Here is a 114,301-nt window from a genome sequence, read left to right as displayed (position 1 = left end):
CGCGGTTGCCTTCGTCGTCTGTGCCGCGCCTCGTCCCCGTCCACGCATCGTCGCCGTCGACGCTGCGTCCGGGACGATGCCGGTCTCACGGGCGTGGTCCGCCAGGAGCCCACGGAGGAGCCGGCGGCCACGGTGGAGGCGGCTCATGACCGTCCCCACGGGGGTCTTCATGATGTCGGCGATCTCCTGGTACGAGAAGCCTTCGACATCGGCGAAGTACACGGCCATCCGGAAGTCCTCCGGGATGGCCTGCAGGGCGTCCTTCACGGCGGAGGACGGCAGGTGGTCGATCGCGTCGGCCTCGGCGGACCGGGCGGAGATCGACTGGGTGACGCTCTCCGCGCCGCCGAGCTGCCAGTCCTCGAGCTCGTCGATGGTGCCCTGGTACGGGTTCCGCTGGTTCTTGCGGTACGTGTTGATGAACGTGTTCGTGAGGATCCGGTACAGCCAGGCCTTCAGGTTCGTGCCCTGCTTGAACTGGCGGAACGCGGCGAAGGCCTTGACGAACGTCTCCTGCACCAGGTCCGACGCGTCAGCCGGGTTGCGGGTCATCCGCATGGCCGCACCGTAGAGCTGGTCCATGAAGGGCAGCGCCTGGTCCTCGAACAGGGACCGCAGCTCCCCCTCGGAGACGGTCTTCGCGTCCACCGGCTCGTCTGCGGCGTCGTCGAGGGCTTCGTGCTCCTCTTCGACGGCGTCGAGCTGCACCTCGGTCTCGTCGACCAGGTGGTGCGGAGCTGCCTGCGGTTCGTCGGTCGTCATCGCCGCCAAGTCTAGGCCGAGCGTGCCGAGCGTCGTCGGCACCGCGGTCAGCACGGTTGCCGTGCCGGTCCGCTCTCGTGCGAGTGTTGCTGTCGCCACTGATCCTCCCGGTGCGTTCAGTACCCTGGTGAACCGATGGCAGACACGACGCATTCCCACAGCGGGGCCCAGCCCGCCGACCCCTGGATCGCCCCGGTCGCAGGGGGTCCGCTGCGCGGCGACGTCGCGCTGCCCGGGTCGAAGTCGCTGACGAACCGGGAGCTCGTGCTCGCGGCCCTCGCGGACGGCCCCTCGACGATCCGGCTCCCGCTGCACTCCCGTGACTCGGCGCTGATGATCGCGGGCCTCCGTGCGCTCGGCGTCGGCATCGAGGAGCTCGAGCCGGCAGCCGGCACCGCCCTGAACCCCTACGGCCCGGACCTCCGGATCACGCCCGCCCCGATGCACGGCGACGTCCGCCTGGACTGCGGGCTGGCCGGCACCGTGATGCGCTTCCTGCCGCCGCTCGCCGCCCTGGCCGTCGGGCCCGTCACGGTCGACGGCGACCCCTACGCCCGCAAGCGCCCGATGCACGCCATCGTGCAGGGACTCGTCGACCTCGGTGTCGACGTCACGGACGACGGCGGCGGTTCGATGCCGTTCTCGTTCACCGGCACCGGCTCGGTCCGCGGTGGTGCCCTGACCATCGACGCGTCGGCGTCCTCGCAGTTCGTCTCCGGCCTGCTGCTGTCGGCCCCCCGCTTCGACGAGGGCCTGCACCTCACCCACGTCGGCGAGCGCCTGCCGAGCCTGCCGCACATCGAGATGACCGTCGCGGCGCTCCGTGCCCGCGGCGTCCGCGTCGACGAGCCGTCGGTCGGCGAGTGGGTCGTGCACCCCGGCCCGATCGGCGCGCGTGACGTCACGATCGAGCCCGACCTGTCGAACGCGGCGCCGTTCGCGGTCGCCGCGCTCGTCGCCGGCGGCACGGTCCGCATCCGCACCTGGCCCACCGAGACGACGCAGGTCGGCGCCGACCTCGAGACGCTCCTGCCCCTGTGGGGGGCGAGCGTGGCCCGTGACGGTGACGACCTGGTCGTCGACGGCGGCGTCGGGATCCGGGGTGGGGCCTCCTTGCCGGGTCTCGAACTCGACCTGAGCCGCGGCGGCGAACTCGCCCCGGCGCTCGTCGCGCTGGCCGCGCTGGCGGACGGCCCGAGCGAGATCACCGGCATCGGCCACCTGCGAGGGCACGAGACGGACCGCCTGGCCGCGCTGGCGGCGGACCTCAACCGGTCTGGAGGCGCGGCGCACGAACTCGACGACGGCCTGCGGATCGAGCCGGCGCCGCTCCACGGCAGCGCCTGGGGCGCGTACGACGACCACCGGATGGCGACCGCGGGGGCGATCGTGGGCCTCGTCGTCGACGGCGTCGCCGTCGACGACATCGGGTCGACCGCGAAGACGCTGCCGCAGTTCCCGGAGCTGTGGGCCGCGCTCGTGGCGTCCTCGGTGACCGCTGCACCGGTGAGTGGGGACTGACGCATGAGCTGGTGGGACGACGCCGACGGTGACGACTCCGACGCGGACGAGCCGTACGGGCAGTACGACGAGTCGAGCGTCCGGGTGCGTCCGAACCCGAAGGGCAACCGACCGCGCACGAAGACCCGTCCGACGTACGACGACGCCCCCGTCGGCTGGGTGACGAACGTCGACCGCGGGCGGTTCGGCGTGCTGATCGACGACCACGTCATCACCGCGACGAAGGCCCGCGAGCTCGGCAAGAAGTCCGTCGTCACGGGCGACCACGTGTCGCTCGTCGGGGACGTCTCGGGCGACCCCGGGTCGCTCGCGCGCATCGTGAAGGTCGCCGAGCGCACCACCCTGCTGCGACGGAGTGCCGACGACTCCGACGAGGTCGAGCGCGTCATCGTGGCGAACGCCGACCAGATGCTCATCGTGGTGGCCGCCGCCGACCCCGAGCCGCGCACCCGCCTGATCGACCGGTACCTGGTGGCCGCGTTCGACGCCGGCCTCGACCCGATCCTCTGCATCACGAAGACCGACCTCGCCGACTCGGCTGCGTTCCTGGCGCACTTCGCGTGCCTGGATCTGCGGATCGTGACGAGCCGATCGGACGACGTCCCGTTCGAGGCGCTGCACGAGCTGCTCGACGACAAGGTGACCGTGACCGTCGGGCACTCCGGTGTGGGCAAGTCGACGCTGGTGAACGCCCTGACCGGGTCGACGCGCGCGATCGGCGTCGTGAACTCCGTGACCGGTCGCGGGCGGCACACGTCGTCGTCGTCGATCGCGCTGCAGGTCCGCGACGGCGGGTGGATCATCGACACGCCGGGTGTGCGGTCGTTCGGCCTGGGGCACGTCGACCCCGCGAACGTGTTCCGGGCGTTCGCGTCGCACGCCGTGCCGGTGCGGCCCGCGCGGGACGGCATCCCGTTGGCGCAGGCGCACGACTGGGAGATCGTCGACCGGGTGCAGGACGGGGAGCTCGGGCCGACCGGCGTCGAGCGGCTCGACTCGTTCCGGGCGCTGCTGACCGGCATGGGTGCGTCCGACCCCGGTTCCGAGTAGCGCGTCGGGCGGTGCCGGCCGGCGGCTGGTCGTCGCCGGCCGGCGCTGGTCGGCGGTTGGTCGGCGGCTGGTCACGACACCCCGCGGTGTGTGCGTCGAGTGGTCACGAACTGTCGGCTGGCGAGGCGGCACTCGACAGTTCGTGACCGCTCGAGCGCCGGCGCGCGGTGAGTCGTGACCACTCCGGTTCCCGCGCCCCTCGCACGGCGCAGACCTCGCACCGTGCGAGGGGCGGTTGAACGGTGCGAGGTCGAGCACTCCGTGCGGGCTCGCGGGCCTCGCACGGAGTGGGCAACCTCGCACGGGACGATGCCTCGGCAGCGGGCCGGCGTCGACAAGCGCGCATCGGGGTTGTACAGTTGCGGTCGTGTCTGAAGTTGCAAAGTACAACTTTGCGCCGACCCCCGCTGTCGACGCCCCGTCCCCGAGCACGACGACGACGTCGCACGCGCACCACTCCCCCACCCACAAGTCTCCGCGAGCCCCGAAGCCGCAGCGGTCCGACAGCGTCCTGCGCCCCGCCGGCCTCGGTCGCGTGCTGCTGACGTTCGCCTCGCACATCCTCGTGCCGCTGTTCCTGGCCGCCGGCATGGGCCTGGCCTACCTCGGCGCCTTCCACGCCCCGGCCCCGCAGGAACTGCCCGTCGGCATCGTCGGCCAGGGTGCGGCCACCCAGGTGTTCGCCCAGACCGTGACCGACCAGTCCGACGGTGCCCTCGTGGCCCACGTCGTCGCATCGACGAAGGCGGCCGAGCAGCAGGTGCGCGACCGCGACCTCGCCGCCGTGTACGCACCGACGGCGACGGGTGCCACGCTCTACGTCTCGACCGCCGCGTCGGAGACCACCGCGAGCGCCGCGCAGAAGGTGTTCCTGCCGATCGCCTACGACCAGCACGTGCCGTTCCGGGTCGTCGACGTCGTGCCCACGGGCGACCAGGACACCACCGGCCAGGGGCTGTTCTTCCTGCTCGTGGCCCTGAGCGTCGGCGGGTACGCGTCCGCGATCGCCGTGGCCTCGGTCGCGACGAAACTCCGTGCCGTGTGGACCGCGGTCATCGGGCTCGCCACAGCGGGGGTCGTCGCCGGCATCGGCGTGATCGTCGCCGGACCGATCTACGGCGTCATCACCACCCATCACTGGCAGGTGTTCCTGTTCGCCTGGCTCTACGACGCGATCATCGTCGCGCTCGGCGTCGGGCTGCACCCCGTGCTCGGCCGGTGGACCACCCCGATCCTCACGATGCTGTTCGTGATGCTGAACTTCACGTCGTCCGGCGGGATCTTCCAGCCGGCGTTCCAGCCCGGGTTCTTCGCCGCCCTGCACACCTTCTGGAGCGGTGCGGCATGGCTGCAGGCCGCTCAGGACCTGCAGTACTTCCCGGACGCGTCGCTCGGCCGGTCGTCGCTCGTGCTCGCCCTCTGGCTGGCCGCCGCGCTCCTGCTCTGCGTCGTCGTGCACGGGCTCGTCGCCCGCCGGACCCGCATCGCCCGGGAGCGCGAGGTCACCCGGCTCGAGGAGGAAGAGGTCGTCGCCGCGTAGCGACGGTAGGTTGGGCGACGTGGACCTCAGCGCCGACCTGGACTTCGCCCGCTCCCTCGCCGACACCGCCGACGCGATCAGCCTCGAGCGCTTCCGTGCCGCCGACCTGCACGTGACGAAGAAGGCCGACAGCACGCACGTCACCGACGCCGACCAGGCCGTCGAACGGGCCCTGCGCGAGCGACTCGCCGCCGAGCGACCGGACGACGCGTTCCTCGGCGAGGAGACGACGGCGGACACCGGGGCCGAGGCCGTCAGCGAAGGACACCGCCAGTGGGTGGTCGACCCGATCGACGGCACCGCCAACTACCTGCGCGGCGTGCCGGTGTGGGCGACCCTCATCGCGCTCGCGGTCGACGGCCGCCCGGTGCTCGGCGTCGTCAGCGCTCCCGCCCTCGGCAAGCGCTGGTGGGCGGCCGAGGGTTCCGGCGCGTTCTCGCTGGACGGACCGCTCCGGGTCTCCGGGGTGTCCGAGCTCGCCGACGTGAGCCTGAGCTACAACAGCATCCAGCAGTGGGACGACGACGACCGCCTCGAGCCGCTCGTCGACCTGTCGCGTCGGGTCTGGCGCACCCGGGCCTACGGCGACATGTGGTCGTACATGATGGTGGCCGAGGGCGTCCTCGACGTCGCCGGCGAACCGGACCTGAAGCCGTGGGACATCGCAGCCCTGGTCCCCATCGTCGAAGAGGCCGGCGGCCGCTTCACCTCACTCGACGGCGATCCCGGGCCGTGGCACGGTAGCGCGCTCGCCTCGAACGGCCTGGTGCACGACGCCGTCGTCGAGGTCATCCGCCGCGACTCCTAGGCACGGTCGGCGGGCAGGTCAGCCCCGCTCGGCGGATCCGGACGCCCCGGTCCGCTCGGCGGATCCGCTCGCCCCGGTGCGCTCGGCGGACCCCGCAGCCGTGCCAGGGTGCTCGGCGTCACCGCCCGACCGCCGCGCCGCCCGCCGACGCGCCACCAGGTCCGCACCGGCCAGCACGAGCGCCAGCGCAATCAGCGACACCGTGAACGTCGTGCCACTGCGGAACGCGTCGTGGTACGCGTCAAGACGACTTCCGGACCCACCAGATCCCGACCCCGCTGCTTCGCTCCGAACGATCCCGTAGAAGATGCTCGTGGCGACGGCGGTGCCGATCGCGGTACCGACACGCTGCCCGAGCTGCTGCATCGACCCCGCCACCCCGGACTGCTCGACGGGGATCTCGGCCAGGGTCAGGGTCTGGTTCGGCGACACCACGAACCCGCCACCGAGTCCACCCACCAGGAACGCGCCCGCCATCGCCCACGGGGTGACCTCCGGCGGGGTGGCGACGGCGGCGACCATGAGCAGCAGGAAGCCGACGACGACCATCCCGAGCCCGGCGACGACCAGCGCCCGCCCGACCCGGTCGACGATCCGTCCGCCGATGTACGAGCCGACGGCACTCGTCGCGGCGAAGGGGATGCTCACCATGCCGGCGAACAGGGGCGAGAGCCCGAGGCCCTCCTGCAGGTACAGCGTGACCATGAGGAACGACGCCGGCAGCGCCGCGAAGTAGACGGCCACGATCGACAGCCCGTTGCGGTACGACGACAGCCGGAACAGTTCGAAGTGCACCACGGGCGACTTGCCCTGCCGCTTGAACCGCTGCTCCCAGAGCACGAACAGCACGAGGAACACCGCGAAGCCGACCAGCCAGAACCAGCGGGTCGCGGAACCACCACCACCGCTGGTGAGCACGAACGGCAGCATCAGGGTGATGATCGCCGCGCCGAGCAGCAGGATGCCGACGACGTCCAGTTCACGGTCCTGCGCCTTCCCCTGGGCACCCTTCGGCAGCAGGCGCACGGCGAACAACAGCGCGGCGATCCCGAGGGGCACGTTCATCCAGAACAGCAGCCGCCAGCCGGACTCCTCGCCGCCGATCGCGATGAGGCCACCGCCGATGGTCGGCCCGAGGGCCGTGGAGATGCCGATCATCGCCCCGAACAGCCCGAACGCGCGGCCTCGCTCCGGTCCGCGGAACAGCTGCTGCACCAGTCCGATGACCTGGGGCATCTGGATCCCGGCGGCGAAGCCCTGCAGGATCCGCGTGACGATCAGGACCTCGATGTTCGGTGCGACGGCGCACAGCAGGCTCGATCCGGTGAACGCACTGAGCCCCACGATGAACATGACGCGCCGGCTCTTCAGGTCCCCGAGCCGACCCGCGGGCACCAGGGCGAGGCCGAACGCCAGCGCGTACCCCGCCACGATGAGCTGGAGCGACGAGCTGGTGGCCCCGAGGGACTGCTCGATCGAGGGCAGCCCGACGTTCACCTTGGACAGGTCGAGGATCGTCAGGGCTGCGACCGCCACGCACACGGCGAAGGCCCGCCACCGGGTGCGGTCATCGAGGCGGGCGTCGGTCGGTTCGGCGTTGGACATCCCGTCCTGGCTACACCTGCGAGGACGAACGAGGTCCGGACAGAGCTGTACCCCGGTTCCGTCAGGCGGACCCGGATCGGGGTGCAGAGGGCGGGTGCCACACCCACCTCGTGGCCCCCCGTACTGGGGGCACCGTTCTGGACATCTGCGAGCCGGAGTCCGCTCGGCGGGCCGGTACCTGAGTTATCGTGCTCCAGACGGCAGGTCACGTGACGCTCTCGGATTCCCTAGATCCGGACGGCGGAACAGACCGGTCGTGTTCGTCCGAAGACCCTAACCCGAGGGGTGATACAGACGATGACATCATCGTTCCCGAGCGGAACCGAGTGCACCCACACTCGTCGACCGCATCCAATCCACGACAGTTCCGGCGCGCGCTCAGTCGCCGCCGCTCGTCCGCACTCCGCCACGGTCACCCGCCGTGCAGCAGTCCGGTCCGCCTCCGTGCGCCCCGTCGCAGCGCCCCCCGTGTTCGCCGACGCCCTCCTCGCAGCATCCGCCTCCGGACCCGGAGGCCGGTGAGTCATGGCACTCACCGGTCGACGTCTCGAGGTCGACCGGATCGCGACCCTCGCAGTGCTCCCACGGGAGTCCGCGATGGTCGTGGTCGGCGACCCTGGTTCCGGACGCAGCAGCGTCCTCGACGCGGTCTCGAACCGCGTTTCCCTCCCCGTCGTCCGGGTCGGTGTCAACGGGAGTGAATCCCGCTGGCCACTGGCCGGGGTGACCTCCCTGTTCACCGCGCTCGACGACCCTCGAGCGACCGCACACATCGCCCACCTGCTGCAGGCAGGCGGGACCGCGGCCGCCGTGACGGCCGGGCTGGCGGCGGCGCACGACTTCCTCGACGCCGTGCACGCCCTGACCCTCCCGCCGACGCTCGTCCTCATCGACGACCTCGACCGGATGGACTCGGAGAGCCAGGAACTCATCGCGTTCCTCGCCGGACGACTCGCGGGCACCGCCCTGCGTGTCGTGGCGACGGTCCGCTCGGTGCCGTCGGACGGGCCGCTCGCGGCCCTGCCGACCCTGCGCATCGAACCGCTGCCCTCGGACGAGGCCCTGGTCCTCGCCCGGGCCATGGCACCGGCCGAGGCGAACGACGGCGTCCTCGCCGTCCTCGCCGAGGAGACCGGTGGCAACCCCGGCGCGCTCCGCGAACAGCTCGCGGTGCTCACCCGGGAGCAGCTCACCGGCGCGGAGCCGATCGTGCTCCCGCTCCGACCCACTCCGACGACCGAGGCCATCGCGGCACTCGCACTCGGGCCCGCCGCGGGACGCGATCTGGACGTCCTCGCGAAGCTCGCCCTGGTGCCCGTCGCGAAGACCACGGCGTGGGACCGGGACGAGCTGGACGACCTGGTCGGAGCCGGTCTCGCGACCGTCCGCGGGCAGAGCGTCACCGTCCGGCACCCGCTCGTGCGTTCCGCGCTCTACTGGCGGATGCCCGCCCGTGACCGTCGTGCGGCACACGCCGAGCTGGCCACGGCGAGCGCGGAGAACGACCCGCGGTCGGCCGCGTGGCACCGGAGCTTCGTCGACGACGTCCCCGACGTGGTCGCACTGCTCCGGGCCGCACGGTCGTACGTCGTGGACGGCAACGTGCACGCCGCGATCGCGCTGACCGAACGTGCCCTGCACATCGGTGGCGGGACCGAGGACGAGCACGTCGCGCTCCTCGGGGTCGCGGAGGCCATGCTCGGCAAGCGCCTGCTCGGCTTCGCCGCGCGGTACCTCGCGGCGCTCCGTCCGTTCCGGACGACGCCGAACGAGGTCCGTCGGCTCCGGCTGCAGTACTCGGCCGAGTACCTCAGCGGTGACGCCGTGCACGCGGACGAGCTGCTCGTCCCCGTCGACGCGACCGACCCGGCCGAGGTGGACGCCGTCGCCGGGCTGATGGCCATGGTGGCCTGCTTCCGTGCCGAGGCGTGGGAGCTCGACCAGGCCAAGGACCTGCTGCACCGGATCGAACCGCTCGAGGGGTCGGCGTCCGCGCACACCCTCGAGATCGCGACGACCGCGCGGGAGCTCATCGCCGCCGTGGACGGCGTGCTGCCGCCCGACACCGAGCTGCACGACGGGCTCGCGACGTCGGAGCTCGTGGCGATGTCTGACCCGGCCCTGCTGCTCCTCGCCCACGCGCTGAGCATCGGCGAGCGCTACCGGAGCGCGCGACGGGTGTTCGCACTCGTGCTCGCCCGGGGGCCGGAGACCGCGGCGGTGTGGACCGAGGCGGCCCGCTACCTGACGTCCGAGAACGAGGTGCGCTCCGGCAACTTCCGGCAGGCGCTCCGCGCGATCGACGTGTGGGAGTCCGGTTCGTCCGTCGCCGAGCGGTTGCGTGAGCCCTCCCGGGCGATCGCCGTCGCGTGGCGGCACTTCGCCGAGGGCCGTTCCGCCGAGGCGCTCGACGTCGTGGACCGGTGCCTCGAGCACCGTTCGACGAGTCGGCTCTGGGGTGCGACGGCGAAGCTGCACGCGCTCCGCGGCAAGGTCCTGCTGCTCGACGGTCGACTCGACGAGGCAGCCACCGCGCTCGAGGCCGCCGACGCCATCGGTCGGTCGCTCCGGAACCCCGCGGTGCTCCGGCACCTCGGCGACCTGGTCGAGGCGTACGTGCGCCTCGGACGGATCGACGACGCGCGGACGATCACGGCCCGCCTGGCGGCGGACCACCACGCCCGTCCGGGGCGCTGGGGTGCCCTGGTGCTGGCGCGGAGTCTCGCGCTCGTCGCCGACGACACCACCCGCGAGCCGGCCCGTCGCCGGGCGCTGGAGCTGTTCCAGCCGCACGACTCGCAGTACGAGCGGGCTCGCACGTTCGCGGCGCTGGCCGCGGTCGGCAACCCGGCGGAACGGCCGCGTCTCGGCGCGGCGGCCGCGGCGGCGTACGAGGCGGCCGGCCTGCGTCGACCGCTCGTGACGCCGGCGCCGGCTGCGGCGATGCCGCAGTTCGGCACGGACTCGTCGTCGATCCGGTCCGCACCGGTGCTCTCGCCGGCGTTCCCCGGGACGCCGCGCAGCGCTCCCGACGCGTCGGCGGTGCTCACGTCGCTGACCGCCGAGGAGCGTGCGGTGGTGCAGAAGGTCACCGAGGGCTACCGCAACCGCGAGATCGCGTCGTCGCTGTTCATGTCGCAGCGCACGGTGGAGCTGCGGCTCACGCAGATCTACCGCAAGGTCGGCGCGCGGTCGCGATCGCACCTGGTCGCGCTCCTCACGTAGGAGACGCCACCACAGGACGGACAGGAGGCCCGGTACCAGCTGGTACCGGGCCTCCTGTCTGCGCGCGGTTGCGGGAGTCCGCACGCGACCGCAGCGCGGTGTGCCCCCGCACGCGGGGAACCGCAAGAGCGTCCGACGGGTGTTGCCGTGTGGTCGGCGGCGGGTGAGGCTTCTCCTGCACCGACCGCCGTGCCCCTCCCCCGGGGGCCAGCCCGCGGTACCCCGTCCGGTACCCGAACCCCTCGGCCCAACGACACCGACGTCCGTCCTCGCCTGATCCGAGGACGGGCGTCGGTTCCCGGGCCGGGAGGCCCCGGACGCGCGGCAGACCCGACGGCGGTCGGTGCCGCACCAGTTCCACCTCCCCGTTCCACCACTCTCGTTCCCCCGAAGGGACAGCCGATGTGCGGCATCATCGCGGCCCGCGTGTCTGACGACGCGACCCCCTACCTGCTCGACGGACTCGAACGACTCGAGTACCGCGGGTACGACTCCGCCGGCATCGCCGTCCGGACGGCCGTCGGCCGCACCGAGACGATCCGCTCGGTCTCCCGCGTCGGCGACCTGCGCACGCTCGTCGCGGCACGCTCCGGTGACGCGCTCACCGGCGTCGGCATCGGTCACACCCGCTGGGCCACGCACGGTGCCGTGCGCGAGGCGAACGCGCACCCGCACGCCGACTGCACCGGCCGGATCTCGATCGTGCACAACGGCATCGTCGAGAACGCGGACCGGCTGCGCCAGACGCTCGAGGCGCAGGGTCACCGCTTCCGGTCCGACGTCGACTCCGAGGTCATCGCGCACCTGGTCGAGCGGGCGCTGGCGGTCGACCCGGACCTGATGCTCGCGGTGCAGATCGCGACGGCGCAGCTCGAGGGCTCGTGGGCGATCGTGGTCCTGGACGCCCGGGACGGCCGCATGGTCGTGGCGGCGGACCGTTCGCCGCTCGTCGTCGCACGCTCCGGCCGCGGTGACTTCGTGGCGAGCGACATCGGCGCGATCGCCGAGTGGTGCGAGACGTTCGTGGCGCTGCGCGACGGCGACGTCGTCGAGCTCGGTGAGGCCTGGACCTGGTCGTCCGACGGCATCACGGTGCCCGTGCCGTTCCCCACGCCGTCCCCGTTCGCCGCCGCAGCGCTCGACCTCGGCGACCACACCGACCACATGGCGAAGGAGATCGACGAGCAGGCCGACGTCGTCGCGACGATCCTGGACCGGGTGACCCGCCGCACCGCCGACGGCAGCATGTGGGTGGGCCTCGGCCTGGCCGGCTTCCACCGGCTGGCGATCGTCGCCTGCGGCACGTCGCTGAACGCGGGCCAGGTGATCGCGACCGCACTGCGTGGGATCGGTGGGGTGCCGACCGACATCGTCGTCGCGAGCGAGGCCGACCAGGCCGTGCTCGGTCCGGGCACCCTGGTCGTCGCGATCAGCCAGTCCGGTGAGACCGCGGACGTGCTCCGTGCCCTGGACCGGTTCGAGGACCGCCACCCGGTGCTCGCGCTGACGAACAACATGCACTCCTCGCTCGCCCGACGAGCGGACGCCGTGCTGGACTGCCACGCCGGCCCGGAGATCGGGGTCGCCGCCACGAAGACGTTCACGGCGCAGGTCGTCGTCGGCGTCGCGGCGATGATCTCCGCGATGGTGGCCTCCGGCCGCATCGAACCGTCGCGCGCGCAGGTGCTCGTCGACGAACTGCTCGACCTGCCGGCACGGATCGAGCACGCCGCGCGGGTGTCCGCCGAGCGGATGCCGCTGCTGGTGTCGAGCGTCAAGGAGGCGACCGGCTTCCTGTTCCTCGGCCGCGGCGCCGGACTGCCGTACGCCGCCGAGGGCGCCCTGAAGCTCAAGGAGCTCAGCTACCGCTGGGCCGAGGCCTACCCCGCCGGCGAACTCAAGCACGGGCCGCTCGCGCTGGTGGACGACGGCACCCCGGTGGTCGTCATCGACCACGGTGAGCCGAAGATCCAGTCGGCGATCGCCGAGGTCCGGGCACGCGGTGGCTTCGTCATCACGATCGGCGGCGAGTCGGCGGACATCCCCGCGCTCGGCCGCCGTGGCACCGGCGACCTGGCCTGGGGTGCGATGACCGCGCCGTGGGGTCCGCTCGAGGCCGTCGTGCCGCTGCAGATGCTGGCCCGCGAACTCGCCCTGCAGCTCGGGTGCGACGTCGACAAGCCCCGGAACCTGGCGAAGTCGGTGACGGTCGAATAGCCGGGCGCCGACGCGTGAACCGCCTGACGGTCTTCCTCGCCGTCCTCACCGCCCTGGCCATCGCCGGCACCGTGGTCCTGGTCACGGTGGTGCTGACGACGCCCGGGCTCTCCTGACGCCGATCCCGCAGGGTCTTCCTGGGCGGGGCTGCGATGCTGGTCACTTGACCACCGCAGCCCCGCCCCTCGTCTTCGTCGCGCTCCTCGTCGGCGCCGTCCTGCCGTTCGTGCCGTTCGTCGGCCGCGTGGCCCGCATCGCCGCGACCATCGCGCACGAGGTCGGGCACGCGATCGTCGTCGTGCCGTTCGGCGGGCGGATCCAGCGGATCGAGCTGCACCCGGACGGGTCCGGCGAGGCCTGGGTCCAGCTCGGCCGGGTGCCCGGCGGCATCCGGTGGCTCGTCCGGATCCTGAACCTGTACGCCGGGTACAGCGCACCCCTCTGGGCGGGGGTGCTCCTGGTGACCGGGGTGCTGCACGGCTCCCGCTGGCTGCCCGTGGTGGTGCTCGCGGTCATCGGGCTCGTCGCGCTGGCGTTCGTCCGGAACTGGTTCGGCCTGCTCGTCGTGCTCGGCTTCGACGCGCTCGCCCTGTGGGTGGCCGTCCGCCCGTCCGAGGCGACCGTCCTGGTGGTCGCCGCCGTCGGGGCGTTCTTCGTCGTCGACGGCCTGCGCTCGGTGGTGCAGGTCGGCCGCTGGCTGGTCACCGGCGCCCGGGTGCAGACCGACTTCCACATCGCCGCGGCCGAGATGCGGGTGCCGGCGTCCCTGTGGTTCGTGCTGTTCGTCGCCGTGAACGCCGTCGCGGTGTGGCTGGCGCGCGAGCCGCTGCTCCAGGTCTGGGACACCGTCGTCGCCGGGGTCCGCGCGCTCGTCTGAGGCTGTGCGCGCGTAACCGGGGGCCGCAATCGCCTGTCCGCGCCGGGCGGCTGCGAGGCTACCGCGAGACGACCCCCGGAGGTGTCCCATGGCGACCGACGACCACGGCTTCGCGACCGAGCAGGTACACGGCGGCTTCGTGCCCGACGCCGGGCACGGCGCCCGGGTCCCCGCGATCCACATGTCCTCCGGGTTCCTGTTCGACGACTTCGACCAGGCCCGCGACCGCTTCGCCGACACCGATGACGGCTACACCTACACGCGCCTCGGCAACCCCACGAACGCGGACGTCGAGCGTCGCGTGGCGTTGCTCGAACGCGGTGTCCAGGCGATCCTGGTCGGCAGCGGTCAGGCGGCGGCGACCGTGGCGTTCCTCGGCCTGCTGCAGGCCGGCGACCACGTCGTCAGCGCCCGGAGCATCTACGAGGGCACGCGCGGGCTGCTGCTGCAGAACCTCGGCCGGCTCGGCATCGAGGTCGACTTCGTCACCGATGCCCGTGACCTCGACGCCTGGGCCGCCGCGGTCCGACCGAACACGAAGGCGTTCTTCGCCGAGACGATCCCGAACCCGAAGAACGACGTCCTCGACATCACCGGCGTCGCCGAGACCGCACACCGCGCCGGCGTCCCGCTGATCGTCGACAACACCCTCGCCACGCCGTACCTGGTGCGCCCGGTCGAGCACGGTGCGGACATCGTCGTGCACTCGGCGTCGAAGTTCCTCTCCGGGCACGGCGCCGGACTCGGCGGCGTGGTCGTCGACGGCGGCCGCTTCGACTGGTCCGCCGCCCCCGAGCGCTGGACCCACCTGACCAGCCCCGAACGGTCCCTCGGCGGCGAGAGCTACGTCGACCGGTACGGCAACCGGGCCTTCGCCGTGTTCGCCCGCGACGTCGTCGCCGCACGCATCGGCCCGGCGCCGTCGCCGTTCAACGCGTTCCTGCTCCGCCAGGGCATCGAGACGCTGTCACTGCGGGTGGAACGCCACTGCGCGAACGCGCTGGCCGTCGCGTCCTGGCTGGACCAGCAGCCGGAGGTGACGAGCGTCGACCACGCGGGCCTGGCCTCCAGTCCGTTCCACGACCTCGCCCAGCGCTACCTGCCCCGCGGGGCCGGGTCCGTCTTCGCCTTCACGCTCGCCGGTGGCGAAGCCGCCGCGCGGGCGTTCATCGACGCCGTGCAGCTGTTCAGCCGGATGACCCACCTGGGCGACGTCCGCTCGCTGATCCTGCACCCGGCCACCACCACGCATGCCGGCCGCACGCCGGAGGAGCGAGCCGAGCAGGGCATCGACGACGGCCTGATCCGGCTGTCGGTCGGCATCGAGGACGTCGCGGACCTGCTCCGCGACCTGGAACGCGGGCTCGTCGCGGTGCGGTCCGCAGACGCCGCCGCCGGCCTGGAGGCACGTGGAGCGTCCGACGCGCACCGCACGGCAGTCGGTGGGCCGGCCCTCGACCGGCAGGAGCGCTGAATGGCCGAGCTGCAGCACTTCGGGTACTTCTTCTCACGCGGCTTCGGCCCGCAGGCCTGGGGCCGGTCCGACTGGGACTGGGGCCACGACTGGACGAAGCCGGACCTGTACCAGCAGTCCGTCCGGACGCTCGAGCAGGCCGGCATGGACCTGGTCATCGCCGAGGACGCCGTCTCGCTCGGCTCCCCCGCCACCCTCGACCTGCGCATCCGGCAGGCGTACGGCGGCCCGAAGCACGACCCGCTGCTGCTCGCCCCGTACCTGTTCGCCGCCACCTCGCACATCGGCATCGCGCCGACCGTCAACGCGGGGATCACCCCGCCGTACCTGGCGGCACGGCAGTTCGCGACCCTGGCGCACCTGTCCTCGGACCGGCTGGGCATCAACGTCGTCACCGACGTCGGCAGCGCACGCCACGCCGGCCTGCCGCCGCTGCCGCACGACCAGGCGTACGACCGCGCCGAGGAGTGGATCACGCTGCTCCGCCGGCTCTGGCACTCGTGGGGCGACGCGTACGTCGGCGCACCGGACTCGTGGCACTTCGCGGACGGCGACGCGCTCGACGCGTTCCACCACGAGGGCGCCCACTTCACCGCCGACGGTCCGCTCAACGCGCTGCCGCTGGCGTCGGACCCCGTGGTCGTCTCCCCCGGCGGCTCGGGCCGAGGGCTCGCGTTCGCCGGCACCCACTCGGACGTGCAGCTCGCACTCGCGCCGCTGTCCGCCGCCGCGGTGACGGACTACCGCGCCCGGGTGATCGCGGCAGCCGAGGCCGCAGGGCGGTCCACCGCGGACCTGCGGATCCTGTTCGTGCTCAAGCCCGTGATCGTGTCCTCACCGGAGGAGGCCGACCGCATCGTCGCGGCGTCCGAACACCCCACCGACGACGCGCTGCGTGCGGCGGCGATCGCGTGGTCGAGCGACTCCGAGACCGACCTGCTCGCACTCGACCTGGACGCCCCGGTGCCCGACGGGACCTTCGGGGAGCACGTCTCGGCCGGCACGATCCGCGGGCTGCTCGGGGACACCCCGGACGCACCGCTGCGGGAGCTGCTCACCCGCAAGGCGCGGCAGGGGCGGATCGCGCCGGGGTCGGGATCGCGGTCCGGGTTCGTCGGGACGGCGGACGAGTTCGCGGACTTCATCGAGGAGCTCGGCAGCGACGCCGACAACGACGGGATCATCTTCTCGGGCGACCTGCACCCGGCGCAGATCCACCGGATGTTCGGCGACCTGGTGCCGGTGCTCCGGCGCCGAGGGCTCCTGCGACGGGAGTACGGCGCCGGAGGTATCCGGGCGAACCTGTTCGACTTCTAGCGGGGGCGGCTGCGAGCTACTTCTTCTTCTTCTTGGACTTCTTCTTCGCGTCGTCGTCCTTCTTGGACTTCTTCTTCGCGTCGTCGTCCTTCTTGGACTTCTTCTTGCCGTCGTCGACCTTCTTGGACTTCTTCTTGCCGTCGTCGACCTTCTTGGACTTCTTCTTGTCGTCGTCCTTCTTCGACTTCGCCTTGCTCGCACCCGTCGGCAGCGGCAGGACTGTCGACGCGGCCTCCGGCTCCGCCTGCGAGGCGTCGGCGTCGGCGTCGGTGTCGGCGGACGCAGCCTCGGTCTCCGGCGACTCCACCCCGTCGATCGGCTCGACGACCACGGCCGAGCCGGTGTCCAGCTCGACGTCGACCGCGTGCTCCTCGAGCACCGGTGCCAGGGCGTCGGCGACCCGCTCGACCGTCAGGACCGCGTCCGCCTCGGCGAGTCGGAGCAGCGCCTGCGCGGTCCGGACCCGGGTGGTCGTCTTCCGCTCGAGGACGTCGGACCGTGCCCCCTCGAGGAACGTGCGCAGCGCGCGTTCCACGGCGGAGCGTCCGCGCGGGGCAGCGCGGTCGAGTCGATCGAGTTCTCCGGCGACCCCGGAGACGTCGTCGGCGACGTGCTCGTGGCGGACCGACTCGATGAGCGCGGCGATGGCGGCTGCGGCACGCTCGACTCCGGCGGAGCGCTGGTCGAGCACGACGAGCATCTCGACCACCGAGCCGTAGGTGACGGTCTCGAGGCGAACCGGCTCCGCGCCGCGGCCGCGAACGACCAGACGGGTGTCGGGGTTCGGCAGCCATGCGGCGAGAGCGGCGACCGTGGCGACGGAGCCCACGATCCGCTCGTACTCGCTGAGCACCACTCGTTCCTGCTCCCACAGACGGACACGGATCGCGATCTCCTGCACCACGTGCTGACCTCTCGTTCGGGTTCGACGCGAGCGTGTTCTGCGCGCCTGCTCCGGAGCGTAGTCCTCGGACGTGGCGGAACAGCGAACGCCCCGGCACTGTCCAGGGGACGGTGTCGGGGCGTTCAGGTGGCGCAGCGTGACAGCGGTCGTCGTTCGGCGAATGGTGGAGATGGGGGGAATCGAACCCCCGTCCATCGCTGCAATTCGACGTCTTCTACGGGCGTATCCGGATAGTTCGTTCTGCTCGGCCCCGTCCTTTGCTACCGGCTTCTAGGACGACGGGCCCAGTCTCAGTGCAAGTCCCGCACGGCCCTGAGGCGCAACCGTGCAGCAAGTCCTCTGGATGACGTCGGGATCAGGTTAGAAGACGGTCACCTGGCCGACGGACTTCATGTGCTGGGCTGCTTACGCAGCGAGAGCGAAGTCAGTGCGCTTGGAATTGGCACTTGTTGTTTTCCACGGATCGTTTACGAGATAACCGTGGGTCCTCGGCCCGCTTCCCGTCGGCACACAGGCAATGTCGAAACCGATCATCCCCATGCGGGCCGGACGTGCGAGCCGCTGTCACGCTGTTGAGTTGCCAATGCCCCTGTCGGAGCAGTCCCTCAGTCTAGCCGAGGAGGTGCGTCGGCGCTACTCTCCGACGCGGTTCCGGGTGCGCATGGCCCGCTCGGCCTCACGCTTGTCGGTCTTCTCGCGCAGGGCCTGGCGCTTGTCGAACTCGCGCTTGCCCTTCGCCACGGCGATCTCGATCTTGGCCCGACCGTCGTGGAAGTAGATCTGCAGCGGCACGAGGGTGTAGCCGCCCTGGGCCGTCTTGTGCGAGATCTTGACGATCTGCTGCTTGTGCAGGAGCAGCTTGCGCTTCCGCCGCGGCGAGTGGTTGTTCCACGTGCCCTCGGTGTACTCCGGGATGTGCACGGCGTCGATCCACGCTTCGCCACCGTCGATGTAGGCGTACCCGTCGACCAGGGACGCGCGCCCCATCCGCAGGGACTTCACCTCGGTGCCGGACAGGACCATGCCCGCTTCGTACGTGTCCTCGATGAGGTAGTCGTGCCGGGCGCGACGGTTCGTCGCGACGATCTTCTCCCCGCGTTCCTTCGCCATGACGACTCCTCTCGATGGTGACCGGTGCAGTGCGCTGCTCGGGTGGTTCCGCGCAGCCCTACAGACTAGTCAACACGAAGCGGGCGGCGCACCTTCCCGGCGCGCCGCCCGCTCGCGGATGCTGTGTACGTCAGACCTTCAGGTACCGGCGGATGGCGATCGACGCCGACGCCGCGGCGAGGAGCACCCCGATCACGATCACCGCGGGGACCACGATGGCCGCGTCCCCCATGCCGATGAACGCCGTGCCGGTGAAGCGCTCCGCCAGGAAGTTCCGGACGAAGAACCAGACCACGGCGGTGATCGCACCTCCGGCCAGGACGGCTCCGATGGCGGCGGCGATCACCCCCTCGAGCACGAACGGTGTCTGGATGAACCGGTTCGATGCACCGACGAGCCGCATGATGCCGAGCTCTCGCCGTCGACTGAACGCCGACAGGCGGATCGTCGTCGCGATGAGCAGCACCGCCGCCACGAGCATGAGCGCCGCGATGCCGATCGCCGTGTACGACGACGCGTTGAGCAGGTTGAAGATCGGCTGCAGGTACCCGCGTTGATCGACGACGCTCTGCACGCCGGCGACCTTCGACAGGCTCTCGACCAGGACGTCTGCCTGCGACGGGTTCTTCAGGTTCACCCAGAAGGTCTCGTTCAGGTACTCCGGCTTGACGAACTCCGTCGCGGCCGAGTCCTTGAACTGCTCCTTGAACCGGGTGAAGGCCTGGTCCTGGTTCTCGTAGTAGGTCTTCTCGATGTACGGCTTGAGCGTCGACGAGTCGAGCTGCGCCTGGACCTGCTCGCGCTGGTCGGCGGTGGCCTTCGCGCCGGTGCAGTTGCCCGTGGTGTCGGTGTCGGTGCACAGGTAGACGGCGACCTGCGCCCGGTCGTACCAGTACCCCTTCATCTGGTTGATCTGCATCTGGAGCAGGATCGCCGTGCCGACGAAGGTCAGGGAGATGAAGGTCACGAGGACGACGGAGACGACCATCGACGCATTGCGCCGCAGGCCCGAGCCGACCTCGGACATGACGAGCCCGAGCCTCATCGGATGAGCCCCGGGATCGTCTGGATGCCGGTGGTGTTGGACACGGTGCCTCGCTGGATCGGGACGGCCTGGGTCTGGTAGCCGCCGGACTGTTCGTCGCGCAGGACGGTGCCGTTCGAGAGCTCGATGACCCGCCGCTGCATCTGGTTCACGATGCTGGCGTCGTGCGTCGCCATCAGCACGGTGGTGCCTCCCTGGTTGATGCGTTCGAGGAGCGCCATGATGCCGGCGGACGTCGTGGGGTCCAGGTTTCCGGTGGGCTCGTCGGCCAGCAGGATCGCCGGCTTGTTCACGACGGCGCGGGCGATGGCCACACGCTGCTGCTCACCACCGGAGAGTTCGTGCGGCATGCGAGTGGCCTTGCCGGCGAGCCCGACGAGCTTCAGCACGTCGGTCACGGCCTCGCTGATGAAGCCCTTGCTCTTGCCGATGACCTGCAGCGAGAACGCCACGTTGTCGAACACGTTCTTGTTCGGCAGCAGACGGAAGTCCTGGAAGACCACCCCGAGGTTGCGGCGGAAGTACGGGACCTTCCGCGACGCCAGGGACCCGAGGCGCTGCCCGAGCACGTGGATCTGCCCGCTCGTGGGCTTCTCCTCCTTGAGCACGAGGCGCAGGAAGCTGGACTTGCCGGAACCGGACGCGCCCACGAGGAACACGAACTCGCCCTTGAGGATCTCGAGGGTGAGGTTGTCGAGCGCCGGACTCGGGTTGCCCGAGTAGACCTTGGTGACCTGGTCGAATTTGATCATGACCGGATCAGGGTAGGTCGCCCCGCTTGGAAAGCAAGCGAGGCGCGCGGCTCAGGAACCCCTACTCAGCAGCGGATTGCTTGCGCCAGCGGATGCCCGCGTTGATGAAGCCGTCCAGATCGCCGTCGAACACGGCTGAGGGGTTGTTCACCTCGTGCTCCGTCCGGAGGTCCTTGACCATCTGGTACGGCGCCAGGACGTAGGAGCGGATCTGGTCGCCCCAGCTCGCCGTGATGTTGCCGGCGAGTTCCTTCTTCTTCGCGTTCTCCTCTTCCTTCTTCAGGAGGAGCAGGCGCGACTGCAGCACGCGCATGGCGGCCGCACGGTTCTGGATCTGCGACTTCTCGTTCTGCATCGAGACGACGGTGCCGGTCGGGATGTGCGTCAGGCGCACCGCGGAGTCGGTCGTGTTGACGGACTGGCCGCCGGGGCCCGACGAGCGGAACACGTCGACGCGGATGTCGTTCTCGGGGATGTCGATGACGGCGGTCTCCGGCATGAGCGGGATGACCTCGACCGCGGCGAAGGACGTCTGGCGCTTGCCGGCGGCACCGAACGGCGACATCCGGACCAGGCGGTGGGTGCCGGCCTCGACCGACAGCGTGCCGAACGCGTGCGGGGCGTCGATCTCGAACGTCGCGGACTTGATGCCCGCCTCTTCGGCGTACGAGGTGTCCATCACGGTGGTCTTGTAGTTGTGCTGCTCGGCGTACCGGAGGTACATACGGAGGAGCATCTCGGCGAAGTCCGCCGCGTCGACGCCACCCGCGCCGGCGCGGATCGTGATGACCGCCGGACGGTCGTCGTACTCGCCGTCGAGGAGCGTCTGCACCTCGAAGTCGCCGATCATCTTCTGGATCGCCTTGAGCTCGGCGAGCGCTTCGTCGGCGGACTCCTGGTCGTCGCCCTCGTTCGCCATCTCGACCAGCACCTCGAGGTCGTCGATGCGCTGCTCGGTGTCGGTGATCTTCTTCAGCTCCGACTGGCGGTGCGAGAGCGCGCTCGTCACCTGCTGCGCGTGGTCGACGTCGTCCCAGAGGTCCTGGGCCCCGGCCTGCTCGCTGAGGTCGGCGATCTCACGCTGCAGGCGGTCGACGTCGACCACCGAGCGGATGTTGCCGAAGGTCTCGCGAAGGGCGGAGAGCTGCTCGGTGAAGTCCAGTTCGACCATGGTCATCGATCCTACCGGCGCGAGTCCGACTCGGCCGACCGGGGGTCAGTAGTCGATGTGCTCCGTCCGTCCCGACGACAGGGCACGAGTGGCCGCCTCGGCGATGGCCTGGGCCCTGAGCCCGTCCTCCAGGGAGACCGGCGGCTCGGATCCGGACTCGAGCGACGCGACGAAGGCGGCGAGCGTCGCGGCGTAGGTGGGCTGCACACGCTCGAACCAGCCGTCGTGGAGTCCGTCCGCGACGATCTGCCCATCGGTGTAACGAGCGACGTTCCCGCGGTGGTTCCGCCGCGACTCGACGAGTCCGGACGATCCCATGACCTCGATGCGCTCGTCGTAGCCGTAGCCGGTGCGCCGCACGCTGTCGATCTGCACGAGCGCGCCGGAGGGCATCGTGAGGGTCGTGACCGATGTGTCCACGTCGCCGAACTCGCGGATGGCCGGGTCGACGAGCGCCGAACCCGCCACCGCGACCGTCACCGGGTCCTCGCCGGTGATCCACCGCACGAGGTCGAAGAAGTGCACGGTCTGGTCGCGGAGCTGGCCGCCGGAGACCCGCAGGTAGTCGAGCGGCGGCAGGGACGGGCCGCGGGAGCTGAGCTGGACGAGTTCGACCGCACCGATCTCCCCCGTGGCGACGATCCGTTGCAGCTCGGCGTGGTCACGGTCCCACCGCCGGTTGAAGTCGAGCATCGCCGGCACGCCGCTGGCACGCACGTGCTCCACCACCGCGACCGCGTCGGCGTACCCGGCAGCGATGGGTTTCTCGCAGAGCACGGCGATCCCGGCGTCGGCGGCAGCGTGCAGGTGCTGCGCGTGGGTGTCGGTGGAGGAAGCGACGAAGACCGCGTCGACCTGCGCCGCATCGAACGCCTCGTCCTGGGTGAGCGCCCGCGTGCCGTGCCGTGCCGCCAGCGATGCAGCGCGGTCACGGTCGACGTCGTGGATCCCCACGAACTCGACGTCGGGGTGCGCTGCGAGGGACGCGGCGTGCACGGCGCCGATGAAGCCGGCACCGACGAGTGCGAAGCGTTGCGTCATGATCAGCCCACCAGGATCGCGGTCAGGTCGTGCATGGTGCGTGCGACGACGGCGGGATCCTGTTCGTTCGCCCGGTCGGAGAACATCTCGGTGACCCACCATCCGTCGTACCCGGTGGCCTTGATCGCGTCGACCCACTGCTGCAGCGGGATCGCGCCGCCACCGATGACGACGTTGCGGTGGACGGCTTGGTCGGGAACCGTCCGGTCGCGGTCCAGGTCGAACCCGTCCGACAGGTGGACGGCCTTGATGATGGACGCGGGCAACGCTCGGACCTCGGCGAGCGTGTCCCCGGTCGTCCAGAAGTGCCAGGTGTCGAGTGCGATCCCCACGTTGTCGCGCCCGGCCTCCTCGATGATGTCCAGCGCGTGCCGGCATCGGTTGAGGTGCGCCCAGGCGAGGGGCTCCAGGTAGACCTCGAGCCCGTGGTCCGCGGCGATGTCCGCCGCCAGACGGACGTTCGCACCGGTGATGCGGACCGCTGCGTCCTCGTCGAGTCCGAGCGTCGCCCGGTACCGGGTGTCGTCGTCAGCCAGCCGGCCAGCGCGGTGGTCACGGACGACGGCGGAATCGACCGGCCCGGTGCACAGCTGCACGATGGGCGCACCGACGGCGGTCGCCACACCGCACATCCGCTCGACCTCCGCGACGAAGTCGTCGCGACCGGCACCTTGACGCTCGATGTCGAGCACGGCACCGAGCCCCGTCACTTCGAGACCCTCGAGCAGTGGCGGCAGTGTCTGCACGTCGTAGCCGGCATCGAGGTACCGGTAGAGCTTCGGGCTCTGCAGCTCGATGCCGCCGTAGCCGGCTTCCTTCGCGAGGCGGACGTCCTGGACGACGTTGCCGTGGAACGTCGTCGTGACGTTCATGGAGATCTTCGGGGGCATCTGCGCTCGCTTCGTTGGACAGCACTGGAACAAACTGGACCGGTCCAGAATAGGACTAGCCTGCTCTCATGTCGAGACCGCACCACGCTCCGACCATCCGGGACGTCGCCGAGCGCGCCGGGGTCTCGAAGTCGCTGGTCTCACTCGCGCTCCGCGGCGACCCAGGAGTCAGCGACGCCCGTCGGGCGGCCGTCGAACGAGCAGTCGACGAACTCGGCTACCGACCGAACCGCGCAGCGAGGAGCCTCGGCGAGCAGCGGACGGGCACGGTCGGAGTGCTCCTGAACGACCTGCGGAACCCCTGGTTCGTCGACCTGCTCGCCGGACTCACCGCGACGCTCGACACCGTCGGACTGGCACCCATCCTGGTCGACTCGGCGACCACACGGCGCGTGGGCGGTTCGCCCGTGGACATGCTCCTGCGACAACAGGTGGACGGCATCGTCGTGGTCGGCACCACAGAGGACGACGCCGCGCTCCGTCGGGCGGTCCAGGAGGTCCCGGTGGTCCTCGCCGGGACGTACGAGCCTGACGACCTGCACGCCGACGTGGTCGTGAACGACGACCATGCCGGCTCTTCGATCGCGACAGAGCACCTCCTCGCGCTCGGACACACCCGGATCGGTCACCTCGTCGGCCCGGGGCGCGTCGGAGAGCTCCGCGAGCAGGGTTTCCGCGCGACCATGACCCGCCACGGTGCCGACGCCGTCGTGGTGCCGGCCGGCATGAGCGAGGAGAGCGGGTACGCGGCGGCCCGACGAGTCCTGGGCACGGCCGACCGTCCGACCGCGCTCGTGGCCTACAACGACCTCGTCGCCATCGGCGCGTTGTCCGCGGCCGACGACCTCGGCCTCGTCGTCCCGGACGACGTGTCCCTCGTCGGGTACGACGACACCTACCTCGGCAGCATCCGGCACATCTCGCTCACCACGGTCGACAACGGGACGTTCGCGATCGGGGCCCAGGCGGCACGATGGCTCGGTGAACGCGTGCAGGGGCGAGACCCGGAGCCGCGCGTGCACCGAGTACCGGTGTCACTCGTGGTGCGGCGCACCACGAGCGGTCCGAGACCGACGGACGGCGACCGCTGACGACGACGTCGCCGACGGTCCCGGGTCCCAGCGCGCCCGCCTGTCCGGCGCGCACCCGGAAGGCCGACCGGGAGGCCCGGCGCAGGTCCGTCCCGCTTGTCGCGGTCTTCCTCCGCACGCCTCGCACACCCGCCCCGGCCCCGTCATCCGGGCCTCCGGTGCGACCTGGCGATCGCGTACCGTCGCAGCCGCACGCCCCCGCGGCGCTCGGTCGACAGCAGGACGGCGTCGTAGTGCTCGAGCACCCCGATGGAGCCGTCGTTGTCATCGCGGCAGACGGCGATCACCGGGTCGATCCCGACGCGCGATGCGTGCGCGAGCACCTGGCCCAGCGCCCAGGTCGCCACGCCTCGGCCCCTCGCCGAGGGGCGGATCCCGTACCCGACGTGGCCGAACCGCTGCACGCCGGCCGCGTCTCCCGGCGCCCGGAGTGCGATCCCGCCCAGGACGCGGCCGTCCTCGACGATCCACCAGAGGGCCCCGGGTCTGGCGTGCAGTCGGCCGACCCAGGTGCGGAACCCGTCCTCGTCGCCGACGTCGTCCTGGGCGGTGATCCCGAATCCGTCCTCGTGCACACCCGGCCCCCACTCGGCATGCGCTTCGGCCCACGCCTCGTACAACGCCGTCTGCGGCCTCACCAACTCGAGCATGTCCAAGTATCACAACGAAGCGGGTCGGTGGCGATCCCCTCGTGCGGATTCGACCGCAGTCGCTTCCGGGGTCGCACGCGCGACCCGCACCGACCGTGACCCGTAGAGTCGAGAGACTCTCGACGTCAGGACCCGAACGATGACCAGCCCCGCAACCGACCCAGCCGGAGCCGAGCGGTGGGCAGCCGCCGCCCGGCTCGCCGACGGCCAGAGTGACGACGGGCTCCGCCGCCGCCGGACCCGCGTGTTCGTGTGGGCGGGGGCACTCGTCCTGGTGTCGTGGGCGGTCGGGGTGGTCCTGGCACTGGTGCTGGTGCCGGCCACCGGGAGCAGCCACGCGAGTGGCGGCGATGGCGTGCAGCTGCTCGTCCAGCTCCTGCTGTTGCTGCTCGGGCTGGTCGTCGGCATCGTCGGTTTCGTGTGGGCCTTCCGCTCCGGTCACTACGTCACTCGCTGGCGATCGGTGAGCAGCCCGCTCTCCCGCGCGGAGCAGCGGTCGGTGCGGCGTCAGATCGCCGGCAAGGAGCCGATCGACGACGAGCACGCGGACATCGTCGCCGCGGTGGCCGCGCAGAACCGTCGAGCCACGCTCGGGATCCTGCCGATCTTCGGCGCCGTGATGCTGTTCGCCGCCTCGACGGCGGTGAGCACGGACAGTCTGCCCATCAAGCTGATCGAGCTCGTCGCGTCGTTCGCGGTGGTGCTCGGGGTCGTGCAACTGGCCGTGCAGTACCGACGAGCCGGGCGGTTCCTCTCGGAGCGCCCCGTCAGCTGACGTCGTCCGGCTGGCCGCCCGCACCGCTCGACCGTCGGCGGCGTCGGCTCCTCAGGACCAGCAGGAGACCGACCAAGGACGCGGCGCTCCCGAGGAACACCCCCGCCCCGACCCACGTCGTGACGGACGTGCCGTGCCCGAAGAGCGCGTTGATGAGCATGCCGAGTCCGACAGCCACGCCGGTGAGCAACACCGCGCAGGTCGGTTCGAGCCACGGAGGCGACAGGAGCGACCGTCGGTCGACCGGGAGGCCGCGGTCCAGTCGAGCACGCGCAGCTCGCTCGCGGTCCTGGATCGTGATCCCGATCATCGGCCCCCAGAACGCCACCGTGGCCTGGCTGCCGCCGGGATCGACCAGGATCAGGATCGCCAGCGTCGCCACCGCACCGCCGAGGTACCACCAGGGGAAGACCCGACGGATCGGGACGGCCCAGCGGCTGTCCCGCCGGGTGCCGTTCCGCGGACGGTGCTCACCGCTGGTCGTGGCCACGGTCAGCGCTCCCGGCGCAGCCCTCGGATGAGCAGGGCGGTGCACACCAGCATGGTGCCGGAGACCAGCACCGCGGCCCCGAGGACGGCCGTCGGCGTACTTCCTGCGGACACGAGCAGCACGATCCCGATGAGCGCGAGCGGAGCACCGACGAGCAGACCCACCAGGTCGGCACTGCCCTGTGGTTTCGGAGTGGTCACGGGCTCAGGCTACCGGCGGACGTGCGTCCACCTCGTCGCTCCCGGTGAGCACTTCAGCAGTGCCGTCACCCACCCGAGACCGCGCGACCGCCAGTGCCTGCTCAGCCGACGCGAGGAGCACCGGATCACTGGCCTGTCTGAGCGCGACGGCGAATGTGAAGTCCTCGACGGCACGGTCGACGTTCCCGGCTGCGAGCAGCGCCTTGCCTCGGTGTTGCCGCATCGTGGCCTCGCGAGTCGTGCCGATGCACTCGGCGACGAGGAGGTCATACTCGCGCACTGCAGCGCGAGTGTGGCCGAGGTCACGGTGGCAGTCGGCCCGCAATGCTCGGACACGCTGCGTCGAGGTGACCCGTTCGAGGCGACGAAGCGCATCACCCGCCTTGCCGGTCCACAGCAACTCGATCTCCTCACGGAGCGGGTCGTCTGCCAATCCTGCGCGGAACGCAGCGAGGTCGGTGATGACCGGACGGAGATCGGCGGACCGGATTCGCCATCCGGGGCCGCCCTCGACGTCGTGCGTGGTGCCCGTCCCCCGGGGGTGCGGCGTTCGAGGTTCCGGGATGCACGCCGTCACGGTCGTCCCTTGCGGAACGGAAACCGGAACGACCGTCGCCGAACCGCCACGGGCCGAGGCCCTTCTGCCAATCGCGTCAGCTCCACACGCAGGTCCGCATCAACGGTCGGCACCCCGACACCCGGGTGCCGAGGGAACGGGTTGCCCTCGATCCCGAGCACGGTCAGTGCGGCGTGGGCGTGCCCGGATGCCGACTCCGGGGCACCCAGTCGGCTCGCGACGCGGGCCCGCGCTGTCAGGTACCGGACGACGCGATCGCGGAAGAACGCCGTCCTCCGGATCGAGTCCTCGGCGCCGGCGAGCAGTGCGTCCGCCTCGGCGAGCGACGAGGGATCGCCGAGCTGCAGGAGCACCTCGGCCAGGAGGACCTCCGACATGCCGGTGGTGAACGAGTCGGAGCCGCACTCGGCGATGCGCCGGAGGACGCTCCAGTACTCGTCAGCGGCGTCACGCAGACGTCCCGACAACGCCAGCGACATCGCGAGCACCTCCCCGCCGTCGTTCACGCGCGCCTGCGACCCGCCGACGGCCTCGATCTCCGCCATGAACCGGACGAGCAGCCCCCGACCGACCTCGCGGACGCCCTCGTCTGCCTCGCCCTGCAGGGCGAGGGTCGCCCCCTGGATGCGGATGTACTCGAGCCTGGACGATCTCGCACGTGCGAGCTTCGCTTCGAACGCCGCAGCGATCTCGTCGTTCCACTCGGTCGAGCGGTACCAGTTGTCGTCCCGTGGCGGTCGGACGCGCGCTGGACGGCGGACGTCCTCTGCGTCGTGTACGTCGTCCGGCCCCGGCACCACGAGCAGCAGTATGCCCTGGAAAGGGACCGGCGTCAGCGTCGCAGCCGAGATCGCCGGTGTCCCACCCAGGCGCAACCCGCAACGACTGCGCCGGAGTCAACCACTACCGCCCGAGCAGCGGCTCCCTCGACGCCATCCCCGCGGCACCGGCTCGAGCGACGGCATCGGGCAGCGCCGTCAGGAACGCGTCGACGTCGGCATCGGTCGTCGTGTGGCCGAGCGTGATCCGGAGCGCACCACGGGCGTCCTGCTCCGACAGTCCCATCGCGAGCAGCACGTGCGACGCCTCGGGCACGCCGGCCTGGCACGCCGACCCGGTCGAGACCGCGACCCCGGCGGCGTCGAGCAGGAACAGGAGCGAGTCGCCCTCACACCCGGGGAACGTGAAGTGCGCGTTGCCCGGCAGCCGGTCGACCGGGTCCCCCATCAGCACCGCTGACGGCACGGCCGCACGGACCCCGGCGACCAGGCGGTCCCGCAGGGCGACGAGCGACGGGTGCGGCATCGGCTCGGCGACGACCGCGCTGGCCGCGACACCGAAGGCCGCAGCCGCCGGGGCGTCCTGGGTGCCGCTCCGCACCTGCCGCTGCTGCCCACCGCCGTGGATGAGGGGTTCGACGGTGGCCTTCCGCCCGAGCACGAGTGCACCGATGCCGACGGGCCCGCCGATCTTGTGCGCGGAGACGCTGAGGGCGTCGAGGCCGGACCCGGCGAACGACACCGGCACCTGCCCGTAGGCGGCGACCGCGTCGCTGTGCACGGGCACGCCGGCGGCGTGCGCGAGCTCCACGATCCGTGACACGGGCTGGATGGTGCCCACCTCGTTGTTCGCCCACAGGAACGTGACCAGGGCGACGTCCGAGGCGTCGGCGAGTCGCGCCTCCAGTCCGGCGAGGTCGACGCGACCCTGCGCGTCCAACGGGACCACGTCGATGACAGCGCCCTCATGCGTCTCCAGCCAGGTCAGGGTGTCGACGGTGGCGTGGTGCTCGCCGCCCGGGACGACGATGCGGGGCCGCTGGCGGTCGCGCTGGCGAGCCCAGAACAGGCCCTTCACGGCGAGGTTGATGCTCTCGGTGCCGCCGGAGGTGAACACGACCTCCACCGGGTCGGCGTCGAGCGAGCGGGCGACGGCGGCGCGGCCGTCCTCGAGCAGCATCTTGGCGCGCTGACCGGCGCTGTGGATGGACGACGGGTTGCCGACGGTGCCCAGGGCATCGGTGAAGGCGGCGAGCGCCTCCGGCAGGATCGGCGTCGTCGCGGCGTGGTCGAGGTAGACCGACAAATGCACCCCCTGGATCGAGCAGTGTCCAGGATACGCGCCGGTCCTCGTACCCTTGTCGCGTGCACGAGACAGCGATCGACCTGACGCCGGGGTTCTCCCTGGGCGGGACCGTCCCCCGGTTCACCCTGCGGTCCGCGACGGCGACGGACGTCGTCCTGGTCGTGGCGAGCGCGGGGAGCGCCGACGGAGCCGACCCCTCCGACGTGCGGCCGACGCGGTACCCGCTCGAGCGCGTGCCGGACACGGACGTGTGGACCGGCGAGGTCCCCGGGGTCGTGCCCGGCGACCGCTACCACCTGCTCGTGGACGGGCCGGTCGGGCCGCGGCACGAGTTCGACCCGACGCGTCCGCTGCTCGACCCGTACGCGCGTGGCATCCTGCCGACCGGCGACGACGAGGCGGCCGGCCCCCGATGGACCAGCGTGGTCGTCGACGACGCGTTCGACTGGGGCGGCGTCGTGAAGCCGCAGGTCCCGCTCGACCGTGCCGTCGTCTACGAGGCGAACGTCCGCACCCTGACGGCCGCGAACCCGCACCTGCCGGAGCACCTGCGCGGCACGTACGCCGGGGTCGCCCACGAGAGCACGATCGCGCACCTGCACCGCATCGGCGTCACGACGCTCGAGTTGCTGCCCGTGCAGGCGTTCGACACCGAGCGGTGGCTCCGCGACGCCGGCCGGCAGAACGCCTGGGGCTACAACACGCTCGGGTTCTTCGCCCCGCACGCCGCGCACGCCTCGGCACCGGCGCAGCAGGAGGGCGCCGACGCCGTCCTGCGCGAGTTCAAGGGCATGGTCCGGCTGCTGCACGAGGCCGGCATCCAGGTCGTCCTGGACGTCGTCTACAACCACACCGCGGAAGAGGGCCTGGGCGGTCCGACGACGAGCCTGCGCGGCATCGACGGCGCGAACCGCTACCGCTGGGCGCAGACCGACCCGCCCCGTCGGGACACCTACTACGACACCACCGGGTGCGGGAACACGCTCGACACCTCGGTCGAGGCGACGGCGGACCTCATCGTCGACAGCCTGGTGTACTGGGCGCGCGAGGTGCAGGTCGACGGGTTCCGCTTCGACCTGATGGCCGCCCTGGCCCGCGACGGCGAGCACCGGTTCGACCCGTCGCACCCGCTGCTCGAGCGCATCCGGAACCACCCGGACCTGCAGGACACCCTGGTGGTCGCCGAGCCATGGGACGTCGGCCCGGACGGCTGGAAGACCGGGGAGTTCGGCGCGGCCGGGCACCGCACGAGCGAGTGGAACGACGGGTTCCGCAACACGGTCCGCCAGTTCTGGCTCACCGACATCGCCGAGGAGCGCCGCACCGGCCTGCCGCAGACCGGGATCGGTGCGCTCGCCGGAGCCCTGACCGGGTCGCGTCACGTCTTCGGCGCCGATCGCGGCCCGCTGGCGAGCGTCAACTTCGTCACCGCGCACGACGGCTTCACCCTGCTCGACCTGGTGTCGTACGACGGCAAGCACAACGAGGCCAACGGCGAGGACAACCGCGACGGCTCGAACGACAACCGCTCGTTCAACCACGGCATCGAGGGCGACACCGCCGACCGCGGGGTCCGCGCCGCGCGCGGCCGGTCGATGCGCAACCTGGTGGCGACCCTGATACTCTCCGCCGGGGTGCCGATGCTCACCGCCGGCGACGAGCGGAGCCGCACGCAGCACGGCAACAACAACGCCTACGTGGTGTCCGACGACCTGACCCCGGTGGACTGGTCCGACGACGAGGACGCCGAGACGATGACCGAGGCCGTCGCCGCGCTGGCCCGGTTCCGGCAGGCGCACCCGTCGCTCCGCCCCACCCGCTTCGGCGTCGAGGGGCAGGAGACCCCCGGGGCCTCGCGGATGTCCTGGTACGGGCCGGACGGGCACCCGATGACCATCGAGGGCTGGGACCAGCCCGTGCACCGCGCCCTGCAGTACTTCGTCGAGTCGACGCCCGAACACGAGCCCTTCGACCGCGTCCTGGTGGTCGTGCACGGCAGCGGCCGCACCCGAGACCTGACCCTGCCGGTGCGCGAGGACGTCCTCGGGTACCGCCTGGCCTGGTCGAGCGAGAAGCACCGCGACCACGAGCGCCTCCGTCCCGCCGGACAGGTCTTCACCGCCTACGGCCCCGGCATCCACCTGTTCGAGGTGGCGTAGCGCCGAGCAGGCGGGTGCGGCCCGGCGTCGTGACCGGGTGGCGGACGGGAGGCCCGTGGCGGCCCCGCCACGGGCCTCCCGTCCGGTCCTCAACAGGCTCCACGGCGCGCCCGGCCCTCCACAGCGGGCCGATTCCGGGGAACGCGGAGCCGCTCGCCGGGTAGCGTCGCTTCCGTGGCCACCGCAGACCGACCCCGCCGCCCGAAGATCGGGCGCATCCCGATCACCGAGCTCGCCCCGAGGACGCCGAACGGCTTCCCCGGCAAGGCATTCGACGGCGAGGTGATCACGTTCGGTGCAACCGTCTTCCGAGAAGGACACGGCATCATCGGCGCCGACCTCGTCCTCGAACGCCCAGACGGTGGAACCCGCACCGTCCCCATGACCCTCGGTGCCCCCGGCACCGACCGCTACGAAGCCACCGTGCAGGTCGACCACGTCGGCGTCTGGACGTGGCACGTCGAGTCGTACTCCGACGACTGGGCGAGCTGGCTGCACGGCGCACGCCTGAAGATCGCGGCCGGCGTCGACACCGAGGCGACCCTGCTCGACGGTGCCGTGCTGCTCGACCGGCTGGCCGAGGAGACCGACTCCCCCGCCGCCACCCGTGCCGCCGCACGCGTCCGCGACACCGACCTCGACCCGGCCGAGCGCCTGGCCGCCGTCGACGACCCGCGGATCGTCGCCGAGGTCGAGGAAGCCCCGCTCACCTCGCTCCGGACCCACTCCGCCACGCAACTGCTCGACGTCGAACGCACCCGCGCCGGCGTCGGTGCCTGGTACGAGTTCTTCCCCCGCTCGGAAGGCGCGAAGAAGAACCCCGACGGCTCCTGGAAGAGCGGCGACTTCCGCACCGCGGCCCGCCGGCTGCCCGCCGTTGCCCGGATGGGCTTCGACGTCATCTACCTGCCGCCGATCCACCCCATCGGCACCACCGCCCGCAAGGGGCCGAACAACACGCTCACGCCCGGGCCGAACGACCCCGGCAGCCCTTGGGCGATCGGCTCCCCCGAGGGCGGGCACGACGCGATCCACCCCGACCTCGGCACCGAGGACGACTTCCGCGACTTCGTCGAGACGGCGAAGAACACCGGTATGGAGGTCGCGCTCGACTTCGCGCTGCAGTGCTCCCCCGACCACCCCTGGGTCACCCAGCACCCGGAGTGGTTCACGCAGCGGGCCGACGGCTCCATCGCGACCGCCGAGAACCCGCCGAAGCGCTACCAGGACATCTACCCGATCCAGTTCGACACCGACCCCGAGGGCCTGGTCACCGAGGTCGAGCGTGTCCTGCGCCACTGGATCGACTTCGGCATCCGGATCTTCCGCGTCGACAACCCGCACACCAAGCCGCTCTGGTTCTGGGAACGGGTCATCCGTGAGATCCGCGACGAGCACCCCGACACCGTGTTCCTCGCCGAGGCGTTCACCCGCCCGGCGATGATGCGCGCGCTCGCCGAGGCCGGGTTCCAGCAGTCGTACTCGTACTTCACCTGGCGCAACACGAAGGACGAGATCGAGGACTACTTCACGGAGCTCTCGCACGAGACGAGCGACTACCTGCGCCCCAACCTCTTCGTGAACACGCCCGACATCCTCACCGAGTACCTGCAGTTCGGCGGCCGTGCCGGCTACAAGGTGCGCGCGGCACTCGCCGCCACCGGTGCGCCGACGTGGGGCATGTACGCCGGGTACGAGCTGTTCGAGGACGTCGCCCGTCCGGGCTCGGAAGAGAACATCGACAACGAGAAGTACGAGTACAAGCCGCGTGACTTCGCCCTGGCCGAGGCCGAGGGCGCGTCGCTCGCGCCGTACGTGACGATGCTCAACCGCCTCCGGGCGGCGCACCCCGCGCTGCGACAGCTGCGGAACCTGCACGTGCACGCCGCCGAGGACCCGGCGATCGTCGTCTACTCGAAGCACCTGTCGGGCGAGTACATCCGGTCAGGGCGCCCCGACACCGTGATCGTGGTCGCCAACGTCGACCCGCACTCCGCCCGTGAGACCACCGTGCACCTGGACCTCGCCGCACTCGGTCTGCCGACCGAGGGCCTGTTCGACGTCCGTGACGTCGTGACCGGTCAGCGCTGGACCTGGAGCGCGTCGAACTACGTCCGCCTGGACGCGTTCCAGGAGCCCGTGCACCTGCTCGTCGTGGAAGGACCCCACCGATGACCCCCGAACCGACCGACCCCACGAAGCGCGGACCGGCCGTCCCGCCGGTGCCGCCTCCGCCGCCGGCCGTGCCGCGGTACGAGCCGAAGGTGTCCGCGCCCGACGAGGACCTGCCCGGCGCTCCGCCGGCGCAGCGCGAGGCGCCCGACCGCGGCGTGGCGGAGTCCGCCACGCTCGCCGGGCACCCCGCCGACCCGACGCACCCGCGGCAGCCGCCCGTCGCAGCCGCCTCGACTTCCGACTCCCCGACGGCCCCGACCGGCGGCGCTGCACCCGTGGTCCGTCCGGCCTCCGTCGACGCGCCCGTCGCCCCCAGCGCCGCTGCTCCGGCGCCGACTGCTGCCTCGGCTCCGGCCGCCTCCGGTACGGCCACCGATCCGCGTCCGGCTCCGATTGAGGACTGGCTGCGTCTGCAGGTGGCCGAGGGCCGCTGGTCCCAGCCGCACGACGTGCTCGGCCCGCACCCGGTCGACGGTGGCACCAGCGTCCGCGTCGTCCGGCACCTGGCCCGCGCGGTGCGCCTCGTGCGCCCCGACGGCGACGACATCGAACTCACGCACGAGGGCGACGGGCTCTGGGCCGGCGCCACTGCCGAGACCCTCGGTCGCTACCGCGTCGAGTCGGAGTACGACTACGACGAGTCCACGGACGAGGACGACGCCACCTGGACCACCGACGACGCGTACCGGTTCGCCCCGACGCTCGGCGAGCTCGACCTGCACCTGTTCGGCGAGGGCCGTGACGAGCAGCTCTGGCATCACCTCGGCGCACACGCCCGCACGGTCGACGGTGTCGACGGTGTCGCGTTCGCCGTCTGGGCACCCCGGGCCACCGCCGTCCGCGTGATCGGCGACTTCGAGGGCTGGGAAGGCCGCACCACCGCGATGCGCCGTCTGAGCGACCTCGGCGTCTGGGAGCTGTTCTGGCCCGGCGCCGTCGTCGGACAGCGCTACAAGTTCCAGATCCTCACCGACTCCGGCTGGGTGGAGCGGGCCGACCCGTTCGCCCGCGAGGCCGAGATCGCGCCCGCCACGGCGTCCGTCGTCACCGAGTCCACGTACACGTGGTCCGAGGGCGACGCCGCGTGGATGGAGCGCCGCGCACAGACCACCACGCACGACGCCCCGATGAGCGTCTACGAGGTGCACCTCGGCTCGTGGCGCCCCGGCCTGTCGTACCGCGAGGTCGCCGACCAGCTCATCGGGCACATGGAGTACACCGGCTTCACCCACGTGGAGTTCCTGCCGCTCGCCGAGCACCCGTTCGGCGGGTCGTGGGGCTACCAGGTCACCGGGTACTACGCACCGACCGCACGCTTCGGTTCGCCGGACGACCTGCGCTACCTGATCGACCGCCTGCACTCCGCGGGCATCGGCGTGATCATGGACTGGGTCCCCGGGCACTTCCCGAAGGACGAATGGGCCCTCGGGCGCTTCGACGGCTACGCGCTGTTCGAGCACCCGGACCCCCGCCGCGGCGAGCAGCTCGACTGGGGCACCTACGTGTTCGACTTCGGACAGCCGCAGGTGCGCAACTTCCTGGTCGCGAACGCGCTGTACTGGTTCGAGGAGTTCCACATCGACGGCCTGCGGGTCGACGCGGTGGCCTCGATGCTGTACCTCGACTACTCCCGCACAGACTGGCTGCCGAATATCCACGGCGGCCGCGAGAACCTCGACGCGATCTCGTTCCTGCAGGAGACGAACGCGACGGCGTACAAGCGCTACCCCGGCATCGTCATGATCGCCGAGGAGAGCACCTCGTGGCCGGGCGTGACCCAGCCGACGAGCGCCGGCGGACTCGGCTTCGGGCAGAAGTGGAACATGGGCTGGATGCACGACTCGCTCGAGTACGTGCAGCGCGACCCCGCGTACCGCAGCTACCACCACGACGAGATCACCTTCTCGTTCGTCTACGCGTTCAGCGAGCAGTTCACCCTGCCGATCAGCCACGACGAGGTCGTGCACGGCAAGGGCTCCCTGTACGGCAAGATGCCCGGCGACGAGTGGCAGAAGCTCGCCAACGTGCGTGCGTACCTGGCGTTCATGTGGGCGCACCCCGGCAAGCAGCTGCTCTTCATGGGCCAGGAGTTCGCGCAGCCCGCCGAGTGGTCCGAGGCGAAGGGCCTCGACTGGTGGCTCCTCGACCAGCCCGGGCACCGCGGTGTGCAGGACCTCGTCGCGGAGCTCAACCGCGTGTACAAGGACTCCCCGGCGCTCTGGACGCACGACTCGACGGCCGACGGCTTCGAGTGGCTCGAGGGCGGCGACGCACCGCACTCGACCCTCGGGTTCCTGCGGAAGGACGGCGACGACCGGGTCGCGGTGTTCGTGAACTTCTCCGGCGTGCCGGTGGAGCGTCGCTTCGGGCTGCCGACCGCCGGCGAGTGGCACGAGGTGCTCAACACCGATGCTGCCGAGTACGGCGGCTCCGGAGTCGGCAACCTCGGCGTCGTCACCGCCGAGGACACCCCGTGGGCGGGCCGCCCCGCCTCGGCGCACCTCGTGGTGCCGCCGCTCGGTGCCGTCTGGCTCAAGCTCGCCCAGTAGCCCGGCCAGCGTCCGCGACGCGACCGACGGACAGACGGGAGGCCCGGTGCCAGCTGGCACCGGGCCTCCCGTCTGTCTCGTGCCGGGCGAGCGGTTGCGCTCGAGACGCCGTCGTGTCCTCGAGACGCCCCCGAGACGCCGAGACGCCGCCGGATTCGGCGGCGTCTCGGCGTGACGACGGCGTCTTCTTCGCCGTACGGACCCCGCAGGTCTAGTACAGGGCGTTCGCCAGGCGGCGACGCGCCGCGACGACGCGCGGGTCCTCGCTGCCGATGAGCTCGAAGTACTCGACGAGCCGGACGCGCAGGGCCTCACGGTCCTCGCCGAACACCGTCGGCACCAGGTCCAGGAGACGTCCGAAGGCGTCGTCGACGTGCCCACCGGAGATGTCGAGGTCGGCGACCGCGAGCTGCGCCTGGACGTCCTGCGGGCCGGCGGCAGCGGCCGCACGGATCTCGTCGGCCGTCCGGCCGTTCAGCCGGTCGAGCAGCGAAACCTGTGCGAGCCCGGCCACGGCCATCTGGTCGTGCGGGTCCTGCAGGATCGCGGTCTTGTACTCCTCGATCGCGGTGGCGTAGTCGCCCTGCTCGATCGCGTCGTACGCGGCTTGGTGGTGCGGCGGGAGCGGCTCCGGCTCCGGTTCGCCCTGCTCAGCGTCGACCTCGGTCGCAGCGCCGTCGACGGTCACGCGACCGGCCACGCCGTTCTGCTCGGCGGCCTGGAGCACCTGCTCGTAGACGTCGCGGACCTGCGCCTCGGGCAGTGCCCCGACGAAGAGCCCGAGCGGGCGTCCACCGATGACGGCTGCGACGGTCGGGATCGACTGCGCCTGGAACGCCTGCACGAGCTGGGGGTTCGTGTCGGCGTCCACCTTGGCGAGCACCACGCGGCCGTCGTACTCCGCGGTGAGCTGCTCGAGGATCGGCGAGAGCTGCTTGCACGGCCCGCACCACTCGGCCCAGATGTCGACGATGACCGGGACGACGTTCGACAGCTCCAGGACGTCCTGGAACGTCGCGTCGGTGACGTCGATCACGAGCGACGGGACGGTCAGGTCGGCACCGTTCCCGGCGCCGGCCTCGGTGCCGGGAACGGCTCCGCCGGCGGAACCCGCCGGGGCGGGAGCACCGGACGGCTGGGGCGGCCGCTGTGCGCGGTCGACGAGGGACGACAGGTCCACGGCTCCGCGGAGCCCGGACGGGGTCGGGGGGATGTTGCTCATTGCACCTCACTCGCTGCGGTCAGGCCCTGTGTGAACCCGAGCAGGACCACTTTGCCATCCGAGGCGACCGGCGGCACGTAGAAGAGCAGCTGGACGCTGTAGGTCGCGCTGATGCCCTTCTTGCTCGTGTCCACGCCGGACAGCGCCTTGACGGCACCCTCGGTGTTCACCTCGGCGCCCGACGCGGTCGGGGTCACCTTCTCGATCTCGTCCAGGTCGGCGGAGACCAGGGCGCCGGCATCGTCGGTCGCGATCGCGACGGCGGAGTCGGCGGGCACCTCGGACGAGTACTCGATCTTCGCCGTGTCCGGCAGGGCCTTGGCCTTCTTGTCCTTGTACGCCTTGCCGATGGTGGTGCGGAGCGCATCGCCCTCGGTCGCGAACAGGTCGGCGTACTCGCTGGCGGTGTCCTTCGACAGGATGTCGCCGTAAGCGGTCGCGACCTGGTCGGGCTGGATCGTCAGGAGCTTCGACTCCGGCGCGAGCAGGGCGGCACCGATCGTCGTCGGGGCGAGGCTCGGGATCTTCGCGTCGGCCTCGAGCGAGACGTCGTACGCCACCTTGTAGGGATCGCGGGCGGTGTCCTGCACCAGGGTCAGGGCCTGCGGCGCAGACTTGGCGTCACAGTCCTCGGCGACGATCGTGAAGACCGTTCGGGGCCAGGTGTCGGTCTGCTGCGGCAGCGCGACGCACACCTGCGCGGCCGAGATCGCCGGCGGTGCCTTGACGTCCGAGTCCTTGCCGCGGATCGAGTAGTTCGCCAGACGGAGGTCGAGCGCCGCTCCGGAGAACCGGGTCCGGACCAGGTCACGGTCGCGCGCCCCGTCGGCCTGCTTCGCGACGGCGGCGGTGCGCTGCACGATGCGGGTGATCTGCTGCTTGGTCGCAGCCGTCGGCTCGGTCGTCTCAGCAGCCCCCGTGGCGGTGGCCGTCGGGGTCGGCGTGGCGAGCGACGGGTCGCCGCCCTGCGGCCAGTAGTCCGAGGAACAGCCGGCGAGGGTCAGGGCACCGACGAGCAGCACCGGGACGCCGATGAGGGCGCGCGTGCCGCGACGACCGCGGCGCGGTACCTGCGCTCCGGCGGCGGCTGCTCGACGGGACGCGCGCACCCGCGGCGGGCGGCTGCCACCACTGCGACGGCGGGGACCGCGCCCACGGCGCTGGTGCAGGAAGGCGAGGACGAGCAGCACGAGGCCTCCGAGGACGAACACGCCGCCGGCCACGAGCAGCGGACCGACCGCCGGCGTCGCGGTGTCCTGCGGCCAGGTGACGGACACGTCGCTCGGCGCTGCGGCCTTGCCGTCGCTCACGACGAGGACCGAGACGTCCTGCGGCAGGCGGACGGTGAACTGCCCGGCGCCGTCGTACTCCTGGTACCAGAGGTCACTGCCCTTCGGCGAGGGGACGCTGGTCTCGCTGCCCGAGGTCGACCCGACCAGCGAGCCCTTCTCGGCGTCGAAGCGGAGCGTGGTGTGCTCGGCGTCACCGATCCAGGCGTCGACGTCGGCGGTCTTGCCGTAGGCCGCGAAGACCTTGCCGGAGCCGGACACGTTGATGCGCTGGTAGCCGGGGTTGGCGTTGAGCGTCGTCCCCGGGATCACGGTCACCGGGGCGGAACTGGTCGTCGAGCTCTCGGCCACGAGCGAGGACGGCGGCGCGAACACGGTCCGCTGTCCCACCGCCAGCGCCACGAGCAGCAGACCGATGACGAAACTGACGATCGCCAGGACGAATCGCACGAACTCTCTCCCTACCGCGCCGGGGGTGGGGATGTCGGCGCGCGAATCAGCGACTCAGGATAGCGAGCAACGCTGGACAGCGCATCAATCCGCGCTGTCGCCGGACTCAGACGACCCGCTCCGGCCGCCACTACAATCGACCGCGGGCCGATCCGGGCCCTCCGCCGAGCACCCAGGAGCGACACGTGGCGAACGACGAGGCCGAGTTCGGGACCGAGCTGCGGGGGTACCGCCGCGACGAGGTGGAGCGTTCGCTGAACGACCTGCGCCGCGAGCTCATCAAGTCGAACAACGACCGCGCCGACGCCGCGAAGGAGATCCGTCTCCTGCAGGCCCGGGTCTCCGAACTGCAGGGCGAGCTCGACGAAGCCGGCACCCCCACGTACAGCGGTCTGGGCACCCGCCTCGAGTCCACCCTGCGTGTGGCCGAGGAGCAGTCGACCCGCCTCATCAGCCAGGCGGACATCGACGCCCAGCGCCTCCGGGCCTCGAGCCGTTCCGAAGCCGAGCGCACCGTCCGCGAGGCCCAGGAGGAAGCGCGCGACACCCTCGAGGACGCCCGCACCCGCGCCACCAACGAACTGACCCGCGCCCGCGCCGAGGCCGCCGACACCGTCGAACGTGCCCGCGCCGAGGCCGGTCTGCTCACGCAGGACGCCCGCAACGAAGCCGCCGCGATCCGCGGGGCCGCCGTGACCGAGGCCGCCGAGGTCCGTTCCGTCGCCATCCGCGAGACGAACGCGCTGCGCGCCCAGGTCGAGCACGAGGTCGCCGAGCTGCGCGAGATCGCACAGCGCGAGTCCGCCGACGCCCGCACCGCCGCCGCCGAGCTCGACCGCGAGACCGAGCACCGCCGTTCGGTCTTCGAGGCCGACCACGCCCGCCGCACCGAGGACCTCGACCGCGAGGAGACGACCCGACGCGAGGCCCTCGAGCGCGAGGTCACCGAGGGCCGCGCCGCCTGGCACCGCGAGCGTGACGAGGAGCAGCAGGCACACGCGCTGGCACTCGAGACCGGTCGCGCCGAACTCGAGTCCGAGGTCACCCGCCGCCGCGCCGAGCTCGACACCGAGGTCGCCGACCGCCGCCGCGAGCTCGACGAGGAACTCGCCGCCGCCCGCGCCGAGTGGGACCGCGAACTCGCCGCAGCCCGCACCGCACTGGAGCAGGAGATCGAGGCGGCCCAGGCGCAGCTCCGCGTCGACGAGGAGCAGACCCGCGTCGAGAACGCGCGCCTGGTGCAGGAGACCGCCGACCGGATCGCCCGTGAGCTCGAGGAGCACGACGCCCGGATCACGCAGGAGCGCGCCGAGGCCGACGCGGCAGCCGAGCGTGCCGTCCGGGAGCACGAGAACGCCATCGCCGCTCGACGCGAGCGCGAGCACGCCGAGGTCGACACCGAGATCGCCGACCGCCGCACCGCCGAGCTCGGGGTGCTCGAGGCCGAGCGCACCGCCCTGCGGCAGGAGATCGACACCGCACGCGCCGCCCTGGTCAAGGAGCGCGACGAGGTCCGTGCCGAGATCGCCCGGGAGCGCGACGAGGCCCGCACGACGCTCGAGTCGGAACTCGCGTCCCGCCGCGACGACGCCGAGCAGGACTACCTGCGGAAGCACCACGAGACGGTGACCGAGACGCAGAAGTACCTGGACGAGGCCAACCTGCAGCTCGCCGAGGCCACGCGCCGCGCGACCGAGGCCCGCGAACGCGCCGAACGCCTGCAGCAGGAGGCCGACGACCTCGAGCGCACCAGCACGGCCGAGGCCCAGGAGCACGCCCGCACCATCGTCGCCGACGCGCAGGACCGCGTGCACCGGATGGTCGCCGACGCCGAGGAGCGCACCGCCGGCGTCATCGCCGAGGCCGAGGACCGCCTGGCGGCGATCCGCACCGAACGCGAAGCCGTCGCGGGCTACCTCGAGAACCTCCGCGGGGTCCTCACGAACGCCACGGGCCTGCTCGGCACGGCACCCGCCGCGGCGTCCACTGCGGACGCTGCCGACGACGTGGACGCGACCGACCGCTGACGGTCCACGGCCTGGAGGCGCGACCCGCGCCTCCAGGCCGTCCCACCCGGTGCAGGTGGCAGGCCGCAGGGCGTCGTGCGGACGTGCTCAGACGGGCCAGTGGGTCGGCAGCGGGGCGCTGCCCGGCACGACGAGGTCGGCGATCGCGTCGAGGACGATCCGCACGTACCGCTCCCCCACCCACAGGTGCTTCGCACCGTCGACGGGCACGACCCGGACGTTCGGGGCGAGCGCGAACCGTGCCGCCGCGGCCTCGGGCTGCAGGAAGTCGTCGTGCTCCGGGACGAGCGCCACGACCGGGACCCCGACGGCAGCCCAGCGGGCGAGCTCCTCGTCCGAGGTGCGGTGCAGCGGCGGGGACAGCAGGACGACACCGGCGACCGTGCCGGCCTCGACGTGTTCGAGCGCGTGCTTGAGGATCACCTCGGTGCCGAAGGACCACCCCACCAGCCACGGGGTCGGCAGGCCGCGGTCGACGACCTCGGCGACGGCGGCGCGCAGGTCGAAGCCCTCGGACACGCCCTCGCCGAAGACGCCCTCGGACGTGCCGCGCGGGGACGTGACGGACCGGAAGTTGAACCGCAGCACCGCGATGTCGGCGAGGGCGGGCAACCGTGCCGCGGCCTTCTTGAGGACGTGCGAGTCCATGAACCCGTGCGCGGTCGGCAGGGGGTGGAGCGTCACGATGGTCCCGCGGGCCGGGGCGTCGGTTGGCTCGGCGAGCTCACCGACGAGCGTCAGGTGGTCGTCCGTGACGAGCTCGATCTCGATACGACGGGCCGGCAGCACGGTGGCGGACCGGATCTCGGTGTCGTGCGGCACGTCGTGCTCGGTCATGCGATGCTCCAGCAGTGGTTGTGCCAGTGCCGGCGCGACGCCAGGTCGGCGGCGTCCCCGAGCACGCCGTCCGCACGCCAGACCACCACGTGGGCGGTGCCGGGCAGGACGCTTCCGCCGCACCCTGGGCAGATGTACTCCTTCTGCGCCGACGCGGCCGAGATCGGCTGCACCTGGTACTCGCGACCGTGGCGGACCTCGGTGCGCTTCCACGAGCTCATCAGCCGGTCGAGGGTGGTCTCCTCGTCAGGCTCGACGTCGCGACCACGGGGACGCCGCGGTCGGTTGCTGCGCGGCACCCGAGCAGCCGATCAGTACCAGTTGTTGGCCTGGCTGTGTCCCCAGGCACCGCAGGGGGTGCCGTAGACGCCGGCGATGTAGTTGAGACCCCAGGTGATCTGCGTCGCCGGGTTGGTCTGCCAGTCGGCGCCGGCCGTGGCCATCTTGCTGCCGGGGAGGGCCTGCGGGATGCCGTACGCACCGCTGGGGTTGTAGGCGTTCACCCGCCAGCCGGACTCCTTGTTCCACAGCGAGACCAGGCAGTTGTACTGGTCGGTGCCCCAGCCGCGAGCCGTGACCTGCTGCAGGGCGATCGCCTGTGCACTGCCCGGGTCGGGCGTCGCAGCGGTCGCGGCGAGCGTGTTGGCGGCCGAGACCGGCTGGGTCTCGGTGGCCGCGGCGTCCGCGCTGTCGTCGGTGGTCTCGGCGTCGGCGTCGGCTTCGTCCTCTTCGACGACGGGCTTGACGACCTTCGGGGCCGGGACGGTGACGTCGTAGCCGTCACGGTCGGCGGCGGCCACGGCGTAGGTGCCGTGCGCGGTGTACTGCTGCGGCGCCGGCGGCGTCTTCACGAGCACCGGAGTGTCGACGGCGGCCTGTGCCACGTCGGCCTGCAGCGGGTTGAACAGCGAGCCACCGACGAACAGGAACACGCCGACGAAGGACATCATCGGGGCGATCGCGCGCTTGCGGGCGACGGCGTTCACCGACGACGCAGTGGGCTTCACGAGCTTCGGCGTCGCACGGCGCTGCACCGTCGCGGTGCGCTGCTTCGCGGGACGCTGGTCGGCCTCGACCAGGGCATCGTGGGCGAAGGACGCCACACGCTCGTCGGAGACGCGGTTCGCCGCCACCGACTTCGGCGTGGCGACCGGACCCGTCGTCGCGGGCGCTGCCTGCGGGGTCACCCCGAACGCCGACGTCTCCGTCGTGCGGGTTCGCTGCATTGCCGCGCGGCGCTCACCGGAAGCCTGGAGGCTGAGGTGCTCGCGGGTATCGCGGTCGGAGCTTGAGTCTGCCGTGTGCCTGCCCATGAGTAGGACCAGGGTAACGGAACGATCACGGAAAGCGAAGCACCTGAGGACAGCGCGTCGTCACCGGACAGCGAGCATCACTTCGACGACGGCGTCGAGCAGCGCGTCGACCTGCGCCTCGCGGTACCCGCCGTGCTTCGGGCGGAAGACGATCGAGCGGACCTCGGTGAGGCTGAGCGGCTTGCCCTCGCGGAAGTACCCGGCGAGTCGGGCGGCGAACGCGTCGACGTCCTTCGGGTGGTAGCCGGTGCCGAGCACGCTGACCCGGCTGAACCGCTGCCCGTCGGGCCGCTCGAGCCGCGCCACGACGTCGGAGGCCTTCGTCCGTGCCTCGGCGTACCAGGCCTTCTTGCCGACCTCGCTCATCTCCCGCTCACGCTCGCGGGCCGCGAAGGCGTCCTCGAGTCGCTCGAGTGCGGCGTCGACGTGCGACGTGGAGTAGCCGCCCTTGCGCATCGAGAACGCCGTGGCGCGGATCTTCGCGGCCTCGATGCCGGGGGCGCTGTCGTCGGCGGAGTACGCGCGCCGGGCGTCCTCGAGGAAACGCTCGACTTCGTCGACGTCGTAACCGAGGGCGGAACGGGCTGCGGTCGGGAAGGTGGTGGCCACGGCGTCATTCTGCCAGTCCCCGACCGTGGCACAACCTGGACGCGCTGAGTGCGGCGTTCAGCCCGGCCCGACAGCAGTCAGTGGTTGACGATCAGGTACAGCACGTAGGCGACGGCGGCGGACGGCAGGATGCTGTCGATGCGGTCGAGCAGGCCGCCGTGTCCGGGCAGGAACGACGAGATGTCCTTGATGCCGAGGTCGCGCTTGATCATCGACTCGGTCAGGTCGCCGAGCGTGGCCGAACCGGAGATGAGCACACCGAGCAGGACACCGGTCCACCAGGGCAGCCCGAGCATGAACACGGCCACCAGGATGCCGACGACGATGCTCGCTGCCACGGACCCGGCGAAGCCCTCCCACGTCTTCTTGGGGCTGATGCGGGGTGCCATCGGGTGCTTGCCGAGGTTCAGCCCGGTGGCGTACGCACCGGTGTCGACCGCGACGACGACGAGGATGAACCCGATCACCCAGAGGTTGCCGTCCGGCTGGGCGGAGAGCAGCACGACGCACGCGCCGAGCAACGAGATGTAGGCCTGCACGAACAACCCGTTCGTGAGGTCTCGGGCGACGTTGCCGGCCGGGGGCTTCTGCCGCGCGACGGCGACCTCGACGAGTCGCCAGACGCTGATCAGGACGATGCCGCCGAGCAGGGTGAACAGCGCCGCGACCTGGCCGAGCAGGAACGCCGCCGGCACGATCGCGATCGCGACGGCGACGCTCGGGATCCGCGGGACGTCGCGGCCGGCGAACCGCATCGCGCTCGTGAGTTCGTAGACGCCGACGCCCAGCAGGAACGCCGCGACGACCATGAAGGACGGCGGCCAGAGGAGCAGCGTGCCGAGCATCACGACCGCGAACGCGAGCGCGATGCCGATCGCCGCCGGCAGGTTGCGCCCGGTCCGCGCGGTCAGCGCTTCGTTGCGCGCGCCGAAGTCGGCCTTGCGCTGGCGGAGCTGCGCCTCGAAGTCGGTGCGCGCCGCTCGTGCGCGCGCATCGAAGTCCTGACGGAGCCCCTTCTTCACGGGCCCGCTCGACGCGGGCCCGTGCTCTGCTGTGGGGCGGTCATCGCCCTGGTCGGAGCGACGCATCAGACCTCGAGGAGTTCGGCTTCCTTCTTCTTCAGCGACTCGTCGATCTGGTCGACGTGCTTCTTCGTCAGGGCCTCGAGGTCCTTGTCGCCGCGCGAGATCTCGTCGTCGGAGATCTCACCCTTGAGTGCGTCGAGGTCGTCCTTGGCCTTGCGGCGGATGTTCCGGACGACGACCTTGTGGTCTTCGCCCTTCGTCCGCACGAGCTTGACGAACTCCTTGCGGCGATCCTTGGTGAGCTCCGGGATCGTCACGCGCACGATGTCGCCGTCGTTCGTCGGGCTGGCACCGAGGTTCGGGAAGGTCGCGATCGCGCGCTCGATCTCCTTGAGCGCCGTCTTGTCGTACGGCGTCACGATGAGCGTGCGGGCCTCGGGCGTCTGCAGCGACGCGAGCTGCGCGAGCGGCGTCGGCGTGCCGTAGTACTCGACCGGGATCTTCTGGAAGAGCGCCGCGTTGATGCGGCCGGTGCGGACGGTCGAGAAGTCGTCCTTGGCGACCTCGACAGCCTTCGCCATCTTCTCGGTGGCTTCGGTCAGGACATCACTGATCACGGTGTTACTCCTTCGGTACTGGCGTCGAGTCTAGTCAGCGCCGGGGGTCAGTTGCTGACGACGGTGCCGATGCGCTCGCCACGGATCGCGGCCTGGACGTTGCCGTCGCCCTCCATGCCGAAGACGTGCATCGGCATGCCGTTGTCCATGCAGAGCGAGAACGCGGTGGCGTCGACGACCTTGAGGCCCTTGAGCAGCGCGTCCTGGTAGGTCACGTGGTGCAGCTTCTCGGCGGTCGCGTCCTTCTTCGGGTCGGCGGTGTACACGCCGTCGACGCCGTTCTTGGCGACGAGGACCTCGTCCGCCTTGATCTCGAGCGCACGCTGCGCCGCCACCGTGTCGGTGGAGAAGTACGGCAGTCCGGCACCGGCGCCGAAGATGACGACCCGGCCCTTCTCGAGGTGCCGCTCGGCGCGCCGCGGGATGTACGGCTCCGCGACCTGGGTCATCGCGATCGCGGACTGCACGCGGGTCGCAGCGCCCGCCTGCTCGAGGAAGTCCTGCAGCGCGAGTGCGTTCATCACCGTGCCGAGCATGCCCATGTAGTCGGCTCGCCCGCGGTCCATGCCGCGCTGCGAGAGCTCGGCTCCGCGGAAGAAGTTGCCCCCGCCGACGACGATCGCGATCTCGACCTCGCGCGCGGCGACGGCGATCTCCTTGGCGATGGTGCCGATCACGTCGGGGTTCACCCCGAGGGAGCCGGCGCCGAACGCCTCTCCCGACAGCTTCAGCAGAACGCGGCGTCGTCCGGTCTTCTCGTCGGTCATCTGGTCCGCACCCTTCGTCGTGGTCTCGTGGAAATGTACTCGCGGATGTGTCGCGCGCGTGTCGTGCCGGCGCGCGCGAAAAACGGGGCCAGGAACCTGGTTGGTTCCTGACCCCGTCACGGGTTCGTTACGCGCCGACCTTGACGCGGGCGAAGCCCTGGATCGTGATGCCGGCGTTCTCGGCGGCCTTCGCGACGGAGATCTTGTTGTCCTTCGCGTAGTCCTGGTCGAGGAGCGACACCTGCTTGATGTAGGCGTTCACCCGGCCCTCGACGATCTTCGGGAGCGCAGCCTCGGGCTTGCCCTCTTCGCGCGTGATCGCCTCGACGGTCGCACGCTCCTTCTCGATGGCCTCGGCCGGGACCTCGTCGCGGGTCAGGTACGTCGGGTTCGCGAACGCGACGTGCTGGGCGATCGAACGTGCCTCGGCGGCGTTGTCACCCTCGTACGCGATGACGACGGCGATCTGCGGCGGCAGGTCCTGGCTGGTCTTGTGCAGGTAGATCTCGAAGGCCGAGCCCTCGACACGGCGGACCGTGCGGACCTCGAGCTTCTCGCCCAGCGCGGCAGCCGACTCGTTGACGACCTCGAGGACGGTCTTGCCGTCCAGCGGTGCGGCGTTGGCGGCAGCGACGTCGGCGGCACCGGCAGCGGCGACCGCGCCCAGCACCTTGTCGGCGAGGGTCGTGAACTTCTCGTTCTTCGCGACGAAGTCGGTCTCGCTCGCGAGCTCGACGACCGTGGCGGCGCCGTTCTCGGACGTCGCGACGACGACACCCTCGGAGGTGGCACGGTCGTCGCGCTTGGCGACGGCCTTGGCACCCTTGATGCGGAGCAGCTCGACGGCCTTGTCGTAGTCGCCGTCGGCCTCGACGAGCGCGTTCTTCGCGTCCATCATGCCGGCGCCGAGGTCCTCGCGGAGCTTCTTCACGTCAGCAGCGGTGAAGTTTGCCATTGACTGGAGTCCTTTCTGGACTGTACGTGTGTGGAGAGTGGAGTGCAGTCGGGGCGCCGGACCCGGTGGGGTCCGGCGCCCCGGCGACTCACTCGGCGGGGGTGGTCTCCGCGGCTGCCTCGGCCTCGGCCGTCGGCTCCGCGTTCTTCGCCTCGTCGGCGATCGGCTCGCCGATCTCCTTCGCGGCGACCTGCGCGTCAGCGTCGTTCTCCTCGACCGGGGCGGCGGGCGCCTCGGTCGTGGCGGCGGTCTCGCCACCGAGGAGCTCCTGCTCCCACTCGGCGAGGGGCTCGCTGGCCTCGTCCTCGTCGCCACCGTTGTGGCGGGTCTTCAGGCCCTCGGCCGCGGCGTCGGCGACGATGCGGGTCAGCAGACCGACGGAGCGGATCGCGTCGTCGTTGCCCGGGATCGGGTACGTGATCTCGTCGGGGTCGCAGTTGGTGTCGAGGATGCCGATGATCGGGATACCGAGCTTCTGCGCCTCGTCGACGGCGAGGTGCTCCTTCTTGGTGTCGACGATCCAGAGCGCGCTCGGGGTCCGCGTGAGGTTGCGGATACCACCGAGGGTCTTGTGGAGCTTGTCCAGCTCGCGCTTCTTGATGAGGAGCTCCTTCTTGGTGAAGCCCTTCGTCGTGTCGTCGAAGTCGATCTCCTCGAGCTCCTTCATGCGCGCGAGGCGCTTGGAGACCGTCTGGAAGTTCGTGAGCAGACCGCCGAGCCAACGCTGGTTGACGTACGGCTGGCCGACGCGGGTCGCCTGCTCGGCGATGGAGCCCTGCGCCTGCTTCTTGGTGCCCACGAAGAGGATCGTGCCACCGTGCGCGACCGTCTCCTTGACGAAGTCGTACGCGCGGTCGATGAAGGCCAGCGACTGCTGCAGGTCGATGATGTGGATGCCCGAGCGCTCGGCGAGGATGAAGCGCTTCACCTTCGGGTTCCACCGACGGGTCTGGTGTCCGAAGTGGACGCCGCTGTCGAGCAGCTGGCGGATGGTGACGACGGCCATGTGCCGTCCTCCTTCTGTGTTCTCGGCGCGCAGCCGTGCTCTCGCACGTCGCTGCGGACCTGTTGCGGTTGTGTCGATCACGACCGTCGGTCGTGGTCCCTGGTGTCCTGGCACGCGACCGCCCGCTCGTGAGAGCGGGACCGGTGGTCGGGTACCGAGCCCGTGAGGGCTTGGTGGACACGCGAAGTCAGCGCGCATCAGCACGCTGCTGGATAGATGCTAACAGAAGGGAGGCCCGGATCACGCGCGCCTCGCGGCTGACGTGATCCGGGCCTCCAGTCCGGTCGATCCGGCGGATCCCGGCGGATCCAGCCGTCCTGATCAGGCCTTGGCGTCCACCGTGTCGCCGTCGGCGGAGATGCCCATCTCCTCGAGCGAGCGGCCCTTGGTCTCCGGGATCTTGGCGATGACGAAGAACAGCGACAGCAGCGCGAACAGCGCGTAGATGCCGTAGGTGACCGTCAGGTTGAAGCCCGAGAGCACGGGGAACGAGATCGTCACGATGAAGTTCGCGATCCAGTTGGCGGCCGAGCCGATGCCCAGCGCCGTGGCGCGGATGCGGTTCGGGAACATCTCGCCGAGCAGGACCCACATGAGCGGACCCCACGTTGCGCCGAAGGACACCACGAAGAGGTTCGCGAAGATCAGCGCGATGACGCCCCACGAGCCGGGGAGGCTCGGGCTGCCGTCGACGATCGTCGCCTGCGAGAACGCGATGGCGACCATGGTGAGCGAGACGAACATGCCCGCGGAACCGGCGACGAGCAGCGGCTTGCGGCCGACCTTGTCGACCAGGAAGATCGCCACGAAGGTGACGGCGACGTTGACCACCGAGGTGATCGTGGAGATGAGGAACGAGTCCTCCTCCTTGAAGCCGACGGCCTGCCAGAGCGTCGTCGAGTAGTAGAAGATCACGTTGATGCCGACGAACTGCTGCAGCACGGCCAGGATGATGCCCACCCAGACGATCGGCTGGAGCCCGAAGCGGTTGCCCCGGATGGAGCCCTTCTTCTCGTTGGCTTCCTTCTTGATGCCGTCCTGGATCTCCTCCAGGCTCGTGTTCACGGTGTCGCGCGGGACGATCTTGCCCATCACCACGCGCGCATCATCCGCACGGCCCTTGGTGAGCAGGTAGCGCGGGGACTCCGGCAGCGTGATCGCCAGGACGCCGTAGACGACCGAGGGGATCACCCCGACCAGGAACATCCAGCGCCAGGCCGCAAGGCCCCAGACCTCGGCCGAGGCGCTGCCCGCGGTGACGGCGAAGAGCTGGTCGGACAGGAGCGCGGCGAAGATACCGAGCGTGATCGCCAGCTGCTGGAACGAGGCCAGCCGCCCGCGGATCGCCTTCGGGGAGACCTCGGAGATGTACGCCGGCGCGATGACCGAAGCGGTACCGATGCCGAGACCGCCGACGAGACGCCAGATCACGAGGTCCCACGTCGCGAACGCGAACGCCGAACCAATCGACGAGACGAAGAACAGCACGGCGGCCCAGAACATGATCCGGGTGCGGCCGTAGCGGTCGGCGAGGCGGCCGGCGAAGTAGGCGCCGAACGCGCAACCGATCAGGGCCGATGCGACCGCGAAGCCGCTGGCCGCGTCGGAGAGGTTGAACTCACCCTTGATCGCGTCGACGGCGCCGTTGATGACGGACGAGTCGAAGCCGAACAGGAAGCCGCCGACCGCCGCCGCGATGGCGAACAGGGTGACCTTCCCCTTGAACGCACGGTCTTCGCCGTGCCCGGTGGTCGTGGTGGACACGATGCTCCTGGGTTCTGCCGCCGTGCCGGTGTGTAGCACGGTGCCCCGGCGGTCGGCTGGTTCGCCGTCCGAGCGGCGTTGCGTGTTCCGGAGCGGCCCCGACTGTACTCCTCGCTCGGGATCTGGTCATAACCGGGGGCGTGATCGGGACGGCGCGGGCTCGGGCGGGCTCGCTTGGGTGCCGACGCGGAACGACACTGTCGCCGTCGCACGACGTCGGTTCTGTCGTTTCCGTCCTCGGCACGTTCCTCCCCAGGCCTGGAGGCGCGGCTTCCCCTCCACGGATCGCCCCCGTCCGCACCGGGGCCGGGCTCCACTGCCCAGGCTGGGGACATGCGATCGAGTGCGCGTCCCGTCCTGCTGTCCGTGGTGTGCGCGGCGGTGCTGGGCGGGACGGCGGTGTTCGGTGCCGCGCCGTCGACGGGAGCCGGGGTGTCGGTGGGCGCCGGGGCGTCGGTGGGCACTGCGACCGATTCGGGCCGGGTCGAGGCTCGCTGGGTCTGGCCCACCGGATCGCGGGTGGTCGAGCGCGCCTGGGAAGCACCGTCCTCGGACTACACCGCCGGCCACCGGGGCCTCGACGTTCCGGCAGCCCTCGGCAGCACTGCCTCGGCGGTGGACGACGGCACCGTGGCGTTCGCCGGCGCGGTCGGAGGCCGCACCGTCGTGACGATCGACCACGGCGACGGACTGGTCAGCACGCTCGACTCGGTGACGCCCCTGGTCGCCGCCGGGGACGAGGTCGTACAGGGCACGCCGGTCGGCCGTGTCTCGGTCGGGCACTGTCCGGCGTCGGCGCCGTGCCTGCACCTCGGTGCTCGCGTCGACGGTCGCTACGTCGACCCGATGGCGTACCTGCCACCAGCCGAGTGGCCGGTGCTCCTGCCCGAGTCGGCCTGGCCCGGGTGAGTCGAGCCGACCGGAAGCCGATCGCAAGCTGACCTGCAACCGACCGGGACGCACGTCGGCCCACCGTCAGGCGCGCGGGTGTGCCGTTCGGTAGACCTCGCGCAGCCGCGCCGACGACACGTGCGTGTAGATCTGCGTCGTGCCGAGGCTGGCGTGACCGAGGAGTTCCTGCACCGCGCGCAGGTCCGCTCCCCCGTCGAGCAGGTGCGTCGCCGCGGTGTGCCGGAAGGTGTGCGGCCCGCTCGGCCCCTCGCCCGGCAGGTCACCGAGCAACCGCGCCACCACGCGGTAGGCACTGCGGACGCCGAGTCGGGCACCACGGTCGCCGAGGAACAGCGCCGTGCCTGCCGGTCCCTCCGACCGTGCGACGAGGGCGGGCCGTCCGCGCTCGAGCCACGCCTCGAGTGCGTCCCGCGCCGGCACCCCGAACGGCACCACGCGTTCCTTCCCGCCCTTGCCGAGCACCCGCACGGTCAAGCGTCCGCGATCGACGTCGGTCACGTCGATCCCGACGAGTTCGCTGACCCGGATGGCCGCCGCGTACAGGAGCTCGACGAGGGCCAGGTCCCGCAGCGCCGCCGGGTCGTCCGTCGCCGCTCGGGCACCGAGTCCGTCGAGCAGGGCGCGCACCTGGTCGGCCGACACGACGCGAGGCAGGTGTGCCCCACCCTTCGGGGCCCGGAGCCGGACCCCGGCATCGGTCGTCGTCACCCCGGTCTCGCTCGCCCACCGCGTGAACGCCCGCACGGACGAGGACCGCCGAGCGATGGTCGACCGGGCGAGCCCCCGGTGGTCGGCATCCCACAGCCAGTCGCGCAGGAGCTCGAGCTCGACGTCGGCGACGCGGTCGACCCCTCGGGTGTCCGCGAACGCCACGAGCTGCTCGAGGTCGTTGGCGTACGCGCGCAGGGTCTGCTCGCTGAGGCCCCGCGCGTGCCGGGCGTGCCCGAGGAAGGCGTCCACCGCCACCACCAGTCGACCGTCCGTCCGCGCAACCACGACGTCAGCGTACGGCTGTCGACCGTCATGCCCGGCCCCACCCGCCGCCGCTCGCGACGACGAGTCCCTGCAGCTGCGCCAGGGCGAGCGCGTCGGCGACGTCGGCCGTCGACATGCCCGCCCGACGGGCGATCTCGGCCTCGGGCAGAGCGCGACGGCCGAGCGCGTCGAGCACCCGGAGCACCTCGGGATCCTGCCGACCGGACAGGAGCGGTTCGTCCGGCACCGCTCCCCCGCTCGTCCCGGTCGCCGGTCTCGCCGCCGCGACCGGATCGCCGGGGTGCACGACGATCTGCGCCCGTCCCTGTGCGATGAGCCGGTGGCACCCGACCGATGCCGAGGACGCGAACGCTCCCGGGACCGCGAACACCGGCCGGCCGAGCTGCGCTGCGTGGTGGGCGGTGTTGAGCGCCCCGGACCGGGCGCCCGCTTCGACCACGACCGTGACGTCGGCCAGCGCGGCGATCAGCCGGTTCCGGGCGAGGAAACGCCACCGCGTCGGTCGCGTCCCCGGTGCCGACTCAGCGAGCAGCGCCCCCTGCCGCGCCACGTTGTGGAGCAGCTGCGCATTCCCCACCGGGTAGAGCTGGTCGATGCCACCCGCCAGGACGGCGACCGTGGGCGTCCCGGCGGCGACGGCGACACGGTGCGCCACCGCGTCGATGCCGTAGGCACCCCCGCTCACGATGAGGAATCCCGCGTCCGCCGCCGTCGAGGTGATCTCCGCCGCGGCCTCGGCACCGGCCACCGTGTTCGCGCGGGACCCCACGACCCCGAGCGCCGGTATCCCGTCACCGAGACGTGCACCCGTGCTGCGCGTCCAGAGGACCACCGGGGCGTGCGGCCCGAGGTCATCCATCGCGGGCGGCCACCCGTCGCTCTCGGGGACCAGCAGTCCGGCTCCGACCGCACCGGCCGCCGCGAGCACGTCGCCCACCTCGACAGCGGCCAATCGGGGCCGCCAGCGTTCCACCGCGGTCTGCAGCACGCCGAGCAGCACCGCTGGGTCCTCCGCACCCGGCACCTCGGCGTCGACGCAGCATCCCAGCAGCGAATCGAAGTCTCCGTCCGCGGCGAGCAGCACCGCACCGAGCGCACGCTCGGGTCCGAGGCCGGTGAGGAGCTCGCCGGCGACGGAGTCCCCCGGTTCGACGATGGCCGACCAGGCGACCCGTGCCGCGGCCTGCACCGGATCCACCGCGGCACCGCTCCGTCCCAGCAGGCGCGCCACGGTGTCGAGGAGCTCCGTGCCCGCCGGCATCACAGCGCGCTCCGCAACGCGAGGGCGCCGCGGACGTGCGCACCCGTGGGCCGCTCCACCGCGTCGAGGTCGGCGAGCGTCCACGCCAGTCGCATCACGCGGTCCCAGCCGCGCATGGTCAGGGTCCCGAGGTCGAGTGCGCGGTCGAGGTCTGCCGTCGACCCGGGTTCGATTCGCCCCTCGGCTCGGAGCCACGTCCCGGTGACCTCGGCATTGCGCGTCCATCCTGTGCCGTGCAGTCGCTCCGCCATGCGGGCTCGTGCTGCCGCGACCGCCGCACGCGCGACCGCCGTCGTCGGGGTGCTGCCGTCCGCCTCCCGCATCCGACCCGTCGTCACCCGGGGCACCAGCACCCGGATGTCCATCCGGTCGAGCAGCGGCCCGGACATGCGGCCGAGGTACCGGCGGACGGTGCTCGGCGAGCACTCGCACGGCTGCCCGTGCGCACCACCGGCGTTGCCGCACGGACAGGGGTTCGCCGCCAGGACGACCTGGCAGCGTGCGGGGAACTCGGCCGCTCCCGCCGCACGATGGATCGTGATCCGCCCGGACTCGAGCGGTTGCCGGAGCGCGTCGAGCACGGCCCGCGGGAACTCCGGTGCCTCGTCGAGGAACAGGATGCCCCCGGTGGCGCGCGACACGGCTCCGGGGCGCAGGACCCCGGATCCGCCGCCGATGAGCGAGACCGCCGACGCGGAGTGGTGCGGGGCTTCCCACGGTGGCTTCGTGCTCCACGACGCGGGGCCCAGCCCGGCGACGGACCGGACCGCGGCGACCTCGAGCGCGGTCTCGTCGTCGAGGTCGGGCAGCAACCCGGGCAGCCTCTCGGCGAGCATGGTCTTGCCCGCGCCCGGTGGCCCGAGCAGCAGTGCGTGGTGTCCCCCGGCCGCCGCGGCGATGAGTGCTCGGACGCCGACCGGGTTCCCCACGACGTCCGACAGCTCGGCCACGGGACGCGGCACGGCCGTGACCGGGACCGGCAGCACCGGGTCGACCTCGACCGTCGGCAGGAGCGCCCCGGCGTCGATCGCCGCCGCCCGCAACGAGTCCACGCCCCGGATCCGGACCCCGCCGACCACACGGGCCTCGGTCAGGTTGCCGACGGGCAGCACGACGCGGTCCACACCGGCGTCGCGCGCGGCGATCAACATCGGGATCACGCCGGGGACCGGACGCACCCGCCCGTCGAGGCCGAGCTCGCCGATGTAGACGATGCGCTCCGAGACGTCCGGCGCGAGACCGGCACCGGCGAGCACGGCCATCGCGATGGCGAGGTCGAACCCCGAACCGCGTTTCGGGATCGCCGCCGGGGTCAGGTTCACGGTGATCCGGCGGGCGGGCAGCGGGCACCCCGCGTTCGCCGCCGCGGATCGCACACGTTCCCGTGCCTCACCCAGCGAGGTATCGGGCAGACCGATGATGCTGAACGCCGGGAGCTGACTGGTCAGGTGCGCTTCGACCTCGATCCGCCGACCGGTGATCCCGAGCAGCGCGACCGCGGCAGCGCGCCCGATGCCCGTCACAGGACACCAGCCAGGTGCTCGACGACGGTGCGGGGACCGTCGACGTGGACCGCGACGACGTCCACCCGGACCGCGCGCGCCGAGACCTCGGGATGCGCGTCGAACCACTCGGGCACGAGTCGTCGCATCCGGGTGAGCTTCGCCGCCGTGATCGCCTCGAACGGGTGGCCGGTGGTGGCCCCGGAACGGGTCTTCACCTCGATGAAGGCGAGCGTGCAGGAATCCCACGCGACGATGTCGATCTCACCGCGCGCACATCGCCAGTTCCGCTCGAGCACGCGGAATCCCCGGGCTTCGAGCCAGGCCACCGCTCGCTCTTCACCGAATCGTCCGAGTCGGCCGTTCCGGAGCGACCGCCCCGGTGCTCGTTGCACGTCTTGTTCCATGTCGTTGCCTCCACGACAACGATCTCCGGAACGCACACACCGATCGGCGGACTCGGAGAGTCTGTGGAATCAGTGCGGACGAATTGCCCCTGTGGAGGAAAGAAGAAGGACCCGGGCGATCGAGATCACCCGGGTCCTGCTGCGACGAGCGTCAGTGCGCTGCTGCGTAGGCTTCCTGCACCTGCGTCGAGATGCGCCCGCGGGAGGAGACCTCGTACCCGTTCTCCTTGGCCCACTCGCGGATCTTGCCGAGTTCTTCGGAGTTGCCGCGCTTCGGGGCGGACTTCGGCGCGGAACCGCCGCCGGTGCGACGACCGGAGACCTTGCGCGCTGCGGCGATGTAGTCGGAGATCGCCTCGCGGAACTTGTCGACGTTGTCGTTCGACAGGTCGATCTCGTACGACGAGCCGTCGAACGCGAATTCGACCGTCCGGCCTTCACCGGTGGTGATGGGGGAATCGTCGAGGTCGTCGACGAGCTGGACGGTGACCTTCTGTGCCATGGGGTGCTCCTGTTCGTGGGGCGGTTATTTCCCCATCAGAATAGCGCGCACAATTCCCCGGCGGTCCGGATCAGCGGCGATTCACCGAGAAAGAAGCAGGAGAAAGGAAATTGACGATCACTCGTCGAGTGCGAGTTCCTTCGGCAGTTCAAGTTCGCGCGTCGTGAGTTCCTCGACATTCACGTCCTTGAACGTGAGTACCCGGACACCCTTGACGAACCGATCGGAACGGTAGACGTCCCAGACCCAGACGTCGTTCATCGTCAGTTCGAAGTAGAAGTCGTGCTCCGTGTCACGGCGCACGAGTTCGACCTCGTTCGCCAGGTAGAAACGGCGCTCCGTCTCGACCACGTAACGGAACTGCGACACCACGTCGCGGTACTCGCGGTACAGGGCCAGCTCGACCTCGCGGTCGTAGTCGTCGAATTCGTCCTCATCCATTGCGCCCACAGTCTACGGCGACGGAGGCCCGTGCGGACGACGGGCTCAACCGGCGAGGGCGTCGAGTTCGTCGAACCCGTCCAGCGCGACGCTCGAGGCCTGGTGCAACCAGGACTTCCGGTGCAGCGCGTGCGCCCCGATCGCCCGGATCGCGTCGTAGTGCGCCGTCGAGCCGTAGCCCTTGTTCGACACCCATCCGTAGTGCGGAGCCTCGTCGTGCGCGGAGATCATGAGCGCGTCACGAGCGACCTTCGCCACCACCGACGCCGCGGCCACCGAGGCGCAGTCGCGATCGGCCTTGACCCGGACGACGACCTCGAGCGGATCGGCGGCCGGACGGAGCGACGCGGGCAGGGCGCGGCTCAACCAGTCGAACGAGCCGTCGAGCACGACCACCGCGCCGTCGAGGGACACCCCGTCGGCGACCAGGGAGCCGAGCGCCTGCGCACCGGCTGCACCGAGAGCGGGCACGATGCCCTGCTGGTCGACGAAGTCCGCCGACGCCATGCCGACCGCCGTGCGCGCCCAGCGCTGCACGACGGGCACGAGGTCGGTGCGGCGCGCCTCCGACAGCAGCTTCGAGTCCGCGAGCCCCTGGGGCACACGACCGATGTCGAGCGTCACCGCGGCCACACCGACGCCGACCGGACCGGCGATGGCGCCACGGCCGACCTCGTCCATGCCGATGACCGTCACGCGGCCCTCGGCGAGCAGACGTTTCTCGACCCGGAGCGACGGACGGACGGCGGTCACTCGTCGCGCTCCTCCACGCCGGCGAACACCTCGGGGTGGTCGTCGAGCCACGTCCAGCGGCTCGCCGGCCACGAGATGACGAACGCGCGGCCCGTGACGTCGGACATCGGGACGAAGCCCTTCGACGGGGTGTCGCCGTTGTACCGGGAGTCCTTCGAGTCGTTCCGGTTGTCGCCCATCACCCAGATGGTGCCCTTCGGCACGGTGACCGAGAAGTCGGTCGCCGAAGCCGGGGCGCCGGCGGGGAGCTTCAGGTACGGCTCCTTGATCGGCACACCGTTCACCGACATCTGCCCGAGGTCGTTGCAGCAGGACACCTTGTCACCCGGCAGACCGATCACGCGCTTGATCAGGTGGTCGTCGCTGTCACCGGTGCCGAGACCGACCTGGGTCAGCGCCCAGTCGATGGCCTTCGCGGGCTGGGTGTCCGGCGTGACGCTCGGCACCTCGGACCCGGTGAGCCAACCGCCCGGGTCCTTGAAGACGACGACGTCTCCCCGCTTCAGCGCCACGGCGCCGGGGACGAGCTCGTTGACGATGACGCGGTCGTTGATCTGGAGCGTGTTCTCCATCGACGCCGACGGGATGTAGAACGACCGGATCAGGAACGTCTTCACCAGGAACGACACGAGCAGTGCCGCGATGAAGATGATGACGAGGTCGCGGAGGAATGTGAGGACACCGTTCCGTTGCTTCTCGGCACGTGGCCTGCGCCCGGAATCCTCTGTCGTGTCCGTCATTTCCGCTCTCGTTCGAACCACTGACTCCCCGCAAATGGGAAAGCCCCCCGTCGATGCACAACCGTACATGGACGAGGGGCTCGCAGCGGCGTCCGGCTCGCGGACGTTCACTGTGAAGGCGATCAGGCGTCGCGCTTCTCCTTGATCTTGCGGCGGGCCGCCTTGCCGCGGAGCTCGCGCAGGTAGTAGAGCTTCGCACGACGGACGTCACCCTTGGTGACGATCTCGATGTGGTCGATGATCGGCGAGTGCACCGGGAACCAGCGCTCGACGCCGACCTGGAAGCTCACCTTGCGGACCTTGAAGGTCTCGCCGATGCCGTGGCCCTGACGGCCGATGACGACTCCCTGGAAGACCTGGATACGCGAGCGCGTGCCTTCGATGATGTTGACGTGCACCTTGATGGTGTCGCCGGGACGGAAGTCCGGGACGTCGGTACGCAGCGATGCTGCGTCGACGTTGTCGAGGAGCTGGCTCATGGTGGGTTTCACTCTCTGCGGACGCGCACGGGTCGCCGCGGATCGAAGGTTCGGAAAGTGGTGGTGCGTGCCCGGTGTCGGCGACTCCCCCGTGGCAGAGTCCAGCCAGGGCACAGCGTTCAATACTGCCACAGAGAGCGCGGGAGACAAAACGACGAGGATGGACCCATGATCGAACTCCGCACCCCCGCCGAGCTGGACGGCCTGCGCGTCGCCGGTCGGTTCGTGGCCGACGTCCTCGACGAGCTGCTCGAGACCGTCGACGTCGGCGTCAACCTGCTCGACCTCGACCGCGTCGCGGCCCGGATGATCGCCGAACGCGGCGCGGAGAGCTGCTACGTCGACTACCACCCGTCGTTCGGCATGTCGCCGTTCGGCAAGAACCTCTGCACCTCGGTGAACGACGCCGCCCTGCACGGCCTGCCGCACGACCGCACCCTGCAGGACGGCGACCTGGTGAGCCTGGACTTCGCCGCGAGCGTGGACGGCTGGGTCGCGGACTCCGCCGTCAGCGTCCAGGTCGGCACACCGCGCGACGAGGACCAGGCACTGATCGCCACGGTCGAACGAGCACTGGCCGCCGGCATCGCCCAGGCGGCTCCCGGCAACAAGCTCGGCGACGTCTCGCACGCCATCGGTCACGTGGCGCACCAGGCCGGTCACGACGTGAACCTGCAGTTCGGCGGGCACGGCGTCGGTCGCACGATGCACGGGGACCCGCACGTGCCGAACGACGGCCGTCCGGGTCGCGGCCTGAAGCTCCGGCCGGGTCTGGTCGTCGCGATCGAGCCGTGGCTCATGCAGACCACCGACGAGCTCTACCAGGACGACGACGGCTGGACGCTGCGCAGCGTCGACGGATCGCGTGCCGCGCACGTCGAGCACACGGTCGCGGTCACCGAGGCCGGCCCCGAGGTCCTGACCCTGCGTCGCGCCCAGCGCGACCAGTAGCGAGCCTGGAGGCGCGGCACCAGCTGGCACCGCACCTCCAGTCCGTCACGCGTCGTCCCCACCCCACGGAAGCGACAGATCTCGCGGCCCGCGGACCGTCACAACAGCGAAAGCGACAGATCTCCGCGGATGTTCCGCGGAGATCTGTCGCTTTCGCGAGACGGGTGACGCTACGCGTCGGGCAGCAGGTCCGGACGGACGCGCCGCGTCCGCTCCAGCTGCTGCTCGTGCCGCCAGGCACCGACGCGGGCGTGGTGACCGCTGAGCAGGACGTCAGGGACGTCGAGGCCGCGCCACGACGCGGGCTTGGTGTACGAGGGGTACTCGAGCAGGCCGTCCTCGTGGGACTCCTCGACCAGCGACTCGGGGTTGCCGACGACGCCGGGGACGAGTCGTCCGACGGCCTCGATCATCGCCATCGCAGCGACCTCGCCGCCGTTCAGCACGTAGTCGCCGAGCGAGAGCTCGACGACGGTGGCGCGCGACGACGCCCACTCGAAGACGCGGGCGTCGATGCCCTCGTACCGCCCGCAGGCGAACACGAGGTGCTCCGACGTCGACGCGAGCGACCGCGCGATCGACTGCGTGAAGGGCGTGCCGGCCGGCGTCGGGACCACCAGGGTCGACGAGCCGTCGGGCCGGAAGAGCGCTTCGAGCGCCTGTGCCCACGGCTCCGGCTTCATCACCATGCCGGCGCCACCGCCGTACGGGGTGTCGTCGACGGTGCGGTGCCGGTCGGTGGTCCACGATCGCAGGTCGTGCACGTGCAGGTCGAGGAGACCGCCGGAGCGGGCCTTGCCCAGCAGGGACACGTCGAGCACGGAGAAGAACTCCGGGAAGATCGTGACGATGTCGATCCGCACGGGGACTAGTCCGTGACCGTCTCGGGGCGCGAGGTGTCCTCGGGGTCCTCGAACAGGCCCTGCGGGGGCGTGACCGTGACGGTGCCGGCCGCGATGTCGACCGCGGGCACGATGGCCGAGACGAACGGCACGAGGACCTCGCCGCGGGACGGTGTGTCGATCGCGAGCAGGTCCTGTGCGGGCATGTGGTCCACGCGGGCGACCGTGCCGACCTCGACGCCGTCACGCAGGACCTTGAGCCCGACGAGCTGGTGGTCGTACCAGGCGTCGTCCTCACCGGTCTCGGCGTCGGCGTCCTGCTCGACCCAGAGGATGATGCGCGCCAGGGACTCGGCCGCGGTGCGGTCGTCGATCCCGGCGAAGAACGCGACGGGGTGACCGTTGTACCAGCGGAGTTCGTCCAGCTCGAGGGTCTTGCCCGACCACGGTGAGTCGTCGGGGACCTGGAGCGTGAAGGTGGCGCCCGGGGTGAACCGACGATCCGGGTCGTCGGTGTAGAGCTCGAGCTTGATGCCGCCCTTGAGCCCGTGCGCCTTCGTGATTCGACCCACCCGGAGCTGGGTCGTCTCCCTAGGAATCGGTGTCCACCACGTCGACCCGCACGCGATTGCCGTCGGCCAGGGCCGTGACGAGCGTGCGGAGCGCCTTGGCGGTGCGCCCGGCGCGACCGATCACGCGGCCGAGGTCCTCGGGGTGCACACGCACCTCGAGGACCTCGCCGCGTGGGGAGGTGGAGCTGGCGACGCGCACGTCGTCAGGGTGATCGACGATCCCCTTGACGAGGTGCGTCAGCGCGGATTCGAGCAAGGACTACGCCTCGGTCGTCTCGTCGGCGGTCTCGGCGTCGTCGGCCTTCGCGGCGGGAGCCGTCTTCTCCGACTTCGGCTTGAGCACGGCCTTCTTCGAGGAGTCGACCTGGAAGGCCGGCTTCGGCTCGGCGACCTTGACCTTGGACTCGGTGTCCTTCTCGCCCTTGAACTTGGCCCAGTCGCCGGTCAGCTTGAGGAGGGCCGCGACCTGCTCGGTCGGCTGCGCGCCGACGCCGAGCCAGTAGAGCGCACGCTCGGACTCGATCTTGATGACCGAGGGCTCCTCGGTCGGGTGGTACTGACCGATCTCCTCGAGGACACGACCATCGCGCTTGGTGCGCGAGTCGGCGACGACGATGCGGTAGTAGGGCGCACGGATCTTACCGAGACGCTTCAGACGGATCTTGACAGCCACAATTGCTCCTGTTTGCTTTCGTTGTGGTTGAACTGGAACCGCGGGCGTGGGGGCACACACGGCGAAAGCTCGAGAGAGATCGCTCACAGCTGGATAGAGGGTCGAGCTGCGGCGATTCGACCGTTCATTCTTGCAGATTCCCGGCCGTGATGCGAGCCGACTCGCTACGGCGCGAGCCGCCGCACCGCTTCGAGGGCCTCGGACGTCGCCCGGACCGCGTCCACGCTCCGTGCGTCACGCGCACCGCCGACGACGGCGTACGGCACGCCGGCGGCCTGGAGGCCCGTCACGAGTCCGTCAGGCGCGTCGCCCTCGGCGTCGGTCGCGCGCTCCTGCCCGGCGCAGACCACGACGGTGTCCGCCGGCACGCCGACCTCGTCCCCGTGCTCGTCGCGGATCCAGAGCACCCCGGGTTCGATGCGCAGGTACTCCTGCACGCCGCCGACCATCCGCACCCCGGCGTCCCGCAGCCGGCCGATCGCGACCCAGCGCGAGGTGATGCCGATCCCCTGGCCGAACTTGCCCGAACGCCGGAGCACCGTCACCTGCGACCCCGGTCGGGTGGTGCGCCGTGCCGCGGGGAGGCGCTGCGGCACGTCGCCGACGAGCTCCTCGGACACGTCGAGGTCCCAGCGGGCCGCGAACTCGGCGGCCCGGACGACTTCGTCGGGCGACTCGGTCAGGAACGCCGCGGTGTCCACGCCGATGCCGCCGCCGCCGATGATCGCGACGGTGCCCTCGGGGACCCCCTGGTGGAGTGCCTGCTCGTAGGACAGCACGTGCGGCAGGTCGCTGCCGGGGACGTCGATGCTCCGCGGGACCACCCCGGCCGCGAGCACGACGGCGTCGCTGTCGACGAGGTCCCGAGCCGTGGCCGGGCGTCCGAGGTGGATCGTGGCGCCCCGCTCCGCGAGCTCGGCACGTGCGGACCGCACCGTGGCGGCGTAGTCCTCCTTCCCCGGGACGAGTGCGGCGAGGCCGAACTGGCCGCCGAGGCGGTCGGACGCCTCCCAGACGGTGACGTCGTGGCCCCGGCGGGCGGCGTCCACCGCGGCGGCGAGCCCGGCCGGTCCGCCACCGACGACGTCGACGCGCTTCGGGTCGGTGGTCGGGCGGGCGGGGAACGCGACCTCGCGGGCGGCACGGGGGTTCACCAGGCAGGACACCGGTGCGCCGATGATCGAACGGTCGAGGCACGCCTGGTTGCAGCCGATGCAGGTGTTCACCAGGGCGAACCCGCCCGCGAGCGAGCGCGACACGATGGCGGGGTCGGCGAGGAACGGCCGGGCGAGCGCGACGGCGTCGATCAGGCCGTCACTGAGCACGGCTTCACCGTCGCGCAGGTCCGTCATCCGGTTCGAGGCGATCACGCGGACGTCCGGGTACGGGGACGCGCGCACCACCGCGGCGATCCGTGTCGCGTACGCCAGCCAGGCCCCGTGCGGCACCGAGGCCTGCACGGTCGGGGTGCGGGACTCGTGCCAGCCGATGCCGACCGAGATGCCGTCGAGCCCGAGCGGCAGCAGGTCGTGCACGAGCGCGTCGACCTCGTCCTCGGTCGACGAGCCGGGCATCAGGTCGGCGCCGGACAGCCGGATGGTCACGGCGAGCTCGGGCACCGCGGCGCGCACGGCCCGGACGACCTCGATCGCGAAGCGCCGACGCCGTTCCGCGTCACCGCCCCACTCGTCGTCGCGCAGGTTCGTCAGCGGTGACTGGAACTGGTTGATCAGGTACCCCTCGGACGCCATGATCTCGACACCGTCGAACCCGATCGCGCGCGCGGTGCGGGCCGCGGCGGCGAAGTCCTCGATGGTCCGCACGACCTCGGCCGACGTCAGCTCGGTCGGCACCACCCCGCGGGCGGCCGCCCAGGGCAGGGCCGAGGGCGCCACGACTCGCTGCGGGTCGCCGTGCCGGTCGACCATGCCCGACGCGAGCGCGTACCGCCCGGCGTGGAACAGCTGCGCGAGGATCGTCCCGCCCTCGTCGTGCACGGCGTCGACCGCCACCCGGAACCGCTCGTCGGCTCCCCCGACGCCGAACACCGCGAAGTCCGGACCGCCGCGGGCCTCGTCGTTCACCGCGATCCCGCCGGTGATGATGCACGCCGCCCCGCCGGCCGCCCGTTCGCGGTAGAAGGCGGCCATGCCGGCTCCGTCGTCGTCGTGCACCTCGAGCCCGGTGTGCATCGACCCCATCACCACCCGGTTCGCCAGGTGCAGGGGGCCGAGGGTCCAGGGTGACGCGACGGTCCGGAGGGACTCCGGCACGACGGGGGCGGAAGCGACGCTGCTCATGCGCCTATTCTGCGGTGTCAGCGGCCGGAGCGTCGGCCGGCAGCACCGCGTCGCGGAGGGGCGACGTCGTGTCCGACCAGTACGGCGGTGCGATGACCGTCAGCCCGCCGTCGACCGAGAGCACCTGCCCGGTGATGTACCCGGCCTTGTCCGACAGCAGGAAGTCGACGGCGTCGGCCATGTCATCGGCCGTCCCAGGGCGCTGCAGCGGGAGCTTCTCGAGCACGGTGTCCATCGGCGCCTGGCCGGGGACCTTCGTGTAGAAGTACTCGAGCGAGTCGGTGTCGATGAGGCCGCCGTTCACCGCGTTGACCGTGATCTGGCGCGGACCGAACTCCACCGCCATGTACTTCATGTACGCCTCGCTCATGGCCTTGGCGGCACCGAGTGCGGCGTAGGTCGGGAATGCCCGGAGTGATCCGTACGAGGTCACGACGACGATGCGGCCACCCCGGTCCATGAGTTCCGCGGCGCGCTGGGCGCCGAGCACGAACGAGCGGGCGTTCGTGGCGTAGCTGCGGTCGAGGTGGTGCAGCTTGAGGTCGGCGACGGGCTTGAACGCGCTGGCGGCGGCGTTCGCCACGAACATGTCGAGGCGTCCGTAGGTGTCGCGCACCAGGTCGAACAGGGCGTCGATCGACTCCGGCTGCTCGATGTCGACCTGCGCCGTGATGCCGTCGCCGCCGGCCGCCCTGACGTCGGCGAGGGACTCCTCGGCCAGGTCGGCGTTGCCCTTGTACGTCACCACGACGGTGACGCCGCGCTGGCCGAGCTTCTGCGCGAGCAGGCGGCCGATGCCGCGCGAAGCGCCGGTGATCAGTGCGATGGGCGAGCTGAGCGCGATGGGTGCGTTGGTGCTGTCGGTCACTGCGGTCCTTTGCGTGCGTGGGGACGGACGGGAGGCGCGGGGCGGGCCCGCCACGGGCCTCCAGTCCGGTGGTCGGTTGTGGTCTAGAACCCGGCCTTGCCGGTCACGACGGCGCGGCCGACGATCAGCTTCTGGATCTCGTTGGTGCCCTCTTCGAAGCGCTGCGCGCGTGCGTCGCGGTAGACGCGCTCGATGGCGTTGCGCTTCCAGTAGCCCTGCCCGCCGTGCACCTGCAGGGCCTTGTCGGTGACGCGCGCGAGCATGTCGACGGCGACCATCTTCGAGGCACTGGAAAGGGTGCCGGCGTCGGGACGGTCTTCCTCGTAGGCGCGCGCGGCCTCGAGCACCAGGGCGCGTGCTGCGGCGATGTCGGCGTAGTTCTCGGCCAGGTAGAACTGGATCGCCTGGCGGCTGGAGAGCTGCTTGCCGAACGTCTCACGCTTGTTCGCGTACTCGACGGCGAGCTCGTTCGCCCGCTCCGCGAGCCCGACGGCGCTCATCGCGACGGACACCCGGCTCGGCAGCAGGAAGCCGCCGAGCGCGACCTCGAGACCCTGGCCCTCGGCGCCGAGCAGTGCACTCGCCGGCACGGGCACGTCGGTGAAGCGCAGGATCGCGTGGTCGGTGCCGCGGATGCCCATGGTGTCGGAGTCGTCGATCACCTCGGCACCCGGCAGCCCGTTGTTCGGCATGAGGAACGCGACCGTGCCGTCCTGGCCGCTCGTCCCCTCGAGGCGGGCGGCGATGAGCCAGTAGTCGGCCTTGACGCCGAAGGTGATGAGGTGCTTCTCGCCGTTCATCACGTAGGTGTCGCCCTCGCGCCGGACGGTCGTGCGGATGTCCGCTCCGGTGCCCGCGGTGGCCTCGGTCAGGGTGAACGCGACGAGCGTGTCACCGGCGACGGACGGCTTGACGACCTGCTCGATCTGCTCCGGCGTCGCGTAGGGAGCCATCGCGCGCCAGGTGCCGTTGATGACGTGCACGAGCATGCGGATGGAGGCGTGCGAGCGGGAGACGACCTCCATGATCTCGAGGTAGCGCGAGAACGGGATCGCCCGTCCGCCGAGCTCCGTCGGGGCGGCGAGGCTGAGCCACCCGTTGTCCTTGAGCTCCCGGAACAGCTCGGGAGCGACCCGGCCCGTGCGCTCGATCTCGTCCGCCCACTCCTCGCCGGGGCCGCGCACCCACTCGGTGACCTCGGCCTTGAGCTGCTGGAAGGCGGCTTCGTCGAAGCCCGTGCTCGTCTGCTCGACGATCGTCATCGTGTCTCGTTCTCCTTCGTCGCGACGAGCGCGGCCGCCTGCTCGCGCAGGATGTTCTTCTGGACCTTGCCGACCGCGTTGCGCGGCAGCTCGGTGGTGTACTCGAGTCGTTCCGGCCAGTAGTACTTGCTCACGCCGGCCGTGTCGAGGTACTGCTGCATCCCGGCGAAGTCGAGCGGCTCGTCCGCGCGGGCGTTCACCACCCAGGCGCAGGCACGCTCACCGAGTCGCCCGTCCGGCATCGCCACGATCGCCACGTCCGTGACCAGCGGGTGCTGGTACAGCAGGTTCTCGATCTCGACGACGGGGATCTTCTCGCCGCCGCGGTTGATGACGTCCTTCACGCGCCCGGTGATCGACAGGAAGCCCTTCTCGTCGACCTTCGCCAGGTCGCCGGTCCGGTACCAGCCGTCCGCGGTGAACACGTCGTCGGTCAGGTCCGGGCGGTCGAGGTAGCCCGCGAACATCGTCGGCGAGTGCAGCTCGAAGTTGCCCTCGGTCCCGGCGGGCAGCTCGATCCCCGCGTCGTCGACGATGCGGATCGCGATGCCCGGCAGCGCCCGGCCGTCGTGACCGTACGCGTCGGCGGGGTCGTCGCTCGGGCTGGACAGGGCCCCGAGACACGTCTCGCTCGTCCCGAAGGCGCCGAGGATGGCGCTGCCGAGCACCGTGCTCGCTCGCTGGGCCAGTGCGCGGGGCACCGCGGCGCCCGTCGGCACGAAGATCCGGAGCGACTCGGGCTGCGGAGCACCGGCCTCGACCAGGTCGACGAGGTCGGTCAGGAACGGCGTCGCGCACTGCACGAAGGACGCCCGTGCGACGCCGAACGCCTGCTCGAGTGCGACGCGGCCGTCCCACACCGGCTGGATGACCTGCGGGGCACCGAGCCGGAACGCCAGCAGCATGCCGTACAGGAACCCGGTCTGGTGCGCGAGCGGCGACGGGATGTAGATGCGGTCGGCGCTGGTCAGCCCGGACTGCGCCACGTGCATGGCGGTCGCGAGCCCGAGCGTGCGGTGCGGGTGCTGCACGCCCTTCGGCTCCCCCGTGGTGCCGGAGGTGAAGAGCAGCTGGCAGACGTCGTCCGGCCCGGGAGCGTGCGACGCGATCTCGTCGACGTCGACGTGCACGGCGGCGAGGGCGTTCTCGAAGTAGCGCCAGTGCCAGTCGCTCGCCACGACCCGTTCCAGGGCGTCGGCGGGCAGCGGCGGCTGGTTCGTCGGGGTGTCCCCCTGCCCGCGGGCCTCGGCTCGGAGCACGATGACGTGCTCGAGCGACAGGCGGCGGTCCTGCGCTGCGGCCTCGTCGATGACGTCGAGGAGTTCGAGCGCGGGACGGCGCTTCCGGAACACGTTCGGCAGGAAGACCACGCGGGCCTTCGAACGCGCCAGCGTCATCGTGGTCTCGCGGGGACCGAACACCGGCATGATCGGGGTCGCGACGGCGCCGATCTGGACCGCACCGAGGGTGATCGACACGAACTCGCGCCAGTTCGGCAGCTGCATCGCGACGGATTCACCCGTGCGCACGCCGAGTTCGAGCAGCAGGGCGGAGACCCGGTCAGCCTCGTCCTGCAGCTCCTTCCACGTGGTGTTCACGGGCGTCGCACCGCCGACCTCGATCACGGCCAGGCCGTCGGGGTCGGTCTGGGACAGGGCACGGACCCGCTCGCTCAGGACGAGGGGGTCGGCGTCGACGCCGGCGAGCTCGGGCACGGCGACGGCGGGCTGCGGGGCGGCGGGCTGCGCGGCGGCGGGCTGTGCGGCGGGCTGCGCGACCGGCTGGTCGGCGGGCTCGGGTGCCGCCGACGTCTCGAGGTCCTCGGCTGCCGCGCTGACCGGGGGCGCGCCCAGGTGCGTGCGGACCCCGTCGGCCTCGGCGGCGTCGATCCGGTCGTCCCGCGCCACCTGGGCTGCGAGCCGGTCACCGACGGACATGTCGAGCCCGACGGAGTTCATCGCCTCGAGGAACGTCGGGTAGGAGATCCGGTAGGCACGCGGGTAGGTCAGGCCGGACACCCCGTCGGCACTCGACGCCGCGACCGCGAGGGACATCAGCACGCGGTGGTCGTTGAACGAGGACATCGGCGCTCCGTGCAGCCCAGCCGCACCGACACCGGTGACCCGCAGCTCGTCCGCACCCTGCTCGGCACGGCCGCCCATCCGGTTCAGCTGGAGCATCGCCGCCACGCGGTCAGACTCCTTCAGCCGGATGTGCGCCACGTTCCACAGTCGGCTCGTGCCCTCGGCGAACGTGGCCATCGTGGACAGCACGGGCAGCAGGTCCGGGATCGGACGGCAGTCGACGTCGAGCGGCCGGAGCGGCGACCCGTCGTGCTCGATCCGGACGAAGCCGGTCTCCTCGTCGATCCGCATCGGGACACCCATCGCGGTCGCGAGGTCCAGGAACTCGCTCTCCGGGTGGTCGGTCTCGGCCGTCGTCGTGGCCGTCATGCCCCGCAGTAGCACGTTCGACTCGCGGGTGCCGGCCGCCGCGATGCCGAACGCTGCGGAGCCGATGTCGGGCGGGATGACGTAGTCGTGCGGGGTGGCCTGCTGGCCCGCCGGGATCCGGTACTCGAGCCAGTCGTCGGAGACCTCGACCGTCAGGCCGAACTGCCGCATCATCCGCACGGTGAGCTCGACGTAGGGCTGCTCGTTGAGCCGCCCGCCGGTGATGTGGATCCGCGTCTCGTGCTCGGCGAACGGTGCCACGAGCAGCAGCCCGGACACCCACTGCGACAGGGTGCCGGCGATCGTCACGTCACCGCCACGCGGACGCTTCGGCTGCACGGTGACGGGCGGGCAGTCGTTCGTCGCCTCGAGCTCTACCCCCATCTGCGTCAGCGAGGTGAGCAGCGCCTTGATCGGCCGGCGCTGGAAGTACTTCATGCCCGACAGGGTCATCGGGCGGTCGGCCAGCGAGGCGAGCCCGGTCATGAAGTAGAGCGTGGTGCCCGAGGACCCCATGTTGAGCAGTCCGTCGGCACCGCGCGAGCCGTGGTCCACGACGTCGGTGGCCTGGTACCGGCCGCCCAGTCCGGTCACGTGGTACGCGTTCCCACGACGCTTGACGTCGACGCCGAGCGCGCGGAGCGTGCCCACGGTCCACTCCACCTGTCGCGTCGCGCTCACCCCGGAGACGACACTCGTCCCCTTCGCGAGCGACGCGAGCACCAGCGCGCGGTGCGCGTGGTACTTCGAGACCGGGATGTCGAGTTCTCCGACGAGCGGGGCGTTCGTCCCGCGCACCACCAACTGCATGCGTACCTCTTCCCTGTAGGAACATTTCAACGGTACGCCCACAGTGGAACTAGTTGCAGGGCGATCCGCACGATCGGGACAACGCTTCGTTGTGCGTGTCCGACAAGGACCCGGGCAGGATGGACGGCATGGACATCCGCTTCACCGAGTCCCGCCCGTCGACCATCGGCGTCGAGTGGGAACTCCCCCTGGTCGACCGGTCGACCGGCGACCTCGCTCCCCGCGCCCCCGCCGTCATCGCCGCCGTGCACGAGCGGCTCGGTGACCACGACCGCGTCACCGAGGAGCTGCTGACCAACACGGTCGAGGTCGTCTCGAGCGTCCACGACCGCGTGGGGGCTGCGACGAGCGAGCTGTCCGGCATCATCGGCGAGGTCATCGACGCCGCCGAACCGCTCGACGCCCAGGTGATGTGCTCCGGCACGCACCCGTTCGCAGTGTGGGACCAGCAGGAGATCACCCCGGACAGCGAGCACTACACGACGCTGATCGACCGGACCCGCTGGTGGGGACGCCAGATGCTCATCTGGGGCGTGCACGTGCACGTCGGCATCGACGACCGCGACAAGGCGGTCCCGATCATGAACGCGATGCTCGCCTACGTCCCGCACCTGCAGGCGTTCACCGCGTCGAGCCCGTTCTGGGGCGGCACCGACACCGGGTACGCCTCGAACCGCGCCCTCATGTTCCAGCAGCTCCCGACCGGCGGGCTCCCGCCGCAGCTCGGCGCCTGGGCGAACTTCGAAGAGGTCGTCGGCGACCTCACGCACACCGGCGTCATCGACGGCGTGAAGGACCTGCGCTGGGACATCCGTCCGTCGCCGGGCTGGGGCACCCTCGAGAACCGGGTGTCCGACGGTATCTCGACCCTGCACGAGGTCGGCGCCGTCACCGCGCTCGTCCAGTGCCTGGTCACCGCCTGCTCGGACCGGCTCGACGCCGGTGAGACCCTGCCCACCATGCAGCCGTGGTTCATCCGCGAGAACAAGTGGCGCGCGGCCCGCTACGGCATGGAGGCCGAGATCATCACGAACGTCGCCGGCGACGAGCGGCTCGTGACCGACGAGGTGCACGACCTGGTGCAGCGGCTCGACCCGATCGCCGAGCGGCTCGGCTGCCAGGACGAACTGCACCACCTCGACACGATGATCGAGCGCGGCGCCTCGTACCAGCGGCAGCTGCAGGTCGCGCAGGAGAACGGCGGCGACCTGCGCGAGGTCGTCCGCCACCTGGTGACGGAGTTCCGCGAAGCGCTCTAGCCGCGACCGGCCCGTCCCGGGCGTACCTGGTCGAATCGGGCGTACCTGGTCGTTTCTTTCGACGAAGTACGCCCGATTCCACGTTCCACCGCGCGTGCGATGGGAAGGAACGTCGCGACGCCGCCCCCGCGTCCAGTCCGCGCCCACCCACCTAATCGATCCGGGTATACCTCGTCGAATCGGGCATACCTGGTCGTTTCTTTCGACCAGGTACGCCCGATTCCACTTTCCATCGCGCGTGCGATGGGAAGGAACGTCGCGGCGCGACCACGAACGGACGGGAGGCCCGGTGCCAGCTGGCACCGGGCCTCCCGTCCGTCAGGTGGTCGCGACTAGCGACCCAGGAACTTCTGCAGCGACGCGAGCTCTTCCTCGGTCGGTGCCTTGCCGCCCTTGGCGCCGCCGAGGCCGAGGCCGGACCCCTGCGGGGCCTGCTGCGGCGCAGCCGCCGCGCCGGCCGCGAGGGCTGCGCGCTTGGCGGGGTTGCCCACCTTCGACTTCTTCTTGCCGCCCTGCTGCTGCTTCTTGCCGCCGTGCATGCCCGGGATCGGACCCATGCCCGGCATCTGCGGCACACCACCGCGGGCGACGGTCTTCATCATCTTGGCGGCCTGCTCGAAGCGGTTGACCAGCGCGTTGACCTCGGTGACCGTCGATCCGGCACCGCGCGCGATGCGCAGACGGCGCGAACCGTTCAGGAGCTTCGGGAGCTCGCGCTCCTGGGGCGTCATCGACTGGATGATCGCCTCGGTGCGGACGATCTCGCGCTCGTCGAAGTTGTCGAGCGCCTCGCGCATGCCCTTCGCTCCCGGGAGCATGCCGAGCATGCCCTTGATGGAGCCGGCCTTGCGGAGCTGCTGCATCTGCTGCAGGAAGTCGTTCAGCGTGAAGTTGTCGGTCGCGATCTTGTCCGCGACCTTGCGCGCCTCTTCCTCGTCGAAGGCGCCCTGCGCCTGCTCGATGAGGGACAGGATGTCGCCGAGGTCGAGGATGCGGCTCGCCATGCGGTCCGGGTGGAACGGCTCGAAGTCGTCGAGCGACTCACCCGTCGACGCGAACATGATCGGGCGGCCGGTCACACTGGCCACCGACAGGGCGGCACCACCGCGTGCGTCACCGTCGAGCTTGGAGAGCACGACACCGGTGAAGTCGACGCCTTCCTGGAAGGCACGGGCCGTGTTGACGGCGTCCTGACCGATCATCGCGTCGATGACGAACAGGACCTCGTCCGGGTCGACGGCCTTGCGGATGTTCGCGGCCTGCTTCATCAGCTCGGCGTCGACACCGAGTCGACCGGCGGTGTCCACGATGACGGTGTCGTACTGCTGGTCGATCGCGGCCTTGATGGCGTTCTTGGCGACCTTGACCGGGTCGCCGACACCGTTGCCGGGCTCGGGCGCGAACACGTGCACGCCGGCCTGCTCGCCGACGACCTGCAGCTGCTGCACAGCGTTCGGACGCTGGAGGTCCGCCGCGACGAGCATCGGGGTGTGGCCGTCCTTCTTGAGCCACTTGCCGAGCTTGCCCGCGAGGGTGGTCTTACCGGCACCCTGCAGACCCGCGAGCATGATGACCGTCGGCGGCTTCTTCGCGAACTCGAGCCGTCGCTGCTGCCCGCCCAGGATGCCGACGAGTTCCTCGTTGACGATCTGGACGACCTGCTGCGCCGGGTTGAGCGCGCGGTTGACCTCGTCGGAGAGGGCACGCTCGCGCACCGATGCGGTGAACGCCTTGACGACCTCGAGCGCGACGTCGGCGTCGAGGAGCGCCCGCCGGATCTCGCGGACGGTGCCGTCGACGTCGGACGGAGTCAGCCGACCCTTGCTCCGCAGATTGCGGAAGGTCTCGGTCAGCCGATCGGAGAGTGAACCGAATTGCGCCATGATCCGTCGATTCTACAAGGCTCCCGCCGACGACACCGGCCCGTTCACCGCAGGAGGACACCCTCGGTCAGCTCGAGCGGCGCTGCGAGCCCCACGTCGATGACCACCGGCGCGCTCGACGGGCTCCGGTCACCGGTCGGGAACCAGCGTCGGTCGGGCGACACCAGGATCACGAGACCGTCCACGTCGCCCACCGCCGCGAACGACTCGCCCGGCGGGTTGGCGTACGGCTCGACACCGGCGCGCCGCAGGGCCTCGACAGCGCCGAGGACGTCGGGGACGGGGACGCCGACCTCGCTGACGGAGACGAGCGGGACGACGGTGCCGGTGCCGGTGCCGGTGCCGGTGCCGGTGCCGGTGCCGGAACCGTCGCCGGCGCGCCGGGCGCCCGACTCCAGGTCCCGCCGCTCGATGAGCTCGAGGAGCTGCTCGTCGGGCCCCTCGAAGTAGACCGACCGCGGGTTCCAGTTCGGCGGCCCCTCGAACTCGTCCTGGTCGTCCGTACCGAGCACCGTCGTCAGTCCGGCGATCCAGGCCTTGGCCGCGTCGAACGTCCCCGTGGGGATGGTCATCGCCAGGTGCAGGGCTCCGGCCATCTCCGGCAGTTCGCGGAACACGAGGAGCGTCGACCCCACCACGACGCGCACCGTGGCGTCGACGATCTCGACCGGACACCCCAGTCGTTCGTAGAACCGGGCGGTGTCGGCGAGCGATCGGGTGGCGAGCTGTACCTGTCGGATGTCCATGTCCTCATCGGACCATCTCAACCCTTGTTGAGGTCAAGCACCCGGTTGTTGGACGCCGTCCAGAAACTGTCGTACGCTCGCCGCATGCCGGAACTCGAGATCGTCCGCCACCACGGCCTGCTCGACTACGCGGACGGCCTCGCCCTGCAGCGGGACCTGCACGCCGACGTCGTCGCCGGCCGCTCCCCCGGGGCCGTCGTCCTCTGCGAGCACCCGTCCGTGTACACCGCCGGACGCCGCACCGAACCGACCGACCTGCCGACGAACGGCGCCCCGGTCGTCGACACCGACCGTGGTGGACGCATCACCTGGCACGGGCCGGGGCAACTGGTCGCATACCCGATCGTCCGGCTCGCCGAACCCCTCGACGTCGTCGCCTGGGTGCGCGACCTGGAGCAGGTCGTCATCGACGCCGCGGCCGCAGTCGGGGTGCACGCCGAACGGGTCGCGGGTCGCAGCGGCGCCTGGGTGCCGGGCACGGACGCGTCCCCCGCCGCCAAGGTCGGCGCGATCGGCCTGCACGTGGCCGAGGGCGTGACGAGCCACGGCATCGCGATCAACTGCGACAACGCCCTCGACGCCTACGCCGCGATCGTCCCGTGCGGCATCGCGGACGCCGGGGTCACGACGCTGAGCGCCGCCGCGGCGCACGTGGGGCGTGCCCACGTGACCGTCGACGACCTCGCACCCCTGGTGGCAGGGCGTGTCCAACAGGCCGTCGACGGCATGCACAGCGGCCACCGGATCAGCACGACGGCCCCCAGCACCAGCACGAGCACGAGCACCAGCACCAGCACCGCGCCCGCCCGACAGGAGACCCTCGTATGACCCTCGCCCCCGAAGGCCGCCGCATGCTCCGGGTCGAGGCCCGGAACGCCGAGACCCCGATCGAGACGAAGCCAGCGTGGATCAAGACCCGTGCCACGCAGGGCCCCGAGTTCCGCGAGCTGTCGAGCCTGGTGCGCGAGAAGCAGCTGCACACCGTCTGCCAGGAGGCCGGGTGCCCGAACATCTTCGAGTGCTGGGAGGACCGCGAGGCCACCTTCCTGATCGGCGGCTCGCAGTGCACCCGTCGCTGCGACTTCTGCCAGATCGACACCGGCAAGCCGGAACCGCTCGACCGCGACGAGCCCCGCCGGGTCGCGGACTCCGTGGCGGAGATGGGGCTGCGGTACGCGACCGTGACCGGCGTCGCCCGCGACGACCTGCCCGACGGCGGCTCCTGGCTCTACGCCGAGACCATCCGGGCGATCCACGAGCACTCTCCCGGCACCGGCGTCGAGATCCTGGTGCCGGACTTCAACGGGCGACCGGACCAGCTCGGCCCGGTGTTCGACGCCCGCCCCGAGGTCTTCGCCCACAACGTCGAGACCGTCCCGCGGATCTTCAAGCGGATCCGGCCGGCGTTCACGTTCGAACGCTCCCTCGACGTCATCACCCAGGGCCGCGACGCCGGACTGGTCACGAAGTCGAACCTGATCCTCGGCATGGGCGAAGAGCGCATCGAGATCGAGGACGCCCTGCAGCGCCTGTTCGACGCGGGCACGGACATCATCACGCTGACGCAGTACCTCCGCCCGTCGCCCCGGCACCTGCCGGTCGCGCGCTGGGTCAAGCCGGAGGAGTTCGTCGAGCTCCGCCAGGTCGCCGAGCAGATGGGCTTCGCCGGAGTGCTCGCCGGACCGCTGGTCCGGTCGTCGTACCGGGCGGGCCGGCTGTGGGCACGGGCGACGGTGGCCCGCGGCGGCTCGGTTCCCGAGCACCTGGCCCACCTGCTCGACGCGACCCCCGGTCGCCAGGCCGTCTGACGCGCGCGCGGCGCGCGCGGCGCGGCCGGCGTTTCGCGCTGAGCGACACTTCACGGGCTGCGGAGCACGTGAACTGTCGCTCAGGCCGAAACTCCGTGCGCCCGGGCGACGCCCCGGACAGACGGGAGGCGCGGTGCCAGCTGGCACCGCGCCTCCTGTCCGTCAGGTGGTGACGACTACTTCGCGTCGGCCTCGACCGACTCCTTCGGCTGGCCGGTCGGGGTGAGCCCGCGCTCCTGGCGGCGCTTCGAGACCACCAGCGACGCGGTCGTGGCGACGGCGATCGTCAGCGCGATGAAGCCCAGCGAGAACCAGATCGGGATCTCCGGCGCCCACTCGATGTGCTCGCCACCGTTGATGAAGGGCAGCTCGTTGACGTGCATGGCGTGGAAGACGAGCTTCACACCGATGAACGCCAGGATGACGGCCAGGCCCTGACCCAGGTAGATGAGGCGCTCGAGCAGGCCGGCGATCAGGAAGTACAGCTGCCGGAGACCGAGCAGCGAGAACGCGTTCGCCGTGAACACGATGAACGCGTCCTGCGTCAGCCCGAAGATCGCGGGGATCGAGTCGAGCGCGAACAGCACGTCGGTCAGGCCGATGGCGACCATGACGAGCAGCATCGGGGTGAACAGCCGCTTGCCGTCGACGCGGGTGGTCAGACGGTCGCCGTCGTAGTGGTCCGAGGTCGGGATGATGTGCTTGAGGATCCGGATGAGCCGGGATTCGCCCTCGCTGCCGTGGTCGTTGCCACTGCGGGCCTGCGACCAGGCGAGCCAGAACAGCAGCGCACCGAACAGGTAGAAGACCCACGAGAAGTTCTCGATGATCGTGACGCCGAGGGCGATGAAGACGCCACGGGCGACGAGCGCGATCGCGACGCCGACCAGCAGGACCTTCTGCTGGAACTCCTTCGGCACGGCGAAGCTCGACATGATGATGAGGAAGACGAAGAGGTTGTCGACCGACAACGCCTTCTCGGTCAGCCAGCCGGCGAAGTACTCGCCACCGGCCTGCCCGCCGCCGAACACCAGGATCCCGATGCCGAACAGGATCGCCAGCCCGATGTAGAAGGCCGACCAGAACGCGGATTCGCGGATGTGGGGCACGTGCGGCGTGCGGACGTGCGAGTAGAAGTCGAACACCAGCAGCGCGAGGATGCCGGCGATCGTGATGAGCCAGACGAAGAGTGGGACGTCCACGGTTTCCTTCAGGTAGGGCGTGCCGCTGATGTGTGGGTACGCCGAGGCCTGAAGGTCTCTTCCGTCGTCCCGCACCGGAACCGGTGCCGCACGACCGGCGCCCCGGGGCCGGATCGTTCCGGACCGTACTGACGGGGTCACCGAGAGGGAATACTCCCCTTCGTGATCCCGAGCATACCGGGCACAGCGGACATGTGCCGCGCTCTAAGCTGGGAGCATGGCGAGTTCTTGGTCACTGTCCACACGGCTGCGCGGCCTCTTCCAGCGCAAGACGATCGACGAGACCACGTGGGAGGACCTGGAGACCGCCCTCATCGGCGCCGACTTCGGGCCCGACATCTCCGAGGAGATCATCGAGGACCTGCACGCCCGCGTCGACCGGTACGGCACGACCGACCCCGCCGACCTGCAGCGCATGCTCCGCGAGGTCCTCGAGGAACGGCTCTCCAAGCTCGACACCACCCTGAAGCTCAGCGCGCGGCCCGCCGTGGTGCTCGTCGTCGGGGTGAACGGCGTCGGCAAGACCACGACGATCGGCAAGTTCGCCAAGTTCCTGAAGACGTACGACCGCACGGTGCTCGTCGGGGCGGCGGACACGTTCCGCGCCGCGGCGGTCGAGCAGGTCGCCACCTGGGCCCAGCGCGCCGGCGTCGACGTCGTCCGTCCGTCGCAGCCCGGGCAGGACCCGGCGTCGGTGGCGTACCAGACCGTCGAGAAGGCGATCCGCGACCAGACCGAGATCGTCGTCATCGACACCGCCGGGCGCCTGCACACCAAGGCCGGCCTGATGGACGAGCTCACCAAGATCAAGCGCGTGGTCGAGAAGCAGACCGAGATCAGCGAGGTCCTGCTCGTCCTCGACGCGACGACGGGCCAGAACGGCCTCGCACAGGCCCAGGCCTTCATCGAGGGCGCCGGTGTGACCGGCCTCGTCATCACGAAGCTCGACGGCTCGGCCAAGGCCGGGTTCGTGCTGAGCGTGCAGGAGAAGACCGGCATCCCGATCAAGCTCATCGGGCAGGGCGAGGGCATCAACGACCTCACGGGCTTCACCCCGCACGTGTTCGTGCAGAACCTCGTCGGCTGAGCGAACGCGATCTCGTCGGCTGAGCGAAGGCGCCCCGTCGGCTGAGCGAACGCGTCGGCACGCCGAGGAGTAGCGTCCCTGACGGTCCGGGCATCTGCTCGGTCTCGTTCCAGGGATAGGAGACCCTCATGCCCGCACTGCTGATCATCGCGATCATCGTCGGCCTCGTCCTGCTCTTCAGCGGCATCTTCGTCGGTGCGCTGAAGTTCCTGCTCTGGGTGGGCATCGTGCTCATCCTGCTGGCGGTCATCGGCTGGCTGCTCCGGACGATCCGCGGTCGCGCGTAGCGACCCGGCGTCCTGTCCGGACGCACCTGACAGAACGGGAGGCGCGGTGCCAGCTGGCACCGCGCCTCCCGTCTGTCGTGGTCGCGACCAGGGCGCCTAGGCGACCGCGTCCGCCGGCTCGCGCTTCTGCACCCGCTGCCCGACGACCGCGGAGACGCCGTCCTGCCGCATCGACACCCCGTACAGGGCGTCAGCGATCTCCATCGTGCGCTTCTGGTGCGTGATGACGATGAGCTGGGACGACTCGCGGAGCCGCTCGAACACGGTCAGCAGGCGGCCGAGGTTGGCGTCGTCGAGTGCCGCCTCGACCTCGTCCATGATGTAGAACGGCGACGGCCGCGCGGTGAAGATCGCGACGAGGAGCGCCACCGCCGCCAGGGACCGCTCGCCGCCGGACAGCAGGGTCAGGCGGTCGATCTTCTTGCCGGCGGGCTTCACCTGCACGTCGATCCCGGTGCCGAGCAGGTCGGTCGGGTCGGTCAGGTTGATGGACCCCGAGCCGCCCGGGAACAGGATCGGGAAGATGACGTCGAACGCTTCCTTCGTGTCGTTGAACGCGGACTCGAAGATCGTCTGCATCTTCGTGTCGAGCTCGTCGATGATCGTCAGCAGGTCCGTCCGGGTCTTCTGCAGGTCCTCGAGCTGCTCGGCGAGGAACGCGTGCCGCTGCTCGAGCGCCTGGAACTCCTCGAGCGCGAGCGGGTTCACCTTGCCGAGCTGTCCGAGGTCGCGCTCCGCGGCCTTGAGTCGGCGCTCCTGCTCGGCACGGACGTAGGGCACGGTCTCGACGTCGGCCGGGTCGATCTCGTCGGACGTGTCGAACTCGGGCAGGGCGGGGCCGCCGGGCAGCGTGGACTCGGCGTCGACGAGCGCCAGGTCGTCGGTGCTCGTCTCGGCGTCTTCGTCTGCGTGCGCGTCCGTGTCGGTGTCCGCGCGGTCCGGTTCGGTCACGCCCGCGGCTTCGGCCGCGGCGGCCGCGGCTGCGGCTGCGGCCGCGGCGGCCGCGGCTGCGCGCTCCGCCTCACGGTGCTTCCGCGCGCGCACCCGCGGGTCCACGAGCACGTCGACGGGCACCGGCACGTGCGGCCCGTACTCGGCCACCAGCACGGCCTCGGTCAGCCCGAGCTCGCTCTGCGCCCGGTCGAGGACGCCGGACACGTGCAGCTTCTTCTCGTAGATCTCCATCTCGAGCGAGTGCACGCCGTCGGTGATGGTCTGCAGGCGGTCCCGGAGTTCGCGCTCCTCGTTGCGGATGGTCTGCAGCTCGGTGTTGCGCTTCGACCGCTCGGCTTCCTCGGTCGCCAGCTGCACCCGCGCTTCGGCCAGCGAACGGTCGACCGCACCGAGCACCCCGGGCAGGTCGGCGAGCACGGCTTCCGCGGTCCGGATCTGGCCGCGTCGGATGACGGCGAGCCGGGCGGCCTCCTCGGCGGCGGCGCGCTCCGCCTCGAGCTGGCGTTCGAGCTGGTCGGCGCGGTTCCGTTCGGCGCGCACCCGCTCGCGCACGGTCTCGACCTGGATCCGCTGCTCGACCTCGGCGGCACGTGCGGCCTCGAGCGCGTCCTGCAGCGCGGGACGCTCGGAGGCGTCGACCACGGGACGCTCCTGCTCGGTGAAGGCCCGGTGCGCCGACTCGGCCTCGGCCAGCACCGCCTCGGCGGTCTCGACGGCGCCGTCGGTCTCGGCCAGCGCGGCACGCAGCCGCTCGACCTCGGCCGCGGCGTTCTCCGCCTTCGCCCGCGTCGATGCGCTCGTGCGGTCGTACTCGGCCTTCGCCCGCGTGTACGCGCGGGAAGCTGCGTCGGCCTCGTCCGCACGGCGGCGTGCGTCCTCGACGGCACTGCGTGCGGCCTGGAGGCCCGTGGCCGCGTCCTCGGCGTCGGTCGCGATCGCGTCGCGGCGCGTCACGGCGTCGTCGCGCTCCGCGACGAGCTCGATGCGCGAGGTGACGCGCTCCCCGCCGCCGGTCACGCGGACCGCGCGGACGAGGTCGCCGGACCGCGTGACCACCGTGGCGTGCGGGGCGGCCGTGAGCACCGCCTCCAGGTCGAGGTCGTCGGTCTCCGCGACCAGCGTGTCGCGCAGGATCGACGCGAGCGCCGGCGGTCCCTGCACCAGGTCGATGGCACGGCGGACGCCGGCCGGCAGGGTCACGGGCAGGGCGGTGGTGACGGCTGCGGCGTCCGCGACGACGACGTCGATCCGGCCGAGGTCAGCAGCGCGGGCGTGGTCGACGGCGTCGAGCGCCGCACCGCGGTCGTCCGCGAGGACGGCGTCGGCGAGTCCCTCGAGCGCGGTGGCGATCGCGGCCTCGAACCCGGGCGAGACCGTCAGGCTGTCGGCCAGGCGACCGACGATGCCCGCGCGACCGGCGTCGATCAGGGCCTGCGAACCGTCGCGGACCTCGATCGACATGCCGAGCGCGGTGACCCGGGCGTCGAGGGCGTCACGCTCGCGTTCGAGGGCGTGGAGGCGGTCGCGCTGCTCGTCGCGCGTGGTCTGGGCTCGTTCGAGCTCGGCGCGCGCCTGCTCCAGGGTCTGCGCGAGCGCGGTCTCGTCGACGCCCTCGGACGGGTCGACACCGAGTTCGGCGAGGGCCGCCGCGGCACGCTCGGCACGTTCCCCGGCCTCGGCCAGTGCCCGCTCCCGCCGCTCGCGGTCGGCGACGGCGGAACCGCGCTTCGACCGGGCGACATCGACGGCGCTGGCGAGCCGCTGCGCCTCGAGGTCGTGCTGCGAGACCAGGGCTGCCTGGGCGGCGATGCGTTCGTCGAGGGCGTCCAGCGCGGCGCGTGCGTCCTGCACCGCGCGGGCGGTCGTCGCCGAGCCGCCCTGCATCTCGTCGGCGCGGGCGGCGAGACGGTCGGCCTCGGCACGGACCCCGGCGACCTGCTCCTGGGTGACGGTCGGGCCCTGCTGCGGGGCGTCGGCCTGCTGCGCGAGGAACATCAGGCGCTGGTTCGCCAGGCTCGACAGGCCGCGGAGGCGCTCCTGCACGCTCTCGAGCCGGTGCACCACGGTGCGGGCGCGGTCGACGTCGTCGCCGACCATGCTCTGCTCGACGTGCTGCTGGCGCACCCGGGTCTGGTCGAGCCGCTCGGTCAGGACGATGCGCTCGGACTTGCGGCCCGCCTCGACCTCCTGGTGGTCGTGCAGCTCGCGGCGCAGGCGCACCACGTCGTCGGCCAGGATCCGGGCCTTGGCGTCGCGGAAGACCGCGGCGACCGACTGGGCCTTGCGCGCGACCTCGGCCTGGCGCCCGAGGGGCTTCAGCTGCCGCCGGATCTCACCGGCCAGGTCGGACAGGCGGGTCAGGTTCGTCTGCATCGCGTCGAGCTTGCGGAGGGTCTTCTCCTTGCGGCGACGGTGCTTCAGGATCCCCGCGGCCTCCTCGATGAAGCCGCGGCGGTCCTCCGGGGTGGCGTGCAGCACCTTGTCGAGCTGCCCCTGCCCGACGATGACGTGCATCTCACGGCCGAGGCCGGTGTCGCTCAGCAGCTCCTGCACGTCGAGCAGCCGGCAGTTCTCGCCGTTGATGGCGTACTCGCTGCCACCGTTGCGGAACAGCGTGCGCGCGATCGTCACCTCGGAGTACTCGATCGGCAGCAGGCCGTCACTGTTGTCGATGGTCAGCAGCACCTGGGCGCGACCGAGCGGACCGCGGGTCGAGGTGCCGGCGAAGATGACGTCCTCCATCTTGCCGCCGCGCAGGGTCTTCGCCCCCTGCTCCCCCATCACCCAGGCCAGGGCGTCCACCACGTTCGACTTGCCGGAGCCGTTCGGGCCGACGATGCACGTCACGCCCGGCTCGAACGCGAACGTCGTCGGCTGCGCGAAGGACTTGAACCCCTTGATGGTCAGGCTCTTCAAGTACATGCGGTCTCCGGATGCTCAGGTTGGCGTCAGGCTAACGCGTGCGGGCGCGGGGACGGGGTTGGCACACGGGGCAGATGTGGCTCGACCGGTTCATGAAGGCCTCGCGCACGATCGTCGTGCCGCAGCGTGGGCACGGCTTCCCCTGCTGCCCGTAGACGTTCAGGCGCTGCGAGAAGTACCCGGACTGCCCGTTGACGTTGACGTACTGGGCGTCGAAGCTCGTGCCGCCGTCCTCGAGCGCCCGGCGCAGGATGGCACGGACCTCGTCGAGCAGCCGACGCAGGTCGGCACGGGTGAGGCGGTCGGCGGCGCGGTCGTAGTGCAGCTTCGCGGCCCAGAGCGACTCGTCGGCGTAGATGTTGCCGATGCCGCTCACGACGCCCTGGTCGAGCAGCACCCGCTTGATGCCGCTCGAACGCTTCCGCGCCATCGCGGTGAACCGGTCGTCGTCGAACGCGGGGTCGAGCGGGTCACGGGCGATGTGCGACACCTGCCCGGGCACCCAGCGGCGCCACACGGCATCGGGGTCGATCGCGTCGACCTGCCCGCCGAACCCGGCCGGAGCACCGTCGATCGTCGGCACCATCGCGTCGATCGCCATCGAGCCGAACGTGCGCTGGTCGACGAACTCGAGTTCCACCGGGGGCTCCGCCGCACCCGAGCGGTCGGTGCCCGCGGGCTGCACGTCGATGAGGATCCGCCGGTGCTTGGCCGCCGGTCGACCCCGGCCGAGCAGGATCTGCCCGCTCATGCCCAGGTGGGCGACGAGTGCCTCGGGGCGGTCCCCGTCGTGCTCGGGCTGCAGCGGCATCCAGAGGAACTTGCCCCGGCGGACGGCAGCGGCGATCGTGCGACCGGTCAGTCGGTCGGCGAAGTCCTCGGCGGGGCCGTCGTGCCGGGTGAGGGCACGGTCGTCGACCACGTCGACGTGCAGGACCCGCGCGCCGCTGACGGCGGGTTCGAGGCCGGCGCGGACGACCTCGACCTCGGGGAGTTCGGGCACGCGGTCAGGCCGCTCGACCGGACAGCCGGGTCCAGGCGTCGAGCGCGGCGGCCATCTCGGCGGCCTTCTTGCTCGACCCGGTGCCGGTGGCGATGTCCTCGCCCTGCAGGACGACCGTCGCCATGAAGGTCTTGTCGTGGTCCGGGCCGGTCTCGGTGACGCGGTACGCCGGGTTGCCGAGGGAACGACTCGAGGCGAGCTCCTGCAGGCTCGTCTTCGGGTCCATCGCGGCGCCGAAGCGGTCCGGGTCGATCATGAGCGGTTCGACCAGGCGGAGCACGAGCTCGGTGGCCGGGTCAGGGCCGGCCGACAGGTACGTCGCGCCGATGACGGCTTCGACGGTGTCTGCCAGGATCGACGACTTGTCGCGCCCGCCGGTCTGTTCCTCGCCCTTGCCGAGGCGCAGGTAGCGGCCGAGCCCGATCATCCGGGCGATCTCGGCCAGCGCCACGGTCGACACCAGGCTCGCCCGACGCTTGGCGAGGTCACCCTCGTCGAGGTCGGGGAACGACCGGTAGAGCTTCACGGTCACGGCCTGGCCGAGGATCGAGTCCCCGAGGAACTCGAGGCGCTCGTTGTGCTTGATGCCCCCGTGCTCGTAGGCGTAGGAGCGGTGCGTCAGGGCGAGCTGGAGCAGCTCGAGGTCGATGTCGGCCCCGAGGATGCCCTGCAGACGAACGACGTCCGGCCCCGCGGGGCGAGACCCCGCAGCGCCGGACGTTGTCGTCATGCGTTCGGTCCGATCAGACGTCGGCGACCTTGCGCCCCTTGTACTCCATGTACAGGGGGGTGCCGGCCGAGTCCTCGACGACCTTCGCGCGGTGCGGGAGGCTGTAGGTGACCTGACCGTTCTCGATCGTCTTCACGAGCTGGATCGGCGTGGCCTTCCACTGCGAACGACGGGCGTGCGTGTTCGCACGGGACTGCTTGCGCTTGGGAACGGCCATGGTGAATCTCTTTCGGTTGGTCGGTGGTCGGTACGGGGGCTGGCGGTGTCGGGACCTACTCGGTCTCGGCCCGCTCCTCGCCCTCGGTGGTCTTCGGTGCGGTGGTGTCACCGTCGGTGCTGTCGTCGAGCTCGATCGCGCTGAGCGCTGCCCAGCGGGGATCCAGCACCTGACGAGCGGGCTGCTCGCCGAGGTCGGCCAGACGCTCGCCCGTCACCGGGTCGAGTCCTGGGCAGTCCGGTCGGCAGACCGGCTGGAACGGCAGCGACAGCACCACCGCATCTCGAACGACCTGTTCGGTGTCCACGTGGTCATCGCGAACGAAGAAGTCGAAATCCTCCGAGGCATCATACGCGAACAGCTCGGCGAAATCGACCTCGATCGGTTCGCTGATGTCGATGAGGCAGCGCGAGCACTCCCCCGTGGCGTCGGCCGAAGCGTGTCCGGACACGAGGACGCCCTCGTGCAGGCCTTCGAGTTTGACGTCGATGTGCAGTTCGGCACCCTGTCGGACGCCGATCAGACCGGCCCCCATCGCGTCGGGCACCTCGATGTCGAGCGAGTGCTCGCGCATCTCACCCGGCCGGTGCGCGAGGTCGCGCACGCGCAGGGCGTAGGGGCTGTTCACGGGGGAAGACACGATCGACAAGCCTAGCGCGATCGGGGCCGAGAGTCGAGGTGGCGACAGGCGTGTCCGGACGCGGTGCCGCCCCGGGGACGCTCAGCGGGCCGCGAGCGCGTCGGCGACCGTCTTCGGCACGTAGGGCGTGACGTCACCGCCGAGGGACGACACCTGGCGGATCAGCGAGCTCGACACGTGCGCCCGCGACGCCTCGGGCAGCAGGAACACCGTCTCGACGTCGGCCAGGTGGCGGTTCATGATGGCCATCGGAGTCTCGTACGCGACGTCCTCGCCGGACCGCACGCCCTTCACCAGGACCTTCGCCCCGACCTGCCGGCAGTAGTCGACCAGCAGCCCAGACGTCCACTCGCCGACCGTGACCGTCGCCGGCGCGCCGACCTCGACCAGCGAGTCCTTGATGAGCCGAACCCGGTCGACCGCCTCGAACATGGCCGGCTTCTTGTCGGGGTTGTGCACCACGAGGACGTGCACCTCGTCGAAGAGCCCGGCCGCGCGGCCGATGACGTCGAGGTGCCCGAGGGTGACGGGGTCGAAGGAACCGGGGACCACCGCGATCTGCGCCATGGCAGCGACGATACCGCCCGCGACGCTGTGCCCCCGGGTCAGTTCTTGCCGAGGAACGCCGCGTCGGACTCGTCGAGACGCCGGGCGAGGGCGTCGCGGAGGGCCGGGGACCCCTCGAGCTCGGGATCGGGTTCGAGCACGCGCTCCGCTTCTTCCCGCGCGTCGACGATGAGGTCGGCGTGCTCGACCACCCGGAGCAGGTTGAGCGAGGACCGCCCACCGGACTGCCGTTCGCCCAGGACGTCGCCCTCGCGCCGGAGCTCGAGGTCGACCCGGGCGAGCTCGAACCCGTCGTCCGAGGCGGCCACGGCGTCGACGCGCTCGCGCGAGGTCGTCTCGAGCTCGGCGGAGGTGACCAGCAGGCAGACACCGGCCCACTGCCCACGGCCGATGCGGCCGCGGAGCTGGTGGAGCTGCGAGACACCGAACCGGTCGGCGTCGAGGACGGCCATCATCGCCGCGTTCGGGACGTCGACGCCGACCTCGATCACGGTCGTCGCCACGACCACGTCGAGGTCGCCGGCGGCGAAGGAGGTCATCACGCGGTCCTTCTCGTCGGCGGTCATCCGGCCGTGCAGGACCGCGATCGAGCGCCCTTCGAGCACGGGCATGGTGCGCATCCGTTCGGCGGTGGCGAGCACGGTCGCCGGGGCACGCTTCGGGGCGTCGTCCTCGCCCTCGACCGGCTCCGGCTCGCCGTCGTCCTCGGTGTGGGCGTCGTCGATGGCCGGGCAGACGACGAACGCCTGGCGACCCTTGGCGAGTTCCTCGGCCATGCGGGACCAGATCCGGGGTTCCCACCCGGGGTGCTCCGCCAGCGGGACCGTGAAGGTCTCGACGCCGGCGCGCCCCGACGGCATGCCCGTGATGGTCGAGACGTCGAGGTCGCCGAACACCGTCATGGCGACGGTGCGCGGGATCGGCGTGGCCGTGAGCACGAGCACGTGCGGCGGGGTCGTGCCCTTGGTGCGGAGGGCCTCGCGCTGCTCGACGCCGAAGCGGTGCTGCTCGTCGACCACCACGAGCCCCAGCTCGGCGAAGTCCACCCGGTCGCCCAGGAGCGCGTGGGTGCCGACGACCAGCCGTGAGCTGCCCGACGCGGCGGCGAGCAGGGCACGGCGCCGTTCGTCGGTGGACTGCGACCCGGTCAGGATCACCGGTCGGAGCTCGGCGGCCAGGTCCGGCCCGAGGAACTTCACGATGGAGCGCAGGTGCTGGGCCGCCAGCACCTCGGTCGGGGCGATGAGCGCGGACTGGCCGCCGGACTCGGCCACCGTGAGCATCGCCCGGATCGCCACGAGGGTCTTGCCCGAACCGACCTCGCCCTGGATCAGCCGGTGCATTGGCCAGGTGCGGGCGAGGTCCTGGTCGATGTCGGCACCGACGGCCCGCTGGTCGTCCGTCAACGTGAAGGGCAGGGTGGCGTCGAAGCGCTCGAGGATGCCACCGGGGGTGGCCACGCGCGGGGTCGCCGCGGTGCGACGGGCCGCGATCCGACGCTGCACCAGGGCGGTCTGCAGCACGAACGCCTCGCGGTAGCGCAGGGCGTCCTGCGCGCGCTTGAAGTCCGCGACCTTCTCGGGGCGGTGCAGCAGCTCGAGGGCACGGCGGAACGGCACGAGGTCGAGCCGGGACCGCGCGGACGCCGGCACCGGGTCGGGCAGGTCCGGCAAGGTGTCGAGGACGATCCCGATGGACTTCGCGATCTGCCACGAGGTGAGCGAGGCCGTCGCCGGGTAGATCGGGATCGGCTGGCGCGACCACCGGATCGCTTCGTCGGAGCCGGGCTCCGCCGTGGCGCGGGGGTCGTCGGGGTCGAACAGCTCGTAGTCCGGGTGGGCGAGCTGCCGAGCACCCCGGTAGTCGCTGACCTTGCCGGAGAAGATGCCCCGGGCGCCGGGGACGAGGTCCTTCGTGCGCCACCCCTGGTTGAAGAACGTGAGGGTGAGCAGGCCCTTGCCGTCGCCGATCTTCGCTTCGAGGATCGAGCCGCGGCGCGCGCGCATGGTGCGTTCACGGACGTCGACCACCTCGGCCACGATGGTGACGGGTTCGCCGATCGCGAGCGAGTCGAGGGCCGTCAGTGCACCACGCTCGGCGTAGCGGCGGGGCGCGTGCTCGAGGAACTCCCCCACCGTGCGGTAGCCGAAGGCCTTCTCGATCGCCGTCGCCGTCCGACCGCCGAGCACGTTCGCGAGCCGCGCGTCGAGCGGCGCCGGACCGAGGTCGGGCGCGGCCGGCGCAGCGGGGGTTCCGGAGGTGACCACGCTCCAACGGTACCGGGCACGACCGACCCCACCCGCGCCTCCCGAGCGGCCTGTGGAGAACACCGGACCGGACCCGTCGGGCCGATACGGTGGCTGCATGACCCGCATCATCGCCGGCGCCGCCGGCTCCCTGACGCTCCGGGTGCCGAAGTCCGGCACCCGCCCGACGAGCGACCGCGTGCGCGAGGCGCTGTTCTCGTCGCTCGAGGCACGGGGGCTCGTCGAGGCCACGTCGGTGGCCGACCTGTACGCGGGAACGGGCGCGCTCGGGCTCGAGGCGGCGTCCCGCGGTGCGGCCGAGGTCGTCCTGGTCGACCGGGCGTCCGCCGCCGCGCAGGCCTGCCGGGCGAACGCGAAGGCCGTGCAGCAGCGGGTGCCGGGCGTCCGGATCGACGTGCAGCCGCAGCCGGTGCTCGGGTACCTGCGCGGGACCGTCCGCACCTTCGACCTGGTGTTCATCGACCCGCCCTACGACGTCACGGAGCACGAGCTCGCCGAGGTGCTCGAGGCCCTGGCGCCGAAGCTGACGCCGGATGCCGTCGTCGTGGTCGAGCGGAGCAAGCGCTCCCCCGAGCCCACCTGGCCGGCGGGGCTCGCGCCGTTCAGCAAGCGCAGCTACGGCGAGACCGTCGCCTGGGAGGCCGTCGCCGCCGGCTGAGGCGCTCTGCGCGTGTGCACGCGCTCCGCGACAGTCCACCTGTCGAACGACGCGTGTTCTGTCGCCACACGGTCGCGCACCGACCGGGCGGGGTCAGCCGGCGGCACCGTCCCAGTCGGCGTAGGGGTCCCAGCCGGTCGTCGGCACCGCGGCACCGGCGCGCAGCAGGTCCGCGTCCCCACGCTCGCGCACGACACCGATGCGCCGGAAGCCCCCGGGCAGAGCCGTGCCTGCCGGGAACGTGGCGAGCAGTCCGTGGTCCTCGCCACCGTGCAGCGCAACCTCGTCGACGTCGGTGGCGGCATCGAGTTCGAGCGTCACCCGGCTGGCACGGGCGAGCCGACCGGCGTCGATCGCCAGGCCGTCGGACAGGTCGAGCATCGCGGTGGCCCCGGCCCCGGCTGCGAGCGGCCCGTCGGCGATCGGGGGCACCGGGCGGCGCTGGCGTCCGACGTCGGGGTCGACGTCCGCGTCGCTCGCGACCGTCGCGGCGCGGTCCGGCTCGCCCCGGTCGTCGACGCCGTCGCGGAACAGTCGGGACAGCCCACGGGCGGCACGTCCGAGCTCGCCGGACACCGCGAGCACGTCACCGACGCTCGCACCCGACCGGAGCACGGGCGCGCGGCCCAGCAGGTCACCGAAGGCGGTGACGGCCACCGTGAACGTCGCCGAGGTGGACAGGTCTCCCCCGACGACCCCGCACCCCGGCGCGAGTGCATCGACGGCGAGCCGGAAGCCGTCGGCGATGCCCTCGAGGACGGCCACGGGGGTGTGCTGCGGTGCGGCGAGGGCGATCACGAGGCCGCTCGGTACAGCACCCATCGCGGCGACGTCGGAGAGGTTCGTGGCGGCCGCCTTCCAGCCGATGTCCGTCGGCGACGACCACGCCCACCGGAAGTCCGGCCCGTGCACCATCATGTCCGTCGTCACGACGAAGCGGCCGTCCGGAGCGGCGACGACGGCGCAGTCGTCACCGGGGCCGAGGATCGGCGTCCCCGCGGGCAGACGGCTCGTGATCCGGTCGAGGACGACGAGTTCGCCGAGCTCCCCCACCGTCGGTCCGGCCCAGGCGTCGTCCGTCGCATCCACACGAGAACGGTAGCCTGGACGGCGATGGACACCGCGCGCCGCACCCCTCGGACCCTCGCGATCGTGGGGGCCGTGATCACCCTCGCCGCCGGGCTGACCGGGTGCACGAACGCCGTGTCGATGTCCGCCGCCCCGTCGGCGAACGCAGCGGCGTGCGCGGCCGTGCAGGTCCGACTGCCCGCGACCGTGGACTCGAAGTTCGACCTGCGGAACACGAACGCGCAGGCGACCGCTGCCTGGGGCGACCCCGAGGTGGCGATCTACCACTGCGGTGTCGCCGTCCCCACCGTGTCCGACCTGCCGTGCTTCTCGCAGGGCGGCGTCGACTGGATCCGCGACGACCGCGGCGACCAGGTCGTCTACACGACGTTCGGTCGGTCACCGGCCGTGCAGGTCGTGGTCGACTCGACGAAGACCACGTCATCGGTCGTGCAGGAGCTGTCCGACGCCGTGTCGTCACTGCCCAAGGACGGACACGAGTGCCTCGACCCCGCCGACGTGCAGGGCTGACCGAACTGGTCAGCGGACGGCGGCGCGACCCAGCTCGATGAGCTCCGTGATCAGCTCGCCGTAGGACACTCCCGACGCCGCCCAGCAGCGCGGGTACATCGACAGCGGGGTGAAGCCCGGCATCGTGTTGACCTCGTTCACGACGAAGCCGTCATCGGTCAGGAAGCAGTCGACACGGGCGAGCCCGGACCCACCGATGGCCTCGAACGCGCGGGCACCGATGGAGCGGATCTCGTCGGTCTCGTCGTCGGTCAGCGGTGCCGGGCAGAGCAGCGACTCGTCGCCGCCCAGGTACTTCGACGCGAAGTCGTAGAAGCCGTCCTCGGCCACCACGATCTCGCCCGGCAGGCTCGTGCGCGGCACACCGTCACGGCCCTCGAGCACGGCGACCTCGACCTCGCGGCCGACCACACGGGGCTCGACGATCACCTTGGAGTCGTGCTCGAACGCCAGGTCCATGGCGGCACCCAGCTGCGAGGGCTCGTCGACGCGCGAGACGCCCATGCTCGACCCGGCGCGGGCCGGCTTGACGAACAGCGGCCAGCCGTGGGCGGCGATCGTCTCGGCGACGTCCACGGGGTCGGCCGCCCACTGCCGGCGGAGCACCGTGGTCCACGGTGCGACGCGGAGCCCAGCGTGCTCGAGCACGGCCTTCGCGACGTGCTTGTCCATCGCCAGGGCGCTCGCGAGCACGCCGTCGCCGACGTACGGCAGCCCGGCGATCTCGAGCAGGCCCTGGATCGTGCCGTCCTCGCCGAAGGGGCCGTGCAGGATCGGGAACACCACGTCGACCGGGATCGCGGTGACGGTGCCGTCGGGGTGGGACACGACGAGTTCGTTGGTGGCCGGCGAGGTCGGGAACGCGATCCGCGTGCCGTTGTCGGGAACGGTCGGCAGCGCGCCGTCGCGGATGGTCCACTGCGCCGGGTCGTCCGACTGCAGCGTGAAGGCACCGTCCTGGGTGATCCCGATCGGCACGAGGTCGTACTCGGCCCGGTCGACGACGTCCATGATGCCGCCGGCGGTCACGCAGCTGATCTCGTGCTCGCTCGAGCGACCGCCGAAGAGCACGGCGACGGTGGTCCTGGGCATGGGGGTTCCCTCGGGGATCGTGGGCACGGGAGTCCCTTCGTGACTCGGTGCGGGACCGGTCACTCGCCCTGCGGCTCGTCGGTCTCGGTGAGGTGCGGCGCGATGTTGCGCGGATCGAGCCTACCGGCGAGGACCTCGCCGACCTGGCTGACGATGGGCATGTCGACGCCGTTCGCCGCGGCCAGCTCGAGGATCGGGGCGACCGAGGCCAGCCCCTCCGCCGTCTGGTTCATCTGGCGGACGACCTCGTCGAACCGGTAGCCCTGGCCGAGCAACCGCCCGGCGGTGTTGTTCCGCGACAGCGGCGACTGGCACGTGGCGATGAGGTCGCCGAGGCCCGCGAGCCCGGACAGCGTGGACGACTGCGCGCCGAGCGACACCGCGAAGTCGGTCATCTCGGCGAGGCCGCGCGTGATGATCGACGCCTTGGTGTTCTCGCCGTAGCCGACCCCGTCGACGATGCCGATCGCGACGGCGATGAGGTTCTTCAGCACGCCGCCGAACTCGGTGCCGATGACGTCGGTGTTGATGAACGACCGGAAGTACGGGTTCGTCGCGACGGCGGCGACGTCGGTGGCGGTCTCCAGCGACGACGACGACACCACGGCGGCGGTCGGCTGCCGACGGGCGATCTCGAGCGCCAGGTTCGGGCCGCTGGCCACGGCGATGCGGTCTTGGTCGATGCCGAGGCCCTGCAGCAGGACCTCGCTCATCCGCAGTCCCGTGCTCTTCTCGACGCCCTTCATCAGGCTGACGACCGGTACGTCCGCGGGCAGCAGCTCGCGGATCGCGGCGAGGTTCGAGCGCAGGGTCTGCGAGGGCACCGAGACGTACACCTGCGAGGCGCCGTCGAGCACGCGCTCGAGGGACGTCGAGGCGGTCAGGGTACGGGGCAGGTTGATGCCGGGCAGGTAGTCCGAGTTGCGCTTGGTCTCGGTGATCTCGCGGGCGACCTCGGGGCGTCGGGCCCACACCACGGTGGACGCACCACCCTCGGCCAGCACCTTCGCGAACGTGGTGCCCCAGCTGCCGGCACCGATCACGGCCACCCGGGGCTTGTCGGTCGACTGCATGACCACCCGGATCGCGGCGGTGTCGAAGGCCCCCGGAGCCGCGGCGGCGGGGTCGGGTCGGTCGTCGTGGGGTCGGAGGTCACTCAAACCGGCCGGTCTCCTTCTGGTTGTTCGCCGCCGGGTCCCAGCGGGTCGCGGGTGCCCGTTCGCCACGGAGCACCTCGAGCAGCGCGGTGATCTCGCGCATGACGAGTTCGGTGGCCTCGCCGAGCATCTGCTGGTCGATCTGCCGACCGCGGTACGCCGACAGGTCGACCGGGTCACCGATGATGACGTCGACGCGGGACGGCGGGAACAGCCGGAGCTTCTTGCCGTACCTGACCATGATGTTCTGCGTGCCCCAGTGGGCCATCGGGATGAGCGGCACGTCGTTCTCGAGCGCGATCCGCACCGCACCCGTCTTGCCGCGCATCGGCCACAGGTCGGGGTCGCGGGTGAGCGTGCCCTCGGGGTAGACGATGATCGCCCCGCCCTGCTCGACCAGGGACCGGCCGCCACCGAGGGGGTCGCTCAGGCGCGTCCGGCCGGAGCGCTCGACCGGGATCTGCCCCATGCCGGACATGAGCTTGCCGACCACCGGCACCTTGAACAGCGACGCCTTCGCGAGGAACCGCGGCGCCCGCTTCGAGATGTACACGGCGGTGCCCACGACCAGGGGGTCGATGTTCGTGAAGTGGTTCGGTGCGAGCACGAACGCGCCCTCGGCCGGCAGGCGGTTCGGGCCGTGCCAGTGGTAGCGCGCCGAGAACCGGAACGTCGGGATGACGATCGAGGCGACGATCCGGAACGCGGTGTTCAGCTCACCGCGGCGCCACCGGCGCCCACGCACGGGGAGACCGGTCGCGACCTGCGCGTCGGAGCCGCCACGGGCCTCCAGACCGTCGCCTTTTCCTTCTGCCGGCACTGTGCCTACCCAGCGAAGTCGAAGTCGGCGCCGAGCTTGCGCAGCTTCGGGATGAAGTGCTCGTAGCCGCGGCTGATGATGCCGACGTTGGTGATGTGCGACTCGCCGTCGGCGGTCAGCGCCGCGATGAGGTGGCTGAACCCGCCGCGCAGGTCGGGGACGCGGACGTTGGCGGCGTGCAGCTTCGTCGGACCGGTGATGACGGCGGCCTGCTCGAACGGGCGGCGGGCGACACGGCGGTCGTGGCCGGGCAGCCCCTCCTTGTGCACGACGATGTCGGCACCCATCTCGTTCAGGGCGTCGGTGAAGCCGAAGCGGTTCTCGTAGACGGTCTCGTGCACGATGCTCTGGCCGTCGGCCTGGGTCAGCGCGACGATGAGCGGCTGCTGCCAGTCCGTCATGAAGCCGGGGTGCACGTCGGTCTCGATGACGACGGGCTTGAGGGTGTCCAGCTCGCGGTAGAACCGGATGCCGTCCTCCTGGATGTCGAACCCGCCGCCGACCTTGCGGAAGACGTTGAGGAACGTCATGAGCTCCTGCTGGTTCGCGCCCTCGACGAAGATGTCGCCGTTGGTGGCGAGCGCGGCGGAGGCCCAGCTCGCGGCCTCGTTGCGGTCGTTGATCGCGCGGTGCGTGTAGCCGCGGAGCGACTCGACGCCCTCGATGAAGATGACGCGGTTCGGCTCGACCGAGACGATGGCGCCCATCTTCTGCAGGATCGCGATGAGGTCCATGATCTCGGGCTCGATCGCGGCGTTCCGCAGCTCCGTGACGCCCTTGGCGAGGGTCGCCGAGAGCAGGACCTGCTCGGTCGCGCCGACGCTCGGGTACGGCAGCTCGATCGAGGCGCCCTTCAAGCCGTCCGGGGCAGTCAGGTGGATGCCGTTGACCTGCTTGTCGACGACCGCACCCATGGCGCGGAGGGCGTCGAGGTGGAAGTCGATCGGACGGTCGCCGATGCGGCAGCCGCCGAGGTCGGGGATGAACGCCTCGCCGAGCTTGTGCAGCAGCGGACCGCAGAACAGGATCGGGATGCGGCTCGACCCGGCGTGCGCGTCGATCTCGGCGAAGTGCGCCGACTCGACCCGCGACGGGTCGAGGATGAGTTCGCCTCGTGCAGGATCGGTGATGCGCACGCCGTGCACCTCGAGCAGCCCGCGGACCACCTTGACGTCGGAGATGTCCGGCACGTCACGGAGGATCGACGGGGTGTCACCGAGCAGCGACGCCACCATGGCCTTGGTCGCGAGGTTCTTCGCCCCACGGACCTCGATGCGTCCCACGAGCGGCTTGCCCCCGCGGATGACGATCTCGTCCGACTTGAGGCCCACGCGCGCCCCTGCGGCCGCTGCGTCCTGTACGAGAGAGTTCACTACTTCACCGGCAATGTCTTCGGCCGCCAACTGGAGCGGCGGGATTCGAACTCCGTGATCGAGGTCTCGTCACGGAGGGTGAGCCCGATGTCGTCGAGCCCTTCCATCAACCGCCAACGAGTGTAAGCGTCGATCTCGAAGGGGACGTCCACATCCCCCAGCGACACGCGCTGCGTCACGAGGTCGACCGTCGCCTCGATGCCCGGATTCGCCTCGATGGCGGCCCACAGGCGCTCGACCTCCGGTTCGGTCACGATCGCGGTGACCAGGCCCTGCTTGCCGGCGTTGCCCCGGAAGATGTCCGCGAACCGGGGCGAGATCACGACCGAGAAGCCGAAGTCACGGAGCGCCCAGACAGCGTGCTCGCGGGACGACCCGGTGCCGAAGTCGGGGCCGGCGATCAGGACGCGGGCGCCCTGGTAGCGCTCCTGGTTCAGCACGAAGTCGGGGTCCTGCCGCCACCCGGAGAACAGGGCGTCCTCGAAGCCGGTCTTGGTGACGCGCTTCAGGTAGACGGCGGGGATGATCTGGTCGGTGTCGACGTTCGACCGCTTGAGCGGCGCGGCGATGCCGGTGACGGTGGTGATCTTGTCCATCAGAAGGTCCCCTCGGTGGCGGTGGCGGACGTCGCCGCCGCGATCTCGTCGTCGGTCTCCAGGTCCCACGGGCTGGACAGCGTGCCGCGCACCGCGGTGGCCGCGGCGACGAGCGGCGACACCAGGTGCGTGCGGCCGCCCTTGCCCTGGCGCCCCTCGAAGTTGCGGTTCGAGGTGCTCGCGCAGCGCTCCCCCGGGGCCAGCTGGTCCGGGTTCATGCCGAGGCACATCGAGCAGCCGGCGAACCGCCACTCGGCGCCGAACTCCTTCATGACGACGTCGAGCCCCTCAGCCTCAGCCTCGAGCCGGACGCGCGCGGAGCCCGGAACCACCATGACCCGAACACCCGGCGCCTTCTGCCGGCCCTTGATGATCGACGCGAAGGCCCGCAGGTCCTCGATGCGCGAGTTCGTGCAGGACCCCATGAACACCGCGTCGACGGCGATGTCCTTCATCGGGGTGCCGGCGGTGATGTCCATGTACTCCAGGGCGCGGCGTGCGGCGGCCTGGTCGTTCGGGTCGCTGTAGGCGGCCGGGTCCGGCACGCTCTCGGACAGCGAGACGCCCTGGCCGGGGTTCGTGCCCCAGGTGACGAAGGGCTCGAGCTCGTCCGCGTCGATGAACACCTCGGCGTCGAAGACGGCGTCGTCGTCGGTGGCGAGGGTCTCCCAGTACGCGACGGCGTCGTCCCAGTCCTGGCCGGTGGGCGCGTGGTCGCGGCCCTGCACGTAGTCGTAGGTGGTCTGGTCGGGGGCGACCATGCCGGCGCGGGCACCGGCTTCGATCGACATGTTGCAGATCGTCATGCGGCCCTCCATCGAGAGGGCGCGGATCGCGGAGCCGCGGTACTCGAGCACGTAGCCCTGGCCTCCGCCGGTGCCGATCTTCGCGATGACGGCCAGGATGATGTCCTTCGCCGTCACCCCCGGGCGCAGCGTGCCCTCGACCGTGATCGCCATCGTCTTGAACGGCTTGAGCGGCAGGGTCTGCGTGGCGAGGACGTGCTCGACCTCGGACGTGCCGATGCCGAACGCCATCGCGCCGAAGGCGCCGTGGGTGCTGGTGTGCGAGTCGCCGCAGACCACGGTGATGCCGGGCATGGTCAGGCCGAGCTGCGGACCGACCACGTGGACGATGCCCTGCTCCTTGTCGCCCAGGGAGTGCAGCCGGACGCCGAACTCCTCGCAGTTGCGACGGAGGGTCTCGATCTGGATCCGGCTCGTCGGGTCCGCGATGGGGCGGTCGATGGCGAGCGTCGGGGTGTTGTGGTCCTCGGTCGCGATCGTCAGGTCGAGGCGACGCACCGGTCGCCCGGCCTGCCGAAGGCCGTCGAACGCCTGCGGACTCGTCACCTCGTGCACGAGGTGGAGGTCGATGTAGAGGAGGTCGGGGTTGCCGTCCTCGCCCTTGACCACGACGTGGTCGTCCCACACCTTCTCGGCGAGCGTCTTTCCCATGAGCTCAGCCCTCCTCGTCCTCGTCGTTGCGCCGCGACCGCGGCGCGATCAGGCGACTCTACCATTGGTATACCAACGCGCGGCACCCCGCCCGCCACGGGTCCGTCACCCCGCCGTCGCACGCCCGTCACCCCGTGGCGACACAGCCTGGAGGCCCGTGGCGACTCCCCGACACCTGTCGCGGTGGGAAGATGGTGACGACATGACGACACCTGCGCACTCGACCCGGACCATCAACCTCGAGGGCGCGGCACGCGCCGCGATCGCCGGTGGCGCACCGCTCGCGCTGCTCATCGCCCTCGGCATGCCGGGGTACGCCGCCTTCGCCATGTTCGCCGGGTTCACCGCCATCTTCGGTGCGACCGAGCCCTACCGGCAGCGTGCCGTCACCACCGGCGTCGCGGGTGCGCTGCAGGCACTCTGCATGTTCGCCGGCATCGGGGTCGGGCTCGTCGGGTCGCCGCTCTGGCTGCAGGCCGTGGGTCTCGTCGTCGTCCTGGTGGTCGCGGTCTGCACCCTCTCCACGCTCCGGGCGATCCCCGCGCAGCCGATCTTCCCGGTGTTCGCGTTCGTCGTGTCCGCGCTCGTGCCGATGCGCCCGGCGGACGTCCCGCTCGTCACGACGATCATCGTCTGCTCGGTGGTCTGGGCCTGGCTGGTCGCGATGTCCGGTGCGGTCCTCCGCCGGGTGTTCCACCCGCACGCCCCGCACCGGTTCCGCCCGCTGGCCGACCGCAAGCACCGGTCGCTCGCGGTCCTGCGGACACCGGCGCTGTGGGAGACCGTCGGGCTCAACGTCGTCGGGTCACTCGTCGCCGGGGCCGTCGCGGAGTCGATCCCCGGGCTCGGGCACCCCTACTGGGCGGTCATCGCGGTGGTCTCGACCCTGCCGGCGATCCGGCAGCGGCACACCGTGGTCCGCGCCGGGCAGCGTGTGGTCGGCACGATCGGCGGCACCGTGATCGCGGTCGGCATCCTGCTGCTCGAGCCGTCGGCGTGGTGGATCGTCGTGCTGGCCGTCGTCGGGCAGTTCTTCGCCGAGATCTTCGTCGCCCGGAACTACGCCGTGTGCCTGCTGTTCCTCACCCCGCTCGCCCTGGCGGTTTCGTGGCTGAGCCTCCCCGAGGCACCCCAGCTGCTGGCGCTCGACCGCATCGCGCAGACCGTGCTCGGTGCCGTGGTCAGCGTGGGGCTGCTGCTCGTCGGGCGTGCGATCGAGCGCCGGCGTGGCCGTGCCCTGGGTGCGACGAGCGCGATCCGGACCGTCTGACGCGCCCGGTCGTTCCGGGCGTACCTGGTCGACCCGGGCGTACCTGGTCGAATCGGGCGTACCTGGTCGTTCCTTCCGACCTGGAACGCCCGATTCCGTCTGCCATCGCGCGTGACAGGGGAAGGAACGTGCGCGGACGGCGGACGGGAGGCCCGTGGCGGCGCCGCCACGGGCCTCCCGTCCGTCCGTGGTCGCGACCACCGCGTCCTGCGAAAGCGACAGATCGCTGCGGAACAACCGCGGGGATCTGTCGCCCTCGCGGACGGGACGGCACCGCGTGCCGTGGATCTGTCGCTTTCGCGAGCCCGTCCTCCCCACCACAGCGTCAGTCGCGCGGCTGGATGTTCCAGGCGTCGATGACGGGGCGGCCGTGCTCGTAGCCGAGGATGCTGACCGAGGCGGTGCCGAGCTTCAGCACGGCGCCGTCCTGCGGCGCGAGCCGGATCCACGCGGCACCGAGCGCCCGCAGCACGTGGCCGTGGGCGATGAACACCGCATCGTGGCCCTCGGCGAGCACCGGACGGGCACGGTTCAGGATGCGCTCGACGCGGACCCGGACCTCGGCGGCGTTCTCACCGGGGGTGTCGCCAGCGGGGACCCCGTCGGTCCAGAGGTCCCACGGACCGTGGCGCAGCACCTTGATCTGCGGGGTGGTGAGGCCCTCGTACGCGCCGTAGTCCCACTCGTACAGGTCCTCGTCGAGCTCCGGCTCGACGCCGATCAGGTGCGCGGTGTCGCGGGCGCGCTGCAGCGGGCTCGACAGCGCCAGCGCGAACGACCGGTCCCCGAGGTACCGGCCCGCGCGCTTCGCCTGCTCGACACCGTTGTCGGTGAGCGGGATGTCGGTGCGGCCGGTGTGCTGCCCGCTCTTCGACCACTCCGTCTCTCCGTGACGGACGAGGACGAGTTCGCCGGGGCGTTCCGAGGTCATGAGTTCCTTCCGATCCAGAGGCCGAGCGCAGCTGCACCGACCGAGACGACGAGCATCCCGAGGCCGTTCAGGACGGCGAGCCGGGTCTTGCCGGATCGGAGGAGCTGTACGGTCTCGACGCTCGCCGTCGAGAACGTCGTGTACCCACCCATCATGCCCGTCCCGAGCACAGCGACCGTCGAGGCGGGGATGGTGCCGGCCTGCCCGAGGCCCGTCAGGACCCCGAGCACGAGCGATCCGGACACGTTGATGAGCAGGGTCCCGACCGGGAACCCGGCGAACCGGGTACCGGCGACGCGGCCCTTGACGAGCCCGTCGAGCACGAAGCGCAGCGCGGCGCCGGCTCCCCCGCCGACGGCGACCAGGATCAGTTCGACCGGGCTCATCGGGCGTCCTCTCGGGGTTCGGTGCGGGGCCGGGTGGCGGCGGCGACCCACAGACCGAGGACGACCGCGGCGAGTCCGAGCACGACCGACAGCAGCGCGTATCCGGTGCCCGCCGTCCAGCGCCCGAGGTCGAGCAGCTGCGCGGTGTCGTCCGCGAGCGTGCTGTAGGTCGTGAAACCGCCGAGGACGCCGGTGCCGACGAACAGCCGGACCGCGCGACGACGACCGACGTCCGGCCCGCGGCGTGCGAGCGCGTCGAGCAGGAACCCGAGGCAGAACGCCCCGACGACGTTGATCCCGAGGATGGTCCAGCTGATCCCGTCGTCCGCGGGGAACGCCGTGGCGAGGAGTGCGCGGACGGCCGTCCCGATCGCGCCGCCGAGGGCGACCAGGGCGACGAGCCTCCAGCGCAGGTGCGGTGGGCGTTCGGCGTGCATCGTGCTCCCGTCGCGAGGCGATCGTTCCCCGGATGACGGGGACGATCCAGGCTAGCCGAGACGACGAAACCCCCGCCGAGCCGGAGCTGGACGGGGGTTTGCGTGCTGGTGACCCCAGCGGGATTCGAACCCGCGTTACCGCCGTGAGAGGGCAGCGTACTAGGCCGCTATACGATGGGGCCGCGGCTGTTGTCGGACTCGGAGCATGTCACCTGTGGTGACCCCAGCGGGATTCGAACCCGCGTTACCGCCGTGAGAGGGCAGCGTACTAGGCCGCTATACGATGGGGCCGTTCCGACAACTCGACAAGTATTGCACAAGGCTCGCATCCGCACCAAAACGGGGCGTGTCGCCCGGGTGTGCCGCCATGTCGGAGCAGGCATACGGTGGATCGATGACGGCCGACCAGGACGCGATCGCCCGGGCCAGACACGTGAGCGGCTGCCCGTCGGCCACGGTGCGGATCGGCCTGTCCGGGTGGCAGTACGACGGCTGGCGTGGGGACTTCTACCCCGACGGCCTCGCGAAGCGGCGGTGGCTCGAGCACGTGGCGTCGCGGTTCCCGACGGTGGAGCTGAACGGATCCTTCTACTCGCTGCAGCGCCCGGCGCGCTACCGGGCGTGGCGTGCGGCCTCGGGCGGGCAGCCGTTCCGGTTCGCGGTCAAGGGCGGCCGGTACGTCACGCACATGCTGCGGCTGCGGAACGTCGAGACCGCGCTGGCGAACTTCTTCGCCTCGGGTCCGCTGGAGCTCGGGGACACCCTCGGGCCGGTGCTCTGGCAGCTGCCCGAGCGCCTGCTGCCGACGCCGGAGGTGCTCGACGCGTTCCTCGGGCTGCTCCCCCGGACGCACGGTGCCGCCGCTGAGCTCGCTCGCCACCACGACGACAAGGTCCCCGGCGAACCGGACGGTCTCGTGGTGCCCGAGGAACCGGCGTGGTCGATCGACCACGCGCTCGAGGTCCGGGCCGCCGGCTTCGGCGACGAGCACCTCGACGTGCTGCGCCGACACCGCATCGCCCTGGTCGACTCGCACGCCGGCGACTTCCCCCGCTTCCGGGCGGACACCGGGGCACCACTCGCGTACCTCCGGTTGCACGGCGCACCCCGGACCTACCACGACGGGTACTCGCCCCAGGCACTCGGCGGGTGGGCGACGACGGTCCTCGAGCACGCCGAGGCCGGTCGGGACGTCTACGTGTACTTCGACAACGACGCCGAGCGGCACGCTCCGTGGGACGCCCTGGCGCTCGACCGCCTGGTCGCGGCGCGACTGCGTCGGCGGGCGCCCGACCGGTGAGCAGCAGAAGCCGGGTGCGTGGACGCGACCCGTCGCGTTCTGCTCACTCGGTGACGGACAGGAGGCCCGTGGCGGCGCCGCCACGGGCCTCCAGGCCGCGCAGCGCAGCGCAGCGCAGCGCAACGCAACGCAGCCCTAGAGCGTCAGCGACTCCCCCGGACGCAGCACGACGAGCGACCCGGCGGGCTCGACGGCCTCGCGGAGCCGCCCCGTGTGCATGCCGAGGCCGACCTCGGACAGGGTGGCCTCGTGGATCGGGTACGCCCGGGACGGCGCGATCGCGGCGACGTAGTCCATCATCTCGGCGACCTTGAGCCACGGCGCCCCGACGGGTGCCGCGAGGACCTCGACCGGGACGCCCGGGTCCGTGTAGGAGTCGCCCGGGTGGAACAGCCGGCCGTTCACGAGCATGCCGGTGTTGTCGACGATCGGCACCGAGGAGTGGATCAGCTGGTGCCGCGTGCCGTGGAAGGTGAGCGTGAACGGGCCGACCGTCCGGTGGTCGCCGTCCGTGACGACGTCCACCGTGACACCCGCCTCGGCGAGCGCCGCGCGCACGCCCTCCGGTCCGATGACGACCGCACGGGGGTTGGCGTCGAGGATGCGCCGGACCTGCTCGGGGGTGACGTGGTCCGGGTGCTCGTGCGTGACGACGACGGCGACGACCCCGGACGCGTCGACCGGTCGGGTGAAGTTCCCCGGGTCGAGGACCAGGCGGGCGTCCCCCTCGGTGATGACCTGGCAGGCGTGTTCGAGTTTGGTGACCTCCATGCGGGCGACCCTACGCGGGACCCTGCGGGCGGGGGCCCGTGGTCGCGCGGACGACCAGGTGCGCTGGTGCCGCCGCGATCGGGCCGGCGACACCGCCGTCGACCTCGGCGAGCACCGCCCGTGCAGCGGTGCGTCCCTGGGCCACCGGGTCCTGCGCGACGGTGGTGAGTCCGACGGTCGAGCCGTACTCGTGGCCGTCGATCCCCATCACGGACACGTCCTCCGGGACCGCGAGTCCGACTCGGCGTGCGGCGAGCAGGACACCGAGGGCCATCTCGTCCGAGGCGCAGAGCACCGCCGTCGGTCGCTCCGACGCCGGCTCGGCGAACAGCACGGCCCCGGCGGCGGTCCCGCCGGCGAACGAGAAGCGGCCGTCGAGGGACCACCGTTCCGGCACGGCCTGTCCCGACGACCGCACGGCGTCGAGGAACCCGTCCCGTCGCAGGTGCGGCACGGCGACGTTCATGCCGGCCTCGTCCTGCCCGCCGACGTAGGCGATGCGCCGGTGGCCGAGGCCGTGCAGGTGCTCGACCGCTATCCGGGTGACCTCGCGGTCGTCGACGCCCACGTTCCGCAGGCCCGGTGCCGGGCCGCCGATGACGACCATGGGGTGCCGACTGAGTTCGAGCTCGGCTCGTTCGGTGGCGTCGAGCACCAGGGAGAGCAGGACGAGGCCGTCGACGCGGTGGCGCAGCATCGAGCGCCGGAACGCCCGGTCACGGTCGCCGCCCGGGCCGCCGAGGTTGTAGAGGACCAGGTCGTACCCGGACCGGCGGAGCTCCGCGTCGACACCGCCGAGCGCCTTCACGTAGAACCAGCGGTCGATGACGGGCACGACCACCCCGACGGCGCGCTGACGCCCGGTGGCGAGGCCGGCCGCCGCCGAGCTCGGGACGTACCCGAGTTCGTCGGCGACCCGCTGCACCTGCTCGATCGTGGTGTCGGCCACGTTCGACATGCCGCGGAGCGCCCGCGACACCGTGGACTTCGACAGCCCCGTGACGGTCGCGATCTCCTGGATCCCCATCGGTGCGACCCGGGAGGCCCGTCAGCCGTCCGTGCCGTGCGTCACGTCCGCCGGTGCGTCGGGTCCACCCCGTCGGGCCGTCACCGCGGGCACGCCGCGGTCCGCCCGGCGTTGCGGCACCCGTGCGGGGCGCGCCGGCCGTCGTGCAGCCGGTGCGACCTCGTCCCAGCCGGCGTGCTGGTGCACCCGTCCGTCCGCGCCGGGTCGGGGTCGGCGACCGGTGGGGTCGGTGACCGACGTGTGCACCGGGGCGACCGCGGGCGCAGCACCGACGCCCCGGGGCACGGACGCACCCGTGCCGTCCTGCGGTGCGGTCCGGCGGAGGACGGCGACCCGCCACCGGTCCAGGGCGACGACGCCGAGCACGCACACGAGCAGGGTGAGCGCCCAGCCGAGCGCCGGTCGCCCGGTGAGCTCGCAGAACACCGTGACGCCGAGGAACAGGACGCCGAACATCCCGACGAAGCCGATCGACTCCTCGATGTGGGCGGTGGGACGGGTGGGTCCGCGCTGGGCCATGGTCGTCAGCCCTTCACGCCGCCGGCGGTGAGCCCCGCCACGATGCGCCGCTGGAAGATCAGCACGAGGATGACCAGCGGGATCGTGACGATCGTGCCGGCGGCCATGACCGCCGTGTAGGGCTCCTGGTGCGGAACGCTTCCCTGGAAGCCTGCTATCGCGACTGTCACGGGCTGCGTCGCGTCGCTCGAGAGCTGCGAGGAGATGAGGTACTCGTTCCAGCTCGAGATGAACGCCAGGATCGCCGTGGTGAACACCGCCGGCGCCGCGAGCGGCAGGATGATCCGCCGGAACGCCTGCACCCGGGTGCACCCGTCGATGCGGGCTGCCTCTTCGAGGTCCCACGGCATCTCGCGGAAGAACGACGCGAGCGTGTACACGGTCAGCGGCAGCACGAACGAGATGCTCGGCAGGATGAGCGCCTGGTAGGACCCCATCCACCCGATGTCGGTGAACAGCTGGAACAGCGGCGAGATGAGGGCGACGCCGGGGAACATCGACGCGGCCAGGATCGCGCCGGCGATGAGCGACTTGCCGCGGAACTCGAGCCGGGCGAGGGCGTACGCCGCCGTGGTGCCGACGAGCAGGGCGATGATCGTCACGACCCCACCGATGAGCAGGCTGTTCGCGAGCGCCCGACCGAGGTGGTTGCCGAGCGACGTGGAGAACGCCGTCGCGTAGTTGTCGAGCGTGACGTGCGTCGGCCACGGGGTGGCGTCGAACGTGAACCCGACGTCGCGGAAGCTCGTGACCACCATCCAGTAGAACGGCAGGAGGCACCACACGGCGATGACGATCGCCTGCACGGCCGTGCGGATGCGCGGCCCGGTGTCGCGGCGCACGCGCACCTCGGTGCGGTCGACGGCGCGGTCGCGTGCTGCTGCGGAGGACCGGGGGCGGTCTGCTGCGAGGGTCACTTGAGTTCACCCTTCTGCTGGGCGGCCTGCGTCTGCACGACGTTGGCGCCGAGGAACCGGACGAAGACGAACGCCACGATGAAGATCACCAGGAACGTGATGGTCGACAGGGCCGACGCGGAGTTGAAGCCCTGCCGGATCTGTTCGACGACCAGGATCGACAGGGTCGTGGTGGCGTTGCCGGAACCACCGCCACCGCCGGTGAGGATCGCGGGCAGGTCGTACATGCGCAGCGCGTCGAGCACGCGGAACAGGATCGCGACCATCAGCGCGGGCTTGATGAGCGGCAGGGTGATGAGCACGAAACGCTGGAACGTCGAGGCGCCGTCCATCTTGCCGGCCTCGTAGACCTCCTCCGGGATCAGCTGGAGCCCCGCCAGGATGAGCAGTGCCATGAAGGGCGTGGTCTTCCAGGTGTCCGCGATGATGACTGCCCACCGTGAGGACCACTCACCGCTCGTCCACAGGATCTGGTGCCCGAGGACGTGGTTCAGGACGCCGTTCGCGTCGAAGATGAAGTACCAGAGCTTCGCGGTGACGGCGGTCGGGATCGCCCACGGCACCAGGATCGCGGCACGGACGAGCGCGCGGCCCTTGAAGTTGCGGTTCATGATGATCGCCATCCACACGCCGATGGCCGTCTCGAACGCCACGGTGACGACCGTGAAGAAGAACGTGTTGCCCATCGACACCCAGAACTGGGAGCCGAGGCTGCCGGGCGGGCAGGTGACGTTGCCGCACTGCTGGCCGAGCCAGTGCGCGTAGTTCGTGATGCCGGCGAAACCGCCTTCCACGAACAGCTGCGTGGCCTTGTCGAGGCCCTGGTCGAGCTGGAAGGACTGGATGATCGCACTGACGACCGGGTAGCCGATGACGATCGCGAGGAGCAGGATCGTCGGGCCGATGAGGTACACGGCCCAGCGGCCGTGCTCGGCGTTGAGTCCGCCCTTGCGCCGCCGGCGCTTCGGTTCCGTGCCCGTCGGGTTGGGGATGGCTGCGGGGATCTCGGTTGCTGCTGACACGTGTCGGCCTCCTTGCCGGGGGTGTCGGAACGCAAGTAGGGGGCGGACGGGAGGCCCGTGGCGGACCCGCCACGGGCCTCCCGTCCATCAAGCGGCGTGCGCCGCTAGCTGCTGGTCGCCGACTTGAGGGCGTCCTGCATGTCCTTCATGGCTTCGTCGACCGACTTCGATCCCTTGAGCGCCGCGTAGGTGTTGTCCTGGATCGCCTTCGTGACCGCTGGGTAGAACGGCGTGACCGGGCGCGGCTCCGCCGACTCGATCGACTTCAGGAGCGTCGGCAGGTAGGGCAGCTGCTTCGTCAGCTCGGGGTCGGTGTACAGGTCACCGACGACCGGCGCGAGCGAGCCCTGGGTTGCGAAGAACTTCTGCGTCTCGTCCGAGGTCAGGAACTCGAGGAAGTCGTGCGCCGTGGCCTTGTGCTTCGAGTACACGCTGATCGCGGCGTTGTGTCCGCCGAGCGTGGAGGCACCGACGCCGTCGGCACCGGGGATCGGCGCGATGCCGAAGGTGTCCTTGACCTTCGACGAGCCGTCGGTCTTGGCGAGGCTGTAGACGTACGGCCAGTTGCGCAGGAACAGCAGCTTGCCGGCTTCGAACGCGGTGCGGCCCTGCTCCTCCTGGTAGGTGATCGCCTCGGCCGGGATGTTCCCGTCCTCGAACGCGTCCACCAGGTTCTGCAGGCCGGCCTTCGCCTTGTCGGTGTCGACGTCGGGCGCACCGTCGCTGCCGAGCACCGAACCGCCGGAGCCGTTGATCGCCTCGGAGGCGTTGACGGTGAGTCCCTCGTACTTCGCGAACTGCCCCGCGTAGCAGCCGATGCCGGCGTCCTTCGCGATCTTGCAGTCGTCCATCATCTCCTTCCACGTGGTGGGAGGCGTCTTGACGAGGTCCTTGCGGTAGTAGAGCAGCGCGCCGTCCGAGGTCTGCGGGGCGGCGTAGAGGGTGTCGTTGTAGGTCGCGGTCTTCACCGTCGACGGCAGGAGCTTCGAGGTGTCGATCTCCATGTCGCCGGTCAGCGGCGTCAGCCAACTCTTCGCGGCGAACTCGGCGGTCCAGACGACGTCCACATCGACGACGTCGTAGTTCTCGTCCTTCGCCTGGAAGTGCTGCACGAGGTCGTCGTGCTGCTGGTCGGCCTGGTCGGACTGTTCCTTGAAGGTGACCTTCTCGTCCGGGTGGGCCTTGTTCCACTTTGCGATGAGCGGGCGGACGACGTTCGAGTTGTCCTTGCCCTGCACGTAGGTGATGGGGCCGCGGCTGTCCTGGCCGCTCTTGGCGTCGTCCGATCCGGCGCCGGAGCTCCCGCTCGAGCAGCCGGTGAGCACGAGGCCGATGACGGCGACCCCGGCAACGGATGCGAACCGCACCCTGGAGCGTGTTGTCTTCACAGCGTTGTCTCCTCGTTGAGATCACCAGGGGGCATCGATCGGGTTCGACGACACTGCCCTGGAGCAGGCGCCGCTGCCTGCTGGTGGAGGAAGCTACGCCCGGTCCGGCGGGAGCGCAACCGGTTGCATCGGTTCCGTGACCTGAGCGTGACCCATGAGGTTCCCGTGGCTTCCTGGGTGAGCGCCCACAACGAAGGCGCCCTCACAAGCCGTGAAGAAGGCGCCTTCGAAGAGAGGCGAACTCGCTCAGCTGTAGGTGCCGGCGCCGTAATCCGACCATGCCTGGAGATAGCCGCCGTCCTGGGACTTGGCAATTATGACCCGTCGTCCCACTTGGAGCGTACCGGCGGCCATCACACGCCCCGACGAAGCGTTGACAAAGCCGTTGTTCTTGGCTGCCAGCCCGTACCTCCATTGCTGTCTTGCGCTGCCATCAACAGGCTGCATCGTGAACTTCGCGCCAGCGCTCTGCGAGTCCGAAGTTAGAACGTAGCTCTTTGAAGTCTTCGAGACGCTCGCGACGTTGGTGAGCACGATCACGTTGCCGTAGGCAAGCTGGAACCATTGCTGCGCCTTGGTGTTGGCGCACGTGGTCGTAATTACCGCCGCCCCCTTGCCGGTAGAGGTGAGGCACAACTTCGTACCGGTGGAACTGAGACGAGTCAGCTGGTAGTAGTACGTCCTTACCGAGGCCGACGCCGATTGGGCCGGTACGACCACACCCACCGCTGCCATCGCGGCAACTACCAGGGCCGCGAAACGGACTCGTCGCGTGCGCTTAGTCATGTGCTTCTCCCTTGAACCACGCAGGAGACACACCGCCCCCCGAACTTCATCCCACTCCTTCATGCCCCACGGCACGCCCTCATTTGACTGAAGATGTTCACAGCTTCGCCGCTGCGGAACCCCGCACGAACCCCGCCACTGCTGGTCCGGTCCGTTGTCCGGACACCGCGGGCGGTCGTAGCGTCCCGACCATGACCCTGCACTCCTCCGTCACCGTGCCCGGCCCCCGTCGGGTCGTCAGCGTCGACCTCGACGCTCCGCTGCCGCGCCTGGTCGCCGACGAGTCGGGTTCCTCCGCGCTCGTCGTCGGCTACCGCGACGGCTTCCCCGTCACCACCCTCGACGTGCTGCTCACCGCGGACCCGGCCGACGCCGCCCGCGCGATGGCGCCCCTGGTCGACGGCCTCGCACGGACCTCCGGTGCGACGGAGACCCCGATCCCCGACCTCGAGCTCCCGCTCATCTCGATCGTCGTGTCGACCATCGTCACCCGGGTCGAGGACATCCGGAAGCTGCTCGACTTCCTCGAGCACCTCGACTACCCGCGGTACGAGGTCATCCTCGTCGACAACCGCGTGAAGCTGCCCGAGGTCGACGCCCTGCCCGGGCTGCTCGAGGGCCGCGACGTCCGGCTGGTCACCGAACGCCGTCCGGGCTGCTCCGCCGGCCGCAACGCCGGGGTCGCAGCGGCGCACGGCGAGATCATCGCGTTCACGGACGACGACGTCCGGGTGGACGCACAGTGGCTCCGGTCCATCGGCACGCGCTTCGTCCGCGAGCCCGAGGTCGCCGCGGTCACCGGGATGATCCTGCCCGTCGAGCTCGAGACCCCCGCGCAGATCTGGTACGAGGCGTACTACGGCGGCTTCAGCGGCGAGCGCACCTTCCAGCCGGTGACGATCGTGCCGGACGACGTCCCCGGGGTCATGCGTCACGCGCAGGCCCGGGCCGTCCGACCCGACGGCTCGGTGCAGAAGCACTTCGCCGTGTACGGCATCGGCGGCTACGGGGCCGGCGCGAACTGGGCGGTCCGACGGTCGGCGTTCGACGCCGTCGGCGGGTTCGACCCCGTGCTCGGTGCCGGTGTGCCCGCCCGCGGTGGCGAGGACCTGGCGATCTTCATCGACATCCTGTGGAGCGGTGGCCGGATCGGCTTCGAACCCCGTGCGGTCGTGCACCACCGGCACCGGCAGGACCTCGCCGGGCTGCACGGGCAGCTCCACTCGAACGGCGTCGGGTTCACGGCGCTGATGTGCGAGCTCATCGCGAAGGACCGCCGGCACGCGCTCGTGCTCGCGCGGCTGATGCCCCGCGCCGGCAAGATCAAGCTGAAGCAGCTGGTGTCACGACTGGCCGGCCGGCGAGACGCCGCGGCCGAGAGCATCACCGAGGCCTCCACGACCCGGATCCCGCGCTCGCTGGCGTACCACGAGTTCCGCGGCTTCCCGGCGGGTCCGGCGGCGTACTTCCGCAGCCGTCGGTTCTGGCGCGAGGTCGAAGAGGGCCGCTTCCGCCCGTAGGCGGCGTGCAGGAGACGTCCGCACCGGACGGACGGGAGGCCCGTGGCAGCGTCGCCACGGGCCTCCCGTCCGTCCGGTGCGTGCCGTGCACGCGGAGCGCGGTCACCACCCGCGCCGCGACCGCCCGACGACGTACCGCCACGGGCCACCGAGCGCCGCCACGAGCTCGACGCGCTTGAGGCCGGCCGTCGCCTCGCGGAACGCGTCGTCGACCGGCCACCCGCCGACGGCGTCCACCGCGGCGGACACCTGGTCGGCGTCGGCACCGGCGCCCTGTCCGAGCGCGCCGAGCTGCCGCAGCGCCCCGACCGCCCGACGCAGCACGGCCAGTGCGGTGCGCGGTCGGAGCATGAGCTTCGCGACCCACGCGCCGAGGCCGGTGCCGTAGCCGAGCGCCTGCGAGCGCAGCGCCGCACGGTCCGGCCGGTGCTTGTGCCAGACGACGGCCGAGGGCTCCACGGCCAGCGCGCCGCCGGAGAACAGCACCCGGGTGAACAGGTCGGGGTCCTCGCCGGCGCGGGCCAGGGTGCCCGGGCCGAGTGCGACGTCGAACCCGCCCAGGGCGAGCGCGGCCGAGCGGCGGAGCGACATGTTGGCCCCGGTGCCGAACGCGCCCACGGAGAACGGGAACAGCGGCAGGTCGGCCGGCGGCGCCGACGTGCGGAACACCCGGCGGTCGGTGTTGCGCGCCCAGGTGACGCGCTCGTCGAAGTACCGCTGCGTGGGGGTCCGGAGTTCGCCGCTGGGCACGAGGCCGGTCACGCAGACGACGTCCGCGTCGCGGGCGTACGCGTCGGCGAGCGCTGCGAGCCAGTGCCGGTCGACGACCACGTCGTCGTCGACGAAGGCGACCACGGCCCCGGACGCGAGGGCGAGTCCGGCGTTCCGTGCGCGCGAGACGCCGGGTCGGGCCTCCAGGACGTACCGCAGGCGCGGGTCCGCGAGCGACGTGACCACGTCGCGGGTGGCGGTGGTGGTGGGCGCGTTGTCGACGACCAGGACCTCGAAGTCGTCGTGCTCGGAGGCGAGCACCGAGCGCACGCAGCGGCACAGGTCGTCCGGCCGGTCGCGGGTGCCGATGACGACGGAGATGCGCCCGACCGGCGTCCCCGCGGGGGCGGTCGGGAGGCCCGTGGTGCGCAGCGCGCGCAGGGCCGGTCCCAGCTCGGCCGGGTCCACGCCGCCGTCCGCGTCGACACTGACGTCGACGAACCCGGCGATCTCGCGTCCGTCACGGACGAGCAGGCGGGCGCGGCGGAAGCCGGTGGCACCGGCGAGTTCGACGGCGGACGCGGCGAGCGCCTCCTGCCGGTCGACGGCGCCGACCCAGGCCGCGCCGGCCCAGGCGGGCACGTCCGGGGACGGCATCGCGGGCGTGAGCGTGAGCACGCGGGTGGTGGTGGCCTGCTGGTCGGTCATGGTCCGATGCTCCGGTGGGCCTGCTGCGGGGTCAACGGCGGCCGCCCGCGGTTGCGGCGACGGTCGTCCGACTTGCGGTTTGCCGCCAGTACACACTCCCCGGACGGTAGGATCGTGAGGACGACTCGGCGGCAGCACGCCGGGCACGAGGAGGACGCATGTCGATGGGCCCCACCGACGAGCTCGGCGCCGTGCTCCCCTCGGAACAGAGCGTCTTCGTGGTCGACGCCGTGACCTGCGTCTGCGGCCACCTGCAGGACGCCCACGAGCACTACCGTCCAGGCACGGACTGCGCCCTCTGCGACTGCCAGAAGTTCCGCAAGAAGCGCTGATCCGACGCTTTCGAGCCCTGACCGATCGGGGGCGGTGCGGGAAACCGCCGCTTCCCCGCAGACGGGCACGGGTCGCCTTGTCGGCCCCGGAACGGCGCGGTTAGCGTCGCGTCCATGGCCATCTCCCCCGCGGTTCCCGCGTGCATCGTCCTCGCCCACGAGGACCCGGCACACGTGCGCCGACTCGTCGAGGCGCTCGACCCGTTCCCGGTGTTCATGCACTGCGACGCGCGCACCCCCGAGACGGTGTTCCGCGCCATGACCGACGGGCTGCCGGACCGCGTCCGGCTGCTCCCCCGCATCCGGACCGGCTGGGCCCGATGGGAGAACGTCGCCGCCGAGGTGTCCGGCTACCGGGCCGCCCTGGCCGAGACCGACGCCTCGCACGTGGCCGTGCTGACCGGCAGCGACTACCCGCTCGCGAACCCCGCCGAGATCACGGCCCTGCTCGAGGCCCACCGGGAGGAGTCGTTCATCTCGGTCAACCCGCTGCCGTTCGCACCGTGGGGCCGCGACGGTGGCATCTCCCGCATCCGGTTCCGGCACTGGGCGTGGCGGAAGCACATGCTCCGGCTGCCGGTCCCCCGCCGCGTGCCGGCGAACGTCTCCTTCGCCGGGGGCTCACAGCTCAAGGTCCTCGCCCGCCGGCACGCCGCCGCCGTCGTGGACACCGTCGACCAGCGCCCCGACCTGGTCCGGTTCTGGCACCGCACCTGGATCGCCGACGAGACCTTCGTGCCGTCGGTGCTCAACTCGCCGGCGCTGACGCCGGGGTTCGCCGACGAGCACGTCTCCCAGCCGCTCTGGTGGATCGGGTGGGACGGCACGGCCCGGAAGAGCCCGCCGTGGTTGACCGTCGCCGACGCGGGGCAGCTGCTCGAGCGTCGGACGGACGCGGACGTCGAGGTGCAGCACCTGTTCGCACGGAAGTTCTCGACCGACCGGAGCGGTGACCTGCTCGACGTCGTGGACGCGGCCTTCGGGCTGCGCCAGGGCGCGGCGACGGCGACGGCGTCGGGGTCGGGGTCGGGGTCGGGGTCGGTGTCCGCGTCGGCGCGGCAGGATGCGGCAGCGGTGGTCGCGCCGTGAGCTTCCCCCCGCAGACCCGCCGTGAGGCCCGCGCAGCGCGCGAGGCTGGGGCGCCCGTCCCCGTCGCCGCCGTGCCCGAGTCGCTCGACACCGGGTCGGTCGCGGTGCGGAAGGGCGCCTCCGTCCTGTTCGGCCGCGGCCTGCTGTACGTCGTCGTCTGGTCGATGCAGCTCGTCGTCTCGTCGCTCATCTCCCCGGTGCTCGCACACCTCATGCCGCCGGCCGAGTTCGGCGTCCTCGCCTCGGCCATCGCCCTGTACCAGGCGCTCGTCGTGCTGGCCGTGCTCGGCATCGACCAGGCGTCGGTACTGCAGCGCGCCGAGGACGGCGACGACCGCCGGGCGCGTGGCCTGCTCGCCGTCGGCATGGTCACCGCGATCGTCGTCACCGTCGCCGCGCTCACCACGATCCCGGTCTGGGCCGACGCCGCCGGCTTCGTCGGCAACCACCCGCTGCTCCTCGTCGCGGTGCTCTGGACCGGCCCGGCCGCCATCGTGCAGATCTCCCTCGCGCTGCTCGTCGCCCAGGACCGCATCCGGGTCTTCGCGGTCACGAGCCTGCTGTCCTCGATCGGCGGCTCGGTCATCGGCCTCGGGCTCCTCACCTGGGTGCAGGCCGACGCGACCACCTACGCGTGGGGCGGCGTCGTCGCCCAGGGCGTGGCGATGGTCATCGGCATCGCGGCGACCCGCCCGCGTCTCGCCGGCCTGTTCGACCGCAAGACCACCGCCCGGGCGTTCCGCCTCGGCGTGCCGATCGCCCTCGGCAACCTGTCGTACTTCGTGCTGAACGCCGGCGACCGGATCGTCGTCCAGCGGCTGCTCGGCCCGGACGAGGTGGCCCGCTACCAGATCGCCTACGTCGTCGGCTCGGCCGTCATCCTGCTCCTGACCTTCACGAACCAGGCCTGGGCGCCGCACTTCGCCGCCCTCCGCGACCCGGTCGCCCGCCGGCAGCTCGCCATGCACTCCCGCGACGAGCTGTACAAGATGCTCGGACCGGTCCTGCTCGCCGTGACCCTGGTGTCACCGGTCGCGCTGCCGATCCTCGCCCCGGCGTCGTACCGCGTGCAGGAGCTCTCCGTCGTCGTCTTCGTCGTCGCGATCACCGCGTTCCCCGTGGTCGCCAGCGGTGCGACCGGACGCCTGCTGCTGGTCGAACGCCGCGGTGTCGCCGTCGGCGTCATCGCCGCGATCGCCGGCGCCGTGAACATCGGCGCGAACCTCGTGCTCGTGCCCGTGCTCGGCATCGCCGGCGCGGGCCTCGCCACCGTCGTCGCCTACGCGATCCTGGCCGCCATGCAGTTGCTGGCCCTGCCCGACCGCCGCGAGTGGCGCGGACCGGGAGCCCGGATCGTCCTGACGACCCTCGCCGCGCTCGTCGTGGCCGCCGCGTCCCTGCTCCTGCCGCAGGACGTGCTCTGGAACTGGGTCCGCATCGCCGGGGTGGTCGCCTGCCTCCCCTGGTTCCTCCGCCGACTGAAGACCGCAAGGGGTGGTGTCTCGTGAGACCGCGACAGACTGCGACCGACGGCACCCGCCGACTCCGCGTCGGCGTGCTGGTGACCGGACTCGCCATCACCGGCGGACTCGAACGCTGCGTGCTCGAGGACACCCGCGAGCTCGTCGCCGCCGGCCACGAGGTCGAGGTCTGGCACCGGAACGCCCAGTCCCCGCGCGCCGCCGAGGGCCCGCCGCCCTACGAGGCGATGGGCGTGCAGCTGGTGGAGGCCACCGACTACCGGTTCGGCATCACCACCGCGCTCCGCGACGCCTGGCGCTTCGCCCGCGAGGGGCTGCGGATCCGACGATCGCACCTCGACGTCCTCTGGTTGAACCGCCCCGAGTACCTGCCGTTCGGCCGGGTCGCGTCGCTCGTCTCCGGCGTCCCGCTCGCGGTGCACCTGCACCACGCGCCGAACTACCGGCGGCTCGGACCGATCGCCGGCGGCCGTACCCGCTACTTCGCCGTCTCGCACGCGATGGCGCGCGCCTGGGCGGCGTCCGGCGTGCCGACCGACCGCATCACGATCGTGCCGAACGGCGTCGACACCGACGCGTTCCCGGCCGCCACCCCGGCGTCGGTGCACGACGCCCGCGCGGCACTCGGCATCGCCGAGGACACCCCGACGGTGCTCTACTACGGTCGGCTCACCCGGTCGAAGGGCGTGCTCGCCCTCCTGGAGGCGTGGGGCCGCGTCCGCACGACCGCCGCGGCACGCGTGCCGGTCACCACTCCCCCGGTGGCCGGTCACACGGCGCCCGCGCCGCTCCTCGTGCTGGCCGGTGCCCTCTACCCGGAGGAAGCCGACGCCGTGCACGCCGCGATCGACGCGCTCCCCGCCGGTTCCGTGCTCGTGCTCCCCGAGCGGGACGACGTCGTCCCGCTCCTGCACGCCGCCGACGTCGTGGTGGCACCGTCCATCGAGCCCGAGGGCTTCGGCCGGGTCGTGGTCGAGGCGATGTCCGCAGGCCGTCCCGTCGTCGCGGCCGCATCGGGCGGCACCGGAGAGATCCTGTCGGGTGACTGGGCGCGGTACACCGTCGACCCGGCCGACCCCGACGCACTGGCGGAGAAGCTGCTCGACACCCTCGACGACGCCGAGCTCGACCCGTCCCTCGCCGCACAGTGCCGCGCGTGGGTGCGTGACCGCTACGGGCGCGAGCCGCACGTGCGCGCGCTGCTGCAGGCGCTCCTGGCACACGCCCGGCGCTGACCGGGCCGGGCCCGGCGTCGTCTGCGTGCACCGGGCGGCGGCGTCGGTCTGCGCCGGGCTCGGCGCCGTCAGCCGGCGGTGGGTTCCGTGGACGGCAGCGTGGCCCGGGGGTTCTCGCCGTCCGCGGGCACGTCGATCGTCATCCAGTCGACCAGCAACGACCCGGCGGCGTCCCGGGGCGGCAGGCCCTCGAGGGATCCCGTCTGCACCACCAGGTGCATGCGTTCGACGGGGATGTCCTGTGTGGTGCTCCCGACGACCTCGTCGTCGACCAGGAACGACATCCGCGACGGCGTCCACTCGATCGTGTACGTGTGCCAGTCGGCCAGCGACGCGTCGGTCTCGTGGTGGACGCACTTCTCGGCCGGGTCGACCAGGCAGTGCACGTTGAGCCAGGCGGGCGCACCGAGCGCACCCTCGGGGAAGTCGATCTCGCCGTGCGCCCAGACGTTCTCGTCGCTCCAGAGCAGCACCGCCACCCCGTAGCCGTCGACCTCGTCGCTCTTCATCCGGATGCTGTACCGGCCGGAGGTCTGTCCGCCCCATCGTCCGTCGACGAGCGGCACGACCCCGCCGGCGAGCGGGGTGCCCGCCTTCGTCGTGCGGAGGTGCATGTCGAGCATCCCGTCGTGGGCGCTCAGCGTTGACGCCTGGTACCGACCGGTCCCCGCGGTGTCCGCGAAGCCGTGGTAGACGGTGAACCGGTCGTCGTAGGCCGCCTCGAACCCGCCGGACGGGGCGGACTCGTCGAAGTCCTCGGAGAACACCCGCTTCCAGCCGTCCCCGTCGCCGGTCGGCATCGCGACCCCGCTGGGTCCGGGGCCGACGGACGTCGTGCCGGTGGTCGCCGCGGCGACGGCACCGACCGCGACCACCAGGGCGGCGGCCACGATCGCGACCCGTCGTCCCCGTGTCCGGAGCGGCGTGCGGTGACGGGAGGTGCCGAAGCCGTGCGCGGGTGGGGCGCCGTGCGCGGCGGCCGACTGCTCGGCGACGGGGCGGGGGCCGTCATCGTCCGGGGTCATCCAGCTGTCCATGCGCGGACCTCCGAGAGACCGACGTTGATCGTGCTGTTCGACACCCCGGTGGTGGTGAACCGCACCCAGGTGACGTTGCGGGCGGTGAAGTCGACCGTCCGGGCGCTGCCGTCGTTCGGGAGCTCGCCCACGGCGACCTGGCTGCCGTCCGAGAACGTCAGCGTGCCGCTCGTGATCTGGTCGTCGCTGTTCGGACGGTCGTGCAGGACGATGCGCTGGAGCGCGACCGGGGTGGCCCAGTCGAGCTGGATCCAGATGCCGGTCCGTCCCCAGGGCACGGCCCACTCGGCGGTGTGGTCGACCGGGTGACCCGACACCACGCCGTCGACGGCCTTCGCGACGGTCTGGCCGTCGGCCGGGTTGTCGGCGATCGCCGTCGGGGTCGCCGAGCCGGTGACGTCCCGCAGGCCCGGAGTGGGGGTCGGGGTGGGAGTCGGCGTCGGGG

Annotated in this window: 104 protein-coding genes, 2 tRNA genes, 1 other RNA gene and 1 pseudogene (1 of these 108 cut by a window edge); 31 read left to right on the top strand and 77 right to left on the bottom strand. The window is 71.3% G+C overall.

What is annotated here, in order from left to right; genetic code table 11:
• Positions 1–762, bottom strand: partial view of a sigma-70 family RNA polymerase sigma factor gene (locus tag DEJ09_RS05150; RefSeq protein WP_216852363.1) — the 5' portion only. 36 nt of this gene lie to the left of the window's left edge; only the first 762 of its 798 coding nucleotides appear in the window; it begins with the start codon at positions 760–762; its stop codon lies beyond the left edge, outside the window.
• 135 nt (positions 763–897) lie between these two features.
• Between DEJ09_RS05150 and aroA (DEJ09_RS05145) the strand changes: the two genes are divergently transcribed.
• From aroA (DEJ09_RS05145) to DEJ09_RS05130, 4 genes are all read left to right on the top strand, one after another.
• On the top strand, positions 898–2,283 hold the full coding sequence (gene aroA, locus DEJ09_RS05145; protein ID WP_111087817.1) for a 3-phosphoshikimate 1-carboxyvinyltransferase: 1,386 nt from the start codon (positions 898–900) through the stop codon (positions 2,281–2,283).
• Between the two features lie 3 nt (positions 2,284–2,286).
• Positions 2,287–3,333, top strand: coding sequence for a ribosome small subunit-dependent GTPase A (gene rsgA, locus DEJ09_RS05140; RefSeq protein WP_111087816.1), 1,047 nt, complete (start codon positions 2,287–2,289; stop codon positions 3,331–3,333).
• A gap of 367 nt (positions 3,334–3,700) precedes the next feature.
• Entirely contained in the window at positions 3,701–4,873 is a 1,173-nt protein-coding gene (locus tag DEJ09_RS05135; protein WP_146245672.1) for a hypothetical protein, read from the top strand.
• Between the two features lie 19 nt (positions 4,874–4,892).
• Positions 4,893–5,681, top strand: a complete 789-nt coding sequence (locus tag DEJ09_RS05130) for an inositol monophosphatase family protein (RefSeq protein WP_084741405.1) — start codon at positions 4,893–4,895, stop codon at positions 5,679–5,681.
• Positions 5,682–5,699: 18 nt separating this feature from the next.
• Here the strand turns inward: DEJ09_RS05130 and DEJ09_RS05125 are convergent, their stop codons facing one another.
• Positions 5,700–7,286, bottom strand: coding sequence for an MFS transporter (locus tag DEJ09_RS05125; RefSeq protein WP_258373792.1), 1,587 nt, complete (start codon positions 7,284–7,286; stop codon positions 5,700–5,702).
• A 525-nt stretch (positions 7,287–7,811) separates the two neighbouring features.
• Between DEJ09_RS05125 and DEJ09_RS05120 the strand changes: the two genes are divergently transcribed.
• From DEJ09_RS05120 to DEJ09_RS05100, 5 genes are all read left to right on the top strand, one after another.
• Complete coding sequence (locus DEJ09_RS05120; RefSeq protein ID WP_111087815.1) at positions 7,812–10,511, top strand: LuxR family transcriptional regulator; 2,700 nt, start codon at positions 7,812–7,814, stop codon at positions 10,509–10,511.
• Positions 10,512–10,913: 402 nt separating this feature from the next.
• On the top strand, positions 10,914–12,728 hold the full coding sequence (gene glmS / locus DEJ09_RS05115) for a glutamine--fructose-6-phosphate transaminase (isomerizing) (protein ID WP_071406356.1): 1,815 nt from the start codon (positions 10,914–10,916) through the stop codon (positions 12,726–12,728).
• Positions 12,729–12,891: 163 nt separating this feature from the next.
• A complete protein-coding gene (locus DEJ09_RS05110; RefSeq protein ID WP_181433267.1) occupies positions 12,892–13,605 on the top strand; it encodes a M50 family metallopeptidase in 714 nt (237 codons plus the stop codon).
• A gap of 88 nt (positions 13,606–13,693) precedes the next feature.
• The gene (locus tag DEJ09_RS05105; protein ID WP_111087813.1) at positions 13,694–15,079 is read left to right on the top strand and encodes an O-acetylhomoserine aminocarboxypropyltransferase/cysteine synthase family protein; all 1,386 of its coding nucleotides are present in this window, start codon (positions 13,694–13,696) and stop codon (positions 15,077–15,079) included.
• Positions 15,080–16,396, top strand: a complete 1,317-nt coding sequence (locus DEJ09_RS05100) for an LLM class flavin-dependent oxidoreductase (protein WP_111087812.1) — start codon at positions 15,080–15,082, stop codon at positions 16,394–16,396.
• Positions 16,397–16,412: 16 nt separating this feature from the next.
• On the opposite strand, the gene DEJ09_RS05095 is transcribed toward DEJ09_RS05100, so the two are convergent.
• The 8 genes from DEJ09_RS05095 to DEJ09_RS05060 all read right to left on the bottom strand — a co-directional run bounded on the left by DEJ09_RS05095 (position 16,413) and on the right by DEJ09_RS05060 (position 23,309).
• Positions 16,413–17,300, bottom strand: coding sequence for a hypothetical protein (locus DEJ09_RS05095; protein ID WP_111087811.1), 888 nt, complete (start codon positions 17,298–17,300; stop codon positions 16,413–16,415).
• 161 nt (positions 17,301–17,461) lie between these two features.
• Positions 17,462–17,838: a transfer-messenger RNA gene (gene ssrA / locus DEJ09_RS05090) on the bottom strand.
• Positions 17,839–17,933: 95 nt separating this feature from the next.
• The gene (smpB, locus tag DEJ09_RS05085) at positions 17,934–18,410 is read right to left on the bottom strand and encodes an SsrA-binding protein SmpB (RefSeq protein ID WP_027465851.1); all 477 of its coding nucleotides are present in this window, start codon (positions 18,408–18,410) and stop codon (positions 17,934–17,936) included.
• Positions 18,411–18,540: 130 nt separating this feature from the next.
• Positions 18,541–19,455 carry a permease-like cell division protein FtsX gene (gene ftsX / locus DEJ09_RS05080; protein WP_027465852.1) on the bottom strand — a complete coding sequence of 305 codons (915 nt, stop codon included), beginning with the start codon at positions 19,453–19,455 and terminating at the stop codon, positions 18,541–18,543.
• Complete coding sequence (ftsE, locus tag DEJ09_RS05075; RefSeq protein ID WP_017888215.1) at positions 19,452–20,207, bottom strand: cell division ATP-binding protein FtsE; 756 nt, start codon at positions 20,205–20,207, stop codon at positions 19,452–19,454. Before ftsE ends, ftsX begins: the two co-directional genes overlap by 4 nt.
• 61 nt (positions 20,208–20,268) lie before the next feature.
• Positions 20,269–21,378: a peptide chain release factor 2 gene (prfB, locus tag DEJ09_RS05070; protein WP_110863996.1), complete on the bottom strand. Its 1,110-nt coding sequence runs from the start codon at positions 21,376–21,378 to the stop codon at positions 20,269–20,271.
• 45 nt (positions 21,379–21,423) lie between these two features.
• Entirely contained in the window at positions 21,424–22,419 is a 996-nt protein-coding gene (locus DEJ09_RS05065; protein ID WP_111087810.1) for a Gfo/Idh/MocA family oxidoreductase, read from the bottom strand.
• A 2-nt stretch (positions 22,420–22,421) separates the two neighbouring features.
• Positions 22,422–23,309 carry a sugar phosphate isomerase/epimerase gene (locus DEJ09_RS05060; RefSeq protein WP_071406362.1) on the bottom strand — a complete coding sequence of 296 codons (888 nt, stop codon included), beginning with the start codon at positions 23,307–23,309 and terminating at the stop codon, positions 22,422–22,424.
• A gap of 68 nt (positions 23,310–23,377) precedes the next feature.
• Here DEJ09_RS05060 and DEJ09_RS05055 point away from each other — a divergent pair, with 68 nt between their 5' ends.
• The gene (locus DEJ09_RS05055) at positions 23,378–24,400 is read left to right on the top strand and encodes a LacI family DNA-binding transcriptional regulator (RefSeq protein WP_111087809.1); all 1,023 of its coding nucleotides are present in this window, start codon (positions 23,378–23,380) and stop codon (positions 24,398–24,400) included.
• Positions 24,401–24,543: 143 nt separating this feature from the next.
• Here DEJ09_RS05055 and DEJ09_RS05050 read toward each other — a convergent pair whose 3' ends face one another.
• Positions 24,544–25,038 (bottom strand): GNAT family N-acetyltransferase, encoded by a 495-nt coding sequence (locus tag DEJ09_RS05050; protein ID WP_220034911.1) that lies wholly within the window; start codon positions 25,036–25,038, stop codon positions 24,544–24,546.
• 151 nt (positions 25,039–25,189) lie between these two features.
• Between DEJ09_RS05050 and DEJ09_RS05045 the strand changes: the two genes are divergently transcribed.
• The gene (locus tag DEJ09_RS05045; protein ID WP_111087808.1) at positions 25,190–25,825 is read left to right on the top strand and encodes a hypothetical protein; all 636 of its coding nucleotides are present in this window, start codon (positions 25,190–25,192) and stop codon (positions 25,823–25,825) included.
• Here DEJ09_RS05045 and DEJ09_RS05040 read toward each other — a convergent pair.
• The 5 genes from DEJ09_RS05040 to DEJ09_RS05025 form a co-directional block, all read right to left on the bottom strand.
• Complete coding sequence (locus DEJ09_RS05040; RefSeq protein WP_111087807.1) at positions 25,818–26,315, bottom strand: hypothetical protein; 498 nt, start codon at positions 26,313–26,315, stop codon at positions 25,818–25,820. The genes DEJ09_RS05045 and DEJ09_RS05040 overlap by 8 nt on opposite strands.
• Before the next feature lie 2 nt (positions 26,316–26,317).
• Positions 26,318–26,515, bottom strand: coding sequence for a hypothetical protein (locus tag DEJ09_RS17910; protein WP_128780060.1), 198 nt, complete (start codon positions 26,513–26,515; stop codon positions 26,318–26,320).
• A 4-nt stretch (positions 26,516–26,519) separates the two neighbouring features.
• On the bottom strand, positions 26,520–27,092 hold the full coding sequence (locus tag DEJ09_RS05035) for a hypothetical protein (protein WP_258373791.1): 573 nt from the start codon (positions 27,090–27,092) through the stop codon (positions 26,520–26,522).
• A complete protein-coding gene (locus DEJ09_RS05030; RefSeq protein WP_111087806.1) occupies positions 27,089–27,892 on the bottom strand; it encodes a hypothetical protein in 804 nt (267 codons plus the stop codon). The genes DEJ09_RS05035 and DEJ09_RS05030 overlap by 4 nt, the downstream gene beginning before the upstream one ends.
• Positions 27,893–27,995: 103 nt before the next feature.
• Entirely contained in the window at positions 27,996–29,177 is a 1,182-nt protein-coding gene (locus DEJ09_RS05025; RefSeq protein WP_111029170.1) for a cysteine desulfurase family protein, read from the bottom strand.
• A gap of 59 nt (positions 29,178–29,236) precedes the next feature.
• Between DEJ09_RS05025 and DEJ09_RS05020 the strand changes: the two genes are divergently transcribed.
• From DEJ09_RS05020 to glgB, 3 genes are all read left to right on the top strand, one after another.
• Complete coding sequence (locus DEJ09_RS05020; protein WP_111087805.1) at positions 29,237–31,336, top strand: glycogen-debranching protein; 2,100 nt, start codon at positions 29,237–29,239, stop codon at positions 31,334–31,336.
• 174 nt (positions 31,337–31,510) lie between these two features.
• A complete protein-coding gene (locus tag DEJ09_RS05015) occupies positions 31,511–33,511 on the top strand; it encodes an alpha-1,4-glucan--maltose-1-phosphate maltosyltransferase (RefSeq protein ID WP_181433266.1) in 2,001 nt (666 codons plus the stop codon).
• Complete coding sequence (glgB, locus tag DEJ09_RS05010; RefSeq protein ID WP_111087804.1) at positions 33,508–36,060, top strand: 1,4-alpha-glucan branching protein GlgB; 2,553 nt, start codon at positions 33,508–33,510, stop codon at positions 36,058–36,060. Before DEJ09_RS05015 ends, glgB begins: the two co-directional genes overlap by 4 nt.
• A gap of 211 nt (positions 36,061–36,271) precedes the next feature.
• Here glgB and DEJ09_RS05005 read toward each other — a convergent pair whose 3' ends face one another.
• Complete coding sequence (locus tag DEJ09_RS05005; RefSeq protein WP_111087803.1) at positions 36,272–37,282, bottom strand: tetratricopeptide repeat protein; 1,011 nt, start codon at positions 37,280–37,282, stop codon at positions 36,272–36,274.
• Positions 37,279–39,021 (bottom strand): hypothetical protein, encoded by a 1,743-nt coding sequence (locus DEJ09_RS05000; RefSeq protein WP_111054720.1) that lies wholly within the window; start codon positions 39,019–39,021, stop codon positions 37,279–37,281. Before DEJ09_RS05000 ends, DEJ09_RS05005 begins: the two co-directional genes overlap by 4 nt.
• Positions 39,022–39,206: 185 nt before the next feature.
• Here DEJ09_RS05000 and DEJ09_RS04995 point away from each other — a divergent pair, with 185 nt between their 5' ends.
• Positions 39,207–41,048, top strand: coding sequence for a hypothetical protein (locus DEJ09_RS04995; protein WP_111087802.1), 1,842 nt, complete (start codon positions 39,207–39,209; stop codon positions 41,046–41,048).
• A gap of 87 nt (positions 41,049–41,135) precedes the next feature.
• Here DEJ09_RS04995 and DEJ09_RS04990 read toward each other — a convergent pair whose 3' ends face one another.
• The 10 genes from DEJ09_RS04990 to DEJ09_RS04945 all read right to left on the bottom strand — a co-directional run bounded on the left by DEJ09_RS04990 (position 41,136) and on the right by DEJ09_RS04945 (position 49,941).
• Positions 41,136–41,885, bottom strand: coding sequence for an alpha/beta hydrolase (locus DEJ09_RS04990; RefSeq protein WP_111087801.1), 750 nt, complete (start codon positions 41,883–41,885; stop codon positions 41,136–41,138).
• Positions 41,882–42,184 (bottom strand): hypothetical protein, encoded by a 303-nt coding sequence (locus tag DEJ09_RS04985; RefSeq protein WP_110863985.1) that lies wholly within the window; start codon positions 42,182–42,184, stop codon positions 41,882–41,884. The genes DEJ09_RS04990 and DEJ09_RS04985 overlap by 4 nt, the downstream gene beginning before the upstream one ends.
• A 12-nt stretch (positions 42,185–42,196) precedes the next feature.
• Positions 42,197–43,111 carry a lytic transglycosylase domain-containing protein gene (locus DEJ09_RS18335; protein ID WP_258373790.1) on the bottom strand — a complete coding sequence of 305 codons (915 nt, stop codon included), beginning with the start codon at positions 43,109–43,111 and terminating at the stop codon, positions 42,197–42,199.
• A gap of 147 nt (positions 43,112–43,258) precedes the next feature.
• Complete coding sequence (locus DEJ09_RS04975; protein WP_071406375.1) at positions 43,259–43,807, bottom strand: DivIVA domain-containing protein; 549 nt, start codon at positions 43,805–43,807, stop codon at positions 43,259–43,261.
• A 77-nt stretch (positions 43,808–43,884) separates the two neighbouring features.
• Positions 43,885–44,895, bottom strand: coding sequence for a phosphatidate cytidylyltransferase (locus DEJ09_RS04970; RefSeq protein WP_258373789.1), 1,011 nt, complete (start codon positions 44,893–44,895; stop codon positions 43,885–43,887).
• Positions 44,895–45,449, bottom strand: coding sequence for a ribosome recycling factor (gene frr, locus DEJ09_RS04965; protein WP_027465871.1), 555 nt, complete (start codon positions 45,447–45,449; stop codon positions 44,895–44,897). The genes DEJ09_RS04970 and frr overlap by 1 nt, the downstream gene beginning before the upstream one ends.
• Positions 45,450–45,496: 47 nt before the next feature.
• Positions 45,497–46,216: a UMP kinase gene (pyrH, locus tag DEJ09_RS04960; RefSeq protein ID WP_071406376.1), complete on the bottom strand. Its 720-nt coding sequence runs from the start codon at positions 46,214–46,216 to the stop codon at positions 45,497–45,499.
• A gap of 127 nt (positions 46,217–46,343) precedes the next feature.
• On the bottom strand, positions 46,344–47,171 hold the full coding sequence (tsf, locus tag DEJ09_RS04955) for a translation elongation factor Ts (protein WP_027465873.1): 828 nt from the start codon (positions 47,169–47,171) through the stop codon (positions 46,344–46,346).
• A gap of 88 nt (positions 47,172–47,259) precedes the next feature.
• Positions 47,260–48,177 carry a 30S ribosomal protein S2 gene (rpsB, locus tag DEJ09_RS04950; RefSeq protein ID WP_027465874.1) on the bottom strand — a complete coding sequence of 306 codons (918 nt, stop codon included), beginning with the start codon at positions 48,175–48,177 and terminating at the stop codon, positions 47,260–47,262.
• Between the two features lie 321 nt (positions 48,178–48,498).
• Positions 48,499–49,941 (bottom strand): sugar porter family MFS transporter, encoded by a 1,443-nt coding sequence (locus tag DEJ09_RS04945; RefSeq protein ID WP_258367097.1) that lies wholly within the window; start codon positions 49,939–49,941, stop codon positions 48,499–48,501.
• Between the two features lie 333 nt (positions 49,942–50,274).
• Between DEJ09_RS04945 and DEJ09_RS04940 the strand changes: the two genes are divergently transcribed.
• Positions 50,275–50,850, top strand: coding sequence for a murein hydrolase activator EnvC (locus tag DEJ09_RS04940; protein ID WP_146245671.1), 576 nt, complete (start codon positions 50,275–50,277; stop codon positions 50,848–50,850).
• 66 nt (positions 50,851–50,916) lie between these two features.
• On the opposite strand, the gene DEJ09_RS04935 is transcribed toward DEJ09_RS04940, so the two are convergent.
• The 9 genes from DEJ09_RS04935 to rplS form a co-directional block, all read right to left on the bottom strand.
• Positions 50,917–51,849 carry a tyrosine recombinase XerC gene (locus DEJ09_RS04935; RefSeq protein ID WP_111087799.1) on the bottom strand — a complete coding sequence of 311 codons (933 nt, stop codon included), beginning with the start codon at positions 51,847–51,849 and terminating at the stop codon, positions 50,917–50,919.
• Between the two features lie 25 nt (positions 51,850–51,874).
• Positions 51,875–53,110 carry a DNA-processing protein DprA gene (gene dprA / locus DEJ09_RS04930; protein ID WP_111087798.1) on the bottom strand — a complete coding sequence of 412 codons (1,236 nt, stop codon included), beginning with the start codon at positions 53,108–53,110 and terminating at the stop codon, positions 51,875–51,877.
• Positions 53,110–54,633 carry a YifB family Mg chelatase-like AAA ATPase gene (locus DEJ09_RS04925; RefSeq protein WP_111087797.1) on the bottom strand — a complete coding sequence of 508 codons (1,524 nt, stop codon included), beginning with the start codon at positions 54,631–54,633 and terminating at the stop codon, positions 53,110–53,112. Before DEJ09_RS04925 ends, dprA begins: the two co-directional genes overlap by 1 nt.
• The gene (locus DEJ09_RS04920; RefSeq protein ID WP_258373788.1) at positions 54,630–55,007 is read right to left on the bottom strand and encodes a YraN family protein; all 378 of its coding nucleotides are present in this window, start codon (positions 55,005–55,007) and stop codon (positions 54,630–54,632) included. The genes DEJ09_RS04925 and DEJ09_RS04920 overlap by 4 nt, the downstream gene beginning before the upstream one ends.
• A 163-nt stretch (positions 55,008–55,170) precedes the next feature.
• The gene (locus DEJ09_RS04915) at positions 55,171–55,521 is read right to left on the bottom strand and encodes an Lsr2 family protein (protein WP_017888250.1); all 351 of its coding nucleotides are present in this window, start codon (positions 55,519–55,521) and stop codon (positions 55,171–55,173) included.
• Between the two features lie 117 nt (positions 55,522–55,638).
• On the bottom strand, positions 55,639–55,962 hold the full coding sequence (locus tag DEJ09_RS04910) for a DUF2469 family protein (RefSeq protein WP_017888251.1): 324 nt from the start codon (positions 55,960–55,962) through the stop codon (positions 55,639–55,641).
• A gap of 45 nt (positions 55,963–56,007) precedes the next feature.
• Positions 56,008–56,715: a ribonuclease HII gene (locus DEJ09_RS04905; RefSeq protein ID WP_111023976.1), complete on the bottom strand. Its 708-nt coding sequence runs from the start codon at positions 56,713–56,715 to the stop codon at positions 56,008–56,010.
• The gene (gene lepB, locus DEJ09_RS04900) at positions 56,712–57,455 is read right to left on the bottom strand and encodes a signal peptidase I (protein ID WP_027465880.1); all 744 of its coding nucleotides are present in this window, start codon (positions 57,453–57,455) and stop codon (positions 56,712–56,714) included. The genes DEJ09_RS04905 and lepB overlap by 4 nt, the downstream gene beginning before the upstream one ends.
• Before the next feature lie 122 nt (positions 57,456–57,577).
• Positions 57,578–57,934, bottom strand: a complete 357-nt coding sequence (rplS, locus tag DEJ09_RS04895) for a 50S ribosomal protein L19 (protein ID WP_017888254.1) — start codon at positions 57,932–57,934, stop codon at positions 57,578–57,580.
• A gap of 168 nt (positions 57,935–58,102) precedes the next feature.
• Here rplS and map point away from each other — a divergent pair, with 168 nt between their 5' ends.
• A complete protein-coding gene (gene map, locus DEJ09_RS04890) occupies positions 58,103–58,885 on the top strand; it encodes a type I methionyl aminopeptidase (protein WP_110863976.1) in 783 nt (260 codons plus the stop codon).
• Positions 58,886–59,055: 170 nt separating this feature from the next.
• On the opposite strand, the gene trmD is transcribed toward map, so the two are convergent.
• From trmD to aroA (DEJ09_RS04850), 8 genes are all read right to left on the bottom strand, one after another.
• Positions 59,056–59,748 (bottom strand): tRNA (guanosine(37)-N1)-methyltransferase TrmD, encoded by a 693-nt coding sequence (trmD, locus tag DEJ09_RS04885; RefSeq protein ID WP_110863975.1) that lies wholly within the window; start codon positions 59,746–59,748, stop codon positions 59,056–59,058.
• A gap of 5 nt (positions 59,749–59,753) precedes the next feature.
• Positions 59,754–60,299, bottom strand: coding sequence for a ribosome maturation factor RimM (gene rimM, locus DEJ09_RS04880; protein ID WP_171907871.1), 546 nt, complete (start codon positions 60,297–60,299; stop codon positions 59,754–59,756).
• Positions 60,300–60,318: 19 nt separating this feature from the next.
• Positions 60,319–60,555 (bottom strand): RNA-binding protein, encoded by a 237-nt coding sequence (locus tag DEJ09_RS04875; protein WP_111087795.1) that lies wholly within the window; start codon positions 60,553–60,555, stop codon positions 60,319–60,321.
• A 3-nt stretch (positions 60,556–60,558) separates the two neighbouring features.
• The gene (rpsP, locus tag DEJ09_RS04870; RefSeq protein WP_027465884.1) at positions 60,559–60,972 is read right to left on the bottom strand and encodes a 30S ribosomal protein S16; all 414 of its coding nucleotides are present in this window, start codon (positions 60,970–60,972) and stop codon (positions 60,559–60,561) included.
• Between the two features lie 164 nt (positions 60,973–61,136).
• Positions 61,137–63,272, bottom strand: coding sequence for an FAD-dependent oxidoreductase (locus DEJ09_RS04865; RefSeq protein WP_111087794.1), 2,136 nt, complete (start codon positions 63,270–63,272; stop codon positions 61,137–61,139).
• A 4-nt stretch (positions 63,273–63,276) separates the two neighbouring features.
• Complete coding sequence (locus DEJ09_RS04860; protein WP_111029153.1) at positions 63,277–64,140, bottom strand: SDR family oxidoreductase; 864 nt, start codon at positions 64,138–64,140, stop codon at positions 63,277–63,279.
• An 83-nt stretch (positions 64,141–64,223) separates the two neighbouring features.
• Positions 64,224–65,402, bottom strand: a complete 1,179-nt coding sequence (locus DEJ09_RS04855; RefSeq protein WP_111087793.1) for an acyl-CoA dehydrogenase family protein — start codon at positions 65,400–65,402, stop codon at positions 64,224–64,226.
• Positions 65,399–68,665: a 3-phosphoshikimate 1-carboxyvinyltransferase gene (gene aroA / locus DEJ09_RS04850; protein WP_111087792.1), complete on the bottom strand. Its 3,267-nt coding sequence runs from the start codon at positions 68,663–68,665 to the stop codon at positions 65,399–65,401. The genes DEJ09_RS04855 and aroA (DEJ09_RS04850) overlap by 4 nt, the downstream gene beginning before the upstream one ends.
• A 119-nt stretch (positions 68,666–68,784) precedes the next feature.
• Here aroA (DEJ09_RS04850) and DEJ09_RS04845 point away from each other — a divergent pair, with 119 nt between their 5' ends.
• Positions 68,785–69,924, top strand: coding sequence for a glutamate--cysteine ligase (locus DEJ09_RS04845; RefSeq protein WP_181433023.1), 1,140 nt, complete (start codon positions 68,785–68,787; stop codon positions 69,922–69,924).
• Positions 69,925–70,256: 332 nt separating this feature from the next.
• Here the strand turns inward: DEJ09_RS04845 and ffh are convergent, their stop codons facing one another.
• Both ffh and DEJ09_RS04835 read right to left on the bottom strand, forming a co-directional pair.
• Positions 70,257–71,807 (bottom strand): signal recognition particle protein, encoded by a 1,551-nt coding sequence (gene ffh, locus DEJ09_RS04840; RefSeq protein ID WP_027465889.1) that lies wholly within the window; start codon positions 71,805–71,807, stop codon positions 70,257–70,259.
• A gap of 44 nt (positions 71,808–71,851) precedes the next feature.
• Complete coding sequence (locus tag DEJ09_RS04835) at positions 71,852–72,553, bottom strand: hypothetical protein (protein ID WP_111087791.1); 702 nt, start codon at positions 72,551–72,553, stop codon at positions 71,852–71,854.
• 84 nt (positions 72,554–72,637) lie between these two features.
• Between DEJ09_RS04835 and lipB the strand changes: the two genes are divergently transcribed.
• Positions 72,638–73,381, top strand: a complete 744-nt coding sequence (gene lipB / locus DEJ09_RS04830; protein WP_111087855.1) for a lipoyl(octanoyl) transferase LipB — start codon at positions 72,638–72,640, stop codon at positions 73,379–73,381.
• Positions 73,378–74,361, top strand: coding sequence for a lipoyl synthase (lipA, locus tag DEJ09_RS04825; RefSeq protein WP_111087790.1), 984 nt, complete (start codon positions 73,378–73,380; stop codon positions 74,359–74,361). Before lipB ends, lipA begins: the two co-directional genes overlap by 4 nt.
• 176 nt (positions 74,362–74,537) lie before the next feature.
• Here the strand turns inward: lipA and DEJ09_RS04820 are convergent, their stop codons facing one another.
• A complete protein-coding gene (locus tag DEJ09_RS04820) occupies positions 74,538–75,563 on the bottom strand; it encodes a TerC family protein (protein ID WP_111087789.1) in 1,026 nt (341 codons plus the stop codon).
• Between the two features lie 217 nt (positions 75,564–75,780).
• Between DEJ09_RS04820 and ftsY the strand changes: the two genes are divergently transcribed.
• Positions 75,781–76,650 carry a signal recognition particle-docking protein FtsY gene (gene ftsY, locus DEJ09_RS04815; protein ID WP_017888268.1) on the top strand — a complete coding sequence of 290 codons (870 nt, stop codon included), beginning with the start codon at positions 75,781–75,783 and terminating at the stop codon, positions 76,648–76,650.
• 128 nt (positions 76,651–76,778) lie between these two features.
• Positions 76,779–76,937, top strand: coding sequence for a hypothetical protein (locus DEJ09_RS18035; protein WP_171907827.1), 159 nt, complete (start codon positions 76,779–76,781; stop codon positions 76,935–76,937).
• A gap of 96 nt (positions 76,938–77,033) precedes the next feature.
• Here the strand turns inward: DEJ09_RS18035 and DEJ09_RS04810 are convergent, their stop codons facing one another.
• The 7 genes from DEJ09_RS04810 to DEJ09_RS04780 all read right to left on the bottom strand — a co-directional run bounded on the left by DEJ09_RS04810 (position 77,034) and on the right by DEJ09_RS04780 (position 86,237).
• The gene (locus DEJ09_RS04810; RefSeq protein ID WP_111087788.1) at positions 77,034–80,813 is read right to left on the bottom strand and encodes an AAA family ATPase; all 3,780 of its coding nucleotides are present in this window, start codon (positions 80,811–80,813) and stop codon (positions 77,034–77,036) included.
• A 31-nt stretch (positions 80,814–80,844) separates the two neighbouring features.
• The gene (mutM, locus tag DEJ09_RS04805) at positions 80,845–81,816 is read right to left on the bottom strand and encodes a bifunctional DNA-formamidopyrimidine glycosylase/DNA-(apurinic or apyrimidinic site) lyase (protein WP_071405663.1); all 972 of its coding nucleotides are present in this window, start codon (positions 81,814–81,816) and stop codon (positions 80,845–80,847) included.
• Positions 81,817–81,820: 4 nt separating this feature from the next.
• Complete coding sequence (gene rnc, locus DEJ09_RS04800) at positions 81,821–82,546, bottom strand: ribonuclease III (RefSeq protein ID WP_173034235.1); 726 nt, start codon at positions 82,544–82,546, stop codon at positions 81,821–81,823.
• Positions 82,547–82,559: 13 nt separating this feature from the next.
• Positions 82,560–82,763 (bottom strand): 50S ribosomal protein L32, encoded by a 204-nt coding sequence (rpmF, locus tag DEJ09_RS04795; RefSeq protein WP_017888273.1) that lies wholly within the window; start codon positions 82,761–82,763, stop codon positions 82,560–82,562.
• A gap of 55 nt (positions 82,764–82,818) precedes the next feature.
• Entirely contained in the window at positions 82,819–83,391 is a 573-nt protein-coding gene (locus tag DEJ09_RS04790) for a DUF177 domain-containing protein (RefSeq protein WP_071405664.1), read from the bottom strand.
• A gap of 93 nt (positions 83,392–83,484) precedes the next feature.
• Positions 83,485–83,970 carry a pantetheine-phosphate adenylyltransferase gene (gene coaD, locus DEJ09_RS04785; RefSeq protein WP_111029143.1) on the bottom strand — a complete coding sequence of 162 codons (486 nt, stop codon included), beginning with the start codon at positions 83,968–83,970 and terminating at the stop codon, positions 83,485–83,487.
• Between the two features lie 38 nt (positions 83,971–84,008).
• Complete coding sequence (locus DEJ09_RS04780; RefSeq protein WP_111038548.1) at positions 84,009–86,237, bottom strand: ATP-dependent DNA helicase RecG; 2,229 nt, start codon at positions 86,235–86,237, stop codon at positions 84,009–84,011.
• 97 nt (positions 86,238–86,334) lie between these two features.
• Between DEJ09_RS04780 and DEJ09_RS04775 the strand changes: the two genes are divergently transcribed.
• Positions 86,335–86,895 (top strand): RsmD family RNA methyltransferase, encoded by a 561-nt coding sequence (locus DEJ09_RS04775; RefSeq protein ID WP_027465899.1) that lies wholly within the window; start codon positions 86,335–86,337, stop codon positions 86,893–86,895.
• Positions 86,896–86,988: 93 nt separating this feature from the next.
• Here the strand turns inward: DEJ09_RS04775 and thiL are convergent, their stop codons facing one another.
• Positions 86,989–87,984: a thiamine-phosphate kinase gene (thiL, locus tag DEJ09_RS04770; protein WP_111087787.1), complete on the bottom strand. Its 996-nt coding sequence runs from the start codon at positions 87,982–87,984 to the stop codon at positions 86,989–86,991.
• Positions 87,985–88,008: 24 nt separating this feature from the next.
• Between thiL and DEJ09_RS04765 the strand changes: the two genes are divergently transcribed.
• Positions 88,009–88,494 (top strand): DUF3515 family protein, encoded by a 486-nt coding sequence (locus tag DEJ09_RS04765; protein ID WP_111023961.1) that lies wholly within the window; start codon positions 88,009–88,011, stop codon positions 88,492–88,494.
• Positions 88,495–88,503: 9 nt separating this feature from the next.
• Here the strand turns inward: DEJ09_RS04765 and DEJ09_RS04760 are convergent, their stop codons facing one another.
• The 6 genes from DEJ09_RS04760 to leuC all read right to left on the bottom strand — a co-directional run bounded on the left by DEJ09_RS04760 (position 88,504) and on the right by leuC (position 94,989).
• Positions 88,504–89,586 (bottom strand): D-alanine--D-alanine ligase family protein, encoded by a 1,083-nt coding sequence (locus DEJ09_RS04760; RefSeq protein WP_111087786.1) that lies wholly within the window; start codon positions 89,584–89,586, stop codon positions 88,504–88,506.
• Positions 89,587–89,645: 59 nt separating this feature from the next.
• Positions 89,646–90,659, bottom strand: coding sequence for an NAD(P)H-dependent glycerol-3-phosphate dehydrogenase (locus DEJ09_RS04755; RefSeq protein WP_031259730.1), 1,014 nt, complete (start codon positions 90,657–90,659; stop codon positions 89,646–89,648).
• A gap of 79 nt (positions 90,660–90,738) precedes the next feature.
• Positions 90,739–91,488, bottom strand: a complete 750-nt coding sequence (locus DEJ09_RS04750) for a 1-acyl-sn-glycerol-3-phosphate acyltransferase (protein ID WP_258373786.1) — start codon at positions 91,486–91,488, stop codon at positions 90,739–90,741.
• Positions 91,489–91,568: 80 nt separating this feature from the next.
• Positions 91,569–92,936 (bottom strand): UDP-N-acetylglucosamine 1-carboxyvinyltransferase, encoded by a 1,368-nt coding sequence (murA, locus tag DEJ09_RS04745; protein ID WP_111023958.1) that lies wholly within the window; start codon positions 92,934–92,936, stop codon positions 91,569–91,571.
• Positions 92,936–93,532 (bottom strand): 3-isopropylmalate dehydratase small subunit, encoded by a 597-nt coding sequence (gene leuD / locus DEJ09_RS04740; RefSeq protein WP_111023957.1) that lies wholly within the window; start codon positions 93,530–93,532, stop codon positions 92,936–92,938. Before leuD ends, murA begins: the two co-directional genes overlap by 1 nt.
• Entirely contained in the window at positions 93,532–94,989 is a 1,458-nt protein-coding gene (gene leuC, locus DEJ09_RS04735; protein ID WP_111029137.1) for a 3-isopropylmalate dehydratase large subunit, read from the bottom strand. Before leuC ends, leuD begins: the two co-directional genes overlap by 1 nt.
• A 202-nt stretch (positions 94,990–95,191) precedes the next feature.
• On the opposite strand from leuC, the gene DEJ09_RS04730 reads away from it, so the two are divergent.
• Positions 95,192–96,259, top strand: coding sequence for an FUSC family protein (locus tag DEJ09_RS04730; RefSeq protein ID WP_111087784.1), 1,068 nt, complete (start codon positions 95,192–95,194; stop codon positions 96,257–96,259).
• Positions 96,260–96,584: 325 nt separating this feature from the next.
• On the opposite strand, the gene DEJ09_RS04725 is transcribed toward DEJ09_RS04730, so the two are convergent.
• From DEJ09_RS04725 to DEJ09_RS04705, 5 genes are all read right to left on the bottom strand, one after another.
• Positions 96,585–97,190, bottom strand: a complete 606-nt coding sequence (locus tag DEJ09_RS04725) for a histidine phosphatase family protein (protein WP_027465908.1) — start codon at positions 97,188–97,190, stop codon at positions 96,585–96,587.
• Positions 97,187–97,576, bottom strand: coding sequence for a fluoride efflux transporter CrcB (gene crcB / locus DEJ09_RS04720; protein ID WP_111087783.1), 390 nt, complete (start codon positions 97,574–97,576; stop codon positions 97,187–97,189). The genes DEJ09_RS04725 and crcB overlap by 4 nt, the downstream gene beginning before the upstream one ends.
• A complete protein-coding gene (locus tag DEJ09_RS04715) occupies positions 97,573–98,013 on the bottom strand; it encodes a CrcB family protein (RefSeq protein ID WP_111087782.1) in 441 nt (146 codons plus the stop codon). Before DEJ09_RS04715 ends, crcB begins: the two co-directional genes overlap by 4 nt.
• A gap of 106 nt (positions 98,014–98,119) precedes the next feature.
• Positions 98,120–98,195, bottom strand: a tRNA-Glu gene (locus DEJ09_RS04710).
• Between the two features lie 33 nt (positions 98,196–98,228).
• A tRNA-Glu gene (locus DEJ09_RS04705) sits at positions 98,229–98,304 on the bottom strand.
• A gap of 103 nt (positions 98,305–98,407) precedes the next feature.
• Here DEJ09_RS04705 and DEJ09_RS04700 point away from each other — a divergent pair.
• Positions 98,408–99,313 carry a DUF72 domain-containing protein gene (locus DEJ09_RS04700; protein ID WP_111087781.1) on the top strand — a complete coding sequence of 302 codons (906 nt, stop codon included), beginning with the start codon at positions 98,408–98,410 and terminating at the stop codon, positions 99,311–99,313.
• A 135-nt stretch (positions 99,314–99,448) separates the two neighbouring features.
• Here the strand turns inward: DEJ09_RS04700 and DEJ09_RS04695 are convergent, their stop codons facing one another.
• The 7 genes from DEJ09_RS04695 to DEJ09_RS04665 form a co-directional block, all read right to left on the bottom strand.
• A complete protein-coding gene (locus DEJ09_RS04695) occupies positions 99,449–100,084 on the bottom strand; it encodes an MBL fold metallo-hydrolase (protein ID WP_111087780.1) in 636 nt (211 codons plus the stop codon).
• Between the two features lie 10 nt (positions 100,085–100,094).
• Positions 100,095–101,111, bottom strand: a complete 1,017-nt coding sequence (locus DEJ09_RS04690) for a LacI family DNA-binding transcriptional regulator (RefSeq protein WP_111087779.1) — start codon at positions 101,109–101,111, stop codon at positions 100,095–100,097.
• 21 nt (positions 101,112–101,132) lie between these two features.
• Entirely contained in the window at positions 101,133–101,630 is a 498-nt protein-coding gene (locus DEJ09_RS04685) for a hypothetical protein (protein WP_111087778.1), read from the bottom strand.
• A gap of 5 nt (positions 101,631–101,635) precedes the next feature.
• On the bottom strand, positions 101,636–102,478 hold the full coding sequence (locus DEJ09_RS04680) for a carbohydrate ABC transporter permease (RefSeq protein ID WP_258373800.1): 843 nt from the start codon (positions 102,476–102,478) through the stop codon (positions 101,636–101,638).
• Positions 102,479–102,543: 65 nt separating this feature from the next.
• The gene (locus DEJ09_RS04675) at positions 102,544–103,569 is read right to left on the bottom strand and encodes a carbohydrate ABC transporter permease (RefSeq protein WP_111087776.1); all 1,026 of its coding nucleotides are present in this window, start codon (positions 103,567–103,569) and stop codon (positions 102,544–102,546) included.
• 104 nt (positions 103,570–103,673) lie between these two features.
• Positions 103,674–104,957: an ABC transporter substrate-binding protein gene (locus DEJ09_RS04670; protein WP_111047108.1), complete on the bottom strand. Its 1,284-nt coding sequence runs from the start codon at positions 104,955–104,957 to the stop codon at positions 103,674–103,676.
• Positions 104,958–105,203: 246 nt separating this feature from the next.
• Positions 105,204–105,743 (bottom strand): RICIN domain-containing protein, encoded by a 540-nt coding sequence (locus DEJ09_RS04665; RefSeq protein WP_181433265.1) that lies wholly within the window; start codon positions 105,741–105,743, stop codon positions 105,204–105,206.
• Positions 105,744–105,934: 191 nt separating this feature from the next.
• Here DEJ09_RS04665 and DEJ09_RS04660 point away from each other — a divergent pair, with 191 nt between their 5' ends.
• A complete protein-coding gene (locus DEJ09_RS04660) occupies positions 105,935–107,263 on the top strand; it encodes a glycosyltransferase (protein WP_071405684.1) in 1,329 nt (442 codons plus the stop codon).
• Positions 107,264–107,365: 102 nt separating this feature from the next.
• Here DEJ09_RS04660 and DEJ09_RS04655 read toward each other — a convergent pair whose 3' ends face one another.
• A complete protein-coding gene (locus tag DEJ09_RS04655; protein WP_111087774.1) occupies positions 107,366–108,682 on the bottom strand; it encodes a glycosyltransferase family 2 protein in 1,317 nt (438 codons plus the stop codon).
• Positions 108,683–108,840: 158 nt separating this feature from the next.
• Between DEJ09_RS04655 and DEJ09_RS18030 the strand changes: the two genes are divergently transcribed.
• The 4 genes from DEJ09_RS18030 (at position 108,841) to DEJ09_RS04640 (ending at position 112,819) form a co-directional block, all read left to right on the top strand.
• Positions 108,841–109,014 (top strand): hypothetical protein, encoded by a 174-nt coding sequence (locus DEJ09_RS18030; RefSeq protein ID WP_181433264.1) that lies wholly within the window; start codon positions 108,841–108,843, stop codon positions 109,012–109,014.
• Between the two features lie 114 nt (positions 109,015–109,128).
• The gene (locus DEJ09_RS04650) at positions 109,129–110,103 is read left to right on the top strand and encodes a beta-1,6-N-acetylglucosaminyltransferase (protein ID WP_111087773.1); all 975 of its coding nucleotides are present in this window, start codon (positions 109,129–109,131) and stop codon (positions 110,101–110,103) included.
• A complete protein-coding gene (locus DEJ09_RS04645) occupies positions 110,100–111,611 on the top strand; it encodes a lipopolysaccharide biosynthesis protein (protein ID WP_111087772.1) in 1,512 nt (503 codons plus the stop codon). The genes DEJ09_RS04650 and DEJ09_RS04645 overlap by 4 nt, the downstream gene beginning before the upstream one ends.
• Complete coding sequence (locus tag DEJ09_RS04640) at positions 111,608–112,819, top strand: glycosyltransferase family 4 protein (protein ID WP_181433263.1); 1,212 nt, start codon at positions 111,608–111,610, stop codon at positions 112,817–112,819. The genes DEJ09_RS04645 and DEJ09_RS04640 overlap by 4 nt, the downstream gene beginning before the upstream one ends.
• A gap of 68 nt (positions 112,820–112,887) precedes the next feature.
• Here DEJ09_RS04640 and DEJ09_RS04635 read toward each other — a convergent pair whose 3' ends face one another.
• The gene (locus DEJ09_RS04635) at positions 112,888–113,856 is read right to left on the bottom strand and encodes a glycoside hydrolase family 16 protein (protein ID WP_146245669.1); all 969 of its coding nucleotides are present in this window, start codon (positions 113,854–113,856) and stop codon (positions 112,888–112,890) included.
• Positions 113,841–114,301, bottom strand: a pseudogene (locus tag DEJ09_RS18025) (hypothetical protein); the annotation flags it as partial. The gene DEJ09_RS04635 and the pseudogene DEJ09_RS18025, both read right to left, overlap by 16 nt.

It is taken from the genome of Curtobacterium sp. MCLR17_055 (assembly GCF_003234305.1).
Lineage (GTDB): Bacteria > Actinomycetota > Actinomycetes > Actinomycetales > Microbacteriaceae > Curtobacterium > Curtobacterium flaccumfaciens.
Note: the sequence above shows the minus strand (reverse complement) of the source record. Positions and strands in the feature narration are given on the sequence as shown.

Excerpts from the sequence above, each read along its gene's own strand:
- aroA (WP_111087817.1), top strand. The coding sequence starts at position 898 with ATGGCAGACACGACGCATTCCCACAGCGGGGCCCAGCCCGCCGACCCC.
- rsgA (WP_111087816.1), top strand. The coding sequence starts at position 2,287 with ATGAGCTGGTGGGACGACGCCGACGGTGACGACTCCGACGCGGACGAG.
- DEJ09_RS05125 (WP_258373792.1), bottom strand. The coding sequence starts at position 7,286 with ATGTCCAACGCCGAACCGACCGACGCCCGCCTCGATGACCGCACCCGG.
- DEJ09_RS05120 (WP_111087815.1), top strand. The coding sequence starts at position 7,812 with ATGGCACTCACCGGTCGACGTCTCGAGGTCGACCGGATCGCGACCCTC.
- glmS (WP_071406356.1), top strand. The coding sequence starts at position 10,914 with ATGTGCGGCATCATCGCGGCCCGCGTGTCTGACGACGCGACCCCCTAC.
- DEJ09_RS05105 (WP_111087813.1), top strand. The coding sequence starts at position 13,694 with ATGGCGACCGACGACCACGGCTTCGCGACCGAGCAGGTACACGGCGGC.
- DEJ09_RS05100 (WP_111087812.1), top strand. The coding sequence starts at position 15,080 with ATGGCCGAGCTGCAGCACTTCGGGTACTTCTTCTCACGCGGCTTCGGC.
- smpB (WP_027465851.1), bottom strand. The coding sequence starts at position 18,410 with ATGGCGAAGGAACGCGGGGAGAAGATCGTCGCGACGAACCGTCGCGCC.
- ftsX (WP_027465852.1), bottom strand. The coding sequence starts at position 19,455 with ATGAGGCTCGGGCTCGTCATGTCCGAGGTCGGCTCGGGCCTGCGGCGC.
- ftsE (WP_017888215.1), bottom strand. The coding sequence starts at position 20,207 with ATGATCAAATTCGACCAGGTCACCAAGGTCTACTCGGGCAACCCGAGT.
- prfB (WP_110863996.1), bottom strand. The coding sequence starts at position 21,378 with ATGGTCGAACTGGACTTCACCGAGCAGCTCTCCGCCCTTCGCGAGACC.
- DEJ09_RS05065 (WP_111087810.1), bottom strand. The coding sequence starts at position 22,419 with ATGACGCAACGCTTCGCACTCGTCGGTGCCGGCTTCATCGGCGCCGTG.
- DEJ09_RS05060 (WP_071406362.1), bottom strand. The coding sequence starts at position 23,309 with ATGCCCCCGAAGATCTCCATGAACGTCACGACGACGTTCCACGGCAAC.
- DEJ09_RS05055 (WP_111087809.1), top strand. The coding sequence starts at position 23,378 with ATGTCGAGACCGCACCACGCTCCGACCATCCGGGACGTCGCCGAGCGC.
- DEJ09_RS05045 (WP_111087808.1), top strand. The coding sequence starts at position 25,190 with ATGACCAGCCCCGCAACCGACCCAGCCGGAGCCGAGCGGTGGGCAGCC.
- glgB (WP_111087804.1), top strand. The coding sequence starts at position 33,508 with ATGACCCCCGAACCGACCGACCCCACGAAGCGCGGACCGGCCGTCCCG.
- DEJ09_RS05005 (WP_111087803.1), bottom strand. The coding sequence starts at position 37,282 with ATGAGCAACATCCCCCCGACCCCGTCCGGGCTCCGCGGAGCCGTGGAC.
- DEJ09_RS04990 (WP_111087801.1), bottom strand. The coding sequence starts at position 41,885 with ATGACCGAGCACGACGTGCCGCACGACACCGAGATCCGGTCCGCCACC.
- DEJ09_RS18335 (WP_258373790.1), bottom strand. The coding sequence starts at position 43,111 with ATGCAGCGAACCCGCACGACGGAGACGTCGGCGTTCGGGGTGACCCCG.
- DEJ09_RS04970 (WP_258373789.1), bottom strand. The coding sequence starts at position 44,895 with ATGCGTCGCTCCGACCAGGGCGATGACCGCCCCACAGCAGAGCACGGG.
- pyrH (WP_071406376.1), bottom strand. The coding sequence starts at position 46,216 with ATGACCGACGAGAAGACCGGACGACGCCGCGTTCTGCTGAAGCTGTCG.
- tsf (WP_027465873.1), bottom strand. The coding sequence starts at position 47,171 with ATGGCAAACTTCACCGCTGCTGACGTGAAGAAGCTCCGCGAGGACCTC.
- rpsB (WP_027465874.1), bottom strand. The coding sequence starts at position 48,177 with ATGGCCGTCGTCACCATCCGCCAGCTGCTCGACAGCGGCGTCCACTTC.
- DEJ09_RS04940 (WP_146245671.1), top strand. The coding sequence starts at position 50,275 with ATGCGATCGAGTGCGCGTCCCGTCCTGCTGTCCGTGGTGTGCGCGGCG.
- dprA (WP_111087798.1), bottom strand. The coding sequence starts at position 53,110 with ATGCCGGCGGGCACGGAGCTCCTCGACACCGTGGCGCGCCTGCTGGGA.
- DEJ09_RS04915 (WP_017888250.1), bottom strand. The coding sequence starts at position 55,521 with ATGGCACAGAAGGTCACCGTCCAGCTCGTCGACGACCTCGACGATTCC.
- DEJ09_RS04910 (WP_017888251.1), bottom strand. The coding sequence starts at position 55,962 with ATGGATGAGGACGAATTCGACGACTACGACCGCGAGGTCGAGCTGGCC.
- lepB (WP_027465880.1), bottom strand. The coding sequence starts at position 57,455 with ATGACGGACACGACAGAGGATTCCGGGCGCAGGCCACGTGCCGAGAAG.
- rplS (WP_017888254.1), bottom strand. The coding sequence starts at position 57,934 with ATGAGCCAGCTCCTCGACAACGTCGACGCAGCATCGCTGCGTACCGAC.
- map (WP_110863976.1), top strand. The coding sequence starts at position 58,103 with ATGATCGAACTCCGCACCCCCGCCGAGCTGGACGGCCTGCGCGTCGCC.
- DEJ09_RS04865 (WP_111087794.1), bottom strand. The coding sequence starts at position 63,272 with ATGAGCAGCGTCGCTTCCGCCCCCGTCGTGCCGGAGTCCCTCCGGACC.
- DEJ09_RS04855 (WP_111087793.1), bottom strand. The coding sequence starts at position 65,402 with ATGACGATCGTCGAGCAGACGAGCACGGGCTTCGACGAAGCCGCCTTC.
- aroA (WP_111087792.1), bottom strand. The coding sequence starts at position 68,665 with ATGCAGTTGGTGGTGCGCGGGACGAACGCCCCGCTCGTCGGAGAACTC.
- DEJ09_RS04845 (WP_181433023.1), top strand. The coding sequence starts at position 68,785 with ATGGACGGCATGGACATCCGCTTCACCGAGTCCCGCCCGTCGACCATC.
- ffh (WP_027465889.1), bottom strand. The coding sequence starts at position 71,807 with ATGGCGCAATTCGGTTCACTCTCCGATCGGCTGACCGAGACCTTCCGC.
- DEJ09_RS04835 (WP_111087791.1), bottom strand. The coding sequence starts at position 72,553 with ATGGACATCCGACAGGTACAGCTCGCCACCCGATCGCTCGCCGACACC.
- lipB (WP_111087855.1), top strand. The coding sequence starts at position 72,638 with ATGCCGGAACTCGAGATCGTCCGCCACCACGGCCTGCTCGACTACGCG.
- lipA (WP_111087790.1), top strand. The coding sequence starts at position 73,378 with ATGACCCTCGCCCCCGAAGGCCGCCGCATGCTCCGGGTCGAGGCCCGG.
- ftsY (WP_017888268.1), top strand. The coding sequence starts at position 75,781 with ATGGCGAGTTCTTGGTCACTGTCCACACGGCTGCGCGGCCTCTTCCAG.
- DEJ09_RS18035 (WP_171907827.1), top strand. The coding sequence starts at position 76,779 with ATGCCCGCACTGCTGATCATCGCGATCATCGTCGGCCTCGTCCTGCTC.
- DEJ09_RS04810 (WP_111087788.1), bottom strand. The coding sequence starts at position 80,813 with ATGTACTTGAAGAGCCTGACCATCAAGGGGTTCAAGTCCTTCGCGCAG.
- rnc (WP_173034235.1), bottom strand. The coding sequence starts at position 82,546 with ATGACGACAACGTCCGGCGCTGCGGGGTCTCGCCCCGCGGGGCCGGAC.
- rpmF (WP_017888273.1), bottom strand. The coding sequence starts at position 82,763 with ATGGCCGTTCCCAAGCGCAAGCAGTCCCGTGCGAACACGCACGCCCGT.
- coaD (WP_111029143.1), bottom strand. The coding sequence starts at position 83,970 with ATGGCGCAGATCGCGGTGGTCCCCGGTTCCTTCGACCCCGTCACCCTC.
- DEJ09_RS04775 (WP_027465899.1), top strand. The coding sequence starts at position 86,335 with ATGACCCGCATCATCGCCGGCGCCGCCGGCTCCCTGACGCTCCGGGTG.
- DEJ09_RS04765 (WP_111023961.1), top strand. The coding sequence starts at position 88,009 with ATGGACACCGCGCGCCGCACCCCTCGGACCCTCGCGATCGTGGGGGCC.
- DEJ09_RS04760 (WP_111087786.1), bottom strand. The coding sequence starts at position 89,586 with ATGCCCAGGACCACCGTCGCCGTGCTCTTCGGCGGTCGCTCGAGCGAG.
- DEJ09_RS04755 (WP_031259730.1), bottom strand. The coding sequence starts at position 90,659 with ATGCAGTCGACCGACAAGCCCCGGGTGGCCGTGATCGGTGCCGGCAGC.
- leuD (WP_111023957.1), bottom strand. The coding sequence starts at position 93,532 with ATGGACAAGATCACCACCGTCACCGGCATCGCCGCGCCGCTCAAGCGG.
- leuC (WP_111029137.1), bottom strand. The coding sequence starts at position 94,989 with ATGGGAAAGACGCTCGCCGAGAAGGTGTGGGACGACCACGTCGTGGTC.
- DEJ09_RS04730 (WP_111087784.1), top strand. The coding sequence starts at position 95,192 with ATGACGACACCTGCGCACTCGACCCGGACCATCAACCTCGAGGGCGCG.
- DEJ09_RS04725 (WP_027465908.1), bottom strand. The coding sequence starts at position 97,190 with ATGACCTCGGAACGCCCCGGCGAACTCGTCCTCGTCCGTCACGGAGAG.
- crcB (WP_111087783.1), bottom strand. The coding sequence starts at position 97,576 with ATGAGCCCGGTCGAACTGATCCTGGTCGCCGTCGGCGGGGGAGCCGGC.
- DEJ09_RS04715 (WP_111087782.1), bottom strand. The coding sequence starts at position 98,013 with ATGCACGCCGAACGCCCACCGCACCTGCGCTGGAGGCTCGTCGCCCTG.
- DEJ09_RS04700 (WP_111087781.1), top strand. The coding sequence starts at position 98,408 with ATGACGGCCGACCAGGACGCGATCGCCCGGGCCAGACACGTGAGCGGC.
- DEJ09_RS04695 (WP_111087780.1), bottom strand. The coding sequence starts at position 100,084 with ATGGAGGTCACCAAACTCGAACACGCCTGCCAGGTCATCACCGAGGGG.
- DEJ09_RS04690 (WP_111087779.1), bottom strand. The coding sequence starts at position 101,111 with ATGGGGATCCAGGAGATCGCGACCGTCACGGGGCTGTCGAAGTCCACG.
- DEJ09_RS04685 (WP_111087778.1), bottom strand. The coding sequence starts at position 101,630 with ATGGCCCAGCGCGGACCCACCCGTCCCACCGCCCACATCGAGGAGTCG.
- DEJ09_RS04665 (WP_181433265.1), bottom strand. The coding sequence starts at position 105,743 with ATGACTAAGCGCACGCGACGAGTCCGTTTCGCGGCCCTGGTAGTTGCC.
- DEJ09_RS04660 (WP_071405684.1), top strand. The coding sequence starts at position 105,935 with ATGACCCTGCACTCCTCCGTCACCGTGCCCGGCCCCCGTCGGGTCGTC.
- DEJ09_RS04655 (WP_111087774.1), bottom strand. The coding sequence starts at position 108,682 with ATGACCGACCAGCAGGCCACCACCACCCGCGTGCTCACGCTCACGCCC.
- DEJ09_RS18030 (WP_181433264.1), top strand. The coding sequence starts at position 108,841 with ATGTCGATGGGCCCCACCGACGAGCTCGGCGCCGTGCTCCCCTCGGAA.
- DEJ09_RS04650 (WP_111087773.1), top strand. The coding sequence starts at position 109,129 with ATGGCCATCTCCCCCGCGGTTCCCGCGTGCATCGTCCTCGCCCACGAG.
- DEJ09_RS04635 (WP_146245669.1), bottom strand. The coding sequence starts at position 113,856 with ATGGACAGCTGGATGACCCCGGACGATGACGGCCCCCGCCCCGTCGCC.